The 115,343-nt window shown below is 44.5% G+C and carries 82 protein-coding genes and 1 riboswitch (2 of these 83 only partly in view); of the genes, 28 read left to right on the forward strand and 54 right to left on the reverse strand.

Going from position 1 to position 115,343, the window contains the following annotated elements; translation table 11 throughout:
* Together DN752_RS02000 and DN752_RS02005 are read left to right on the forward strand one after the other, a co-directional pair.
* A protein-coding gene (locus DN752_RS02000) for a lactonase family protein (RefSeq protein WP_245949426.1) crosses the window boundary here: on the forward strand, positions 1-203 show its 3' portion. The gene continues 1,033 nt to the left of window position 1, outside the view; only the last 203 of its 1,236 coding nucleotides appear in the window; its start codon lies off the left edge, out of view; its stop codon occupies positions 201-203.
* A 336-nt stretch (positions 204-539) separates the two neighbouring features.
* Entirely contained in the window at positions 540-731 is a 192-nt protein-coding gene (locus DN752_RS02005) for a cold-shock protein (RefSeq protein WP_015267483.1), read from the forward strand.
* 396 nt (positions 732-1,127) lie between these two features.
* Here DN752_RS02005 and DN752_RS02010 read toward each other — a convergent pair whose 3' ends face one another.
* Positions 1,128-2,219: an o-succinylbenzoate synthase gene (locus tag DN752_RS02010; RefSeq protein ID WP_170134439.1), complete on the reverse strand. Its 1,092-nt coding sequence runs from the start codon at positions 2,217-2,219 to the stop codon at positions 1,128-1,130.
* A gap of 116 nt (positions 2,220-2,335) precedes the next feature.
* Between DN752_RS02010 and DN752_RS02015 the strand changes: the two genes are divergently transcribed.
* Positions 2,336-3,559, forward strand: coding sequence for an S-adenosylmethionine:tRNA ribosyltransferase-isomerase (locus DN752_RS02015; RefSeq protein WP_112782427.1), 1,224 nt, complete (start codon positions 2,336-2,338; stop codon positions 3,557-3,559).
* Here DN752_RS02015 and DN752_RS02020 read toward each other — a convergent pair.
* The 7 genes from DN752_RS02020 to DN752_RS02055 form a co-directional block, all read right to left on the reverse strand.
* Positions 3,556-3,972, reverse strand: a complete 417-nt coding sequence (locus tag DN752_RS02020) for a LytR/AlgR family response regulator transcription factor (RefSeq protein WP_112782428.1) — start codon at positions 3,970-3,972, stop codon at positions 3,556-3,558. The genes DN752_RS02015 and DN752_RS02020 overlap by 4 nt on opposite strands.
* Positions 3,973-4,304: 332 nt before the next feature.
* Entirely contained in the window at positions 4,305-7,463 is a 3,159-nt protein-coding gene (locus DN752_RS02025) for an efflux RND transporter permease subunit (protein ID WP_112782429.1), read from the reverse strand.
* 41 nt (positions 7,464-7,504) lie between these two features.
* Positions 7,505-8,611, reverse strand: a complete 1,107-nt coding sequence (locus tag DN752_RS02030; protein ID WP_112782430.1) for an efflux RND transporter periplasmic adaptor subunit — start codon at positions 8,609-8,611, stop codon at positions 7,505-7,507.
* Between the two features lie 22 nt (positions 8,612-8,633).
* Positions 8,634-9,968: a TolC family protein gene (locus DN752_RS02035; protein ID WP_112782431.1), complete on the reverse strand. Its 1,335-nt coding sequence runs from the start codon at positions 9,966-9,968 to the stop codon at positions 8,634-8,636.
* Positions 9,969-10,144: 176 nt separating this feature from the next.
* Positions 10,145-10,720 (reverse strand): TetR/AcrR family transcriptional regulator, encoded by a 576-nt coding sequence (locus DN752_RS02040; protein ID WP_112782432.1) that lies wholly within the window; start codon positions 10,718-10,720, stop codon positions 10,145-10,147.
* A 544-nt stretch (positions 10,721-11,264) separates the two neighbouring features.
* Positions 11,265-11,939 (reverse strand): haloacid dehalogenase type II, encoded by a 675-nt coding sequence (locus DN752_RS02045; protein WP_112782433.1) that lies wholly within the window; start codon positions 11,937-11,939, stop codon positions 11,265-11,267.
* A gap of 1,233 nt (positions 11,940-13,172) precedes the next feature.
* Entirely contained in the window at positions 13,173-13,592 is a 420-nt protein-coding gene (locus DN752_RS02055) for a hypothetical protein (RefSeq protein ID WP_211324117.1), read from the reverse strand.
* Positions 13,593-13,991: 399 nt separating this feature from the next.
* Between DN752_RS02055 and mgrA the strand changes: the two genes are divergently transcribed.
* Positions 13,992-14,981, forward strand: coding sequence for an L-glyceraldehyde 3-phosphate reductase (gene mgrA / locus DN752_RS02060; RefSeq protein ID WP_112782436.1), 990 nt, complete (start codon positions 13,992-13,994; stop codon positions 14,979-14,981).
* Positions 14,982-15,179: 198 nt separating this feature from the next.
* Here mgrA and DN752_RS02065 read toward each other — a convergent pair whose 3' ends face one another.
* The 3 genes from DN752_RS02065 to DN752_RS02075 all read right to left on the reverse strand — a co-directional run bounded on the left by DN752_RS02065 (position 15,180) and on the right by DN752_RS02075 (position 22,123).
* Positions 15,180-16,940 (reverse strand): glycoside hydrolase family 9 protein, encoded by a 1,761-nt coding sequence (locus DN752_RS02065; RefSeq protein WP_112782437.1) that lies wholly within the window; start codon positions 16,938-16,940, stop codon positions 15,180-15,182.
* A gap of 6 nt (positions 16,941-16,946) precedes the next feature.
* Positions 16,947-20,282, reverse strand: coding sequence for a VCBS repeat-containing protein (locus DN752_RS02070; protein WP_112782438.1), 3,336 nt, complete (start codon positions 20,280-20,282; stop codon positions 16,947-16,949).
* Between the two features lie 569 nt (positions 20,283-20,851).
* Positions 20,852-22,123: a glycan-binding surface protein gene (locus tag DN752_RS02075; RefSeq protein WP_112782439.1), complete on the reverse strand. Its 1,272-nt coding sequence runs from the start codon at positions 22,121-22,123 to the stop codon at positions 20,852-20,854.
* Positions 22,124-22,144: 21 nt separating this feature from the next.
* Here DN752_RS02075 and DN752_RS02080 point away from each other — a divergent pair, with 21 nt between their 5' ends.
* The gene (locus DN752_RS02080; RefSeq protein WP_112782440.1) at positions 22,145-22,477 is read left to right on the forward strand and encodes a hypothetical protein; all 333 of its coding nucleotides are present in this window, start codon (positions 22,145-22,147) and stop codon (positions 22,475-22,477) included.
* On the opposite strand, the gene DN752_RS02085 is transcribed toward DN752_RS02080, so the two are convergent.
* Positions 22,461-24,125, reverse strand: coding sequence for a RagB/SusD family nutrient uptake outer membrane protein (locus DN752_RS02085; RefSeq protein ID WP_112782441.1), 1,665 nt, complete (start codon positions 24,123-24,125; stop codon positions 22,461-22,463). The two genes, DN752_RS02080 and DN752_RS02085, sit on opposite strands and share 17 nt — an antisense overlap.
* A 19-nt stretch (positions 24,126-24,144) precedes the next feature.
* A complete protein-coding gene (locus DN752_RS02090; protein WP_112782442.1) occupies positions 24,145-27,303 on the reverse strand; it encodes a SusC/RagA family TonB-linked outer membrane protein in 3,159 nt (1,052 codons plus the stop codon).
* A 1,038-nt stretch (positions 27,304-28,341) separates the two neighbouring features.
* Between DN752_RS02090 and DN752_RS02105 the strand changes: the two genes are divergently transcribed.
* The gene (locus DN752_RS02105) at positions 28,342-28,959 is read left to right on the forward strand and encodes a hypothetical protein (RefSeq protein ID WP_112782445.1); all 618 of its coding nucleotides are present in this window, start codon (positions 28,342-28,344) and stop codon (positions 28,957-28,959) included.
* Complete coding sequence (locus tag DN752_RS02110; RefSeq protein ID WP_112782446.1) at positions 28,956-29,156, forward strand: hypothetical protein; 201 nt, start codon at positions 28,956-28,958, stop codon at positions 29,154-29,156. Before DN752_RS02105 ends, DN752_RS02110 begins: the two co-directional genes overlap by 4 nt.
* A 68-nt stretch (positions 29,157-29,224) precedes the next feature.
* Here DN752_RS02110 and DN752_RS02115 read toward each other — a convergent pair whose 3' ends face one another.
* The gene (locus tag DN752_RS02115) at positions 29,225-33,391 is read right to left on the reverse strand and encodes a hybrid sensor histidine kinase/response regulator transcription factor (RefSeq protein WP_112782447.1); all 4,167 of its coding nucleotides are present in this window, start codon (positions 33,389-33,391) and stop codon (positions 29,225-29,227) included.
* A gap of 721 nt (positions 33,392-34,112) precedes the next feature.
* A riboswitch (cobalamin riboswitch) is annotated at positions 34,113-34,309 on the forward strand.
* Positions 34,310-34,492: 183 nt separating this feature from the next.
* On the opposite strand from DN752_RS02115, the gene DN752_RS02120 reads away from it, so the two are divergent.
* The 11 genes from DN752_RS02120 (at position 34,493) to DN752_RS02170 (ending at position 43,636) form a co-directional block, all read left to right on the forward strand.
* Positions 34,493-36,400 carry a TonB-dependent receptor plug domain-containing protein gene (locus DN752_RS02120; RefSeq protein ID WP_112782448.1) on the forward strand — a complete coding sequence of 636 codons (1,908 nt, stop codon included), beginning with the start codon at positions 34,493-34,495 and terminating at the stop codon, positions 36,398-36,400.
* A gap of 190 nt (positions 36,401-36,590) precedes the next feature.
* Positions 36,591-36,941, forward strand: coding sequence for a DUF5522 domain-containing protein (locus DN752_RS02125; protein ID WP_112782449.1), 351 nt, complete (start codon positions 36,591-36,593; stop codon positions 36,939-36,941).
* 103 nt (positions 36,942-37,044) lie between these two features.
* Positions 37,045-37,554 carry a bifunctional adenosylcobinamide kinase/adenosylcobinamide-phosphate guanylyltransferase gene (locus DN752_RS02130; RefSeq protein WP_112782450.1) on the forward strand — a complete coding sequence of 170 codons (510 nt, stop codon included), beginning with the start codon at positions 37,045-37,047 and terminating at the stop codon, positions 37,552-37,554.
* 44 nt (positions 37,555-37,598) lie between these two features.
* Positions 37,599-38,333 carry a Dph6-related ATP pyrophosphatase gene (locus tag DN752_RS02135; RefSeq protein WP_112786393.1) on the forward strand — a complete coding sequence of 245 codons (735 nt, stop codon included), beginning with the start codon at positions 37,599-37,601 and terminating at the stop codon, positions 38,331-38,333.
* On the forward strand, positions 38,330-39,379 hold the full coding sequence (gene cobT / locus DN752_RS02140; protein WP_112782451.1) for a nicotinate-nucleotide--dimethylbenzimidazole phosphoribosyltransferase: 1,050 nt from the start codon (positions 38,330-38,332) through the stop codon (positions 39,377-39,379). Before DN752_RS02135 ends, cobT begins: the two co-directional genes overlap by 4 nt.
* A gap of 24 nt (positions 39,380-39,403) precedes the next feature.
* Positions 39,404-40,210 carry an adenosylcobinamide-GDP ribazoletransferase gene (locus DN752_RS02145; RefSeq protein WP_112782452.1) on the forward strand — a complete coding sequence of 269 codons (807 nt, stop codon included), beginning with the start codon at positions 39,404-39,406 and terminating at the stop codon, positions 40,208-40,210.
* Complete coding sequence (cobC, locus tag DN752_RS02150; RefSeq protein WP_112782453.1) at positions 40,195-40,728, forward strand: alpha-ribazole phosphatase; 534 nt, start codon at positions 40,195-40,197, stop codon at positions 40,726-40,728. The genes DN752_RS02145 and cobC overlap by 16 nt, the downstream gene beginning before the upstream one ends.
* Positions 40,729-40,911: 183 nt before the next feature.
* Positions 40,912-41,748 carry an ABC transporter ATP-binding protein gene (locus DN752_RS02155; protein ID WP_112782454.1) on the forward strand — a complete coding sequence of 279 codons (837 nt, stop codon included), beginning with the start codon at positions 40,912-40,914 and terminating at the stop codon, positions 41,746-41,748.
* 4 nt (positions 41,749-41,752) lie between these two features.
* Positions 41,753-42,598 (forward strand): hypothetical protein, encoded by an 846-nt coding sequence (locus tag DN752_RS02160; protein WP_112782455.1) that lies wholly within the window; start codon positions 41,753-41,755, stop codon positions 42,596-42,598.
* 2 nt (positions 42,599-42,600) lie between these two features.
* Positions 42,601-42,978, forward strand: a complete 378-nt coding sequence (locus tag DN752_RS02165) for a GntR family transcriptional regulator (RefSeq protein ID WP_112782456.1) — start codon at positions 42,601-42,603, stop codon at positions 42,976-42,978.
* The gene (locus tag DN752_RS02170) at positions 42,965-43,636 is read left to right on the forward strand and encodes a hypothetical protein (protein WP_112782457.1); all 672 of its coding nucleotides are present in this window, start codon (positions 42,965-42,967) and stop codon (positions 43,634-43,636) included. The genes DN752_RS02165 and DN752_RS02170 overlap by 14 nt, the downstream gene beginning before the upstream one ends.
* A 443-nt stretch (positions 43,637-44,079) precedes the next feature.
* On the opposite strand, the gene DN752_RS02175 is transcribed toward DN752_RS02170, so the two are convergent.
* The 5 genes from DN752_RS02175 to DN752_RS02195 form a co-directional block, all read right to left on the reverse strand.
* On the reverse strand, positions 44,080-45,108 hold the full coding sequence (locus tag DN752_RS02175; RefSeq protein ID WP_112782458.1) for an SMP-30/gluconolactonase/LRE family protein: 1,029 nt from the start codon (positions 45,106-45,108) through the stop codon (positions 44,080-44,082).
* Between the two features lie 4 nt (positions 45,109-45,112).
* A complete protein-coding gene (locus DN752_RS02180; RefSeq protein WP_112782459.1) occupies positions 45,113-46,435 on the reverse strand; it encodes a GntP family permease in 1,323 nt (440 codons plus the stop codon).
* Between the two features lie 279 nt (positions 46,436-46,714).
* Entirely contained in the window at positions 46,715-47,875 is a 1,161-nt protein-coding gene (gene dgoD, locus DN752_RS02185; protein WP_112782460.1) for a galactonate dehydratase, read from the reverse strand.
* Entirely contained in the window at positions 47,868-48,503 is a 636-nt protein-coding gene (locus DN752_RS02190) for a bifunctional 4-hydroxy-2-oxoglutarate aldolase/2-dehydro-3-deoxy-phosphogluconate aldolase (RefSeq protein ID WP_112782461.1), read from the reverse strand. The genes dgoD and DN752_RS02190 overlap by 8 nt, the downstream gene beginning before the upstream one ends.
* A gap of 3 nt (positions 48,504-48,506) precedes the next feature.
* Complete coding sequence (locus DN752_RS02195; RefSeq protein WP_112782462.1) at positions 48,507-49,247, reverse strand: FadR/GntR family transcriptional regulator; 741 nt, start codon at positions 49,245-49,247, stop codon at positions 48,507-48,509.
* A 439-nt stretch (positions 49,248-49,686) separates the two neighbouring features.
* On the opposite strand from DN752_RS02195, the gene DN752_RS02200 reads away from it, so the two are divergent.
* Together DN752_RS02200 and DN752_RS02205 are read left to right on the forward strand one after the other, a co-directional pair.
* On the forward strand, positions 49,687-52,521 hold the full coding sequence (locus tag DN752_RS02200; protein ID WP_112782463.1) for a glycoside hydrolase family 2 protein: 2,835 nt from the start codon (positions 49,687-49,689) through the stop codon (positions 52,519-52,521).
* 309 nt (positions 52,522-52,830) lie between these two features.
* On the forward strand, positions 52,831-53,457 hold the full coding sequence (locus DN752_RS02205) for an HPP family protein (RefSeq protein ID WP_112782464.1): 627 nt from the start codon (positions 52,831-52,833) through the stop codon (positions 53,455-53,457).
* 770 nt (positions 53,458-54,227) lie between these two features.
* Here DN752_RS02205 and DN752_RS02210 read toward each other — a convergent pair.
* The 26 genes from DN752_RS02210 to DN752_RS02335 all read right to left on the reverse strand — a co-directional run bounded on the left by DN752_RS02210 (position 54,228) and on the right by DN752_RS02335 (position 91,515).
* The gene (locus DN752_RS02210) at positions 54,228-55,742 is read right to left on the reverse strand and encodes a sulfatase (RefSeq protein ID WP_211324119.1); all 1,515 of its coding nucleotides are present in this window, start codon (positions 55,740-55,742) and stop codon (positions 54,228-54,230) included.
* A gap of 209 nt (positions 55,743-55,951) precedes the next feature.
* The gene (locus tag DN752_RS02215; RefSeq protein ID WP_112786395.1) at positions 55,952-57,085 is read right to left on the reverse strand and encodes a family 43 glycosylhydrolase; all 1,134 of its coding nucleotides are present in this window, start codon (positions 57,083-57,085) and stop codon (positions 55,952-55,954) included.
* The gene (locus tag DN752_RS02220; RefSeq protein ID WP_112782465.1) at positions 57,075-58,529 is read right to left on the reverse strand and encodes a sulfatase family protein; all 1,455 of its coding nucleotides are present in this window, start codon (positions 58,527-58,529) and stop codon (positions 57,075-57,077) included. Before DN752_RS02220 ends, DN752_RS02215 begins: the two co-directional genes overlap by 11 nt.
* A gap of 269 nt (positions 58,530-58,798) precedes the next feature.
* Positions 58,799-60,253, reverse strand: coding sequence for a RagB/SusD family nutrient uptake outer membrane protein (locus DN752_RS02225; protein WP_245949427.1), 1,455 nt, complete (start codon positions 60,251-60,253; stop codon positions 58,799-58,801).
* A gap of 21 nt (positions 60,254-60,274) precedes the next feature.
* Complete coding sequence (locus tag DN752_RS02230) at positions 60,275-63,619, reverse strand: SusC/RagA family TonB-linked outer membrane protein (RefSeq protein ID WP_245949428.1); 3,345 nt, start codon at positions 63,617-63,619, stop codon at positions 60,275-60,277.
* Positions 63,620-64,015: 396 nt separating this feature from the next.
* Positions 64,016-65,080, reverse strand: a complete 1,065-nt coding sequence (locus DN752_RS02235; RefSeq protein WP_112782468.1) for a FecR family protein — start codon at positions 65,078-65,080, stop codon at positions 64,016-64,018.
* A gap of 9 nt (positions 65,081-65,089) precedes the next feature.
* A complete protein-coding gene (locus tag DN752_RS02240; protein ID WP_112782469.1) occupies positions 65,090-65,710 on the reverse strand; it encodes an RNA polymerase sigma factor in 621 nt (206 codons plus the stop codon).
* A gap of 278 nt (positions 65,711-65,988) precedes the next feature.
* Positions 65,989-67,713: a capsule assembly Wzi family protein gene (locus tag DN752_RS02245; RefSeq protein WP_245949429.1), complete on the reverse strand. Its 1,725-nt coding sequence runs from the start codon at positions 67,711-67,713 to the stop codon at positions 65,989-65,991.
* Positions 67,714-67,722: 9 nt separating this feature from the next.
* On the reverse strand, positions 67,723-68,403 hold the full coding sequence (locus DN752_RS02250; protein ID WP_245949430.1) for a hypothetical protein: 681 nt from the start codon (positions 68,401-68,403) through the stop codon (positions 67,723-67,725).
* A 17-nt stretch (positions 68,404-68,420) separates the two neighbouring features.
* The gene (locus DN752_RS02255) at positions 68,421-69,926 is read right to left on the reverse strand and encodes a DUF4301 family protein (protein WP_112782471.1); all 1,506 of its coding nucleotides are present in this window, start codon (positions 69,924-69,926) and stop codon (positions 68,421-68,423) included.
* 476 nt (positions 69,927-70,402) lie between these two features.
* Entirely contained in the window at positions 70,403-71,800 is a 1,398-nt protein-coding gene (locus DN752_RS02260; protein ID WP_112782472.1) for a UDP-glucose 6-dehydrogenase, read from the reverse strand.
* Between the two features lie 142 nt (positions 71,801-71,942).
* Positions 71,943-73,805, reverse strand: a complete 1,863-nt coding sequence (locus DN752_RS02265; protein WP_162633078.1) for a heparinase II/III domain-containing protein — start codon at positions 73,803-73,805, stop codon at positions 71,943-71,945.
* Between the two features lie 38 nt (positions 73,806-73,843).
* Positions 73,844-74,731: a hypothetical protein gene (locus tag DN752_RS02270; RefSeq protein WP_112782474.1), complete on the reverse strand. Its 888-nt coding sequence runs from the start codon at positions 74,729-74,731 to the stop codon at positions 73,844-73,846.
* 6 nt (positions 74,732-74,737) lie between these two features.
* On the reverse strand, positions 74,738-76,180 hold the full coding sequence (locus DN752_RS02275) for an MBOAT family O-acyltransferase (RefSeq protein WP_112782475.1): 1,443 nt from the start codon (positions 76,178-76,180) through the stop codon (positions 74,738-74,740).
* Positions 76,181-76,294: 114 nt separating this feature from the next.
* Complete coding sequence (locus DN752_RS02280) at positions 76,295-77,065, reverse strand: WecB/TagA/CpsF family glycosyltransferase (protein WP_112782476.1); 771 nt, start codon at positions 77,063-77,065, stop codon at positions 76,295-76,297.
* A 1-nt stretch (position 77,066) separates the two neighbouring features.
* Positions 77,067-78,233 (reverse strand): glycosyltransferase family 4 protein, encoded by a 1,167-nt coding sequence (locus tag DN752_RS02285; RefSeq protein ID WP_112782477.1) that lies wholly within the window; start codon positions 78,231-78,233, stop codon positions 77,067-77,069.
* 50 nt (positions 78,234-78,283) lie between these two features.
* On the reverse strand, positions 78,284-79,408 hold the full coding sequence (locus DN752_RS02290; protein ID WP_112782478.1) for a polysaccharide pyruvyl transferase family protein: 1,125 nt from the start codon (positions 79,406-79,408) through the stop codon (positions 78,284-78,286).
* A gap of 7 nt (positions 79,409-79,415) precedes the next feature.
* Positions 79,416-80,837, reverse strand: a complete 1,422-nt coding sequence (locus tag DN752_RS02295; protein WP_112782479.1) for an O-antigen ligase family protein — start codon at positions 80,835-80,837, stop codon at positions 79,416-79,418.
* Positions 80,838-80,855: 18 nt separating this feature from the next.
* Positions 80,856-82,106: a glycosyltransferase gene (locus DN752_RS02300; protein ID WP_112782480.1), complete on the reverse strand. Its 1,251-nt coding sequence runs from the start codon at positions 82,104-82,106 to the stop codon at positions 80,856-80,858.
* Position 82,107: 1 nt separating this feature from the next.
* On the reverse strand, positions 82,108-83,262 hold the full coding sequence (locus DN752_RS02305; RefSeq protein WP_112782481.1) for a glycosyltransferase family 4 protein: 1,155 nt from the start codon (positions 83,260-83,262) through the stop codon (positions 82,108-82,110).
* Positions 83,262-84,173 (reverse strand): polysaccharide pyruvyl transferase family protein, encoded by a 912-nt coding sequence (locus DN752_RS02310; RefSeq protein WP_112782482.1) that lies wholly within the window; start codon positions 84,171-84,173, stop codon positions 83,262-83,264. The genes DN752_RS02305 and DN752_RS02310 overlap by 1 nt, the downstream gene beginning before the upstream one ends.
* A gap of 8 nt (positions 84,174-84,181) precedes the next feature.
* Positions 84,182-85,729 (reverse strand): MATE family efflux transporter, encoded by a 1,548-nt coding sequence (locus DN752_RS02315; protein ID WP_112782483.1) that lies wholly within the window; start codon positions 85,727-85,729, stop codon positions 84,182-84,184.
* Positions 85,730-85,761: 32 nt separating this feature from the next.
* A complete protein-coding gene (locus tag DN752_RS02320) occupies positions 85,762-86,763 on the reverse strand; it encodes a mannose-1-phosphate guanylyltransferase (protein WP_112782484.1) in 1,002 nt (333 codons plus the stop codon).
* On the reverse strand, positions 86,760-87,704 hold the full coding sequence (locus DN752_RS02325) for a UDP-glucuronic acid decarboxylase family protein (protein WP_112782485.1): 945 nt from the start codon (positions 87,702-87,704) through the stop codon (positions 86,760-86,762). The genes DN752_RS02320 and DN752_RS02325 overlap by 4 nt, the downstream gene beginning before the upstream one ends.
* A 543-nt stretch (positions 87,705-88,247) precedes the next feature.
* Positions 88,248-90,665 carry a GumC family protein gene (locus tag DN752_RS02330; RefSeq protein WP_245949431.1) on the reverse strand — a complete coding sequence of 806 codons (2,418 nt, stop codon included), beginning with the start codon at positions 90,663-90,665 and terminating at the stop codon, positions 88,248-88,250.
* A 28-nt stretch (positions 90,666-90,693) separates the two neighbouring features.
* On the reverse strand, positions 90,694-91,515 hold the full coding sequence (locus DN752_RS02335) for a polysaccharide biosynthesis/export family protein (RefSeq protein WP_112782487.1): 822 nt from the start codon (positions 91,513-91,515) through the stop codon (positions 90,694-90,696).
* Between the two features lie 1,604 nt (positions 91,516-93,119).
* Here DN752_RS02335 and DN752_RS02340 point away from each other — a divergent pair.
* Entirely contained in the window at positions 93,120-93,836 is a 717-nt protein-coding gene (locus DN752_RS02340; RefSeq protein WP_112782488.1) for a LytR/AlgR family response regulator transcription factor, read from the forward strand.
* Between the two features lie 106 nt (positions 93,837-93,942).
* Here DN752_RS02340 and DN752_RS02345 read toward each other — a convergent pair whose 3' ends face one another.
* The 3 genes from DN752_RS02345 to DN752_RS02355 all read right to left on the reverse strand — a co-directional run bounded on the left by DN752_RS02345 (position 93,943) and on the right by DN752_RS02355 (position 97,922).
* Positions 93,943-95,013 carry an NAD-dependent epimerase gene (locus DN752_RS02345; protein WP_112782489.1) on the reverse strand — a complete coding sequence of 357 codons (1,071 nt, stop codon included), beginning with the start codon at positions 95,011-95,013 and terminating at the stop codon, positions 93,943-93,945.
* Between the two features lie 101 nt (positions 95,014-95,114).
* Positions 95,115-95,831 carry a sugar transferase gene (locus tag DN752_RS02350; RefSeq protein ID WP_112782490.1) on the reverse strand — a complete coding sequence of 239 codons (717 nt, stop codon included), beginning with the start codon at positions 95,829-95,831 and terminating at the stop codon, positions 95,115-95,117.
* Positions 95,832-96,182: 351 nt separating this feature from the next.
* Entirely contained in the window at positions 96,183-97,922 is a 1,740-nt protein-coding gene (locus DN752_RS02355) for a capsule assembly Wzi family protein (RefSeq protein ID WP_162633079.1), read from the reverse strand.
* A 262-nt stretch (positions 97,923-98,184) separates the two neighbouring features.
* Between DN752_RS02355 and DN752_RS02360 the strand changes: the two genes are divergently transcribed.
* The 3 genes from DN752_RS02360 to DN752_RS02375 all read left to right on the forward strand — a co-directional run bounded on the left by DN752_RS02360 (position 98,185) and on the right by DN752_RS02375 (position 103,146).
* A complete protein-coding gene (locus DN752_RS02360) occupies positions 98,185-99,084 on the forward strand; it encodes an NAD(P)/FAD-dependent oxidoreductase (RefSeq protein ID WP_112782492.1) in 900 nt (299 codons plus the stop codon).
* A 179-nt stretch (positions 99,085-99,263) separates the two neighbouring features.
* Complete coding sequence (locus DN752_RS02365) at positions 99,264-101,606, forward strand: DNA topoisomerase 3 (RefSeq protein WP_112782493.1); 2,343 nt, start codon at positions 99,264-99,266, stop codon at positions 101,604-101,606.
* Positions 101,607-102,759: 1,153 nt separating this feature from the next.
* On the forward strand, positions 102,760-103,146 hold the full coding sequence (locus tag DN752_RS02375) for a response regulator (protein WP_112782495.1): 387 nt from the start codon (positions 102,760-102,762) through the stop codon (positions 103,144-103,146).
* 38 nt (positions 103,147-103,184) lie between these two features.
* Here the strand turns inward: DN752_RS02375 and DN752_RS02380 are convergent, their stop codons facing one another.
* The 3 genes from DN752_RS02380 to DN752_RS02390 form a co-directional block, all read right to left on the reverse strand.
* The gene (locus DN752_RS02380; protein ID WP_112782496.1) at positions 103,185-104,795 is read right to left on the reverse strand and encodes a fibronectin type III domain-containing protein; all 1,611 of its coding nucleotides are present in this window, start codon (positions 104,793-104,795) and stop codon (positions 103,185-103,187) included.
* A 258-nt stretch (positions 104,796-105,053) separates the two neighbouring features.
* Positions 105,054-105,545: a VOC family protein gene (locus DN752_RS02385; protein WP_112782497.1), complete on the reverse strand. Its 492-nt coding sequence runs from the start codon at positions 105,543-105,545 to the stop codon at positions 105,054-105,056.
* A gap of 55 nt (positions 105,546-105,600) precedes the next feature.
* On the reverse strand, positions 105,601-106,023 hold the full coding sequence (locus DN752_RS02390; RefSeq protein ID WP_112782498.1) for an SRPBCC family protein: 423 nt from the start codon (positions 106,021-106,023) through the stop codon (positions 105,601-105,603).
* Between the two features lie 524 nt (positions 106,024-106,547).
* Here DN752_RS02390 and DN752_RS02395 point away from each other — a divergent pair.
* Entirely contained in the window at positions 106,548-107,633 is a 1,086-nt protein-coding gene (locus DN752_RS02395; protein ID WP_112782499.1) for a phosphatidylinositol-specific phospholipase C1-like protein, read from the forward strand.
* Positions 107,634-107,856: 223 nt separating this feature from the next.
* The gene (locus DN752_RS02400; protein ID WP_112782500.1) at positions 107,857-109,533 is read left to right on the forward strand and encodes a S41 family peptidase; all 1,677 of its coding nucleotides are present in this window, start codon (positions 107,857-107,859) and stop codon (positions 109,531-109,533) included.
* 92 nt (positions 109,534-109,625) lie between these two features.
* Here DN752_RS02400 and DN752_RS02405 read toward each other — a convergent pair whose 3' ends face one another.
* Positions 109,626-111,188 (reverse strand): sulfatase family protein, encoded by a 1,563-nt coding sequence (locus tag DN752_RS02405; protein WP_112782501.1) that lies wholly within the window; start codon positions 111,186-111,188, stop codon positions 109,626-109,628.
* 540 nt (positions 111,189-111,728) lie between these two features.
* Here DN752_RS02405 and DN752_RS02410 point away from each other — a divergent pair.
* Together DN752_RS02410 and DN752_RS02415 are read left to right on the forward strand one after the other, a co-directional pair.
* Positions 111,729-112,931, forward strand: coding sequence for a fibrobacter succinogenes major paralogous domain-containing protein (locus DN752_RS02410; protein ID WP_162633080.1), 1,203 nt, complete (start codon positions 111,729-111,731; stop codon positions 112,929-112,931).
* Positions 112,932-113,149: 218 nt separating this feature from the next.
* The gene (locus tag DN752_RS02415; protein ID WP_112782503.1) at positions 113,150-113,956 is read left to right on the forward strand and encodes a 3'-5' exonuclease; all 807 of its coding nucleotides are present in this window, start codon (positions 113,150-113,152) and stop codon (positions 113,954-113,956) included.
* Positions 113,957-114,223: 267 nt separating this feature from the next.
* Here the strand turns inward: DN752_RS02415 and DN752_RS02420 are convergent, their stop codons facing one another.
* Together DN752_RS02420 and DN752_RS02425 are read right to left on the reverse strand one after the other, a co-directional pair.
* Positions 114,224-114,958: an EcsC family protein gene (locus DN752_RS02420; RefSeq protein ID WP_112782504.1), complete on the reverse strand. Its 735-nt coding sequence runs from the start codon at positions 114,956-114,958 to the stop codon at positions 114,224-114,226.
* Between the two features lie 211 nt (positions 114,959-115,169).
* A protein-coding gene (locus tag DN752_RS02425) for a metallophosphoesterase family protein (protein ID WP_112782505.1) crosses the window boundary here: on the reverse strand, positions 115,170-115,343 show its 3' portion. 330 nt of this gene lie beyond the right edge of the window; the window shows 174 of its 504 coding nt (coding positions 331-504); its start codon lies beyond the right edge, outside the window — the gene reads right to left on this strand; it ends in the stop codon at positions 115,170-115,172.

A 115,343-nucleotide genomic window follows, 5' to 3' on the forward strand; every position in this document is an offset into this window, starting at 1 on the left:
AAAAAATTCAAGCCATCACTTCTGGTGGACTGACCCCTAGGAATTTTGCACTTTCACCGGATGAAAATTTTGTTTTTGTGGGCAATCAAAACTCAGATGTCATCTTGGCTTATGAAAGAAACCCTCAATCTGGCATTATCAAAAAAACCAATGCTGAACTAGCCATTCATCGACCTGTCTATTTCTTTATGTTGGGCAAATAACTGCCGATTCTGTAAAAGAAAAAATTTATTTCCCATTGATCAACAAATATTTATTACCTAAAACGGACCATAATAAACTTATTTCAGGATTGTTAAAAAATCCGCCAGACCAACTATAACAAAAACAACACCATGCGTATTCAAATATATTAGAAAAAAAATTACGTATTTAAATAAAAAACATCAATAAAATATTGATCAATAATCTCCATCTGACATGAATTAAACATTAACTGCAATTTAACTTTCAAAAAAATATTTTATTCAAATAGTGCAAATGTAAAAACAATCACTACCTTTGATTTATTAATTAAAACATCATTTATTATCATTATTATGAACACAGGAAGAGTTAAATTTTTTAACGAGTCTAAAGGATTCGGATTTATTATTGACGATGAGTCATCAAAAGAGTATTTCGTACACATCACCGGTTTGGTAGATGAAGTTAAAGAAGATGACGAAGTGACTTTCGACCTTAAAGAAGGAAGAAAGGGTCTTAATGCCGTGAATGTAAAATTATCATAAGATATAGCATTTAGTGTCATTATTATGAAAGCTATCAGCTCCGGCTGATAGCTTTTTGTTTTTTGGGTCCTATTGGTAGCGCTTTAACGGATCAAGCGGAAAAGCTGAGGGGCTGATGGGACGCTGATGGTGCAGATGATTATGATTTGCGCTGATTTTGTGCTTAAATTGGAAAAGACAAGTAGCATAAAAAAGCCCTGAAAGGGCGTCTCATCCTTAGCCATGGGCAACACCCATGGTAAACATCAAAAGGTGGTACTGAGCTAAAAGCTCAAATTACGTGGCTCCGCAGCACAGCTGTGGGAACAACTAGTAACCGTTATTGTGTCTTAGTGACCTACTTTTTTTTGCCACAAAGTCTCGAAGGCAGCAAGACAGGCTACCCCTTACCTGCTGCTAAATATCTCCCCAGCCCATTTCGGGATGATAGGAAAGACTACCGTTCCCAATGGTCAATGGAGAAGGAACATTATTACGGTACAATTGCCCCGTTCCCAAGCCTTGTGGCAAGGTCACTTGAAAAGCAGACGTAAGCTGGGCAATAGCATTAAGCCCGATATTACTCTCTAAGGCAGAGGTCATCCACCAACCAATATTACGCTCTTCGGCTAGAGCAATCCATTCCCGTGTAGAACGAATCCCCCCTACCAAGGTGGGTTTCAAAATGATAAATGGCGGCCGAACAGTGTCCAACAAGGCAGCCTTATCACTTACCTCCTCGATCCCTATCAAATCCTCATCCAGCGCAATGTCCAATGGACTTGAGGCACATAACTGCCGCATTTCCTCATACTGCCCCGCCTTGATTGGCTGCTCGATGCTGTGCAGGTCAAATGCGGCCAATCGGCGGAGTTTATCCATCGCCTCACTCGGCAAAAAAGCCCCATTGGCATCTACTCGCAAGGTGATGTTATCTTTGGAAAACCGACTACGGATATAACCGAGCACCCGGCATTCCTCTTCAAAATTGATCGCACCTATTTTCATTTTGATGCAAGAAAAACCCTGATCCAGTTTGTCCTCTATTTGCTTTAACATAAAGTCCGTGTCGCCCATCCAGATCAATCCATTGATCGAAATCTGTTCTTGGCCATCATAGAACGCATTGTCCAACAACTTTCTCTTACCTCCATGGTACAAGTCCAGCAATGCTGTTTCAAAGGCAAAGCGCAGACTGGGAAAGCCCTTACCAATCATGGTGCTACAAAAATCCAGTATTCCTTCCTCTGACCAAGGGATGGTGCTCTTACGAAGTTGGTACACATAGCTGTCCATCACGGCCGCAAGGTTTTCACCGTCTTCGGGGCTCAGCTTTGGCAAGGGACCGGCTTCTCCCCAGCCCACGACTCCCGTTTCGCTTGGTCTCCATATTTTCAAAAAATACGAATCCTTGGTCTTCAGCACTCCCCGGGAAGTGCCCGCATCAAACTTAAAATCCAACGTGTACTTTTGCCACTCAGCGTCTACTTTGACCGGATTTTCCTCCATATTGTTTATCTCTGATAGTAATACCGTATATTTGTCATCCTAAAAACAAAGCTAAGGGAATCACTTGTAAATACCCTTTCCCAGACACTTAAATACAACATCAAAGACATCCAAAGATGGGCATCACTCCTGACATCAAGCTCTCCGACTATCATTACCACCTACCGGAAGACCGCATCGCGAAGTTTCCCCTAGAAAAAAGAGATCGATCAAAATTACTTCATTTTGAAGACGGAAAAATAGGCCATCACCACTTTTATGATTTACCAGAACTATTGCCTTCCGACACATTGATGGTGTTCAATAATACAAAAGTAATTCCGGCAAGGCTTATTTTTCAACGGGAATCGGGCGCAAGGATAGAGATATTTCTCCTACAGCCAATAGCACCATCCACCGTCATCAATCAAATCATGCAGCACACTGGCTCAGTCACTTGGCAGGCCATGATCGGCAACTCAAAAAAGTGGAAAGACGGTGAAATACTCACAGGAAAAGTCTTGATAAACGATAGGCCACTCACCATTACCGCTTCCCTAGCCAACCGTACAGATCGTCAAGTAACGATCAATTGGGAAGATGAGCAGCTGCCCTTTGCCGCTGTGGTGGAAGCAGCTGGCGAAGTGCCCCTCCCGCCATACCTCAACAGGAAAGCCACCAGTGAAGATAAACCCCGCTACCAAACCGTCTATTCTAAAAAGGAAGGCGCTGTGGCAGCCCCCACTGCCGGTCTACACTTCACCGATGAAATCCTCAAAACCCTTTCTGATCAAGGGATAAAAACGGACTACCTGACCCTCCATGTCGGAGCGGGCACATTTCAGCCTATTAAAGATGAAATCGTCACACACCACCCCATGCACAGCGAACAGGTGGTCGTCTCCAAAGAAAATATCCAGTACTTATTAGGACACAAAGGTAATATAGTCGCCGTGGGCACGACCAGTATGCGTTCCTTGGAGAGTATTTACTGGTATGGTGTAAAACTACTTAATGGAGACGGAAAAGACTTCCTCATCCCAAAGCTATACCCCTATCAGCAGCGACTGAAAAAGGCTTCTTTTGAAGAGAGTTTTCGGGCAATTATGGATCACATGACGGAAGAAAATCTCAATGAAATCACTGGAAGCACTGAAATTTTCATCATGCCAGGCTATCGATTCAAGGTGTGTAACGGCCTTCTTACCAACTTTCACCAACCAGCATCAACACTCATCCTACTCGTGGCCGCTTTTACAAAAGGCCACTGGCAAAAGATTTATAGCGAAGCCCTGTCACATGATTATAGGTTCCTAAGCTATGGAGATAGTAGTCTACTCTGGCACCATAAAAAAGCCTAAGCTCCAGCGCCCAACTTATTGATTCCGTGAATAAGCTTCTGATAATACGTTCTTCCAACAGGAACACGCTCTTGCTCGATCGTCACTTCTTTAGGTGATATCGTAGTGATTCTGTCCAGTCTTACCAAGTAGGATTTGTGTATTCTTACAAATTCTTCCTCTGGCAAAATGGCTTCAAACTCCTTAAGGATATTGCGCAGTGAATAAACCTTGTCTTTCGTGACCAAGGTAGTGTAGTTCCCATCACCTTTTAGCCAAAGTACGTTTTTAAACTTTACACGCCGAAGGCAGCCTTTATCCCGGACAAAGAGCGCGTCTTTGATCAAAAGGTCTTCGTGTTCAGAGTGGTGGTTCTCTAGGTTTGAATTTTTTTTACTCATTGCAGTCCCGTGATGATAGATTACTTCTCCCATATTTTTTTTTTCTTTTTTGGAGAGTTACAACATAAAAACTTAATCAATTAACAATTTTTGTCATATCGACTTTTACATGCATTGTAAGCATCGAGTAGCTACTAACCACTGGTTTCGATGACTTAAAATTTCTGTAGAAATCAGTATCAAAAGTGAAATGACCAATGGATTCTGAAGGCTCTCCTGTTACTTACCTGCATAAATATAAACACAATATACATATTTATGTATTTAAAAGTCATTTTTTTTAATAATAATTAAAAAATAATAGCCTGACATCGCGAGTTTTGCTCGCATGCCAGGCTATTTTAACCTATTATTCTACCTGATTATCAGGCCTCAGGCCTATAATTGCTTTCTAGTTCTTTCAATTGTTTCTTACCATAGGCAATTTTAGTAATCACCACATAAAGTACGGGAACGACAAAAATGGCCAAGAATGTCGCTGCCAACATCCCTCCAATCACCGTCCACCCAATAGTCTGTCTGGCGATCGCCCCGGCGCCATTTGAAAGCGCCAAAGGAACTACCCCAAGGATAAAGGCAAGTGAAGTCATCACAATAGGTCTCAACCTCAGTTTGACGGCTTCGATAGTGGCCGCCAGCAATGGCATACCTGCATCCACCCGCTCCTTGGCAAATTCCACGATAAGGATGGCGTTCTTGGCAGCCAGACCAATCAATGTCACTAAACCGATCTGCGCATAAACGTTATTGTCCAGTTTTGGCAAAAACGTCAAGGCCAAAATCGCTCCAAATGCCCCCAATGGCAAGGCAAGCAATACCGAAAATGGCACAGACCAACTTTCATACAACGCAGCCAATAACAGGGACACCAAAACAATCGCCAAGGCGAAGATCAGGATGGTCGTATTGCCGGAAGCAAGTTCTTCCCTACTCAGTCCTGAGAAATCGTATCCATATCCCGCAGGCAATACTTCATCAGCCACTTCCTCGAGAGCAGCCAGGGCCTGACCACTACTGTACCCTTCTGCGGCGTTACCGTTGATTTCCGTGGATCGGAAGAGGTTATAATGGTTGATAACAGGAGCATTTTCGACCACCTCGTAGTCCACCACGGCGCCCAATGGAACCGACTCCCCTTTTTGGTTCATCACATAATATTGATCCAGGTCTTTGATATCCATCCGGTATGCAGTGTCTGCCTGGGCCACTACACGGAAATTACGCCCGTACCTGGTAAAGTCATTCACATAGGAACTACCCATATAAGTGGACATGGTAGAAAAGACATCTGATATGGCCACACCTAACTTCTTGGCTTTCTCCCGGTCCACTGTCACATGGTAGCCTGGAGTCTTAGCTGTAAAGAAACTGTAGGCCATAGCGATTTCCGGTCGCTGGTTAGCGGCTCCCAAAAACTGCCCAACCACCTGCTCAAATTCCTTGATGTCACCACCAGAACGTTGCTCAAGCATAAAACTAAATCCGCCTGTCTGTCCAAGTCCGGGAATGGCCGGCGGTGGCACCACAATAATATTGGCCTCCTTGATCGCTGCAAACTTCTGGTTAAGCTGACCGATCAATCCATAGAGTTGTTTTGAAACATCCTGACGCTCCTCCCAAGGATCCATCTGGATAAAGAAGGTACCACTGTTGGATTTAAAGGAGAAATTGATCGCATTTAGTCCACCGATTCCCGTGACATTTCGAATACCGTCTGTACTGGTAATCATCTCCACCATCTCGTCCATAATGGCCCTTGTTCTCCCAGTAGAAGAACTTTCGGGCAGCTCCAAAGAAACGAACAGTCTACCTTCATCCTCCGTAGGCAAAAACCCTGTCGGCTTAGCCTGGAACAATCCAATAGTACCCACATAAATACAAACCAGTATGATCAGTACCAACGGGCTGGCCTTGATACTTTTCTTCACTCCATTTCCATAGGAACTGGTGATATTTTCAAACCAATTATTGAATTTATAAAAGAGCTTATTGAGTCCCTTGGAATCCTTATTCACCTCCATAGGCTTCAGCAACAAGCTACACAGGGCCGGTGTCAACGTCAAGGCCACAAAGGCGGAAATCAATACGGAAATCGCAATAGTTATCGCAAACTGCTGATACATCCTCCCTACAATACCCGGAATAAACCCAACCGGGATAAATACCGCAGCCAAGATCAAGGCAATGGCAATTACCGGGGCAGTAATGTCCTTCATTGCCAGCAATGTGGCTTCTTTGGCTGAAATCCGCTTCGAATCGATATAATGTTGGGCAGCTTCCACCACCACAATGGCATCATCCACCACGATACCGATCGCCAAGACAAACCCAAACATCGTCAGGGTATTGATGGTAAACCCAAGTGGTATAAAGAAAATAAACGTACCCACTATGGAAACTGGAATGGCCAAAATAGGAATCAATGTAGCTCTCCAGCTTTGCAGGAAAAGGAACACCACCACAATCACCAAGATGAGGGCCTCCACCAACGTATGCAGCACCTCGTCAATAGACACCTGTACCACAGACACCGACTCAAATGGAACCACATAATCCATATCTGCGGGGAAAGTGGCCTTCATTTCATCAAGAGCATTATAAATACCTTCGGCTGTATCAAGGGCATTACTGCCCGGTGCCTGATACACCAACAAGATCGCTGCCGGCTCACCGTTTACCGTAGAAAACCTCCCATAATCAAATTCTCCAAACTCTATTCTGGCGACATCTTCCAAGTAGACCAAGCTACCCGTAGTCGGATCTGTACGAACGATTATATCCTCAAACTCGCCCTTTCTCTCCAACTTCCCGTTTACGGTAATGGGATATTCGAATGTCTGCGAGTCAAATTGCGGCATTCCTCCCACCGTACCGGCAGCCACCTGAAGGTTTTGCTCTTGGATGGCTGCTGTGACTTCTTTCGTAGAAATATTATACTGGGCAAGTTTATCGGGCTTTAACCAAACCCGCATACTAAAATCCTGACCAATCGCATTGATATCACCAACACCCGGTACCCTCAAAAGGGCATCCTTCACAAAAATGTTAGTGTAATTTGAAAGGAATTTGGTGTCGTGGGTACCCTTAGGTGAATACAAACTGATCACCATCATGATACTTGGATTCCTTTTACGTACCGTCACCCCAAGCCGTTTTACTGCTTCAGGGAGGCGTGGCTCAGCGATACTGACACGGTTTTGTACATCCAGTGTAGCTATGTCTATGTCCGTCCCCACGTCAAAGGTCACGTTCATATTCATCTGCCCCGTACTGGTATTGGTACTGCTGATATAAGCCATTCCTGGCGTACCGTTCACTTGTGTCTCGATCGGCGTCGCTACTGTCTGCTCCACGGTTTGGGCATCGGCACCGGTATAATTAGCCGCCACGGACACCACCGGTGGTGTAATATCTGGATACTGCGTCACCGGCAAGTTGACAATAGAGATGGCCCCTACCAATAAAATGACTATGGAGATCACCATCGCCGTCACCGGGCGTTTAATAAAAACTTCGGATATCATAAAATTATCTTACTTTGGCGTTTTAAAAGGATTGGTTTTGCTCAGGCATCTATCTGTACCTTGGCGCCTTCTCGTAGTTTCTGGATTCCTTCCACTACTATTTGTTGACCGGACTTAAGCCCTTCTCTGACCACGATATCTCCTCCTACTTTGGTACCTAGCTGGACATTTTGCTGATGCACCGTGCTATCCTCTCCGATCACATAGACAAAATACTCCCCCATTTGTTCGGTTACGGCTTTGTACGGTATCGCGATTTGGTTACCAATGTCCTGATTTAGCACCCTTAGATTTAGGGTCATTCCGGGAATCAGGTCACGATCTGGATTCGGAAATTGCACACGCATATTGATGGTTCCTGACTGCCTGCCTACAGCACGGTCAATGGTCGTTAGTATTCCGTGGTGACCATAGACGTCATTTTTACCAAACTGTATGGTAAACGTCGAATCAGAAAGATGTTCATTCTTCATCATTTTACTGAATCTCCTTACATCTCTCTCATTGACCACAAAATCCACCATTACAGGATCGTTGGACGAAAGGGTATTGAGAAGGCTCTGTCCAGCAGATACTTGGGCACCTAATCTTACTTGTGATATCCCCACAGTCCCATCAAAAGGCGCCTTGATCACAGAGTAATTATAATCGGTCAAGGTACTTCTCACCTGCGCTTCGGCAGAGGCTACTTGGGATTCAGCTGTCAATATATCTGCTCTCGCATAATCCAATTGCTGCTTGGCTATGGCCTCCTGCTTATCCAAAGATTCATACCTGGCAAGGTCTTTTTTTACTCTTTCCAGATTGGCCTTGGCGCTTTTTAAAGTAGCCTGAGCTTGTTCGTAAGCAGCTTGGTATTTACTTCTATCGATCTCGTAGAGCTTTTGTCCTTTGACCACTTCTTGGCCATCTTCTACAAAAATCTCATTGATATAACCACTCACCTGTGGTCTTACCTCAATTTCATTAAGCGGCACCACCGTACCTGGGTATACATCCAGCCCAGTAACGTGCCTGCTCGTCACTTTAGTGGCACGCACAGAAACAGCCTGCGAACCACCGCCAGCTTGCGTGTTAGCTTCGGAACCACAAGAACTCACCACTCCTGAAATTCCCGCAACGAAAATTATCCACAAAAACTTTTTCATTTCCCGATTGATTATTTACTGTTTAGTTGATTTCTATATTTCCCAATGCCCTGTCCAGGTCGATCTTGCTGGACATTAAACTGTACATGGCATTAAAATGACTCAATTGAGCTGTTCTCAATTCCGTTTCTGCAACGATCAGGTCGACATAGGCTTTGATGCCTTCATCATATTGCAGTTTGATGATATTGTACACTTCCTCGGCAAGCTCCATGTTTTCTTTGATCGTCCTCCATTCATAAAGATCACTCTTATAATTGGCCATTGCAGTTTTGTACTCTGTATTGATCTGCTTCTCCAAATTCTGCTTTTCCACCACCACTTTTTCTTGCTGCAATTCTGCGATCTTAATATCCTGATGCCTTTTACCACCTTGGAAAATCGGCAGGGAAAGGGTAAGTCCTAGTCCAGAGGTCGGATAGCTCCTGTCATATAGCTGGGAAAAGGAGTTATTAAAGTACAGCCAGTTATAATTATAATTTGCGGTAAGGGTAGGCAGGTAGGACCACTTTTGATACCCTGTGTTCAGCTGGGCCAAACTCTCCTCCGTTTGGATCTGTTGAAACTCAATCCTGTTTTCAGGCAACATGATCTGTGTGGTATCTGCAAAGACCTTTTGCTCCATCGCCTCATAATTGTAATCAAGAGAAAGCTGCGCATCTATCGGATAGCCCATTAGTTGCTTGAGATAGGCCAGTTTGGCATCTACGCTTTCGTCTGCTCTCCGTTTGTTGCTTCGGGTGTTCGAAAGCGTAATGGCCGCCCTTTGGTAATCTGTCTTATCCACCAAGCCTGATTCATACCGACTCTTGGCATCATTATACTGTTTCTCCAGACGTAGCAGGTTCTCATCGATGATCTTTAACTGCTCATAGGTCAATAGGATATCATAAAATGCCTTGCTCACATCCACCACTGTAGCTATCTCCACATTGGTTTTATTCTGCTCCCATTGCCTCTTGACATACTTGGATGTCCGGCCGGCAAATATCTGGTCCCTATTGATCAGGTTTTGGTCCACTTGCAGTGAAACAGTCGAATTGTAATTTTGGCCAAAAGTAATCAGCTGGTCCCCGATAATTTGCTGTTGTAATTTGATGTTTTTTGTTCCTGAAGCAGATGCAGACACCTGCGGATACCAACCAGAAAGACTGGACTTGATTTCCCTATCACCAATCTCCTCATCCAGCAGTGCCTGCTGTAGCGCAGGCCCATTGTCCAGCGCAAACTGGATGCACTGATCCAATGTCAACGTCAATTGCCCCTGGTTCCCTATCACCTCCTGTCCATAAAGGACGCCAGGCAAAAACAAGTACCCCGCTATCAGCCACAAGAGTACACGATTTCTCATTTTCATAAAATTATTGATTGAAAACACTTAATTAAATACCTATTTAATATTGAATTATTTTTTCTTTATCGTTGATAGAAAATACTTGCCTATTCACCCCAAATTATTCACTAGGAATCACAATAACCTGTCCCGACGCATATTGGTAAGGGGCGAAAGTGCTGGAAAACTGAAGCTCAGCACTATGAAGGCTGTGCCTTAATACCATCCCAAACGATCTCAGCAATCTCCCCGAGATTGATATCGTCTTTGTTTATTTTTTTATTATGATGAATCTCCACCTTTACCGAGCTTACGATACTACCATGAACCATGATAGAAAGAATCTCCGGCCTAGCTCCTGTCCTGAGCTCCCCACTTTTTATCCCACTTTCAAAAAACCTCCGCATCCATACAAACCATGGATTGTCTTTCACTTGCATACCCTCTGTAAAATAGGGAGAGCTGTAAAACTGTTCTAAAAACCGCTGAAAAGACGTCTCTGTGATATAAAAGCGCTTCATCGTATGCCAAAACCGCATAAACCTGGATTTAAAATCAAGTTCTACATCGTCTTCCGCTTCAGCTACTTTTACGAGTCGTCCCACCACATAATGGTAAAGCTCCATGATCAAGTCATCCTTGTTCTCAAAATGATGATAAATGGTCCCAGCCGCTACACTGGATTTTTTGGCCACCATACTCATCGGACAACCGTGAAATCCATGATCCTTTATCAACTCCAGCGTAGCCTCCAGTATTTTCTCTTTCTTTGTCATTACTGCTTCCCAATAAACCGAATGAACATTCAATCGAATTTAATGAAGTTTAGTTCCAGACTGAACTGTTTTTTTTGTTTTTTTGATTTTGCGCTCACCACACTGCCTCGCCTCTCACACAACACCTTTAGTCAATTCATTGATTACGAACATCTTAATAGGTTCACAAAAATTCAGGACCTTCTTCTTATCCTCACTCATTAACCATCATAGATCGGCCAAAGTTCTCTGATTTTAAACAAATGTTTGAATTGGTGATGATCGGTTAAAATCATTTTTAAAAAAAACTATTTGCCATACATTCGGAATGGATACTGTTCGGTTAATCATAAAAAGAAAAAATATCGCTTGGATTCCCTTGCCTCACTTAACACTTCACAAGACTTGGATGGGGACAAATAAAATGGAAAGGCATTCGCCAAACATAAACACTATCCACCAAAGAAATTAGCCCCGCTCGTCCCCACTAACCCACTATCATTATATCTGGAGCAAAGGCATCTCGCTCCCAAACCATCTCCCCTTATCCTTAGCAGCAGGCCTGTTATTTATCCCTGAAAAAAGCGACCAGTTCATCCAGGTTCTTAACGATTTGGTCAAGTGAGACTCCCCAAGGATCCATTATCGAATCCAGTGTCCGCTGGACCCACACTACTTTGAGCCCAATATTCTTGGCACCTATTACATCAAACGAATTCCCCGAAATAAACCAAGTAAACCGGTGCCCTGTATGGTTTGACCTCAAGAAACTTTCGTATACTGCTGGGTCAGGTTTAAATGTCCGAGAGCCTTCCACACTGTAGATACTCATAAAACAATCCTCCAACTCCGCATGCCTCAACAACTCCTTTACTTCATCCAAAGGACCATTGGTAAAAGCAAATAGCTTAAATCCCATTTCCTTTAATCTCTCCAGTGCCACTTTAGCTTCGGGATAAGCTGGCAACCGTTTACTAAAATCAAACAATGCAAGTTTTCCTTCTTCTGGGATCTCTACCTTATGACGAAGACAAGCATAGTCCAAAGCCTGTCGTGTACAGAGCGAAAAATCCACATCATCTTCCATCATTCTTCTTCGAAAAGCATATTCCCGTTGTTTATACTTCCACGTTTCAAAAAATGATGCTGCCTCCCCTCCTACATAAGATGCTAAAGGCTCCAACACACTGGAAGCATCCACCAAGGTACCATGGACATCAAAAGCTAAGGAGATTTTCATAACTATTTTGGATTAAAAAGATTGTAGCCCCTATACCTTAAAGATACTTCTTATTTATTGGAAAAGACAAGTAGCATATAAAAAGTGCTAAAAGGGCCTAACACCCATAGCCATGGGCAGCGCCCATGGTAAACTCTAAAAAAATCAATCAAGAGTAATCATTCCTGATTCAAAATTAGTGTAATCAATGCATTTGATCATTTTTATCAGGGTATCAGCAAACTCTTGTTTGCAGATAGAAACTCCAAATGAAAACGTGTCATGTTCAATTGGATAAATTCTTCTTTCATCAAATAGACGGGACAAATCAGTTTTACACTTTGCCCTCACTAGTAAATGATCCACATCAAGTGGACTATTCACTACAGACAAAAATCCGTTTGTAGAAGTTATTAGCATATATAACTTAGTTTTAGTAAATATTTAATTAATTATAGAATATTTAGCTAATTTTTAATTTTAATCACAAATACTTGAAAAACAAGTATTTGACCAACGAACAGCAAATCAGTTAATAAAAAACAGGAAAATTTCAATTTTTTTGAAATATCTCCCTACTTCTTTAGAAAGTCAGCCATTTGGATAAAAGTAACTAGAGATTTCTAAAAATGCAATGAAAATCACCTACATAATATACTTTTTACCAATAACTTAACAATTGATAAAAACAACTCAAAAGACCTATAATAAATTTTACCAAATAAAAAATACCCTAAATAGGGTATTTTGACCATTAATTTTATGTTGTTCAAATACATTTTTTACAAATGCTATTCCCCCTACTTACTAAAAATAATTTTATTTATTAAACTAAACTTCATACCACTTGCAATTTCAGCTCTCACTACGATTCCTAACACATAATCCGGGTTAAACTGGAAAAGACAAGTAGCCTAAAAAAAGCCCTGAAGGGGCGTAACATCCTTAGCCATGGGCAACGCCCATGGTAAACATCAAAAATAACCTTATTGTTTTAGCAGCAAATAGCATCCTAGCGCTTATAAATTCACGCTAAAACCCAATTCAAACAAACAGCGCTTTATTCCAATAATAAGTAGACAAAAGCAATTATAATTAAGTGTGTAGGCAATTATTCCTCCAAAAAAATGACTTGACCCGTCTAAAATCCAATTCTGCTAGTCCGATAACCTCTATCATGGGTCAGTAAAAGGAAAAAGGTCCAGAAAAAATCCCTGAACCTTTTTTTTTCACCAAGTTTGACATATAAAAAAATCAACGAAAAGAACTTTTAAGTGCTCTTAATATTTTTAAAATGGTCTTATCCTTTATCTTTTTCTCCAAATAACCCCGATCCACATGGTCCACTTTGACCACACCGGTCAGTAAAGACCACAACTTATCATCTTCCAATTCCTGACAGACATTTACTGTCCTCTCGATCAACTCCTTTTGCACCACATCCTGCCTAAACGCATCCGTGTCTTTTAGGATCTCCCTTAGCTCTAGGGCCATCTCATAAAAGTCATAATAAAAATAGGCTGCCTCTGGTGTAAGCTCATTACCAATAATGCTCTCTACCCGGCTAAACTCCTTTTCCATTATTGGAATGTAATTCAACACATCTTTGGTCTTTTCAAATAATCCGGCTTTTATTCCCGAAACAGTACTTGAAACGCCACTATTCAGCTCCATATTCATGTCTTACCATTGTGAAATGAAACATACTAAACAATCCAAATCGTAAGGGAGACAAACGACTTTTTCCTTCATCCCTATTGATGACACTAAGATGAATATAAAATTTTAAACAAACAAGAAATAGTCATTTTTTATATAAAAAAATGCTTTTTGTATAAACTTTTAAATCTTTCACATTAATTCTTGACTTAATACAAACTTTAAATCTACCCTACTTCCAGTAGTCAATTTAAAAAGAAGCATGCCACAAAACCCCATAAAAAACCACTTGGTGGCTTAGAGACTTTGTGGCCAAAAGAAACAGCCCATCCTGTTGTTCCGACAGCTGTACTGCTGAACCACTAGATCTTAGTATATTGGAAATTATATCGTAAAAAACTGTAAAATAAACCTATGAACTATCAACCTGCACCAAACCGCTATGAGAAAATGACTTATCGTCGATGCGGAAAAAGTGGTCTAAAGCTTCCTGCCCTTTCACTGGGCCTTTGGCATAATTTCGGTCATGTGGATGTGCTTGAAAATTCAAGAAAATTATTGCAACTCGCTTTTGATGCCGGAATCACCCATTTTGACTTGGCCAATAATTACGGTCCTCCTCCAGGATCTGCCGAAGAGAACTTTGGAAAAATCCTTAAAAGTGACTTCCAAGGGTATCGTGACCAAATGGTCATTTCTACCAAAGCAGGTTATTATATGTGGGAAGGCCCCTACGGAGAATGGGGATCAAAAAAGTACTTGGTGTCCAGTCTTGATCAGAGCTTACAGCGAATGGGACTGGACTACGTGGATATTTTTTACCACCACCGACCTGACCCCGACACTCCACTCGAAGAAACCATGGCCGCTCTGGACCTGATCGTCCGCCAAGGTAAGGCACTCTATGTCGGCATCTCCAATTATCAAGCTGAAGACGCTGCCAAAGCTATCAGTATCTTAAGGGACCTAGGAACTCCATGCCTCATCCACCAACCTAAATACTCGATGTTTGAAAGATGGGTAGAAGGCGGACTGCTGGATGTGCTCGGCAACGAAGGCGTGGGCTGTATCCCCTTTTCTCCCCTTGCCCAAGGCTTGCTTACCAACAAGTACCTCCATGGTATTCCGGAAGAATCCAGGGCTGCCAAATCCCACGGATTCCTCCAAAAATCTGCGATCACAGAAGAAACACTGTCCAAGATCAAACAGCTCAACGAGCTCGCCAAATCGCGTGGGCAAAGCCTCGCACAAATGGCCCTCTCTTGGCTGCTCAAAGATGACCGCATCACCTCTGTCCTGATAGGGGTAAGCAAAACTTCCCAACTGGAGGACTCCCTAAAATGCCTCGATAACCTCTCCTTCGCTAACGAGGAACTCACCAAAATCGAGGAGATTTTAAAATAATGCCCTGGGGCAATTAACCTCAGTTCGATTATAAAACCGTCACTGCGAGGCTTAGGGGGAGATTTAAGGGGTGGAAGCCGTGGCAGCTCGCCGCGGCGAGTTGCCACACCCTTTTCCAACCCACATCCTCCTAAAAAGGGTTCGCAATGACGCTTTTAATGCTAAAAATAAATCGAGCTCAGGTTATTAACACGCCATTTATGGCTGCTCCATAGCCACTACGGCACCCAACAAATAGGCCATGGGAGCATTCCAATTGATGGTGATTTCATTGCTGGCATAGCTGCAAAGGTGATCTACATAAGATTCATCAAAAACAGTAGAAGGATAATCACAACCGTCCTGCTGCCCCGGGTTGGGACCTCCTACCAACAGCCCAGGAACGGGCTCCTTGACATCATCCGCCTCTGAAATCCTGTGATGGGGATACATGGGCGACTTGGCGCCAAAACCAGTAACAAAGCAATATCCCGTAGCATTTCTGCCTAATAGATAGTCTAAATTGGCCATGGCCGCTTCCAAATAAGCGGGATCCTTATCAAAGAAATACAACTGGATAAGTGCTATGCCTTGATTGGCGGCCACTGCATTACTTCCCCACACAAAATCCTTTGGATCCTTGCCCATCACTGACTGAAAGGAAGTGGTGTTCATTTGGTCTAGCCAATCCTCTCCGGTTGCTTTCAAGGTAGACCTTAAGGACGCTATCAACGGTTGGAGTGTTTCGAGTTCATCAGCCTTCCTCAACAGTGAATAATACCCCAGCCAAGCCACATTGCTCCAGCTCGGTACAGAGAAACTTGGAACGGCATCGACAGGGATTTTTTCCAAATAAGCTGCGTCACTGGTGTTGAGGTAAAGCTCACAGGCAGCCCAGATCCATTCGTCCTGCAAGTTTCCATCGCCATAGGCCCCTGTATTGATATCGGGATCGTAGTTGTCATTCAGCTTCTGCTGGTCATAGATATGATCAGGATGTTCAGTTGCCCATTTCCAGGCCGCTTCAGCTTGGTCTTGCCATTTGTCAGCCCTGCCTTCCAAACCTTCCACATTCTTCATTACCCTGGCAGCCTGCGCCATGACCGCCGCAAAATCCAAGGTGGCGGCAGTGGACTTGCTCACCACATATCGCTTTGCCGTGGCATTGACGGGGGTCACCATTCCTTCAAATTCAGCAGTGGTCAACTTATGGTAAACTCCGCCATCAAGAGGATCCTGCATCTGCTCCATCCAATCCAGATTCCACAGGATCTCATCCAATATATCCGGAAGGGTATTTTGACTCTCGGGAATATTCCATTTTTTTTGGTCAAAATAACCTGGAAAATCCTCGTATAAAGACAAAAGCGTCCCCATTGATATGCCACTGTTGACGATGTACTTGTTATAATCACCTGCATCATACCAGCCTTTCGAAGCAGACAAGACCGTCTCTTCAGTCCTAGTATCACTCACTGCAGAAGCATGCACATAGACTTCATCGTCCTTGTGCCCTGCTGCACGTGCCCATTTCCCTGCTTGATCGGATTTAAGCGCTGTGGATGCCCGCTGAAAATAAAACCCTTTCAGCACTGCATCCAATACCTCATCATATACACCTTCCCGAATGACGACCGGGTAAGACCTGCCCACACCTTCTACAAGAATATGGTAAAGCCCTGGCTGCTGAAGACGGGTAAAATCAGCTTTCCACACTTCTCTTTGAGGCACTTGATCTTGGGCTACTTTCACCAAAGAGCCTTCAAGCACTTCCTCCCCGGAAGGGCTGGCGAATACCTTGAAGCCCTCACTTTCGGTTGCGGCCATGACGATGGCCACTTTTTTACTGGAGGGATAATGTCCTACTTGGTTTATGCTGATGGCTTCGGTCAGCTGGGCAAAAGAGCTCCTCTCCTGACAACTCAGCAGCAACAGTGCCCATCCAAGACAAACTCGATACGCATAATTAGGGGTTTTCATAAGCTATTAGGGGGTTATGGGGTGTTTTTTTTGAAATCTCAGCAGCGGTTGGTTATATACGCCGACCCACAGTTCTTCTCCCACCTGCAGGGCACTGCGCACATCTCCTTGGATCTTAAAGCCACTGGTTACTTGGTCGATGTACCGGTATTTTCCTTGGTGGTCTGCCGTGAGCAATACACCATGGTTGGCATCGGTATCGCCCAGTTTTATGCGGGTATGGTGGATATTCCCTCCCAGCCAGAGCTGTTTATCACCGCCGGATGTGAGGGAGATTATACTGTACACTGGAGAAAACTGAGCCTGAACAGGCAATGGTAACGGTTTGAATTTTCCTGATTCCGCTTGTGAGAACAACATCGTCTCCAATGTCGTGGCTTGATAATTCTCGGCTCCCTCCAGTTCTTCTTCAGTAAAAACATCGCTGATCTTTGCCTCGGCATAGCTCGCATAGTTATCAAAATCGATCCGCTTCATACTGATTTGTTCAAACAGTTCATCCCTTGTGACATACGGATAGGTTTCGCCTTGGATGTAAAAGGACAGTATGGGGTCCACGGCGCCATTGCCATCAAAATCCTTAAATAACAATTCGGCAGGCTCCTCTTTGCTCGCCTTGATCTGGGAATTCAACCCAAGATTACCGGCCACCAACTCTGGGCTTCCATCGCCATCCAAATCCTCCACCATCAACGTATTCCATAAACCGACGTAGGATTGACCAAAATAATCGCTTGTCACCCGCTTTATTTCTCCATCCTTATAGTCAAACACCTCAATCCCCATCCAGCGGCCCACCACTATCAATTCTTCCGTCCCATCATTGTCCAGGTCGGCCACCTTAGCATCCGTCACTAGGTGCAATGGCACAAAAGCCTTGATCAGCTCTTCGGGTGCCAGTTCAAATTTTCCTTTACCATCATTCTGGAGCAACTTGGAGGTATAAGACGCTGGAAACCAACCCGGTATCACCGCGCCACCCATAAAAATATCCAGTGATCCGTCCTCATTATAATCCCAGGCGACCACAGCACCAGTACTTTCTTTTACTCGGGGCAATGACTCGGAAGCCAATATGAAGTACCCCTTTCCATCATTTTTATATAGCCGATCGGTCAGTAATGCTGCATCCGGTGACAAATCATGGTAACCACCGCTGGCCACATATAAATCTTGATCACCATCACCGTCCACATCCAAAAACAAAGCGGCAGCGTCCACAGCATCCTTTCCCTGTTCAAAATCAGCTGGTTGTGTCAATTTATATTCTTCGCTCCCCATGGACAGCAGCAAGCTAGCGGCCTGCCCTTTTCCTCCTCCAAAAAACACATCCGGATTCCCATCATTATTGACATCGGCTTTGGCCATTACGGGGCCTAAGGTACTTTGCGGATTGATAAGCAAGGGCTGCCTTTTAAAATCATTGAACAGGACATCCTTGTGGGTGACGAGGCCTGCCCCGTCTACTTCTTCCCAAATTGACTCCTGTATTTCTTTAGGACCGACCGTCTCTTTTTTCGCCTCTTTTTGCGTCAGCATCAGCCGCTGATTGGTCGGGACGGCTGTTATTGTCTGACAGGAACCATCCCTCCACACCACTTTCAACGAATCGATATTTCCCTCGGCTAATCCAAAAGTCAGCACTGGGCTTACACTGGATTGGTACCCCCGAAAGGGCATTTGCTCGAGCAGCTGCTGCTTATCGCCTTGATATACCCAGACCTTTGCGCCGATGCCAAAGGTGTTGGTACCATTTCCGGTTAAGGATACTTGCAGCCACTGGTGATTTGGACGCTCATTTCGTTGGTTTTCGTAGATAAATGCCTCCAAATTCACGTTGTTGACGACCAAATCCAAGTCTCCATCATTGTCCAGGTCTCCATAGGCCGCTCCATTGCTATTCGAAAAATGGTCAATTCCCCAAGCGTTACCTTGGTCGGTAAATTGAAGGTTCCCGCTATTTCTGAAGATATAGTTTTTCACCTCGGATGACGGCATCTGCTTGATCAATTTCAGTATATCCTCTTTGGCCATCGTTCCCACATTAAAAATAGAACTGCGGTACTTGATAAAGTCCAAGTTGGTAAAATCCCTCAAAAAACCGTTGGCTACAAAAAGGTCTTTCCATCCATCCTGGTCAAAATCCACCCAAAGCGGTGCCCAGCTCCAGTCGGTATTGGAAATACCAGCCAACTGCCCAATTTCGCTGAACGTGCCATCGCCATTGTTCAGCTGTAACATATTACGCATATACTGGTGGTGAAGGCCTACTTCATGAAACAAGTTAAAATGCTCATAGTTGTCTTGGGAAGCCAATAATTTCTGCCGCTTGTTTTGTTGGGGAAGCATATCCAGGCTTATCAGGTCCACCAGGCCGTCATTGTTCACATCCGCAGCATCACTGCCCATACTGTACAGACTGGTATGCCCCATCCTAACACTCAGCTCGTCACGAAAACCATGGTTTTCCTGCTGGATGTACAAATAATCAGGAGCAGAATAATCATTGCCAATAAAAACATCCGGCCGATGATCCTCATTAAAATCAGCTATGCTCAAGCCCAGGCCATAGGAAAGCGGGCTTTCGTCCCATCCTGCCTTCTCCGTAATATCCACAAACACCCCGTCCCTATTCTCCAATAACTTGGAACTGCTGTGTTTGTCCTTTTGGTCCAGAATGTACTCAAATGACATGGCGTCCAAATTCCGGAACAGGTCTGCATTATGATCGAGCAAAATGGCATCCAGATCACCATCTCCTTCAAGGTCAAAAAACGCTGCCGAAGTGGTATAGGCAGGATCATCCAATCCGTAAGCCGCAGCTTCTTCCTTAAAATAGGGAATTCCCTCCTCGTCGGCTCCTTGGTTGATAAAAAGCTGATTTCTTCTGCTATCCTCCGCCAATTCGCCACTGTAGCAAACATAAATATCCAGCCATCCATCTCCATTGATATCCACCATGGACACTCCCGTAGCCCAGGCATGCGGCCTGCCAGCTACATTGGCCGCCAAGGTGATGTCTCTAAACTGCATTTCACCCTTGTTGAGGTACAGCTTATTGTCCACCATATTTCCAGAAAAATAACTATCCTCCAATCCATCATTATTGACATCGCCCAACGCCACCCCGCCGCCATTATAAAAATACTGGTACTCAAAAACATTCGCCTCTGGGGTTTCTGTAATGGTATTCCGAAAGGCCACTCCACTCTGCTCATGGTCCAGTAATGCAAAAAGTGGATCTGCTTCCGGGGCTTTGCTCGCTTCATCATTATCCGAACAAGACATTAAGCCCATCGTCATCAAAGTCAACAGAGAGGTGTAGATGCTAGCTTTCGTCATTTTGGGTGTTTTATTTTTTTGATTATGCCTTACTTATCAGCAGGATAATTTCTCACAGATTTCCCGAAATACCACATATAAGTGTTAAAATTTTATCGACATCCTATTACCATGGGGGCTTCGGTACTCATATTTGAGCAAAAAGCTCAAGGCTAGCCGTACTGGGGCACAGCCCTCAGTACAACATGGCAGCAACTAGGAACCGCTTAAACCCAGAATATGCATTAGCCTATCTGTTGCGACCTTAAACTGCTTCAAAATCAGCCGTTTCACTTTAGTTTTCGGCATAACCGTAGCGGTGCTACGCTAATGCCTCCAAACTAACTGATTTTCTTGCAATTTCAGCTCTCACTACGATTCCTAATGCATAATCCGGGTTAAATTACCCCCAAGCCCCTAAAGGGAAAATTTACTGATCGACAGGAAAGTGATGTGGCTGATACTCGGCACAACCCAGGTTCCTGAGCGTAGCCAAACGTTTACTGAGCGTAGCCGAAGTAAAACTCGAAGCGGCAACTTACCGCTTCGAGAGTTGAAACCATAATCCAAAATTTTAAATCTTAATGGCTTTATTCTTCTGCCCTTACGACACGGACATTGTCGATGCCCATGGTAACTGGAACTGTGGATGAATTAGCGTTTTGTATCACTATTCTTAGTTGTTTCACACCGTCAGCTCCCCCAGCGAGAAAATCGCCATAGGTTGCTAACCTCACATTGCCGCTCGTCAGTTGGTTTGCGTTGATAGACACCGTATACCACTGTCCGTCAGAAGTCCGCACAAAATCTGTAATCGGAACACTTGCCTGTAACTCATTTCCATTTATATCCGGATACCATAGATCCAATGTCACTCCTTCTAATGACGCCTCAGTAATCGTCGCCACCTCCATACGTATATCAAAATCCGCTATTGGAGCACTAGTAGTGTATTTGTCGGCTGGTTCTGTGGGGAATATCTGTTCACCACCCCAATTGGCGAAATTGATCACTTTATCGTTACTCCAGCCATTATCAGGTGGCAACTCCATATCAATGGCTCCGAAATTACCATCAATCCCCTCTATCCCTCCAATGGAAGGCACGATCATCTCTCCAGAAATCCCCCAACCCCAGTTCCACGGCCACTCTAGAGCACCATTGGTATCAAAGTCCGCCACCATGCCATCGCCGTCATAGATTTGCGTTCTTCTGTTGGTCGCCGAAGCCCCACTTTGGGTGACGACCGTAATGGAATTACCTTCAGCAAAATCCAATCCGTCAGGAACGGTCACCGTAAGCCTGCTCCCTGTGCTGTTGGTGGTGAATCCGTCGGTCACATAGACATCTTCGCCAGGAAAATATACCGTATCAATAAAATAATAATACCGTCCGAACAGCGTCAGCTGATCCCCAGTCTTCACGTATTCGTTGGCCACGCGGCTGATCTGGGGCGCGGGCGGCAAGGTCTGAAAAGAGATGGAGGTCTCCCCGCCTTTGGTGACCAGTCGAAGCATATTGGGCACATCAGGGTTGGTCGCCACAGTTGGCACGCTGTCCGTGATGGTCACGATCACATTGTCATTGGTGACATAGGCGGGATTTACCCCTACCGGATAGTCATTCAGGTACACCTGCTGGGTAGTTCCAAGGTTATTTCCTAGGATCGCCAAAGTACTGCCCAAGGTGGCCCGACTAAAAGCACTATCTGCTGTGGCCGGATCCGTATAGCGCACACGCTCGATCGAGGGCATGCCGGTCACTTCATCCTCATCTTCCTGGCATGCCAGCGAACACAGCGCCATCGCAAGGACCAAGGCACTGCTGAGGAAATTGAATTTGTATATAGGATTTTTTTTCATTGCTTACTGAGTTATTCGTTAATGGGTTATTGTTCCAAATCTGCTTTATCATCGGCTCCGGATAGCAAAATCCAGCACTCCAACGTCCAGCAAAAGCGCTATCAGAGACAACAGGCCTTCGAAACCGAACGATTCCTGAGCGTAACCAAGTGGCACCTGAGCGAAACTGAACGATTCCGAAGCGTAGCCAAACGGCCTCTAAGTGAATCCGAACGGTCCCTGAGCGTAGCCGAACGATTCCGAAGCATCACCGAACGGTTCCTGATCGTAGCCGAATGGTTCCTGAGCGTAGCCAAACGGTTCCTGAGCGTAGCCGAAGGACCAACATCCTCCGCCACTATTCCGCTGCATTGAAGTCGTACGGTACCGGAGGCTTCCTTAGGTTGGGTGCTTTGGAAAGCTCCACCGATGGAATCGGCAATTGGAAGTTGCTGGCGTTTACATCAAAGTACCTTGGACTGGTATCGTCTTCCGGAATCTCCACTTCCCACATTCTTGGATCTGGGATTTGGTCTGGATATATCCTGAAAGTACCCCGGTCTTGATTGCTCAGCAAATCATAAGCGCGCTGTGGGTCGTAGTAGTGGAGCCTTGTAAACTCATACCACGCTTGCCCTTCCATGGCAAATTCCAATATCCGCTCATTGAAAATATCCTCCCAAGTAATAGCACTCTTGGCACTCACGCCTGCCCTTTCACGCACCATATTATAATAGGTCAGTGCTTCGGCGGGATCGGTTCCCAGCATTGCTTCTGCATAGATCAAATAAACATCTGAGAGCCGCAAAATATAGGTATTGATTTCTGTTCCTTGTTGCACGACTTTCCCGTCATTGTCCTCAGGTCTGCCCACCACGTATTTTTTCACCCAAGCTCTGGTGCCGTAAGGCTGGCCGGCATCTTCGCTGGGAGCGGGTACGCGCAACTCTTGTGCAGCACCTCCGGCAGGTACTTGGGTGATATAATCGTAATGGTCGCCAGGCAGCATAAAGGTGGCTTTTCTCCGCTCGTCAAACACCCAATCATCATACAAGTCCAGCACCCATTTGGAGCCGCCAATATCACCTCCCCAACCGTCAGAAAAACCTGTAATCTCAGAACCATAGGCCAAGAAAGCCTGCACGGAATTTTGGGCACCCCAAGCATTGAGGTTGCCCGCATTATAAGTCCACTGAAGGGCTGCCAAGGTCTCTTGGTTATTGTTATTGGCGGTTTTGAAGAGCTCTTCATAATCCTCCATCAGGCTGGCACCGCTATTATCGATGACACGCTTCGCAAAGTACGCCGCACTGTCCAGGTCATCTTGGTTTCTACTTCCGCTAACGCCCGCTCTCGTAAGGTACATCTTGGCCAGCATCCCTTCGGCACTCCACTTGTTCAGCCGACCCTCCTGCACCGAGCTTTCGGGTAAATTCTCCACCGCATAGCGAAAATCCTTAATGATAAACTGCCAAACCGATTCTACCGTATTCCGCGCAATGGTCGTATCCTGTAGCAAGGTGGTGTTATTGGTGATGATCGGCACGGGTCCCCAGTTTTGTACCAGGTAAGAGTACGCCAAACCACGCATAAACCGCCCTTCTGCAATGCCATGTCGCTTGATCCTATCCGATACTTCGTCTCCTGCGTACTGCTCGATGTTGGCGATCAGTGTATTCGACTGGCCCACGACATTGTAAAAGGATCTCCAGGAGGCCCCATTTTCCGGTGTTTCGCCGGTGGTATTGAAGCGGACATTTTCAAGCTGATAAGAACCGGAAGTCAAGGTTCCCCCACGGGCATCACCGATCCCATGGGAAGCTTTGTCATTGTAAGAAAACCAGACGATATTATAAAGGGGTGCCGTTCCGGCCAATACCTGCTCGTCATTTTGATAAAAATTGGCATCCACGATGGCATCCAGCGGCGGTCGGTCCAAAAACTCTTCTCCACAGCTCCATAAGCCCGCAGTGAGGGTCAGTCCTCCCGCTAGCACCATGGCTTTTTGAATATATTTTTTCATGACTGTTCTCATTTTAAATTTAGAAATCTATGCCCAAGCTGAAGTTATACATTCTCGTCGACGGGTACCTGCCGTAGTCCACGCCGATCAGCTGCTTATCGGCCTCCACATTATTGCCTACATAGGCACCTACTTCAGGATCATAGCCTTTGTACTTGGTCCATGTCGCCAGGTTTTGCACGCCAAATGACAGGCGTGCCCCGCGGATGACATTTTGCCATCCCAGCAGCTCTTCATCAAATTCATAGCTTAGGTTGATGTTCTTAAGCCTTACATAAGAACCATCTTCCACAAACTTGTCACTGATCCTGATGCCGTTTCCGTTTGGATCCGTAACGGTGATCCGTGGAATATCCGTTGCTGGATTGGCTAGATAAGGATTTCCCTCACTGTCCATTTCCACCTTGGCATAGTCAAAGGTCTCCACCAGTAGGTTCCTGCCCAGGTTGATATTGTTGGGATTGGTATTGTAAAAGCGTGAGTAGTTAAACACATCCGCTCCAAATGCTCCCAGCAACAAAATATCCAGCTTGAACCCTTTGTACTCAAAGGTCTGTGTGGTACCAAAAGTAAACTTGGGCCAAGGATTACCGATAAAAGTCTGGTCCCGTTCGTCAATGATATTGTCGCCATTAAGGTCCTTATATTTGATGTCACCGACCCAGATATCATCTTCCCCAATAGGAAGCCTTTCACCGTTATTGTCTGCTGGTATTGCACTCCCTTCGATGTCCTCCACCGATTGGAAAATCCCGTCGTACTGATAGCCATAAAACAACCAAGGAGATTGGCCAATGACCGCCCTTTGGGTAAAGTCATTCATGTACCAAGCTGTCCGATCCACAAAGGCTGACTCGGAATAAAACTTCGTCACTTCTGTCTTGAAGCCCGAAAAGTTAAAGTTGGAGCTCCATCTGAACGAAGTGGCGCGGTTATCGATATTGATGGTATTGATCGTAAAGGCATAGCCTTGGTTTTCCAGCGCACCGATGTTCACCGTTGGTGTGCCGATGCTTCCTTCTCCCTCTGTCCCCATGTACCAAGGAAGTGGATTGGGCAACAGTAAGTTATCTGTGATTTTCTTATAAAAATCACCTTCTAGCTGCACCCTGTTATTGAACATGTTCAGGTTAAAGCCCACATTATACGTCTGGGTTTCTTCCCAGGCCAGCTCCGGGTTACCGTATCGCGTGACCAAAAATCCGCCGCCCCAAGGAGTGGGGACACTCGGTGAGCTGAGTGGTGCATAGATGGCATTGGCACTACCTTGGTTACCGGTGAGTCCTGTCTCTACCCGAATCTTCAACTCATCCACCGCTGCCATTCCTGCCATAAAATTCTCTTCGGACATTCTCCATGCTGCCGAAACAGAAGGAAAATATCCCCAGCGGTTTTCAGGGCCAAAATTCGCTGATCCATCCGCACGTAAGGCTGCCAAAACGATGTACTTGTCATCATACGTATAATTGATCCTTCCCAGGTAGGATTCCATGGCCCATTGGTTTTTGTTGCCGCCATTGGTGGCTCCTTGCGAAGAGCCCAGTCCCAAAACCGGGAGATCATTGGAAGTGAAATTTTGCCTTGATCCTTCTATCGACTCCCAGTTGGACTCTTGGGCCTCATGGGTAAACATCACCGTTAAATCATGTTTCTCGGCAAAGGTCTTGTTATAGATCAAGGTCTGTGACCAGTTCCAATAAAAACTGTTCTCAGCTTTGCTGCTCAGCTCGTTCACATCATTGGTCACCGAACCAAGCGTATAAGTTGGTGTCCAAAAATGCCCATTGGCATAGTTGATATTACCGTTCAACTGGGTAGTGAATTTCAATCCTTCCATGATGTCAATTCCCAGGTTCAGTCCACCCAGCGCCTGTCTACGCTTGTAGGTTCTGTCCAGTAAGTTGGCCAAGGCAATGGGATTGGGCGGGGTAAACTGCAAACTACTGCCGTTCAGCGCATCTGCACCGCCCCAGCTGCCGTCAGGGTTTTGGACCGGGATATTGGGAGCCATCTGGATGGCGTAGTTGATGATATCACTACTGCCAGTGGCGAGCTGCTCATCTGTTTCGTTCAGGGCCAAGTTCACCCCAATAGTAAGCCAATCCCGAACTTCGTTATCCAGGTTAAGCCTAATGGAATACCGCTCAAATCCAGAACCAATGGCCACTCCGTCTTGGTTAAAATATTCTCCGGACAAGTAGTACTTAGTACTTTCATTACCACCACTCAGGCTGAGGGAATGCTTGTTCAGCGCTGCTGTCTTATAAAGCGCACCTTGCCAATCCGTTCCTGCTCCAAGTAATGACGGATCCAGAAAGGCTGCTGGTGGATCACCACCTGTCAGGTCACGAATCGTATTGGTCATCTCTGCGTATTGCTGCAGGTTCATCACATCGAGGTTATCAGGCTTGTCCTGCAAGCTGTAGAGATACGAATAGTTGATATTGGTCTGCCCTTCTTTTCCCCTTTTGGTGGTGATCAGCACCACGCCATTGGTACCCCGAGAACCATATATGGCAGTAGCTGAGGGGCCCTGAAGGATCTCCATGGATTCGATATCACTCGGGTTCAATCCCGCCAAAGGATTGGTACCGGAAGTAGGCCCGTAAGTAACGGTGTTGGGCTGGATCTGCACACCATCGATGACATAGAGAGGTTCATTGGAGCCACCTATGGAGTTGACACCACGAATATTTACGGACAACCCTCCACCTGGTGCACCGGTGTTTTTGGTCACGTACACACCTGCCGCACGGCCTTGGATGGCCTGCTCGATGGTGGTATTTACGGTCCGCTCGATATCATCGGAGGTGACTGTCACCTGGGCACTGGACATGTCTGATTTTTTCATGGTACCGTAACCGACCACCACAAATTCCTCCAAGTTGGAGATGTCTTCTTCCAGTTGGATATTGATGACGCTCTGGTTGCCGATGGCCATTTCCTGCTGCTTGTAGCCGATAAAGCTGTAAACCAACACATCCTCTGCATCAGCAGTGATGTTATAATTTCCCTCCAAGTCGGTGGTTACCCCCTTGGAGGACCCTTTGATAATAATGCTGACCCCGGGAATGGCTTCTCCATCCGAGGCGGCACTTACCTTACCGGTCACCGTGACCTGGGCATAGGTGATTTCTGCGAACAACAGCAGAAACCCTAAGAGTAAGCATTTTTTCATAGTTATTGAGGTTTATTGATAAGGTGAATAGATGAAAAAAGGCACTCCCACCAGCCAAAAAAGCTCACGGGAAGCCTTTCCCAACAGGTTTAAGCGTAGGATAGCAATAGGCTGTCGTTACGTCGTAATTGGTCTGGCAAAAGCTGCCAATCGCAAGAATGCGTTATCCGAGGTGGTGGATAAACCAATAATCTTAAAAGGTGTGTGCACTTCAGAAGGAAACTGATAAGCTCCCTTTGCTTCAAAGTAGTATATAGTATATCTGTCATTATGGGTTTAGGTTAATTTCCTAATCTAATGTAGGTCTAATCAAAAAAATAGTGGGTTATGAAATGTTTATTTGAAGGGGCGCAAATGTTAACAAGCGGTTTATTGGCTATATAAGCTGCTAAAAGCCCTGTTTTATGGCTTCCATGAACTAAAAAAAATCAGCATCTACCTGTATTTTTGCCAAAAGTTACTTTCCCATTCTAACATTAGTGGACCCAAAATCAATCAATCTCCGGCGCAAGGGATCCTTTAGAGATGGTAAGAAAGCCAATGGCTCATTCTATCTAAGCTTACCGGTGCAAGATGGGTACAAATCGATTATATGGTACCAATATTCAGGATGAAAAAGGTGACCACACGTTTAAGTTTGTCAAAAGGATTTCGTTAAAAAACCTTAACAATTATTGTTATAACCCAGTTAAATCAATTAATTTGTTAAAAATAATTTTTATATATCAGACAACAAACAACAACTTGATCCTACGAGCCAGCTTATTGAAACCTCTATAAACGACCAGGATCTTCCCAAATTCTACTTTAATGGGTTTGCCAATGGCATTGGAATTTCTGACATCGTAATGGTGTTAACTACCAATGGTAAACCTACTGCTGTATTAAATACTTCTCTGACTGTTGCGAAAACCTTACATCAAAAACTTGATCAAATGATAAAGAGTATAGAATCAGCGTCAGGGAACCATATAATGACAACCGAGGAACTTCAAGGTTCGTTAAATAAAGCGTATCCGCCTAAAGAAGGATAATACAATGAATTATAACATAACCATACCAGACAAAGCACAAATAGAACATCCAATATTCAATAAGATAAGATCCTTTTCGGAATTTGAAAAAGGATGGCATTTTGGAGAAGGAATTAAATTTCAGGATGAAAGAATAAACACAGCATTAACTGTATCCGAAGTTTTGTCTGACATCGTTTCCCCAAAATTAGACGCTTTCCCTGGCTTTAACGGAGAAATAGCCCTGACTTCCTACCCTAAAGAAAAGTATTTCGAAGTCATAATTGAGTCTGATGCTTGTTTTTTATTGACCGTGGAGGACGAAAACGGTATTGAGTTAATTGATCATGAAGAGTTCAAATCTCTGGATCATTTAATCAAAGGCTTACAGAAATACGTTCAGGAATTTTTATGGAATACATCAGAATACTCACAAAACATCACTTCGACTCAAACAAGAATAGGTTCATTAGTCTCGCATTCAGGAATTCTACCGGAGGAGGTATTTCCGTCGTTGAGCGTGAGTGTGCATGCGGGGATAACAGTTGCCCCTGTGAACATATCGTTCAGCACTACTCCATGGCAGCAACTCCACCGCTATACTGGAAATTCGACGAACACAAAATTCGTACTGATGGGTTGAATTTTACTTTTGAAGAAGATGACTCCCAAGGGGACCGTTACCATTATAACATGAACGGTATACCTGATACCCAAGCAAAAAAGATCTTCAAGACCCATCATCCTGAAAACATTTTTCTTTGTGAGAATGATGGAGAGATAAACAATAGTGTAATGGAAGTAGCGGAAATGATAAAATCTGGAACGATAAAATTTTAGGTTAAGAAATTAATCATTTTCATATCCTGATCACCAACCTTTACCAATTACCCAAAAAATCAAAAAAATCAGCCACTTCTGTGTGCTGCCTCCACTTTTTGCTGGGCATACACGGAGGGCAATACCTGATATTCTGCTTTAAAATGCTTGGTAAAGTATTTGGCATTGTTATACCCCACTTGGTAAGCTACTTCCGCCACGGTAAGTTGGCTTTCGCCCAGCAATTGGGTAGCCCTTTCCAAGCGGATCATGCGAATAAATTCCAAGGGTTTTTTTCCCGTCAGGGAAGTGAGTTTTTTGTAGAGATGCACCCGGCTCATGGCCAGCTCTCCACTGAGCATTTCTACCGAAAGCTCCGGATTGTCCATATTGTCCTCCACCACTTTTACCGCCTTTTGGATCAGCCTGTCATCGAGGGATTCGAGTTTCACCTCACTGGTGATGACTCCTATTCGTTTCTTGAACCGCTCCTGTAACAAACTGCGTTCGTTCAGCAGGTTCCTGACCCGAAGCAACAAAAGCTCTACATTAAAAGGCTTGGTGATGTAATGGTTGGCACCACTGTCCAATCCTTCCAGCTGCTTCTCTTCCGAGGATTTGGCGGTCAAGAGGATCACGGGAATATGGGAGGTACGAAGGTCCTTTTTCAGCAATTGGCAGAGCTCCACGCCGTTCATCTTGGGCATCATCACATCACTGATCACCATATCGGGAATATGCTCAAATGCCATTTCACTCCCTTCTTCCCCGTTTAGCGCTGTGATCACTTTGTATTCCTCCACCAGGCAGGATTTCAGGTAATGCACAAATTCCTCATTATCCTCTACCAACAAGATGGTCTTTTTTTCTGATTGCTCAATCCCTTCCATTTCCTCCTCGTCACTTTCCTCATAAGCCAGTTCTGTATGGGCTATTTCCTCCACTGGCAAGGTCACCGTAAACGTACTGCCACGTCCCACTTCACTTTCCAATAAAACGTCCCCATCATGCAGCCGCGCAAATTCCTGCACGATGGACAAGCCGATACCACTTCCTTGGTTCAGGCTATCACTGTTTTCTTCCCCGACATAGTAGCGGTCAAAAATCCGCTTTTGGTCCTCCTCTCCTATGCCTACACCAGTATCCTGTACACTGATCGATAGGCTTCCTTTTTCCCCTGCTGAATGAGGACTTTCATAATTCACCATTACCTTGATCGCTCCTCCCCTATAGGTAAATTTAAATGCATTGGAAAGGAGGTTAAAAAGGATTTTCTCCAATTTATCTACATCAAAATGCGTAAATAATTGCTGTTTATTGCTCATAAAATCCAAGGCAATATTCTTCTTCTCCGAAAGGTCTTCAAACGACTGGGTAGTTTCACGCAAGAAGCCAATAACATCTCCTTCTACGGGAGAAAAATCTATGCCTTCCGATTCGATTTTACGGATGTCCAGCAGTTGGTTGATCAGGTTCATCAGGCGCTTGGCATTTCGCTGAATGGTAAGGTAATGGTTTTGTGTATGTGGCTCGTTGGTAGTCTTCAGCAACTTCTCCACTGGTGCCAAAATCAAGGTCAGCGGTGTCCTGAATTCATGGCTGACATTGGTGAAAAACTTGGTTTTCATTTTGTCCAGTTCTTTCATCCGCTTGGCTTCTTCCCTGTCTTGGGCGATTTGGAGGCGGTCTTTTTCCCGGGCAATGATTTCCCGTTGGATCGCTATGACGATCAAGGCCACAATGACAAAATATATCAAAAATGCCAATGGGGTTTTCCAAAATGGTGCCAGGACTTCTATATCCAGCATCTGGGCTTTTTCGCTCCACACACCATCATTATTGGCCGCTCTCACCTTAAACGTATAGTTTCCCGGATCCAAGTTGGTATAGGTGGCCTTGGTCACCCCGTCTTCTACCTCCACCCAGTCGCTATCAAAACCTTCCAACATGTACCGATATTGGTTTTTGTCAGAATGGATAAAGTTCAGTGCAGCAAATTCAACGGCAAAAACGTTTTCATTATGCTTCAGCACCAGCTTTTTGGTTTGGTTGATGTTTTGCTCCAACACTATTCTACCCGCTATTTTTTTGCCTATCTTCACAGACTTGTTAAACAATTGAAAATCCGTCAAAACGACTTTGGGACTTTCTTCGTTCATTCGCATTTTGTTAGGATAGAAAATATTATAGCCATTGGGCCCACCAAAGACCAGCTCACCTTTTGAGGTCTTCAACGCGGAATTCTCATTGAAAGAGTTTCCCTGTAGTCCATCTCCCACGCTAAAATTACGAAAAGCCAATGAAAGCGAATCCTTGTCCTTGGCCCTACTTACTTGTACATGGCTCAGCCCAGTGGTCGTACTCAGCCAGAGGTTATGGTTATTGTCTTCCAGGATTTTTACGACATGATCAGACGGAAGACCATCTGTATGGTTAAAATTATGGAATACACCTTCCGCTTGATCAAAGTAACTAAGCCCTTGAGTAGTCGCCACCCACATCGTACCATTACTATCCTTTAAAATATCCATGATATTGTTCCCTGCCAAGGATGACGAATTACCGATTTCGTGGCTATGGTAAGCTGCAAAACCACTTTTCAGGCTGATTACATCAATCCCATTGCCACCACCAATCCAGAGATTTCCCGCCGTGTCCTCCTCCAAGGAAGAAATATAATCACAGTGCATAGGAAACCGACCCTCGGGTCCGATAAAATGGATAAAGCTATCCGTTTTGGGATCATAGAGGTCAAGACCGCTGCGCAAAGTGCCTGCCCAGACATTCCCTTCCCTATCCTCATATAGCTCCCATACACTTTCACCGGAGAGACTTTGTGGATCATTGGCATCAGGCTGGTAATTCCGGAACAGCTGACCATCAAAACGACTAAGTCCCTTCAAATAAGTAGCAATCCACAGCTCGCCATTTTGGTCTATCATCAGGTCCACGATAATGTCTCCGGGCAAGCTGTTTCCTTCGCCTTCTTGATGCTTGTACTCCGTATATCGCTGCTTCTTCCGGTCAAAATACAACAGGCCATTTCCATTGGTGCCAATATAAAAATTGCCCTTTTCGTCCTCCACAAAGCAGTTGATGTCATTGTAAGGAAGGGACTGTTTGGCCGTCAGCATGTGTTTGACATGGGGAAAACGGATCAATTTCTCGTTGTACAGGTTGATACCATTCTTGAAGGTGCCCACCCAGATAATACCTGAACGGTCTTTCATGAGCTCATACACACTGTTATGTGCCAGGCTGTGGGGATTTTCGGGATCATGTTGGAGGTAATTCACGGTCATGTCTTCCTTGCTGAGGACATTAATTCCGCCATGATCGGTACCGATCCAGATTTCGTTCTTTTTGTTTTCTACAATTCCCCTTACTTGGTTATTGTTCAGCTTTACCTTTTCTGAGTTGGTATGAAGGTGATGTAATCGATCAGCATAGCTGTCAAAATAAAATAGTCCTTCGCCATTTTCATACAGATAGATCCATGCATCATCATCACTATCAATAAAAATCCGGAAATCATCCGTATAGTTGACATTCGTATCTCCAAAAAGCTCGATCCGTCGCCTTACTTTTAATGAATTGGCTCCAAGGATATCCACTGCACCATTGGAATATACCAGCCAGTACTCGCCGTGGGAGTTTTCGGCAATGGCCGACACATAATTATAACTGATAGAAGAAAAATTGTCCTCTTGATGTTTGAGGTGAACAGTTTTTTGTGAACGAGGATCATATATGCTGATGCCCTGATTGGGATGTCCAAACCAATAGCGCCCTGAGTTATCTTCATATACCAAATGAACAACCGCACTTAACAGACCATACCGCTTTGCATACTGTGAAAGGGAGGTGCTGAAAGTCTCTGTGCTCGCATCATACACCTCCATGACATTGTTCCGGTTGAGCAGCCAAAGTGCTCCTTCAGGACCGGGCATGATTTTTCTGACACTGTTTTCGGATAAGGAGGTGGTGTCATTGGGACGGTTTCTGAAAACGCTAAACTCTTCTCCATCATAGCGGTTTAGCCCTGAGTTGGTCGCCATCCAGATATAGCCCAGCTCGTCTTGATGAATATCCGTAACACTGTTATTGGACAGCCCATCTTCCACCGTAATGGCACCAAATAGGTAATTGCCCTCCTGCGCATAAACACTGGAAAGTCCTGTCAGCAATAAATAAACGTACAACAAGCTTACAAAAAAACGATTCATCTGGCTATTGGGGTCATTGGGTATTGCCAATATAGTGTAAACTTTACCTCAAATCAACTAAACTGTTTCCCTGCGAAATACTAAATGCGTTTGTCCTGTTGAAAACTACTGGGCAAACGCATTTAAAAAAATGTTCTATTTGGTATTTATATTTGTCGTTCCTTTGGAATTTAGCTTTATATGTATCCGCTACATTACATGTAATCAAATTCACTACTGTTTATGCTTTATCAGACTTTCCTACTTTTTCCATTGATGAAAAAGTAGGAAAAAAATCTAGGCCATGGAGCATCCTTCAAATTAAGAGGTTGGGTTTACGAGTACGATTTCGGTTGCCTTAATTTGATTTTGTGCCAGTTGCTATGGGCTAAAACTGAGTGGATCTCACTTGTCCACTGCGCGAGCTAACTCATTTTCTTAACGCCCCCATCAACTGTCCCAAAACCGAATGCTCCAAAGGCCGAATAATGGACTCACAGTGGACACTTCGTTTCTATAAGCCTAAGTGTTGCGTTACGGATACACATAAAATTCTTGAACCGGTTTATGGACTTAAGTGCCAGCGGCACGATAAATTTTGTAACCTGCGGATTCATCCGCAGGAGCTTAAGCTCTCCTCAACCTCCCGAAGGAGTGCCAGCGGCACGGATGATAGCTATGCCTACACGAAATTTGTTTCCCTTCAAAACACTTAATGCGTTTGCCACACTTGAAAACCACCTTCCATTGCAACTTCCCCGCAAAAAACCTTATCTTTGCGCCAGTTTTTGGCACCTATTCACCTAAAAGGAGAATGGTTTAATAGGGAATCCGGTGAAAATCCGGAACTGTACCCGCAGCTGTAAGCTCCCAAAAGCAACTGGTAACCAAGCCACTGTCCGACATATCGGATGGGAAGGCGCCAGGTGTGGAGCAAGTCAGAAGACCTGCCATCAACTGCTATAATTCAGAGCTTTCGGGTGAAAGGCTATGAAACTTCAACGGATCTTATCGATGATGAGATCTTCAGAAGTTCCATGCGGGCAATGTACTTCTTCATTGCACACATGAAAATATCTTTAGCGCTGAGGATATTTTCACAGTTTTCCCAGAAAGTTCATAGTGTCCAATTATTAACGCATTAAACACGCTATGAACAAACACATTATTTCTTTTCCAAAAAAGAAAGGACTACTTCCCCTTCTTGTAGCAGGCATTTCCCTTTGGACTGCTATGGCCAATGCACAAGATGCCCAAGACCTCGATGAAGTCGTCGTGACGGGTACCAAATTTGAAATCCCGGTCGAAAAATCCGGAAAGACGATTTACAAACTCAACCAAAAGGACATTGAACGGAATGTGGGAAAAACCATCCCCGACTTGCTCAATGAGGTACCCGGTATCCAAATAGACGGAAACTACAGCTCTCCGGGGACCAATATCAGCTATTTTGTCCGTGGTGCCAGTAGTAAGAATACTCTCATCCTCATCGACGGCAATCCTATCAATGATCCCTCACTGGCAGACGCCACCTATGACCTGAGACTCCTTCCGCTGGATCAAGTGGAGTCTATCGAAGTGCTCCGTGGTGGACTGAGCACGCTTTACGGTACCGGAGCCTCCGCAGCCGTGATCAATATCAAATTAAAATCAGGAAGCAAAACCAAAAAATTCGGTGGATCTGCTGACTTCAGCGGCGGATCTTTTAATACCTACCGGGGAAACATCAGCCTAAACGGCCAAACGGAACGATTCAATTACTTGGTGTCCGGAAGCCTTTACAATTCGGAGGGCTTTTCGTCAGCCTTGGACACTACAGCCGCCGCTGCCTACGGCAAAGATGGCATCAACCGAAAAGACCTTATGGTCAAAATGGGCTATGCCTTTTCGGGTCGCTTTAAGCTGGATTTTCTTACCGCCTATGATGACATGGAGGCAGATTATGATAGTGGACCCTTTCTCGATGCAGACAACCAGCAGACCAGCAACCAGCTGCGATTTGGCCTAAACCCTACTTATCAATATGCCAACGGTAGCATCAAACTTAAAACTGTTTACAATATCAGTGAACGGGAATTTATCAGTAGCTTCCCTTCAGAATACAAAGGCAGAAACCTTCAGCTCGACCTGACCCAAGAGCACCAGATCGTCAGTGGGCTGAAAGGGCTTTGGGGAGTCAATCTCCAACAATTATCCTACGAACAACCGGGAGAACTGGCTTTTGACAATAACCAATTCACGCTGCTGGATCCTTATGCTTCTTTCTTCTATGAAGCGGCCAGTGGCTTCAATGTCCACGCGGGAGCCAGGGTAAACACCCATTCGGAATACGATGCCAAATTCATCTATAATGTCAATCCAAGTTACCTATTTGAAGTTTCTGATCAAGTGACCGCAAAGATCCTCGCATCTGTGGCTACTTCTTATGTCACGCCTACCCTCTATCAGCTCAATTCTCCCGACTACGGAAACGATGCGTTGAATCCCGAGGAATCACTCAATTATGAACAAGGAATCTCCTTTTATGTAGGCGACGAATTCACCTTTAACCTGGTGCATTTTACCCGTGACGAATCCAGCCCAATTGAGTTCGTGTCCTTGTTTGACGAGACCGGAAACTACATTGGCGGTGAATACCAAAACACTACCGATAAACGGAGAGTGGAAGGCTTCGAGGCAGATTTCACTTGGATGGTCAACCAATACTTCTCCATGTCTGCTAATTTTGCACATGTCAGTACCGACAAGCCCGAGACCTTTTACAGGGTACCAAAAAGCAAGTGGGGGCTGGTATTCAATGCAAGTCCGGCAGAAGACACCCAAGTGACCTTAAAATATAACTTTACCAGCCAAAGAACAGTCTATGACTATGGTGTGGGAGGAGCATTTGACCTGGACAGCTATGGACTGGTGGACTTATTTGTACAGCAAGCCGTCTTGGACAATAAACTGAATATTTATGGTGGAGTGAACAACCTGCTGGATGAAGACTTTACTGCCATCTATGGCTATACCACCAGAGGCAGAAACTTCAGCATCGGAGCGCGATATCAGTTTTGAGATGTGAGATTTGAGTCTTGAGATGTGAGTAGTGAGTCTTGAGACAAAAGGCCTCGTTCCCCCTTTTAGGGGCTAATCCTGATCCCTGTACTGAACGTATCGAAGGGTGAAATCAGGAAAGTATAATAAGAAAACTAGATGGATCGCCATATGGTTTATAATGTAGTAGACTAATGAAAAGGCATACACAATGAACAAAGAAAAGCGCTGCCCAAATTGCCAAATAGCTTTTGCCTGCACGACGGAATGTTGGTGCAGTGCTTTTCCTCCTATTGTACCACTGGAAGAAAACCAGGGTTGCCTGTGCCCTGACTGCCTAAAGTCCGCCATACAGGACCGCATCAGCCACTGGACAGCACACCTCGACGCCAAAAAGATCAAAACGATCCAAAAAATGGGGAAGCCCACTTCACTGATCGAAGGCATCGACTATACGGTCAATGAACAGGGGTTTTATGTGTTTTCAAGCTGGTACTTGCTCCGGCAGGGGAAGTGCTGTGGAAACGGCTGCCGAAATTGCCCTTATCCCAAAAAGACTTGATGCCTAACTATAAACCGGGATAAATTATGAATAAGAATTCACAACTTTCATGATAAATGACCATGCTGACCATTAACCCAACCAGTTAAAAACCTCCCACACCATGATCCACTACATTACAGGCGGTGAACGCTCAGGAAAAAGTAAATACGCCCAGCAGTTGGCCGAGAGGCTATCGGCATCCCCCGTTTATCTGGCCACTTCCAGAATATGGGACCAAGACTTCCAAAAACGGGTGGACAGGCACCAATCTGACCGGGATGAACGCTGGACAACCATCGAAGAGGAAAAACACCTTGGCCAAGTGGATGTTTCCGGCAAAGTAATGGTACTGGACTGCGTGACCCTTTGGCTGACCAACTGGTTTGCTGATTCAAAAAGTGACATCGAAAGCTGTCTGGACAGTTGTAAATCGGAAGTTGACCAGTTGTTTTCGACTGCCCAAAAAGGTACCTTGATCATCATATCCAATGAAATCGGAATGGGACTCCATGCCCAAACGGAAGTAGGCAGAAAATTCACCGAACTCCAAGGCTGGATCAACCAGTACATTGCCCAAAGGGCCGATAAAGCCACCTTTATGGTGTCAGGACTTCCATTAGAACTGAAGTGATGATTGGGCAATATGGGAGATACGAAAAAAAGAATAACCGCATTATGATCAAAAGCATATTCAACTGGAGTGGTGGCAAGGACAGTGCATTGGCCTTATACCATGTCATGAACGACCAGAAAATCCAAGTGGACCGCTTGATGACCACGGTGAATGACCATCATCAGCGGATTTCGATGCACGGTGTAAGAAGGGAATTGCTTCAGGCGCAGGCCAAAGCGATTGGTCTTCCCGTGGATGAGCTCCTGCTTCCTGAAATGCCCAGCATGGATACGTACAACCAGCTTATGCATAAAAAAATGGAAGCAATAAAAGGTGCCGGCATCACACACAGCATTTTTGGCGACATTTTTTTGGAGGATCTCAAAAAATACAGGGAAGACAAACTGGCAGAAGTTGGTTTAAAGGCCTTGTTTCCACTTTGGAAGAGAAACACTACTGAGCTTATCCATGAATTTTTGGGCCTGGGTTTTAAGACGGTAGTCGTCTGCGTAAAAGCCGACCTGGTACCCGAAGAATTTGCGGGAAGGGTGATAGATGAGGAATTTTTAAAGGACTTGCCCTCGACAGTAGACCCCTGTGGGGAAAATGGGGAATTCCACACCTTTGTGTATGATGGGCCGATCTTCTCGTCACCGGTACCCTTTGCCCTGGGCGAAAAAGTGATGCGAAGCTATGAAGCCCCAAAAGACAAAAAAGATGGCTGCTACTCCCCTTCCGATGAGCAGCCAAAAGAAATTGGTTTTTGTTTCCAAGACTTATTATTTACAGGAAAATGATAGCTATTAATATTTCGCCAATAGACCATTCGCTCGAAAAAGCACTCCAGCAGAAAATAGACCTTAAAACCAAACCCATCGGTGCGCTGGGCGATCTGGAAAGCCTCGCTCTCCACATTGGTTTGATCCAACAATCACTCACTCCTTCGCTAAGGAATCCACATATGCTGGTATTTGCCGGAGACCATGGGATCGCCAAAGAAAACTTGGTCAACCCCTATCCCCAGGAAGTAACCTACCAGATGGTCATGAATTTCCTCGGCGGGGGAGCAGCGATCAATGTGTTTGCCAGACAACACCACTTGGCACTAAAAGTCATCGACGCCGGTATCAACTATGATTTTGGCGATCAGCCCAACTTGGTCCATGCAAAAATCGCCAAGGGAACAGCCAATTACCTCAAGGAACCGGCCATGACAGAGGCGCAATGCTTGGATGCACTACAAAAAGGAGCCGAACTAATAGAGCAGATTGATCGAGATGACTGCAATGTAGTCGGCTTTGGCGAGATGGGCATCAGCAACACCTCTTCTGCAGCCCTCATCATGCATACCGTATGCGGTATTCCTTTGGAAGAATGCGTAGGAAAGGGCACAAGCACTAATGACGATCAACAAAAAACTAAACTTCAAACACTCAAAAAAGCACTTAATATACATAACAAAATCGATAGGGATAATGCTATTCAAATTTTGAGTACCTTTGGTGGCTTTGAAATAGCCCAGTTGTGCGGTGCTATGCTAAAAGCGGCGGAAAGAAAAATGGTCATATTAGTGGATGGATTTATCACCACCGCAGCTGTACTGATTGCCAACGAACTTCATCCCAACTTCCTTTCTTACTGTATTTTTAGCCATTGTTCGGGAGAAAGAGGCCACGCCGCTATGCTCGACTATCTCAAAGCAAAACCACTGCTCCATCTAGGCATGAGGCTCGGCGAGGGTTCTGGCGTTGCCATAGCCTATCCGATAGTAGCTTCTGCATGCGCCTTTCTTCATGAAATGGCCAGCTTCGATAGTGCAGGGGTAAGCAAGGAAAATCACTAACGACTACACCTTTTAAAGCACCTCATGAGAAAAGAACTACAGGCTTTTTTTACGGCATTGATGTTTTACACGCGGATTCCCTGTCCGTCATGGGTGGACCATTCGGAGGAATACCTGCAACTATCCAGAAAATATTTCCCATTTATCGGGTGGATAATCGGCGGCGCCTCAGCCATCACATTGCTATTGGCCTATCAGGTCTTACCGGTCACCATTGCCCTGTTTTTATCCATAGTGACTGGAGTAATCCTTACCGGAGCATTTCATGAAGATGGATTTGCCGACACCATGGATGGATTTGGTGGTGGATGGACCAAGGAAAAAATCCTCCTGATCATGAAAGACAGTCGGATTGGCACTTTTGGAGGAGTTGGATTGATTTTCATTTTTACCATCAAATTCCTAGGGCTGATGGAGTTGGCCAAAATCATTCAACAAAACAGCTATAGCTTTGAGTTTTACCAATGTATCATCGCTTGTTATATCTCAGGACATTCGGTAAGCAGGTTTGTTGCCCTTACTTTTTTCAAAACACACCAATATGCCAAGATAAATGATGAAATCGGCAGCAAATCCAAGCCCATTGCCAAAGGAAACTTCCCAACAAGGGACTTGTTTGTCGCTTCCGCTTTTGCCTTTCTCCCCTTGGCACTCTTCCAAAATTATGCGGTTTTCTTGGCCATCATTCCGTGTTTTATCGCCAAATGGTGGATGGGCAGATGGTTCCAGAAATGGATCGGTGGCTACACCGGAGATTGCCTGGGAGCTGTCCAGCAAGTCACGGAAGTCGTTTTCTATCTGAGCCTACTCATCATATGGAAATTTATCTGATCCGCCATACCAAACCCGATATTGCCAAAGGAATTTGTTACGGCCAGACTGATCTTGCGCTGGCGGAGAGTTTCGCGGAAGAAACGGACATCATCAGAACAAAACTGAAGGGACAAGCCACTTCATTGGCGATTTTCAGCAGTCCCCTACGCCGCTGCGCTGCGCTGGCCAAAGCCCTTTTTCCCGAAGTCTCCATAACCGAAGATCCACGTTTGATGGAATTGGATTTTGGCTCTTGGGAGATGCTTGCTTGGGAGGCTATTCCCAAGGCAGAAATCACCCCTTGGATGGAAGACTTTGTCCAAGTCCCCTGCCCTTCAGGAGAAAGCTATCGGCAGCTTTATGACCGCTGCGTGGCCTTTATCACCGACCTCCAACAGCAAAAAACCGACAAGGCCATCATCATCACCCACGGAGGCCCCATTCGCGCCATCCACGCCCATTTCAATGATATCGCCCTGAAAGACTCCTTTTCACTGAAAGTGGAGTATGGGGAGGTTTTAAAATTGAAAGGTTGAAAAATTGGGTGATTCACCCTCGTTACAAACGAAGACGATGATAGAGCAGGGCATTTGGCGTGCCCTAAATAAAACAGCCATTTCCCATTCCCCTTACAACTTTCTCTCGCAACTACTTGCTTTTCAAAAAATAAAGTCATTTATCTACTGTCATAATACACTATGACACTAAAACAGTAGATAATGATTTTGTTAAACCAAATGAGTTTTGCTTACCGTAAGCAAGCTCCACTTTTCGACCAGATGGACTGGGAAGTCCAGCCCGGTCAGGTCATTGGGCTCCTAGGAAAAAACGGCGCTGGAAAATCCACCCTAATGGGACTTTTGGCAGGACTCTTAAAGCCAACATCCGGCGACATCCAAGTCAATGGATATCGGCCTTTTGGTCGCTCTCCCCTTTTCTTGCAGGAGTTGATTTTATTGCCGGAAGAGAACTTCCTTCCAGAAAAAAACACCATTCAGCGATACATAGGCTCACTGGCACCTTTCTATCCCCGCTTCGACAGGGAAAAAATGAACCAGTTGCAAAAGGATTTTGACTTGCCCTATGATCAGAAGCTCGGGAGCATGTCCTTTGGCCAGCGTAAGAAGTTCCTGATAGCTTTTGCCATTGCTTCGGGCTGTAAGCTTCTACTGCTGGATGAACCTACCAATGGCTTGGACATTCCTTCCAAAAGCCTCTTCCGGAAGATTGTCACAGCCAATATCGAGGAGGATCAAACGGTCATCATCAGCACCCATCAAGTGAAGGATGTCGAAAACCTCATTGACCGGGCAGTCATCGTCAACCACGGAAAGGTAATCTTCGATGAGGAAATGCTCTCCATTAGTGACCAATGGTATTTTGGTTTTGGTCCACAGGCGGATGAACACAGCGTATATGTAGAGAAAAGCATGGGAGGCTATCATTACGTGGCTCCTCTGAAATCCGCCCAGCAACCCTCCCAGATTTCCCTGGAATTGCTCTTCAATGCGGTCATCAACGATCGGATCCGTACTCCCAACACCATAAACGCCTAATCCCATGAAAAAAGAAAATGAATTCTTCAGCTTTAGCAGGTTTATACAACTGCTTAAATACGATTTTCAAAACAATCGATTTCATTACCTTACTGCTATTCCAGGAGCTATGTTGGCCCTTGGTATTATTTTATGGGTATTTTTCCCTGATTTTCACCTATCGCATGAACCCAGCTGGCGAGCTACCAACTTTCTTCCATTTATAATATTAGGGTATTTGATTTTTGGAATCCTCATCGCTGGCAATAGTTTTCCTGGCTTTAAATCTAAAACAGCTACCATAGGTTACCTGACATTGCCTGCTTCCACTTTCGAGAAATTCACGGCACAGTGGGTAATACGGATTCTACTGTTCATGGTCCTTTACCCCTTGATATTCAAGATCACCGCTAACCTCACAGCATCGCTATATATGGCCTTCCATAGTCCTCCGACAGCATCAGATTTCGCTGGCCAAATTGAGTACTTTACATTTGTAAAAGCATTCGATTTAGATCAGCCGGATAGAGCTGTTAACTTCTTTATCTGTACAATTGTAATTAGCTTCCCCACCCTAGGTATTTCATTGCTTTTTTTGACAAGTACATTTTTCAAAAAATGGAATGCGCTGCTTGGGCCTTTGAGTATACTTGTCCTTTTATTTGTAATACTATTTTACAACGTCACTATTTTTCACCTATTAGACCCCTTCAACAGTATTTTCTTGGGAAATGAAGTCAAACTCGAACATCCTAAAGTAATTAATAATACAGTTCCATTGGTTTTCTTTTCTGCCGTCTGCCTAGTTATTTTGCTATGCTTCATTTGCTGGCTAACCACCTACTTCCGCCTAAAAGAAAAACAAGTATAACCATGGAATTCAACGAATCCAGAAATATCTTCCTCCAGATCGCTGACTGGCTCTGTGACCAAATCCTCCAAGAGAAATTTGCTCCTGGCGAGCGGGTGCCTTCTGTCCGAGAGCTCGCAGAAGACATGGAAGTCAATCGCAACACGGTCATGCGTACCTATAGCATCCTCCAAGATCAAGAGATCCTGGACAATAAACGCGGCATTGGTTTCTTCGTAGCAGAAAAAGCCCCGCAAAAGATCCATCACCGGCAAAAAGCCGCTTTTATCGAACATGAGCTTCCCCTGCTGATCCACCGGGTACAAGTCCTTGGGCTTTCGGCGATGGATTTAAAACCACTTTTGAATATTTTAGATGAAAACAATCATGAAAACAAGTAATAAAATCCTTTTCGGCTTTGTGTTGTTTGCCTTGGTAGTACAGACCACCTGCATTGTCATCGCCAATAACAAGTCAAATGAAATAAATAAAAAAACTCCTGAAATACTCAAAGAAGTAGCCATGGACCGACCCATCTCCACGCTGAGCATCGATGCCGACTCTTGGGTAGATCTACATAAGAGCTCCGAGAACCACATAACAATAACAAGCCGAGGAGCTAAGCCTGAAGGAAACTACAATATCACTTTCTCCAATGACACCTGCTATATCCATTCATCAAAAGATGATTGGCGAGATAATATCCTGGTTAAGGTAAATTCAAACGATATCAAAAACATCATTATTAGAAAGGCAAATCGCACGACCGTTTATGGAAATTATGATTCGCTATTTGTAGATAATTGGGGATCCCGTTTCCAAATCTCCCAAAACAGCCATGTAAATTACCTCAATATCCACGGTATAAACCGTTCCGATAATGAGTTGGCCAATATAGACTTCCTTGACCTGGATTTACGAAATGCCAAAATCAATGGCGAAAACATCAAAAACCTGAACACCATAAACCTTCAGGACAAAAGTGAACTTATCATAAAAGGCATACCGACTTTTACAGAACTCAAAAAAGACAAAAACTCTAAAATCACGTTTCAATAGCTTTCTCAATGTGTTAAATTTGCTGTGCCCCAACCATCCTCGTTACAAGCCCCAATCATCCTCCTTTGTAACGAGGATGGTACAGCAGGGCATTTGAAGTGCCCCCAACGGCAACCGGTACCTTCAAAGATCATCACCTTTGCTGTTCGGGATTTGCAATCCCGAACCAAGATAATGGGGATTTGAAATCCCCCTATGCCCTATGTGAATTCACAGACATCACTAAGAACATAGGTTTTTAGCAACTTACAGACGTTAGCCTAACGGCTATGGTCTGTCGCTAGGTCGAGAAGTATGGCGAAGCAATCTCGTTTTCAAATGAGAGTGATTACTTCACTCCGCTGTTCCTGCATTTGCATGAAGTAATGATATGGATTTAATAATCGATACAGGTCAATAGAACTCGTATAATCCGTGGCTACATTTCGCACAAAACCAATCATTCACTTCAAATCAACACGCAAAATATCCCCATCCGCTGTCAGGTAAAGCCGCCGGTAATCGGCAGAAAAAGCACAGTTGGAAGTCAACTGCCCTGTATGGATCTTTGCCAGCACCTTGCCTCCGAGGTCAAAAACCCAAACTCCTCCAGGCCCAGTGGCAAACAAATAGCCTGCTGGATGCATCTCCATTCCATCCGGAAGGCCATTAGCTTCCTTGGCTTTTTCGGTAGCATCAAAGAACAATTCACGCTTTCCTACCTCACCCGACTCTTCTATCGCATAGCGAAACCAAGCGGCTTTTTTCTTATCTGAATTGGCCACAAACAGGTATTTTTCGTCTGGCGAAAGCGCTATTCCATTGGGCCTGGACAGTGAATCCACCAAGATCAAATCCCCATCATGCTTTAAACAATAAACACCCTGAAAAGACAATTCCTTCCCCACATATTGGGGTGGCAACCCATACGGAGGATCGGTAAAGTAAAGATTGCCTTCCTGATCAAAAACACCATCATTGGGACTGTTGAAGCGCTTGCCCTTATAGCTGTCTGCCAAACTGGAATACTCGGAAGATGGCGCATTCAGACCCGCCTTCATTTTGGCCACCCTTCGGTCTCCATGCTGCATCAGCACCAATTCCCCTTCATTGCTCAATAGCAATCCATTTGAACCTGGCTCTTTTCGTTTAGTTCCGTTCCCCGTATACCCAGAAGGAAAAAGGTAAGTACTGGTATCACCCTCTATGGTCATTTTATAAATCTTGTTTTGAGGTATATCGGAGAACAACAAGTAGCCTCCTCCTTCCTCCACCCAAAGCGGTCCCTCCACCCAGTCAAAGCCAGAAGCCATCCGCTCGATTTTGGCATCCGGCGAAATCACCTTCAAGGCTTGATCATCGAGGATGTTGATGGAAAAGGGTGAAGTCGATGCTGTTGTGGGTTGGTGTTGTATATTTTTGGATGTTTTGTTGGTTGAGCAGGCCATTGCTGCGCCAAGCAAACTTCCCATGAGAATTGGTTTTATGTTCATTTTCTTAAGCTATAATTTGAGAAATAATATAAATCAAGAACATGGCACTTACGCCAAAAACAAACGTACCTGCCGTCTGCACTTGGTACCCTTGCTTCACGTTCATTCCGGTCAGCTGGGTAAGTACCCAGAAAAAGCTATCGTTCACATGGGACGCCACCGATGATCCCGCTCCAATGGCCAACACGGTCATGGTCTGCATAAAAGCACTGTCAAGCCCCAGAAAGGACATCAATGGCGCACAAATAGATGCCGTCGTCACCAAGGCCACGGTACTGCTTCCTTGGGTGGTCTTTAGGCAAGCAGCCAAAAGAAAGGGCACAAAAAGCCCCCATTTTGCCCCTTCAAATCCTCCTGTAACCGCCTCTGCCAAGCCTGATTCCTGTAGCATTTTACCGAATATTCCGCCTGCACCGGTAATGAGAATGATCGGTGCAGCCACTTTCAAGGATTCGCCTATCCAGCCAGATGAAGAAAAGACGGTTTCATCCAGCTTTTTGGGCAATAACAAGGATAGGATCACTCCTACCAGCAACGCCATTACCGGTGTTCCCAAAAACAAGAATATGCGCACAAGAAAGCCATTTCCCGGATTCACGGTAGGGTATTCCAGTACCGATTTTACCAAGATCAATAGCAGGGGAATTAAAATGGCCAAAAGTGATTTCCACAAGGGAGGCTGTTCCTTAGCGGGAGTAACCACTTCTATCAAAACGGGGACACGGAGCTTATCGGCTACTTTTCGGGCATAAAAATAACATGGCACAAGAGCGATACTGCTCACCAATACCCCCCAAAGGATTACATCGCCCAAGTTGGCACCCAGAATCCCTGCCGCGGCAATTGGCCCGGGGGTGGGTGGTACCATCACATGGGAAGCCGTCAGTCCCATCGCCAAGGCCGCTGTCGTTCCGGCAAAGGACACGCCTGCTTTTTTTGAAAGCATCTTGTTCAAGGGGTTCATCATCATCAGGGCACTGTCCGCAAATACCGGTATAGACAGCACGTACCCTGTGAGCATCATCGCCAGGTGGATGGACTTTTTCCCGATCAACTGCAATATCCGATTGGCCATGACCAATGCCCCACCCGACTTTTCCAGGATGGTACCGATCGTCACACCAAAAAGAATAATCAAGCCGATTTTTCCCAAAATCTCCCCAAAACCTATATTGATCGCTTCTACCATTTGCTCGGCGGACATCCCTGCTGCAAAACCATAAGTAAGTGCTGCCAGCAGTAACATAAAAAAGGGATGTACTTTAAATTTGACGATCCCCGTAATCAGTACCGCCAGCGAAAGGATCAAAGCAATCAAATAGGTCATTGGAGTTTAGGGTTATGGGTTTTAAGGTTGTATGTTGTAAGGTTATAAGGTTGAAAGGGTTGGTAGCGTTCACCTATCGATTTAGCAGCTCCCTTCCGTTCCCTTCGGCTACGCTCAGGGAGCGGAAGGGAGCGGAAGGGAGCGGAGCCGCGGGTCCCTGAACGTACGCTGTGGATCCCTGAGCGAAGCCGTAGATCCCTGAGCGGAGCCGTGGGTCCCTGAGCGTACTCTGTGGGTCCCTGAGCGGAGCCGAAGGGGCACTTGTACTTAATACTCCCATCACCATTCGGCAAAGTTCCCATCGGTATTTCTCCAAATGGGGTTGGCCCAGCTGTGGCCTATTTTCTGTCCTTCCCGCAATTTGTCTTCATCCATCTCCACACCCAGTCCCGGTCGATCAAATAGCGCGATAAATCCATCTTTCAGCTCAAAGACCTCTGGGTTTTTGACAAAATCCAACAGGTCAAAACCTTGGTTATAGTGAATTCCCAAGCTGCTTTCCTGGATGATTGCATTGGCAGAGACAAAATCCACATGCAGTGCTGAGGCCAAAGAAATCGGCCCCAAGGGACAGTGCGGTGCCAAGGTAACATCATAAGCTTCCGCCATGGCAGCAATCCTGCGCACTTCGGAGATTCCACCAGCGTGGCTCAGGTCCGGCTGAATGATATCCACCACGCCTTGGTGCAGGATTTCCTTGAAATCCCACCGTGAAAACATCCGCTCTCCCGTGGCAATGGGAATGGATGAATAGCTATAAATATGCCTTAAAGCATCGTTGTTTTCGGCCAGTACCGGCTCTTCGATAAACATGGGGTTAAATGGGGTCAACTCATCAATGAGCCGCTTGACCATGGGCTTATGCACGCGACCATGAAAGTCAAGGCCAATATCCAACTGGTCACCAAAATGCTCACGAATCAACTGTATATTTTCGACCACTTTCTTTGTCTCCTTGACAGAAGAGACCCAGTCCATCTCACCGGTAGCATTCATTTTGACGGCTTTGTATCCGGCATCCACCTTTTCTTGCGCTTGTTCCAAAACCACCTCGGGATGGTCTCCTCCGATCCAGCAGTACATTTTCATCTTTTGGCGCACCGCCCCTCCCAGCAGTTCATACACCGGCACGTTCAGGTATTTGCCTTTGATATCCCAAAGTGCCTGGTCGATGCCTGAAATCGCACTCATCAGGATCGGCCCTCCACGGTAAAATCCACCCCTGTAGAGCACTTGCCAAATGTCCTCGATCTCATTGGCCTGTCTTCCGATCAGGTATTGTTCCATCTCCTTGACACATGCCGCTACGGTGTCTGCCTTTCCTTCTACTACTGGCTCCCCCCACCCGATCAATCCTGACTCGGTGGTGATTTTTACAAAAAGCCATCTTGGCGGCACTTTGAATAGTTCAATACGTGCAATGGCTAACTCCTTATTCATATTGTTTTATTTTTTCTACGTACTTCCTGGCATTGTGGGCGACTATCTCTTCGGTGAGCTTCAGTCCATCGATATGTGTCAATACACTGCCCAAGCCTAGCCCATCGGCCCCTGCTTCCATCCATTTCTCCATGTTCTCCAAATGGATACCTCCAACGGCAAAAAAACGAACCTTATCAAAAGGTGCTTTGATCGCCTTTAAATAGCTCGGACCAAAATTCCCTGCGGGAAATAGCTTTATAATATCTGCCCCCTGTTCTATCGCTGCACCTACTTCTGTGGGAGTCAATGCGCCCATGACGACCGGAATATCGTGATCATGTGCTACAGAAATGACTCCAGCATGGGTGTTTGGGGAGACCAAAAACTGCGCTCCCGCATCTATGGCCTTTATGGCCAAATCCCTGTTGGCCACCGTTCCGGCACCGATCAAAATGTTGGGGTATCGCTTCCTGTTTTCCTTGATCATGACTGCAAAGTCAGGACTGTTGGTGGTGATTTCCAGCACCTTGATGCCTCCTGCCACTAGCCCCGCGATCAACACCGGAACGGTATCTGCATCATTGACACGGACGATCGCTATGAGTTTCTCCTGAAGGATAATTTCAGCTATTTCTTCTCTGTTCATACTTTATGCTCGATCAATGGATTTGGTAAAATGAAGGTAGTTTTTGCGGGTATCATGCAAATGCTTTTCCATCGCTTCCTGAGCTCCAAAAGGATCTTGCCGGATTACTGCTTCCAAGACATGCTGGTGGTGCTTGAGCATATTGGCTTTTTCCGCTTCCAGGTTCCCGGATGCGGGTTTGGCAAAGACATTCATCTTGAATTTTGGCATCAGGCTAAAAACAGGGCTCAGCAGCAATTCCAGCACGCTATTATCCGTAATGGAAAGTAGAATCCGATGAAAGTCGTTATCCAGTTCTGCTTCGGTCTTTTTATCTGCCAATTCACAGTCCCTCATCGCTATCATATTTTTCTCCAACAGCTGAATATCTCTTTCGCTACGCTTCATGGCTGCTTCAGCAGCGATTCTGGGCTCTAGCACACGCCTCGCCTCTATCGTCTGCAACATCAAATCCTTGTCGGAGGAAAGTTCAAAGAACATATTTAGCATCTCCGAGGCATTCTGGACGCTCACTTCTGAGACAAAAGCACCACTGCCTTTTTTTACTTTGACCATTCCACGTGCAATTAGCGTCTTAATGGCCTCTCTAATGGCAGTCCTACTGACATTAAAAATCTTGCATAGCTCATTCTCCGTGGGAATCCTTTCCCCTGGAAGGTATTTCCCTTCCTTGATGGATCGCATCAGGGCTTCCTCCACTTGGGCACTCAGGGATTTCCGTTTACCTATCTCACTAAACTCCATGTATAAATGATTTTCTCCAAGGTATTAATTTGTCATACATCATACAAGTTATGCCGGTTTAAAAATTGTAGGGATGGTTTTCTCTTTAATTTCCCAATCCAATCCCCCCCTCGCAAACTCCTGACTTCACCCTTTGACACCCAGAGGACAGGACTCAGGAACAGTTTATATGGAGTCAAAAACTCAACAAGACTCAACCCTTGCCAATGCTAGAGCAAAGCTCCACCAAAACCACTTACTAAAACCTTCTAATGTTCCTCCTTGCTCCAAAACAACCCCACCTAACCTCCCCTAAAAGGGGAGGACTCAATACATTTGTCTCAAATCTCAAGTCTCACTTCTCAAGACTTAATACTACCTCCCCCCCAATGCAGAACAGTTTTCCGGGAACTATGTGTTTTTTTTGAGTGAAATTGGTACTTACAACCCATAACATTCAATGACAATAAATATGATACCCCAACGCATGCAAGCGTGTGTAGCCAAATCGACATGGTTACTTTTTATGTTCATGGCCTTTGGCCTTAATGCCCAGCAAACAGAGCAACAATTCCTCAGCGGTACCGACAGCAAAAACACCGTAGAATGGGATTTTTTCTGCACTGGAGGCAGAAACAGCGGTGAATGGACCACGATCAATGTCCCTTCCCATTGGGAACAAGAAGGTTTTGGCACCTATAACTATGGCCGAGATTATGTGACATACGGCAAAAATTTTCAATTTGCCGATGAACAAGGCAAGTACAAACACACTTTTACCGTACCGGAAGATTGGCAAGGCAAAACCATCGAACTGGTTTTTGAAGGCTCCATGACCGATACGGAAGTAAAAGTGAACGGGCAGTTGGCTGGTGATATCCACCAAGGCGCCTTCTACCGATTTAAATATGACATCACCGACAAACTCAAATTTGGCGAAGAAAACCTTTTGGAAGTCACCGTGAGCAAAATGTCAGCTGACCATTCGGTCAACCGTGCCGAGCGATATGCCGATTACTGGATCTTTGGCGGTATTTTCAGGCCAGTTTACTTAGAGGCCATGCCAAAGCAGCATATCGCCCAAGCGGCCATCACAGCCGAAGCGGATGGCTCATTTAGCGCAGAAGTAACCCTCGAAGGCTTGGAAAAAAATGCCGAACTGGCCGCCACCATCACCGATCAATCCGGTAACGTCGTCAGCCAATTTATAACCAATGCTAAAAAGAATGACAAGAAGGTCGTTATTTCTGATAAATTGGACGAGGTAAACACTTGGACTTCAGAATCGCCCAACCTCTACCACCTTACACTGAGCTTGGAGCATAAGGGAGAACAGCTACATAAAATCCATGAGCGTTTTGGCTTCCGAACCATCGAGATCAAACAAGGTGATGGCATTTATGTGAATGGCACCAAAATCAAACTCAAAGGTGTCAACAGACATGCTTTCTGGCCCGAAACGGGGCGGTCTTTGACACCAGCAATCAACCTAAACGACGTCCTCTTGATCAAAGAGATGAACATGAATGCGGTGAGAACGGCACATTATCCTCCTGACCCTTCCTTTTTGGACTACTGTGACAGCTTGGGGCTATATGTGATGGACGAACTGGCAGGATGGCAAAATGCCTACGACACGGCTCCAGGTGAGAAATTGGTCAAAGAACTGGTCGAGAGAGACCTCAACCACCCTTCCATCCTCTTCTGGAGCAATGGTAATGAAGGCGGTACCAACAAGGAATTGGACGATGATTTTGGGATGTACGACCCTTCGGGACGGCCGGTGCTTCATGCCCATCACCGCCCTGGCAATTCCCACAATGACGTGGACACTGACCACTATGAAAATTATAAAAGCCTTCAAAGCAAACTGCAGGACACACTCATCTACATGCCTACCGAATTCCTCCATGGCCAAGATGATGGTGGTGGTGCTTCCGGGCTTACTGATTATTGGGAGCTGATGTGGAAATCCAAGATGTCAGCAGGAGGCTTCCTTTGGGTGCTGTCCGATGAAGGCATCATCAGAACGGACATTCACAACAAAATCGACGTCAACAGGCTCAATGCCCCAGACGGATTGGTTGGTCCGTTCCGTCAGAAGGAAGGCAGCGTTTACGCCATCAAAGAGATTTATTCACCCGTTCATATTGCAGCCATTAATGATATTGCTACTTGGGACGGTGTACTTCAGCTCGAAAACCGCTACCATTTCACCAATCTTGCCGAGGTCACCTTCGACTGGAAGTTGGTAACGTTTAATGCCATCGGGAATCCCCAAACCGGCTATAAAACGCTGCAATCAGGCCAACTTCAAGGTCCAGACTTGGCACCTACTGCTTCTGGCACGCTACAGCTGCCTTTACCGTCCAACTATAATGAGCAAGATGCGCTGATGCTCACCGCTACCGACCCACATGGTGAGGAAATCTACACCTGGTCTTGGCGTCTACAGCCCAACCGGCAATTGATCCAAGAAACCATCATGGCCAAAGGAGATGAAGCCAGCAAAGTAGAGGACAAAGACAGCGTCTTGACCATTAGCGGAGGCCGATTTGCCTTGACGTTCAATAAGGCCGATGGAAAGCTGATCAACATCAAGAAGCCATCCGGCCCAGAACTATCCTTTGGCAATGGCCCAGTATTCACAGAAGGAGAAATCAGTGTCAACGACGTCTCCTATGAAGAGAAAGACGGTACAGCCGTGTTTAGGGTAAACTATGATGGAGCAATGAAATATGCCGAATGGAGCATTGCCGACAATGGCTGGGTGACGCTTGATTATGAATATGAATTACCTGAAGGGGATTATGCTTATCCGGGCATCAGCTTTGACTACCCCGAGGCCAATGTCATCAGTGCCAAGTGGCTGGGCAAAGGACCTTTCCGTGTATGGAAAAACCGCCCTCAAGGAAGATTTGACCTGCATCAAAACATGTACAACGACACCCACACCGGTGCCACTCCATGGGAATACCCTGAATTCAAAGGGTACTTTGGCGATGTAGCCTGGATGGAAATCAACACCGCTCAAGGGAAGTTCTACGTGGTGGCCAAAGAGCCCAATCTCTACGTCCGTTTATTTGACTTCTATGGCATATCAGGCCCCAAAGGTCACCCTGCATTGCCCAACGGCGACATTTCCTTCTTGGACGCAATTCCTGCTCTGGGTAGTAAGCTCGCACTTGGGATCACCGGAAATGCCGGGGTCTATGGCCCAATGGGCGAAAACACCCATATGGATGGCCCTGTCAAAAGAACATTATATTTCTATTTTGGCATACTGCAAGACTGACCAATAACTACCATCTATCACTTAACCACCAAAGGGGCTACCTCATAAGTTGTCTTTTCGATGCTTAGGAAAATCTCAATACAATTTCTTTAGGAATTTGTAGTTGGGATGCCTTTCCTAACCGCATCGGAGCCAGACGATTCCGACTTATGGGCGTAGCCTCTTTTTGCTTTTTTGCACTTGATCCTATTTCTATACCATTACCATGGGTTATGATCGATAAAAATAAGAATGGGCTGGTAACCCAAAGTTATAGGCCAATTACCAAAACCTTCTTTATTTTTGCATTGCAATCAATGTAATCCACCAGTGAAAAAAGTCAATCGAGGATATCGAAAAGCCCGTTACGTAGTTTACAAGCAAACCATTCTTAACCCCATCGATCATCTTTGGACATTTTTGGGTGGCTTTTTGGGGATCGGTTGCATTGCTTTTATCCAGTCGGAACTGCATCAGTTTGGGGCATTGGAAAAGGTTTTTCTGATTGGCTCCTTTGGTGCTTCGGCAGTGTTGGTTTACGGTGCCACCAACAGTCCCTTGGCCCAGCCTCGAAACCTGATCCTAGGACACACGGTCAGTGCTTTTGTAGGTGTTACGGTGATGAAGACTATTGGCCAACTGGACATCTTCTGGCTGACCTGTGCCACGGCGGTTTCCCTGGCCATCATCGCCATGCAAATCCTAAAAGCACTCCATCCGCCTGGCGGAGCCACTGCCCTGATTGCCGTTATCGGCACCCCTAAAGTAAAAGAACTTGGCTTTTTCTATGTGCTCAGCCCAGTATTTACTGGTGCGCTCATCTTGCTATTGATCGCTCTCTTGATCAATAACATCCCCAAAGACCGCCACTATCCCTACAATCCAAAAGTATCTCCCTATATGGGAAGAAGAAAAAAGTATTGGCACAATATTCAGCGGACACTGGGGATTCGGTAGTTTTTTTGGTATGTGGTATTTAATATATGGTATGTAGTATTTGGTATGTGGTATTTGGTATGTCGTCATCGTATTTGGTACCTCGTACATTGTACTATGAGGCACACTGTCCACCGTTAATGGTAGCATCCCAGGGCAAACGCATTTAAAAAAAATATTCCTATTTGCATTTATATCTGCCGTTCCTACGGAACTTACACTTTTGTGTGTAATCATTTTTTGTTGTCACCTGCACCTTCTATATGGCCCTCCGCCAAAGGCGGATTAGGCAGGATGCTCAGTTGCTAATGCATATTCAGGGTATAACCTCAACCAAATCAACTCATCATTCTTTCAGCCCATCCCGCCATTCGGTAAGATAGGCTACTGCGGTTTCCAATGTACAAATCGGGGCAAAGTGCCAGCGGCACGATAAATTTTGTAACCTGCGGATTCATCCGCAGGAGCTTAAGCTCTCCTCAACCTCCCGAAGGAGTGCCAGCGGCACGGATGATAGCTATGCCTACACGAAAATTGTTTCCCTTCAAAACACTAAACGCGTTTGCCCTGGGTAGCATCCAATGTATTTGGCTATTGAAATAGGTCACACAAGCTTAGGCGTAAACACCAGCGCGGAGAGCGCATTCTCATTGACAGCATGCATGCCTTGCTCCTATAAAATCAACGATCATAAACCAAGGCCAAGTTATCGGATACTGCTCGCCGGTAACTTGGCCCTCAAAATTGCTTAGTTTTGGTCCCGTTCATTACTTTTAGTCACGAAAACCAAGTCACGGGAGCCTTTTTGCTTTTGGATATTGGTTCAGTTTTGCTACTAAGGCTTTGATTACTTCTGGATTTTCTGCCGCAATGTTCTTCGTCTCTTGATCATCTTCCTGATAGTCATAAAGTTCATAGATCACTTCTTTACCTTTATCTTGCGTATGCGTCCAGCGCACCATTCTATAGCGGTCCGTTCTAATGGCTTCGCCCAAATATCCTCCACGATTGTAGGCATGGTAAGCGTGGTCCTTGATGATGGTCTGGCCATTGCTCAAGGTCGGTGATAGGTCTATACCATCAATCGGCTGAGGGCCCTTAGGGCGATCCAAACCTGCCAGAGAGGCCAAGGTCGGGAAGATATCCACTGTTTCGGCAAACTGCTTGGTACTGCTTCCACTGGCCGTCACACCAGGCGCCCTGAAAATGATCGGAATTCGATTGGCCTGCTCATAGTTGGTGTGCTTGGTCCAGATGGCGTGATCTCCTAGGTGCCACCCATGGTCACCCCAAAGCACCACAATGGTGTTTTCATCCATATCCAATCGCTCCAATTCCCTCAGCACTTTGCCCACCTGGGCATCCATATAGGTCAAACTGGCATAATAGCCATGAATCAGCTTTCGCTGCAAATCATCTTCATAAATGTGCTGATGGTTAGGAATAGGAAAAAACTGGTTGATCTCCCCTCCTCTTTTGACGGCAAAATCAGGAGCTCCCTCGGGGCCTTCTTCAAATTCTGCTAACGGAAGACTTTCCGGGTCATACATGTCCCAGTATTTTTTGGGTACACTGAAGGGCAAATGCGGACGGGCAAAACCTACCGCCATAAAAAACGGCTGGTCAGTATCCTTGCTCAGGTCCCGTAAGCGGTCAATGGCATGGCGCGCCACACGTCCATCAGCATACGCTTCATCGGTCACATCTGGACTTTCCCACGCCGCTCCCCTTGGCAGTTCATGGTTAGGCGGAGTCCCTTCGATGTACATAGGTGTGTTTTCGAAAAAAGCCTCTTCACGGGTCAGCTGTCCATTGGTGCTTTCTGGATCCACATATTCAATCACTTTTTCTTTCCAGTGAGGAATACTCCAGGAAGCCGCGTCATTGGTATTGCCATGGCCGATATGGAAGACTTTGCCCATGGACTCGGCATGATAGCCTGCCGACCTGAAATACTGCGGCATGGTCACCGCATCGGGAATGACATCTCTAAATTCCTTGCCAAAATCATATAGCCCCGTGCTCGTAGAGCGAGCGCCCAAGATCAAATTATAACGGCTGGAAACACAAACAGCCTGATTACAATAGGCCTGGTCAAAGCGCATCCCGCTATTGGCCAATCCGTCAATATTAGGACTGATGGCATGCTCATCTCCATACACTCCCAAATTAGGCTTGAGATCATCCACAAGGATCAACAGGATATTGGGCTTTTCTTGTTGTTGGGCCATCGCTGAGGTCGCTGCAAAAAGCAGTATCACCAAAGGAACCCAACTCTTAATTACTGTTAAACAACTCTCTTTCATAGGATATTTTTAGCTTAATCTTTGTTACTTTTTTAAAGCTTCATAACTGACTCATAATCTATTGGTCTTCGTCATGGTCTCCCCGGCTATAATTACGAGAAAGAAGAACGACAATGAAGCCATCTCATCTATCGAACATGAGATTGCTTCACTCCACTACCGTTCCGTTGGCAATGACATTTTTTTATCATTTTATGGAAACCTCGACCCTACTCAAACTGCTGTGCTTCATCGGGCCCAGGTTGGGCATAATCAGGGTCAAGTGCACGGATATAGATTTCACCATCATCCAGCACCTTCACTTCTAGTGGTACAATGGTCGTCCCCTGTTCATTGATGGTTTGGGCAGTTTGTCCTAAATCCTTGTTTTGGACACCTTCTTTGTCAACTGGCGGTACATTTCCATTGTAAAATGCCGTGCACCACCACCTTCCTTCCTTGTCCTGAAAGGGAGTGCCATGTCCCAAAAAGCGTCCAACAAACTTCCTTGGCCCATAAGGCCCCGTGATGTTATCCGCCGTGCAATAATAAAGGTTATAGGATCCTTTCCGCATCTTGTCAGTAGACCAAGCGGTACCAAAATGCACGTATTTATCTCCTATTTTCCTTAAGGTCGCTCCCTCATGACCGATTACCCGATCAGAAGGGTCGATCCGTTTTGGCTCGGCTGCAAGTCCAGAGAAATCCGGTTGGATAGGTGCTATGAAGGTATTTCCCCAAAGCAAATACCAAGTACCGTCATCGTCTTTGAACAAACTTGGGTCATGCTTGTTCCGCATATCATCCCCCATGGGAAAGGAAAAAGGCCCAGACATGTCCTCACCTTCGGAGACCGCTAGGTTGGCTCCTCCCTTTACTGGATCTGGAGAAGTGTGTACGTAGATCCACTTGCCGTCTACATGGTACAGTTCAGGCGCCCACAGCCTCCAATCGCTGGCCGGCTTTTCGTTCAGTTTATCCGGCATTTTTTTGGCCCAATAGCCTTCCGCAAGGTCAAAAGGCTCCCCAAGCGACTCCCAATTTAGCAGGTCTGCACTTCTCCAGACCCTGATCTTATGCCCCACTATACTAGGAGTACCAAACAACTCCCTATTTTGGGCATCTAGGCCCGTATTATAAGGTTCTGTTTCCTCTCGCGGATCATCGGGCAAGGGTGTAGTTCCTGTCAGGTAGTAATAGCCATCATTGTCCAAATAAATATAAGGATCGCGAATCCATCCTTCTTTCAAATAAATGGCCTCATCATGCTGCTCAAAGATGGCTTTCTTTGAATGCTGCCCGCAACCTGATAATGCCAGTGCTCCTCCGAACAGGGCTAATACAACTTGCTTCTTAATGTTCATTTTTACGTTCTTGTATGGTTGTTCCATTGGGTTTGGGACCAGGAAAGTAGTAAGGCTGCTTGTACAGCTTTTGCTCATCGCCTTGTGCTTCCATCCAGTGGTCCAATTGCTTTTTCATTTTTGCCACTAGGGGCTGATATGCCGCTTCATTGGCGAGATTGTGCTGTTCGTTGGGGTCATTGGCGAGGTCGTAAAACTCCACTGCTGGACGGACAAAATACCGCTGGACCACCGCAGCGGCCAAGGGATCCTGAGCGGCTTGCTCCTCCCAACTGTCCCAAAAAGCTCCCGCTCCGTCCTTACGCAAAATATCCGAATGATTGGTGTGATAGGCATTGGGTGTCAGGTTGATGATGAGCTTGTATCGCTCATCACGAATACTGCGCATCGGATACACGTTGAAGTTGCCATCACCAGTGTGGGTGGTGTAGATTTCATCCCTAAAATCATTGGTATTCCCTTTTAGCACTTCCAAAAAGGACTTCCCGTCCAATTTTTGGGGAATTTCACTATCTGAAACATCCAGCAGTGTGGGCAAAATATCCACCCAACTGACCATCGCACCTGTTCTGGATCCAGGGGTAATTTTACCAGGCCACTTTACGATTAATGGTGTCCGGATACCGGCATCATACAGGTTCCACTTCCCAAATGGCCACTGTGCTCCATGGTCACTGGTAAAGAGTGTAAGGGTATTGTCTCCCAACATGTCATCGAAGTAATCCAAAACCTGGCCCATTTCACTATCCATTCCGCTCACATCGGTATAATACCGCGCCCGATGCTCTCGAGTAGTTTTGGTGTTAATATAATAAGGGGGCAAGTCCACTTCCCCGGGATCATACTCCAGCTTATCGGTCCACCAAACATGTGGCCTCCGGTCTCCTACAAAAATGCAGACAGGCCCTTCTACCTTGGTACTATCAAAGTAACCGCTGATATTATCGTACAGGTTTACCTGCTCATCATGGTGAAAGTCAAAACCGCACTTTTCATTCCCTCCATAATGGGCGACCTTTCCAAAAGCAAAAACGGAATAACCATTGTCCTTAAGCTGGTCGATCAAATACGGAATAGCTGGTTTGGGGTATGCATGATTTACCTCTGCGCCATTCCTGGCCGGCATCAGACCCGTTAACAAAGCAGCCCTACTTGGTGCACAGGAAGGTGACGCCACAAAAGCATTGTCAAAGGTCATTCCTTCTTGGCTCAGTTTTTCAAGTATTGGCGTCTTCACCACCTCTGCTCCATACACCGACACATCCAAATACCCAAGGTCATCGGATAGATAAACGATCATATCGGGTTGTTGCCTAGCTGCTGATTTGGGAATGATGAAAACACTCAACAGCAAGCAATATCCACAAATGGATATTACACGCCAAAGGCCTCTCGAAACAGGCTGAATAAAGGTGGTGGTACTTTTTAGGTTATTTGGTTTCATTGTGTAATGGTACTGGTCATTGGTCTAAAATTTAAAGATGCTGATTCCATCGCTGGATAGCTGCCATAAATCTTTCAATTACTATCAAAAATTCGTCAAAACCGCTAATTATTGGTAGGATAGGCTAGAAAACAGGTATGTCATTAAGCCTACCTGTTCCCTAACAACCCCACCTAACCTCCCCGCCGTGGCGGGGAGGATTCTCATGTCTCATGTCTCAATACTCAAGTCTCATATCTCCAGATTAACATCTCAAGACTAGTCTCCCCTTAATACCCATCATTCTGCACCAGCATCTCATTGGCATCTAGGGCCGCTTGGGGAATCGGGAAAAGCACATGGGTAGGCTTGGCATTGGTAACTCCCCGATCAATGGCAGAAGACACAAAAGTCCCCATCCTGATCTGGTCTTCACGGCGTTTGCCTTCGGTATAAAACTCCCAAGCCCGCTCATTGAGCAAGTGCTTCCTTAATTGTACAGTAGAAGTGAAATCACTCAACTCCAACGGATCCAGCTCAGCCCGCTCCCTGACCATATTGATCAGATCGATAGAGGTTTGATTAGGGCCATTCAGCTCATTGAGGGCTTCCGCCCGGCTCAGGAGAATATCCGAATAGCGCACTCCTGGCACATCATTACCATGCTCATTGCCAAGTCCATTGGGATCAGGCCAATATTTCAAAGAACGGGTATTGTTGTTGTTCAGCAAAGAAACGGTATTTCCTTGGCCATTGATATAGCTGTCGATGATCAGGTCCATTCTCGCATCGCCTTCTTCAAAGGAATTGTAAAAGCTATCATACAATCGGTACTGTGCTGCCCAATTCCTCCAAGAGGTCAAGAAAGTCAATCCTGTTTTGGGATCGTTGGCAAATCCTTCTGGAAATGCCCCATTGATATAGTTGTTTCCGGGACTATTGGCGATCTGGGGATATGCTAGGATAAACTCCGAATTTCGCTCGTTTTCTACCCTAAAAAGCATCGCATAATCAGGATACAGACTATAATCCCCCATATCCATCACCTCCTGGGCCATATCGGCAGCTTTTTGCCATTGTTTGGTATTGAGATAAAACTTTGTCAAAAGTGCTCTGGCACCTCCGTTTGTGGCACGGCCATAGGCTTGTTCTTCACCTGGTGCCGGCAGACTGGGAATCACCGCAAGCAGCTCTGACTCTATAAACTGCCGCATATCTTCTTCCGAAGGTCGAGCCAAGTAAATTTCATCATCTGGACTTTGCCGTAACGGCACCGGACCAAACCAAGAATGCAGATAGTAATAGCTCAACGCCCTTACAAATCTCGCTTCAGCAGCATAAGTTTGTTTCAGCTCATCTCCAATATTGGCCGCTTCCACATTTTCCAATACTACATTGGCATTTCGGATGGCACGATATGGCTTCAACCACATATCACCGTACATCCAGCCCACCGAGGCATCCCAGGTGAAGTCGATCATCAGGACGGCAGTCCGGTTTTCACCTCCGCCAGTTTCCCATTCGATATCGGTGCACCATTCTTCGATATTCCGCACGCTGTGGTGGGAGTAGCCGTTTAGGTATCCCTCTGCATAGGCCGCGTCCAAGGTGGATTTCATTCCCTCTTGGGTGGTAAGGAAATTTTCCGGGGCCATTTGGGAGTATAGTTCCTCGTCCAGCATATCCGAACAAGCGCACATCATTCCCATCCCCAGTGCGATCAGTTTATATTTTAGTATTTTCATTGTTTTCATCGGTTTTCCTGTTTAAAATCCAAGTTTTACCCCTAGCAAGAATGACATCGCTGTAGGATAGGCATTATAATCGATCCGGATATTGGCATTGCCATTTGGGTTGACTGCCGGATCCACACCATCATACTTGGTGATGGTAAACAAATTGGTACCTGTCACGTACACCTGTGCATTGCGGAAGGTATTGCTCTGCATAGGAATGGTGTAGTTTAGCGTAACGGTATTCAACCGTAGATAAGAAGCATCCTGAATGGTGTAGGAGTTGACTTCTTTTTGTCCCTGCGCCGTTGGATTGACAAAGGAAGGATATTCATTGGATGGATTTTCTGGTGTCCATCTGTTGAGGTAAGGCTCTGCAAACTTATTTCTTCTAAAGTTGATCGGGAAATAGGTATCCACAAGGTTATTGTTCAGCATGCTGATACCGTGTACCCCTTCGAAGAAAACATACAGACTGAATCCCTTGTACTCAAAGGTATTGGCTATAGAGTAAGTCAAGTCTGGGAATGAATTGCCCAGTACTTCCCTATCGTCAGCATTTACCGTTTGATCACCGTTGATATCACGGAATTTAAGATCTCCAGGCTCCACATTATCAGTAGTTTGGTCAAAATCATCACCTTCCTGCCATACACCGTCTACTTGGTAGCCATAGAAGGAATACATCGGTAAACCCTCTTGGATTTTCCAAATCTGGTTGGCAAAACCTGCACCTCCACCAATAATCTGCCCTACTCCGCCAAGGCTGGTCACTTCATTTTTTATGGTAGCCAGATTAAGCGTTGTGGTCCATGTAAATTCCCCGTCAAAGTTGACCGAGGTGATGGCTGCCTCGATACCAGAATTCTTCACACTTCCTATATTGGTAATCCTGTTGGTATATCCTGTAGAGGTAGGGATGGGCAGGAAAAGGAGCATATCATAGGTATTCTTCCTAAAATAATCCAAACTACCAAAAACCCGGTCCCTAAACAGCCCAAAATCCAATCCGATGTCCCACTGCTCGGTAGTCTCCCACTTCAAGTCAGGATTGGGAATACGGGCAGGCTGGGTAGTGGATACTTTCTGATCATTGAAAACGGCATCAGGTCCAGGCACGAAGGTACTGATGGAAAGATAGTTGCCTATTTCTTGGTTTCCGGTCTGCCCCCAGCTGGCCCTGAACTTGAAGGTACTCAAGGCCTCCAAATCCTGCATAAAGGACTCTTCTTTCACCTTCCATGCAAAAGCACCAGATGGGAAATAACCGAATTTGTTGTTTTCACCAAACCTCGATGAACCATCTATCCGTAGTGTTCCTGTAAACAAGTACTTATCTTTCAAGGTATAGTTTACCCTGCCCAAATAAGAAAGCAAACGGTTGGTGGCCTTAAAGCTGTTGATATTGAACTGGGTAGGATCTCCCAAGCCGATATTGTCCGTACCGGTAGCATCAGAAGGAAAACTCTTGCCATGACTGGCAGTATTGGACATGGAGAATTTTTGGGTGGTCACCCCTGCCAGGGCGGTAAGATGATGGTCATCAAAGGTCTTGTCATAAGTCGTCGTCAATTCCATCAGGTAATTGGACTGCCGCTCTTGCAGAATGGTCGCGATGCCACCGTTGGCCAGCCCATCCAAGGTCGAACGGTCGATGTACACATCCTTACGCTGATTGGTCACATCTGTTCCGAAATTCACCTTTACCGACCATTCTGGTAGAATTTTATAGTTGGCATACGTTACAGCCATATTACGATACCGCTCGATCATGGCATTTTTGCCGAAGGCCAAGGCCAACGGGTTATCGATAGAGATATATGGAGAGATCCTATAGCGGCCATCATCCCCATAAATGCTCAATGTCGGGTCGAAATTATAGGCCGCATACAGGGCTCCATTGTTTTCATTCACTCCAAAGGACTGTGCAGGCACCTGATCATTTTCACTGAAAGAGGTATTCATGTTCAATCCCACCGTCAATCGATCCGAAAATTTGGTTTCGAGATTTAACCGGGCACTGTAGCGCTCAAAAGCAGAACTCTTGACCACTCCTTGTTGATTAAAGTAGTTCAGCGCAGCAAAGTAATTGGTTTTTTCATTGCCTCCTGAAAAAGACAGGTTTTGATTGGTCACTGGTGCACTGGTACGGAAGAGTTCATCCTGCCAGTCCGTTCCGCCTTCTTCGATGATATCCACCGTTTGGTCGGCTATTCCGCCACCATCGGCAATGATATCGTTCATCACCATTTGGTATTCCGTTGCGCTAAGTACATCCAATCTATTGGCAATATTCTGGACACCTACATAGCCGTCATAATTGATCCTCATCTGTCCGGATTTACCCTTTTTGGTAGTCACCATGATTACGCCATTGGCACCTCTGGCACCATAAATGGCCGTTGCGGAAGCATCCTTCAAAATCTCAATCGACTCAATGTCGTTGGGGTTTATAGCTGCCAATGGGTTGGTAGGTGATCGGGTATCAGGATAATTGCCTCCACCTCCAGCTGTCATCGACGAATTGTCGATGGGCAATCCATCGATCACGTACAATGGCCCCGTACCGGCATTGACAGAACTGGCTCCTCGGATGCTGATGGAAACGCCTCCACCAGGTTCTGAGCTGTTTTGTACCACATTGACACCTGCGGCCTTGCCTTTCAGGAGCTGGTCCACAGAGGTATTGACACCTTGGTTTTGCTCATCTGATCGCAAGGAAACGACAGAACCTGTCAAATCACTCTTTTTCACAGTACCGTACCCTACCACTACCACTTCTTCCAAGGCTTGGGTATCCTCTTTCATGACCACGTCGATGCTGGTTTGGTTTCCGATCTGTACCCGCTGGGTCTCAAAACCGATAAAGGAAAATATCAACACATCTCCTTCTTCAGCTGTGATCTTATAGTTTCCTTCCAGGTCCGTAACGGTACCTTTTCCAGAACTTTCGATCTTGACGGTCAATCCCGGCAAGGCCATTCCCTCTTCATCGACTACTTTACCTTTGATGGTCACTTCTGCAGCTTCTTTGATCGCTACTTTTTCGCTATTCTCATTTTCACTTACGTGAATATTGTTGTTGATCTGCGTAAAACTCAGACCACTTTCACGGGACAAAATGACCAGCAAGTCATATACTGACCCTGTAAAACCATCAGAAACTACCCGCTGGCCAGTATCGATACCATTGGTATCAAAAGTGAATCTAAAGTCTGTCTTACGCTCCAAGTCATCCATAACTGCCTGCAGGGACTTATTCTGCAGACGGACATCCACACGCACATCTTCAATGGTCTTCCGCTGGGCATTTGAGGTATTGGCCAGCAATACCGTACAAAATACCAGCTGGATAAGGAACCCATATAAAACTCTCATAGACATCTTTATTAATTGTCTTAGTATCTTTTTTTGCATAGTTTTAAATGTTTAAGTGATTACTGCTTAAGCTTCCTGTCTGTACCGTCCAAAGTTCACGACAGGAAAAAATGTTGGCAGTGGGGAATTTACAGATTCCTTGCTGCCACTTTTTTTGACTAACTGGAATTGGGGATTTTCATGTTTGTGGGGATTAGGCTATGGGTTTATTAGTTATTTATTATTAAGCACTTAGGTATTTGCTCATTGGCTTATTGCGTTTGGCCATGGTCGGCTATCGACAGCTCGTTACGAGGGTTTTGAAATCCCGAGCTTATGGTAATAGGGAACTCTACTCCCTGTCGCTTACTCAATCTGTCCCGATAAGTACCAAGAATATGGTTAACACCTCCCTTCTTATTTTCTTCCTTTCATCAGCTTGACTTGCTTACCATCTATTTCATAATTGATACCTAGGGTCCTTTTGATTCCTTCCAAGACATTTTCGAGTGATTCATTTTTATATTCTCCAGAGTAAGCCCAAGAACGGCTGATGTGTGGATCGCAAGTGACGTCCACCCCGTACCAGTCGCTGATTTTTTGAATGATTTCTGCTCTATCAGATTTCCTGAAAACCAACACCTTATTCTTCCAACCGGTGACTTCCAGTGGGTCAAAACTCGTCAGGGAGAGTTCTCCGTTTGGCTGGACACTGAGCATTTCAGAAGGTTTGAGGATCACTTGATTACCTATTTCATCCTTCACCTTTACTTTTCCCGAGATCAAGGCCACCGCAAGGTCACCATCCAAAGGGTTACGTACGTTAAAAGTCGTCCCCATCACTTCTACTTGCGTATTGCCCAACTCTACGATAAATGGCCTACCGTCTTTCTTGATATCAAAAAATGCCTCCCCTTCTAGCTTTACCATACGCATGGAGTCTGAAAAATGCTCAGGAAACGATAACTTACTGCTGGCATTAAGGCTGATCGTGCTGCCATCTCCCATCTTCAGCGTGGAGCGAACACCTGGTGGATTTTCGCTGATTTCCCATGCCACTTCTTGGACAGCTTCTACCGCTTGGGGCTCGACAATGTACACCTGGACCACCACCCAAATGCAAAAAGCAAACACGAGAGCAGCCGCTACTTTATGAAGTCCAAACCATGATCGCCAAGAAGATCGCTGCTGCTGCGATAAATCTTCATTTTCCAAGCGAGGATCCGATCGGAGGACATTCTCAAAAATTTCCAGGTAGGCACTATCCGATAGTTGAGGTCTTTTTTCATAAGTCAGGGAACGTACCATAGAAGCTGCTTCCAAAACCATTTCCCTTTTGATGGCATTTTCGGCAATCCACTTCTCCCAGAAGTGTCCCCCTTCCCCATCGGGATTTTTGGCCCAGGAAATAAAGAACTCATCTGCCAGGAAATCTTCCAGCTCATAATCCCTGTATTTCAATATGTTTTTATCCTTGTTCATGTAGTTGGTTCACTTTTTTAGAAAGACATCTTTCAAGCTGGCGAGTGCCCTGTATACGAGCTTTCTGGCAGATTTGACATCCGAAAAACCCATCACTTCTGCAATTTGGCTATAGCTCATTTCTTCTTCATAAAGCAGCAACAATGCTTGACGTTGTCTCACTGTCAGCTGGGCCAATGCGTGCTTTACCCTCTTTTGCTGTCGTTCACGATGTTCGGATTCTATCAGGATCGTCTCTGGGGAGAGTGCAAGTGCAAAGGACTTTTTATAATGCATTTCATCAGCGTCCATGAGCTGCCCTCTTTCCTTCATTCTTTTAATGATTTCGCTGCGAATACATTTAAATAGGTATGACTTAATGCTACGGACTTCCCCAAGTCTTCCCCTTCTTTTTCGGAGATATATAAAAAGGTTCTGGATACAATCTTCTACCAAATGGGCGTCGCCACAGAACTGGTAACCAAAAGCAAATAAGTCGGAAGCGTAATTTTTATAGAGGAAACTGAAAGTGGACTCATTGCCTTTGTTAAAGGACGTCCATACCATTTCATCCGGCATTTCCAAGTACTCCTTTTCGGAATACCGGACTTGGTATTTATCAGTTTTTTCAGGTACTTTTCTGGGCTTCATCTCAATTTATATTTGGCTTTTTAGCCATCTCATAATATAAAGAGATAGAAAACTCCATAAACGACCCCACAAATCCGAAAAAAACTTTCAATAAATAAAACTTTTACTATTCCCGCAAAAAAAGAGTGTTTTCTTTAACGATTTAGCAGATATTTCAACCTGAAAATATAGCTTTCTCAACACTCATAAAAGAGCAAAAAAAAGAGGAAGCCGATTGGCTTCCTCTTTTTTTCCATTGGGTCTAATAATCTATCACTCAATCAAATCATAACCCTCTCTTATTTTAATAAATACATCAGGCTCAAATGTCCCACAAAAGTATTTTTGTCCAGTCCTGGCACCCAATAGGTACCATCGTCACTATTTTCGAGGTACCATTTATAGTTGAGGGTATTGACATATTGGACCTTTGCCGATACCAAGAATCGATACACCTGCCAGTCTGCTACTAGTGATGGTACCAAATCGACGTACTTCCTGCGCCAGTCCTTGATCACCTCAAACCTTTTATAGTAAAAGTCATTATTATAAACGATTCGTTCAAACTGGAATCCCAGTTTCGTGAAATTCCTGTTCCAACTGACTTCTGCAAAAATCACGTTGCTCCCAGGTCCGTTTCCCGCTCCCATAACCTGGCCATTATTGGTGTAGCCGTGACGGACATATGGATGGGTATACCAGCTTTTCTTGGCTAATATATTTTCTCGGACTGACTGTCCTGTCTGGGTCGTTTCGAACTGTACTCCCAGATAGGTGTCTGGATCCTTTAGTTGGATATATTTTGTAAACCCTAAGGTAAAGGCCCTGTTGAGGTCTGGATACATAAACATCTCCCGGAAGGTCTTACTGTTGCCATTGGTACCGTATTCCCCATAGAATTCAAACAGCTTCCCGGGACTCGCCCATCTAAAATACCCGGCACTCAATTGATTTCGCTGCATGGCATCCAAGTCCACTACATCGGCAGGCCTCTTGCCTCCATTGAAAATCGGCAAGAAATCATCGAAACTGTCCATGTCCCGCCAATACATCTGGGAAACGCTACTGTAGCCTAATGTCAGGCCTGGAAGCCATTTGGGTTGGTAATTAAGGGTAATTCCTGCTAGGTACCGATCATCTTCGTCGGGCTTTGGAACATATAATGGTGTCTGCCTAAACCTATAGTCTGAGCCTGGAGGAAGGTACCCCGAATTATTCAACTTTCCCGCAATCAACTGCCCCTCAAATCGCCCTATGTTCGTTTCAAAGGGCTTGGTAGTCTCTAAGGTCGCATGTAGAAAACCCGGCGCATTATTGCTCATCAGCAAGCTATTTCTCTTCCCAGGTCCCCACCAGATATTTTCACTCGAAATCCCAATTGCCAAGTTCTTGTAGTTGTATTTGATATGGGACTGACCAAGGAGGTATTCGACATAAGCATAATGGCCGTACCTTTCGACAATATCAGCCGTATTCAGCCATTCATAATATTGCTCCCAAGTAGACCCCCAATGCTCTTCTGGGAAACCTTGAAAAGGTAAATTTTGTGCGGTCACCAACTCGGGCTGAAACTGCAAGCTCCACCTGCCATATTTCAGGTAAACTCCCGCACTGATCAAGGTCTGTAATCCAGTATTCGGAATCATGGCTCCGTCATTTATCCCAAAAGCGTAATTGGAATTATACTGGCCTTTGATAATTTCCGGCAGCATTTTGATACTTCCTTTGCCCTCATCGAAAGTCAGTGCTCGCTCCTGACCGTACAGCTCCTGGTACCACCCGTTTTTTTTGGGGTCGTCCAGGTCCAGGTCACTGACCTCGGGAGTTAACGGGAAAATGGTCATGGAATAATCCGAGTTGAAATTCCCTATTAATTGTTGCCTTCGGAGATAATCCCGCAAAAAAGGTGTGTTAAGATTAACCGTTTGTGACAAAGCGGGAAAAGTCAGTATCATCAGTAGAACTGAAAGGATAAGGGCTTTTCTAATGGTAATCCTCATGGATGGATATTTTCTTATTCTCATTCTATTTTTTTACTCCACCAGATGAACCTTAATACTGGACAATGACCAACTTTCATCGCAAATCTGGGAGGTGGTCAGGTGTTGTTGTACCGTTTCGTCTCCACACACAAGGGTAATTTGATCCTCCTTGTGTTGTATAATTTTTGAAATCCGGTATTTGGTCGTCCATCCCAGTGAATCAGCATAGCGGCACAAGCCAGGAAGGTTGGTATCCTCTGCACCTGTTTTGGGATCATTGTGTCTTCCATATGGTTCGGGGTAGGATTGGCTCAGACACCAAGTAGGCACGCAGGGTTGATTGGAAAAAGTGGAGTTGATCAGCGACTGTCCATCGATCTCCAAATACCACTTATCCGGCCCACCTGCAGGCCCGGCATTTCCATCCCAAGAATCATGGAGCAACAGGTCCACGGTAACCCTGAGAAACTTATGGGATGGAAGATCGGCCACGTTGATGGCTATTTCTTCATTATTATAATTGCCCAAAACCGTCTGCCCGTTGTACGCCCGCAACCGCCCGTTTTTAATTTCTTTCAGGTTTTCTGTTGTGAAATCATTCTCATACACCAACGTCTCCCCCGGCTCCACATCTTCCTGACATCCCGTCAATCCTAAAAAAACACCAAGCACCAAACTATAAAGCAAAATATCAACTACCGTCGTTTTCCTCATTGAAACTTTTCTCTTCATTCTCTTCTCCTTTCCTTCTAGCTGGCTTGGTGTTCGTCCCTTAGCAAGTCATTAATGGTCTTGACAGGACTGAACGTACCGAGTGGCACCTCTACAAAAACCGTATTCCAGTCGGACATGGCGCCATTCCACAGCCCTGGCAGTTCTAGTGCTTTTAAGGCTCTGCCGTTAAGGGATTTTTCGCTGATGAGCCCCGCCTCAGGATCTGAAAAGTCATCCAAGGAGTAGCGACTGCCATCTTGTTTCTTGATGGCACACACCAAATCTACCGGGTTAAAGTGAGTACTTTCTGTCAAAAGAGCTGCTAACTTGTCCGGTTCGATCTGGGCTTTTTCGACAATCTGCAAGGATACTGAGCCATCTTGGTTTTTTGCCCAAAAGGGTCCACCGCCCGGCTCACCTGTATTCCTCACCATCCCACACACACGAATGGGTCTTTCTAACTTTCCGATCAACCACAACCGCTGTTCCTCCGGGGAAGCCTCCGCATATTTATTGGGAAGTAGGACACACAGATCATTGCGTAAAAAACCCTCCACTTCTGCTTTTACATCCGACTTGTTCCCTTTTAAAAGATCAAGGTAGTGAAACACTTTTTGTTGTAAATCAAGGAGCATCCCGGCCATCGCCATTTTGTATTTCTTGGAAATACCGCTTGTATTTTCAACGGTGACATTATCGATGTTTTTGACAAAAATCAAATCAGCATCGATTTCCTCCAGGTTACTTAATAATGCACCGTGCCCACCAGGTCTAAACAGTAAATTTCCGTCATTTTGTAGAAATGGCGTATTGTCCACATTTACCGCAATGGTATCGGTAGAAGGTTTTTGCTGCGAAAAACTCACCTCAAACAGGATATTTGTTCGCTTTTCCAGCATGGCCTTTATGCTTTCACAGGCCGCCTCAAACCCTTTCAAATGCTCCTTCGACACCGTAAAATGCAATTTGACTGCTCCACCTTTGCCAATGGCATATTGCATTCCTTCGATAAAATGCTCGTGAACCGGTGTTCTCTTTTGGTCATCATAACGATGAAACTTCAAAAGTCCCTTGGGCAAACTCCCGTACCCCAGCCCTTCTGCTTCTAAAAATCTGGATATGATCAATTTGAAATTCTGTTCTTCTAGCACTATATCCATGTCCCTGCCTTCTTCAGAAAAACTATTTTTCAACTCCTCATAAAAAGCAAACTTTGTGAGGTTTTTGATAAATACATCAGCCTCCTTACTGCGCGATAGGCTTCCATCCCCTTCGAGAAACTCATAGAGTTTTTTAAACATCCTCGACGCCGCACCGCTGGCCGGGACAAATTTGACAATGTTCAATCCATCCTTTTGCTCACAATAAATCCCTCCCAACTTATCAATCTCCTCATTGGAAAGGACCTTGATACCATCCGTAGCTTGTGCAGGTCTCAGGATGGACAGGTAGGGGAAACCTGTCGCAAACCGATTGATCTGTCCCAAGACGGTAGGTAGGGATTTACCTTGGTAGGAGATTTTTTCAGACAATGCATCCATTTTTTTTCGTGTTTTATGGTGGTTAACTATGTTGTAGTTTAACCCGGATTATGCGTTAGGAATCGTAGTGAGAGCTGAAATTGCAAGAAAATCAGTTAGTTTGGAGGTATTAGCGTAGCACCGCTACGGTTATGCCGAAAACTAAAGTGAAACGGCTGATTTTGAAGCAGTTTAAGATCGCAACAGATAGGCTAATGCATATTCCGGGTTTAATCTAGATTATGCATTAGCCTATCTATTGCTGCCCGATACTGCCCAAAACTGATTTTCTTGCGGTCTCAGACCTTTCCGACAACTGTGGGGACAGGCGATATCGACTCCTAATGCATACATAAACTGGGTCATTACTATTTTGAAAAACTAGCCGTATACTTTGCTAAACGACATTGGATCCGAATTCCAAAAGGGAAAGCCTTTCAAAAAAAGGCCCTCCCTAGCTGCATTACACACTTACTACACTTGGTTTGAAAAAAGCATTATGTTGTTCCTATGGTGTATACTCTAAACCCGATGTCCTTCAGTTTTTGCTTATCCAGTACACTCCTGCCGTCAAATACCTGAGCAGGTTTGAGCATATTATCGTAGATTTTTTGCCAGTCATAATCGACAAACTCATCCCACTCTGTCAATACCGCCACGGCATGTGCCCCCTTGCAGGCCTCATACGGGCAGTGCTCGGCCTTCATGAGCTTTCTATTGTCCACTTGGTTTCTGGAGTTCAGGTAATCCAGGTCATTGTACATTTGCTCTTCCCTTACTTTCGGGTCAAAGACTGTTATTTTGGCATCTTCGTTGAGCAAATGGTTGGCGACGTAGATGGCGGCAGATTCTCGGGTATCATTTGTATCTTTCTTAAATGCCCAGCCGAGAAAAGCGATTTTCTTTCCGCTAACGGTATTGTACAGTGAACGTATGATGTTTTTGGCAAATCTTCCCTTTTGGTGGTCATTGATCTTGATGACCTGCTCCCAATAGTCGGCCACGCTGGTCAGCCCATAACTTCTACTGATGTATACCAAGTTGAGAATGTCCTTCTGAAAGCATGACCCACCAAAACCTACGGAAGCTTTCAAAAATTTATTGCCAATTCTACTGTCCGTCCCGATGGCTTTGGACACTTCATTGATATCCGCTTCGGTACTTTCACAAAGCTCGGAGAGTGCATTGATCGAAGATACACGCTGTGCCAAAAAAGCGTTGGCGGTGAGTTTCGAAAGCTCGGAAGACCAAACATTGGTAGTCAGGATTTTTTCTCTGGACACCCAGTGGGCGTACACCTCCACAAGGGCATCCATAGCCTCCCTTCCTTCCTCCGTAGAGGTCTCGCCGCCGATCAGCACCCGATCAGGATCCATCAGATCATCTATGGCCGTACCTTCTGCCAAAAACTCCGGATTGGATAAAATCTGGAATTTGGTGCCATTACCGGTATTTTCCAAGATGTCCCTTATGGCCTCGGCCGTTCTTACTGGCAAGGTAGATTTCTCGACTACAATCTTATCTGATTCTGCTGATGCAGCGATCTGACGTGCACATAGCTCTATCCATTTTAGATCAGCAGCTTGCCCTTTGCCTTCCCCATAAGTCTTCGTCGGCGTATTTACCGAGATGAATATCATGTCGGCCTCTTGGATGGCGCCTTCCACATTGGTGCAGAACCTGAGGTTTCTGCCCCTTGCTTCTGCCACTACCTTGTCCAAGCCGGGTTCGTACACTGGAAGATTGTCCAGGTTTTCATCATTCCATGCCTTGATTCTTTCTTCATTGATGTCCACTACGGTCACATAGATATCTGGACATTTTTGGGCGATTACCGCCATGGTGGGACCGCCTACGTATCCCGCACCAATACAACATATCTTTTTTACTTTCATTCGGTTAATTAATTGATGGTTTTAAAAACAATGAACTAAACAATAGCGCTGTAAAAACATTAGGAAATCTCCTTTAGGTAATGGGTTATTGTACTATAAAATGAATCGATTCGTTTATTGGTTTTCTCTCTTAATAAGGGCCTTAGTCCCATTCCGAAAGTGGAAGTGACGGCGCTTGGTCGATCTGCCCCCCACCGGTGAGCAGTCTCACCTCGATGACTTCTGAACAGTTTTTCTTCACTTGCAGCTCAAAACCAACCACGCGCGCCCCTTCATTGGCAGCATCATAGCGGTGATGGTTGTTGGCCGGCCATACTTTTAGTTGTGCCTCCTTGGGAGCATGGACTTGGAGCCTCAGCTCTTTTCCATTTTTCATTAAAATGGCTTCGTTTCCACGAGTGATGACCTTGCCAGGAGTGACCATTTTCCACCTGATCTTCACTGCTTCAGGGGAAGCACTGATCTCATCCCTGATGACCACTTGGTTTTGATGCCTAATCGCGACCCCCCTCAGTATTTTGCGGTCCTTTCTTAAGAAGACATCCGTCAAATCCCCAATGGCATATTGAAAACCTTCGCTATCACTGCTCCTGAGTAATTTGGCCTGACCACGCACATCCATCAGTGAATCGTCCAATGTAAGCGTATTATGGCCATGGTTATTGTACCGGAATACCGTCCACCTGCCACCATCTTGGCTACTGTCCCAAAGATTTACTTTTTTGGAGGATAGGGAATGATAATCCTGCATCCCCAAGTCTTTTGCCCATCGAACACCTTCGGCTTCCATCACAAATGCCCCCATATCCATATGGGCATGGTGTTCTTGGGCATTGCCTAGCTTAAACCCGAGGAATATCCCAGAAGGGTCTTCCCAAGAAGTGCGCATAGTCACCACCTCATTATCACCGCTTCCCGTCCATAGTCTCGATGATGGAGCAGAAATATCCTCTGGGGATCGGCCCGCACCGAACAGTAACACCATGGGCAGGAACCTTGACGTCACCAAACCGTGGTAATCTCGGTTCTCCAAAATCTTCTTTTCATTCCACAGTAAAGAAGAATCTCCAGTCTTATTGGCCAACCAGAAAATTGCTGGGTTCAGACAATGTTTCTCCAAGGCATCGCTCCAATTGAAAGCTCTGCCGGAATTGGCAATCATATTTAAAAAGAACTGGCCGGACCGTAAAAACCCTTCCGAGTAAAGAGGAATGCGGGTATTCCAATACGCACCTGCCAATGCCTCCAGCATCAGTACATGATAAGTGGTACCGTATGTCCAGTACATGGGACCTTCCGCAAAACCACCATGATCACCATATTTTTTAATGGGCTTCATGGCGCTACTTACTGCTCTGGCAATGGTTTTTTCGGCTAATATTGGCTCCTCATCATAAATAGCCAAGGCTCCCCAGACCATGGCCGCATTGCAAACCTGGTTCCAGTTATTGTCCAGCTGTAAAAACCGGTTGTATTTTTCATCATACGACGGCTTTAGCCCTTTTTGGACAATGGCCTCCTTGATCAGCCTGCGCTCCCTTTCACTCATCACGGGGTATAACCAATCATACCCAATAGCCACTGCCATGGTCAACTCTGCCACATCCAAAAAAACATCAGGATTCCATGTATCAAGTTGTGCAGCGTGCATCAGTTCCTCAATGCCACGATGGGCAAATGCTTCTTCCTTCGTCAACTGATAAGCGTAGCTGAGGTAGCTGATTTTTCGAAAAATCTCCCTGGCCTGCGGAAGCATCGTCTTCCCTTTAAAATGGATAGGGGTTAGCGGTTGGCTCACTAGGCCATTGGCTTCATCCAACAGGAGGTCATTCAACGCCGACCAACATCGGTTTTCCATCATCGAAGCCTTGAGGGCCATAAGCTGTTCTTGGCCAATCAACATACGTGGATGTGAAGCGTAGCCGGCATTATTGCTTACCGTCTGGCTGCTGACCAAAGTGGATACAACCATTAACCAAGCGATCAAAAGAGCTCTTGCAATCACTTCAAACTGGAGTTTGGCACCTCTTTACACACCGGCTGTTATTGAGCAGAAGCTTGATAATTGGTCAGGTTTTGTTCAAGCATTTTGGCAAACCGCTCACCTCCTTCTTTGTTCAAATGGTCCTCATCAGAAAACAGGTCATTTCTATTGGCAAACACCTCCTGAAAATCCAGTATTTTACAATCATTTGCCCTTAATACGCTGTCTGCCCCAAAATTGGATGATTCCATCGCTGAGAGGTAGGCTGAAGTCAAGGGGTATTTTACTCCGATCACTTGTACACCGTTGGCCTTGCACAACGCTATCATCGACTCCAAGTCTATCGCAAGCCTCTCTGACTTCTGAAGGGCACTGAAATGTAGATCAACCCTTTTTTCTCCCTTGGCGACCTTATTACCCACATCTTTCCATTCTTTGCTCACCAAGTTGCTTTTCAAGAATGACTTAAGCCTTGCCAAAAAAATGTCCCGGTTCTTTGGGCTTACCAAAGAGAAGTACCTTTTGATGTATTTCAAATAAGAATACTCCCAAAAACCATAGACTGATTCGGTAAACGGCACATAGTTTATGGAAGCTTCGATATTGTTGAGGTTTTCCCGATAATTGGAAAGGAGGTGGTTATCCGCAGAGATCAGCACATAATCAAGTTGTTTTTCTTTGAGGTAAAACTGCAGCTTATTCCGCATATCCTCATAGGAATCACTCCCCCAAGATACATTGACAATCCCCTGATCTTTAAGATTTTGCTTTAGTGGCAAGCCATGGGAATCTGCCATGATGACTCCGCGGAGCTTTTCATTGTCTATTTGCCTAATCATCCTGGTATAAGGCTCATAATAAAGCCCATCTACCACAAAAGTGACCAAGATGTTTATGGCCAGCACCCCTAATATAAAGGGAGACAGTTTTTGAAAATACTTTTTCATGATTCGCTAAAATTGGAAGTAAATAAACTCGATTTCATCGGAGAAATTTCCGGCAAAGTAGATCAACATAAACACGCTATAATAAACGCCATATCGCAATGGCCGTCTCCACCTTACCCCTATTGACTGAATGGCAAAATCCCCTTCTCTCCCTGTCCATTCTATTGCTACAAACAGCACCACCAAGGCCAATATCCTGACCGGAAATACCTCCGGCTTCACCAATAAGGTAGGCGAGAACATCTGGGCAATGTAGTCTACAGCCATTGTGACGCTTTCTGCTCTGAAAAACACCCAGGCCAAACAGGTCAAACCAAAAGTAAGCAGTACCTGACCAGCCTCTCGGAAAGTAGGAAACATTCTTCCCTGAGCCACTTGGTCAAGATTATTCCTGTTGTTTCCTGATAACATTAGTGGCAAAAAGTAGAGGGCATTTAAGGCTCCCCAGATGATAAACGTCCAATTGGCTCCGTGCCAAAATCCGCTGACCAGAAAAATAATAAAGGTATTTCGGATTTTCATACCCAAGCCTCCCCGGCTCCCGCCAAGCGGAATATACAGGTAATCCCTAAACCAGGTAGACAGAGAAATGTGCCACCTCCGCCAAAACTCGGCCATGTCCCTAGAGAAATACGGAAAGGCAAAATTCTTCATCAGGTCAAACCCAAACAGCCTCGAAATCCCAATGGCAATATCAGAATAACCCGAGAAATCACCGTAGATCTGAAAGGCAAACATAACCGCTCCCAGTACCAAAGTACTGGCCGAATAGTCCTGATAATTTTGGAAGATAATATTGACATATTCTGCACAATTATCAGCTATCACCACTTTCTTGAAAAAACCCCATAATATCTGCTTGGTACCATCTGCAGCCAGCCCGTAGTCAAATTTTCGCTTTTTGTAAAACTGAGGCAATAAATGTGTTGCTCTTTCAATAGGCCCTGCTACCAACTGGGGAAAAAAACTCACAAACGTCGCAAATCCCACAAAGTCCTTCGCCGGATCGAGCTTTCGCTTGTACACATCGATCGAATAACTCAGCGTCTGAAATGTATAAAAGCTAATCCCCACTGGTAGTACAATACTGATGGCCCTTGGGTGGATGGACTGCCCAAAGAAACTGAACATTTCTGTAAAGCTTTCCGCAAAGAAATTATAGTACTTAAAGAAACCCAATAACCCTAAATTCACCAATACACTACAGGTCAAGAGCCACTTTCTTTTGCCTTCATTGGTGGACCTTTCCATGCCCTTGCCAATCATAAAATCAAGCACCGTACTGAACAGGATCAACGATAAAAACCGCCAATCCCACCAGCCATAAAACACGTAGCTTGCCACCAGTAAGAGGGTATTTTGCTGCTTGATATTCTTATTGAAAACGTACCAATAGCAAATAAATACCAATGGCAGGAAAACCGCAAAATCAAGTGAGTTAAACAACATTTCCTTTAATGTTTATCAGTAGGTTGGTTGAGTGAGTAATCAATTACGATAAAAGGCATTTTGGCCTTACTGGAAAATGTTCCCGGACCAAGCTTATTTCAGATGGTAAGCAGTTTAGGATTTGAGTCTTTTCGTAGGAAGCCTTCTGAGGTCATTGGCTGCCAATCTAAAAATGTACCATGGTTCGATAAGGTAGCGAAACCAAAAACGGTTGGGGTTTTCTTGGAGCCTGTACAGCCACTCCAGTCCACTTCTTCCCATCCATCGAGGTGGCGTACTCACCGTGCCAGCCACGTATTCAATAGCAGCACCACAGGTCATGATTACTGTCGCATTCAGGTCGCCCTTATTTGCCAAGATCCAATGTTCCTGGCGAGGCATTCCCATTCCTACGATCAGGATAGCTGGATCGTAGGCATTGATCAGCTCTACCACTTCCTGATTTTCCTGACTGGTTATGTTGGTATCGAAATATCCATGGCGATAGTTGATATCAAGGCCTTCAAACTTATCTTTCAGCATTTTCACACCTTTGGAAACACTGACCTCATCCGCCCCAAGGTAAAATACCTTCAACTTTTCATCTCGGATCCTCTTCATCAATGGATCCATTAAATCCACCCAAGTAAGCCTATTTTCCTTTGATAGCGGATAGCCCATGGCCTTGCCGAGCCATACCAGCGGCATGCCATCAATCCGTTTTTTTGCAATGGCATAAAGGCTCTTTAGTTGGGCCGAATTGGACTTATGATAAGTGTAGATTCCGTGAAGGTTTTGGCTGAGAATGACGTTCTTTTCCTTTAACCGTACCGAATTCACGACAAAGTCAAGGAGTGAATTCAAGCTAAACGCATCCACTTCAGTTCCAAGCAGTTGGTAAGACATATCAGTTGAGTGTTTTAGTTTCTTTCAGAATAAATTCGATCCGCGACTTCCAGCTGTGGGATTGTACCACTGGTTCACGGATAAGATCAGGGTCAAATTTCCCCTTTTTAAAAAGTTCGTAAGCAAGACGAATTTTCTCCACGAGGTCATTGACGTCTCCTGATTTGAAGCAAAACCCATTTTGCTGATCCTGTATCATTTTGGAAGCATCCTGAAACCTGGCCGCTAGGACCGGTTTGCCCATGGACAGGTACTCGTATATTTTTAATGGAGAATGGTACATCTTACCAGAATGAGTTGCTACTTGTCCGGAATAGCACACATCGAACCCTCCTATATAGCTGGGGATTTGGTTCCACGGCTTGCGACCTACAAATGTGATAGTATCTCCCAGACCTGCATTGGCACAGTCATTTTCCCATTCATTTTTTTTCAGTCCGTCCCCTACGACGGTGACTTTGATGGGTATTTCTTCCTTCAAGATATCCACCGCCCTGATCAGCACATCCACCCCGCACCAAGCAATCATAGACCCCACAAATCCCACGGTAAAGTCATCGTGTTCACGGATAGGACTCACACTTTCCGGGTCAAAACGATCTGTATCCACTCCATTGGGGACCACCAGTATTTTGCCTGGGTCGATATCAAAATGTTCCAGCACCATGGTTTTCAGCTCGTCAGTGACACAGACCAGATAGTCACAGGAGTGATAAGCCTTGGCTTCCATTTTTTTACAAATTCCTGAAAGGATAATGCTCTTGCGATCGTTTTTGGCCTCTTCGTAAAGGACACTGTTGGTTTCTAGGATCCATGGCACCCCGTTTTTTCGAAACTTCATTCCCATCAGTTGAAAAGCGCCTAAACGCTCATAGACACAATCTACTTGATGGTGCATTTTGTAGGAAATTCGATTATTATAGGCGCCGTAGGTTATCCGGATCAAGTCTGCTGCCAATCGTTTGAAATAGCTCTTGGAAAGGCTTTTTTGAAAATCGGTTTTATGCCCGCTTTTCATGATCCTGTTTCCGACGATAAATTCCGAAACATCCCAGTTAAGTGACCTGAACCCATTGATCACACCGAGAATATGGGCCCTGGCTCCTCCAGCATCGGCTTTTAGCTGTGTAGATACCCTGGGAGCTCCTGACAAGTAAAGTAATTTCATTTCTGTTTATTGATAAAAGTGGTAGTAAATAATCAAATCAGTGGGTGCATTTACATCATCACCTTGTCCATGCTTTCCATGGTCAAGTCATGGTAACGCTTCTCTATGGATGCCAATTGCTGAAGAATTGGCTCCCGTTGCTCCAAAAGGTGAACCACTTTATCTAGCAGTGTTTCATTGCTGTCGCTGGCTTCCAACAGCAAATTGTCAATACCAGCATCGTGATATATCCCTTTTATTTTTAGGTGCTTGTCAATATCCGTCAATACCAATGGCAGCACATTGTATTTGGCAGCAAGCAGTGCGCCGTGGAGCCTATTGGTGATGATCGCAACCCCATTTTTATAGGCTTTTCCTGCTGTTTTCAAGGTGATTTGCTCTTCATCGAATTCTACTTTGTAACCTTTCTCGACAAGCATCCCATGCAGTTCCTTGCAAAAAGTATAGTCTCCCAAAACCTGATAGGTGACCTTCAGGCGATACTGGTCTTTCAAGCGGTCGATGATAAACATCAGCCGCTCCATAAGGGCATCCCTGTAGCGATTGCCATCGTCATCCTTATAGATGCCATCCCTAAAACTAAAGATGATTTCTTCTTTCTTGGTTTTGGATAGGTCCACCCCATTGGCATGGTAGGTCCATGCCAGATCAGGAAAGAACTGTGCCTTTGGGATCCCTATCGAGTGTGCCAAATCCAGGGAAATGGAGTCCCTTACCAAATAATGATGGGTAAACCAAGCCCTGATTCGCTCGCTCAAGGCCTGTTGCTTGCCTATAGGCCCCATCGAAAACCCCATTCTCACTATCCGCACTCCCAGCATCGTCAGTAGGATCAAAAAAACAGTGTACTCAAAATTTTTAAGGATTTTTTTTGTTGAATTGCCAAAAATATGACCGGGAGGTCCTGCTACCATCACCACTTTTTGGTCCTTTTTGAACATGCTCTCCCAAGCCTTTAGGAACAGCTGTTTATAAAAGCTTCCCTTGGCAAAAGTACTTTTTTCGGCCGTTTTGAGCTCTAGGGCGACTTTATAATACTCCGGTAGCTTTTGGTCATTGATGACCACCTTCCCATACTTCCGGAAGATTTCTATCAACGATTTGTTAATGAGCACATCCCCAGTATTCTCAAACTGTGTATTGCCCTGAAAGTAAGTAGTGACTTTTTTTACCATGCTATGATTAGTTGACTAGTTGCTGTGTGAATTCAGGCTGTTGTACCTTGTAATTTTGTACAGAACGATGACTATAAGTTTTAAAAACATGCACCTGACCAATAAGAAAGGTCAACGTGATCATTTCCCTTTTTAGCGGAGCCCATCCAAAAAAACCATAGATAAATATAGAAATCAGGATACCTATGGTGGCAAGGCTGAAGACATTAACTACAATATTATTGGTTTTCAACAGTTTGGTATGACTGGATATCTTGCTGCCAAAAAAGGACAACCATAGCACTATGCCTACTATCCCAGTCTCTGCCAGTACGATAAGATGAATATTATGAATGGGATTGGTGGTAATGAACTCTACCACTGCCAAATCCTGAGTGACCCTGATAAAATGCCCCATATAATACACATGTGCATTGATGCCCACTCCTAGGAGCTTGGCGCGGCTCCAGATATCATACCCCATAAACCAAGATGAAAACCGGACCTCTATTTGGTTCTCAAAATCACTGGCTAAAAACAACTCACTCAATGGTGTGAGGTATAGGATACCCAAGAACGTAGCAAATACAGTACTAGCCAAAATGACGTTTTTTATGGAAAAGAGACTCTTTTTGGAATAAAAGGAAATAAGCACAATACCGATAATAATGGCACTGGTCACGTAGGTGGTCCTTGAAAAAGTCAAGAGAATAATAAACACGTTAGCCAAAAAACAATAGAGGGAAAATTGCTTTTTGAAGCCATTTAGGTAAGCCGAAAGAAAGAAAATAGCCGTTATCAATGAAAACAGCGCCAAGGTACCCGGATGGCCAAAAATCCCAACAGCTGAGGTATACCCTTCCCTTTTCAATGCATAATCGATCATGTCTTCCCCTTTAAAAAAGGTCAACGCTGCCTCTATACCCAAGAGCGGATACATGATTACCAACACCGTCTGCAAAACGGTAATCACCATCAACCCGTCATAAACGCCCTTTAACACCTCTCCCTGGGTAAAATTGCCCTTGATATAATTGACCGCAAGAAAAACTTGAAGGGCATAGCACAGAAAAATCAACACGGACTTTGGGTAAGGATTCATAGGATTAAAAATCGCTATAAGGCTCATTACCAAAACAACCAGCTCCCACTTATAATCTTTCAGTTTAAGCACCGGAAAACGCTGATAGCCTAAGAAAAAACCTATTGGTATAACGAAAGTGGAAAGGGAAATCCAAAGGGAATTACCAAACACCCCCAGCCGGTCTACCATCGTTCCTTCATAATTCGTCTTGGTCAAAAACGAATGGAACGAAGTCCCAAAATCAAACGCCAGCATCAACACAAAAAAGCTGGTCAACATGTGATTGGACCGTTTTCCCTGCCAGTTGAGGTATGCCCATTTACCGAGGGCATACAGGACAATAGCTATTAAAACTACTTTATTCATCTTTTGCTAAGGGGTAAATCAGGATGGTTGAAGGTGTTTTTTTGGACTGTTTAACCCGCTGAGGTCACTGGAAAAATGGGCATAATTCTTTTCAGCATTGTAATACTTATTGAAAAATCCCCGAACCTGCGCTGCCTGAAAAGCGCCGTCCAAAACCTCCTCATAGGCAGTTACCACTTCCTCGATGGTAGGGTGGTCCGGTAAAAGCTTACCGGTCGAGTCCCCGACAATTTCCCCCGTACCTCCCACTTTAGTAGCCACCACTGGGATGCCAAATGAAATCGCCTCCATAATGGACACCGGAATGCCTTCCGAGGAGCTGAGGTTGGTAAAAAGATCCACCGAATGCTGGGCATAATGGGCATAAATGGTTTCATTTTTTACATTGCCTTTAAGGTCCAAGGTCATGTTTGTAGGTACCCCCTCGCTGTCCGATAGTGCACTCCATCCTTCGCCATCACCAAAATGTGTCCATTTGATGCGTTTTTCGGGATGCTGCAATGCATATTGGACAATGGCTTTTTTGATAAAATCCACTCGCTTCATTGGGGCTACCCTGGATACCGAAACGATACATACATCTCCCGGTACGGACTTTTTGGCCACTCTTTGATGATCATAAACCCCCAGGCGCGCTATCTTAATATCGGTATCGTGTCCGTAATTTTTTTCCAAATACTGTTTGCCATCATCGGAAATGGAATAAACCGTCCCTATCTGCCCCAAACAATACTTCCTGTACGGCCAAAAACGACGGGTAGTGGGCTGGTTTTCATAAATATCAAACCGATGGCCCCTTGTCACCACCTTTGGGGTAATTATCCCCGCATCTTTTAACTTGAGAAACGCATAAGTGGCTTCGTTAAACCAGTAGGTATACACCAAGTCTGCTTGGTTTATCCTTTCGCTTTGGATGCTGAAAAAGTGGCTATAAGCCCTAGCGTTAGACACAAATTTCAACAGCATATTCAGGTCTTTCGCACTCCTGATCATGGCCCAATGTACTGAAATAGCCTTCGCCAATTCACCTGACAAAAGTGTCTTTACGGCCCTGCTTTTCTTCTTCTGGTACAATGTTGAAAATGAACAATCGACCACCACATTGTCAGGTACATTTCTGCAATAACTGTCCACCTCATAGGGGAAAATGGTCACCTTATCAAAGGCCTTTGCCAATATCTTGATTTCACTTTCCAAAAATGCTTCCGTCTTAAAGAACGGAAACCTCTTGGTGATCAATACCAACTCTTTCATCTTGTTTGCTTCCATGTCAAATTGCCTGATAAAGTTTTACAAGCTGTGTGGTGTTATAATCGGCAGAGATCTCTTGCCTTTGTCGAAAGACTCCCCCATTTTCCGCGCCATTCAGGTATGTTGTCAAGGCTTCCGTGAGTCCACCTTCCTTTTGCCGGTCGTACACCATCCCACTTTCTGAAAACACTGTTTCGGGCAGACCTCCCACATTAGAGACAATGACGCCTTTGTCCAGACCAAACGACGTCATCACCACACCACTTTGTGTGGCATCTTTGTAGGGACACACTACCGCCAAACTCCCCCTGATCAATGCTGCCACCTCCTCATTTTCCAAAAACCGATTGATCACGACAATATTTTCATGGTTTACCATTTCTTCAGGAATGGAGAAATTGGCCTTCCATTTACCCGCAATGACCAGTTTTAGCCCTGGATACGCATCAGTGATTTCACTAAAACTATCCACAAGATCATCCACTCCTTTATATTGAGACACCCTTCCTATAAAAAGCAGGTAGTCATTGGCCATAGCTTCCAAGCCGTGATGGGTATCAGTATACTTTGAATAAAAAGAATAAGGCACCAAAGAAAGATTATGTACAGGTTTCTTCCTGCCATAAACAGCTTGGAAGGTTCTCTTTGAATGTTCGGAGAAAGTCAGGAAAGCATTGGCTCGGGGATACATCAGTGTTCTGATCAACTTCCTCCGCCAATCGACCTCTCCGGAATGCGGCTGGGGATCGTGTACATCTATCACCCATTTTTTGGCTTTCGCAAATAGCCGCAGTCCAAATAGCTCAATGGACAAATCATCAAGATGGATCACATCAGGGGCTATGGCATTGATCATTTTTCCCAGTTGTCTGTTTCTTTCTATCGCCTTCAATCCTACTCTCTTCTTAGGGAAAAACATAAAATCAACCCCTTTGCAATCTTGAATGTAAGATTCAAAAATCGCTGCATCTTTTAAAGAAGCCTTCATTTCAGCAAAAGAATACGATTTTTTGTTATTTCCATCAGGGATTTCATTGAGATGGAAGATCGTAGAAGAAAGCTTGCCTTCAGAAGTAAGCACAAACACGTGCAGTGCTACTTTTTTGCTGAGTTCCTTGATATACTCTATCGAAAAATCCAAAAACCAAGGATAGGTGATGTACACAACCTTCATTAGTAAACGGCTTTAAAAAGTGTTGCTTGCAATCGCTCCACCTCTTCATTTAATGCTGAAAAGATCTCATTGGCCCGCTGATCAGACGATAGCTCATAATCGAGATCGCTTTGGGAAAGGCTATGTAAAATCTGGTCCCTCACCTTGCTTTTCTGTAATAAACTGGCCTCGACAGTACCTCCTGTAAGGCGTTTTACCATCTCATGGAACCTTCCTTTTTTGTAAAGCGGCAGGTACAAGGGGTCATGTCTATAAATATCCAGGGAATTCATCCAATCCGTCCACTTAAATTCCGAAATACGTTCTCCTTCGGTATAGGGAGTAGTCAGTACAAAACGCTTCCATGGAATACGGAAAATATCCGCCAATATCGCACCATGCATCGCTTCAGAAATAATAAATTGGGACGCTGCAATTTCCCTTAACGTAAACTCAATCCCCTTATCGGTATGGGTCGTAATGTAATGGATGCCCAGCTCCTTGCAGATCGCCGGCCAGTCAAAATAGCTCTCAGATTTAAAATATGGAATAAAGCTCACCTTGTACTTCTTGGTGATCCGGCAGATTTTCTCAAATTCCGGAAGAAGTTTTAACGCATAGGCTGCATCTGAAATATACTTGAATTGTCGGTTGAAATGATTGGAAGACAGTGGTCCTCTTAAAAACCGTACATCCCACTGCTCATCTAGGGGAAATTGCTTATGAACAGGCCGTACACCTGTACCGAAGACTACTTTTTTCTTATCCTTGGCAGCTATGATGTGCTTGTTTTCTTCATACAAGATGGTGCCTATTCCCAAAAACGCCCGCTCATCCGATAAGTCTTCTTCACCAAAGAGTTTTGGCCATAGCCAGCCGTTTAAATCATCCCCAAAATTGCCTTTTGCAGACTTGTAGTACAGGTATTCCATATCGATTGTTATTTAAGAGCTAGTTCCTTTTTTTTAGTTACTTTTTGTTTGATCTTCAAGATGCCCTTGCTGACAATTTCCCTTTCGTCCTCACATAGTCCCCAGAGATAAATGGCCACAGAAGTCCCTAACACAGCAAGTGTAATGGTCAGTAAAAACCTGAAAGGGAAATCAAAAAGGTTAATGGAAAGCAGACAAATGGTCATCAGCACCAACAATGGGACTACTTCCTTATAAATGACCCTTTCCAGGTATCGCTGCACAGAGAGCCCTGCCAAAAGGTGAAGGAAATATAACCTCAGACAACAAGCGATGAATTCTACCACGATATATCCTGCCAAAACGGAATAAGCAGCAAAGCCCATTTTCAACAGCAAAAAAGCCAAGGGAAGGTTTAGCAGCAGGACACTTCCCACCGTGGCTTGATAGGCCTTGATCCGACCGGTTGCCTGAATAGCGGATTGCAGACCAATGGTCAATTGATTGATGATAGCCCCTACCAAGACCATTTTGCAAAATATCGCAGCATAATCGGGGACTTCTTTTAGCCATACGGCCAGTATATTGTCCATTTCGAAAATGAAAGGAACGGCAACAATGCTCAGCAGAAAAAAGCCAAACTTGCTGGCAATCAAAGCCAGTCTCAGCATCCTTTTTCTATCTCCATTGCCCTCACTTTTCATGATCTGGGGGTTGATGGATTTCAGCATAGTAGTCGATAAAAACATCAACTGCCCTCCCACTTGATTGGCAATGGCATAAGCCGAATTGATAATAGCCCCGAAGAACAAGTTCAAGATCACGGCCAGCCCCTGTGTCCTACCCAAGCTGCACAATGAGCCGAACAGGTTCCAGCTGGCATAGGCGCCCAGTTCTTTAAGCATTTTTTTGTCAATACCCTGACGGTTTTTCAGCTTACACTCCTCATAGACCCTGATACAGTACAAGGCATATCCTGTAAAACTGATGCTGCTGATGCCTGCCATCATTAAACCGTACACCACCAGCTTATCATCGGCAGAATGGTACAGTGAGATGGCAATGGCCAGCTTCAATAGGACTTCCAAAATATTGATCAGTGCCACATAAATCATATTCTCATGCGCCACGAGGGAGCCATTATACGGCACTGATAAAATCAAAAAGAACACATTGATGGCCATAAAGCGATAGACCGTTTTGGCCTCATCCAGCTTATCCAAGGGGATATTTAGAAAACCATCAAACAAGAACAGCCCAGCTATTTCCAGCAAGATCAAAATGACCACACCCAAAATCAGGTGAAAGAACAGGCTGTTCCAAAAGATTTTGGCCTGCATTACCTTGTCGTTTTTGCCTTGGAAGAAGGATAAAAAACGCTGGGTGGACGTAGCCATGGCGTTTTTCAAGAAGGAAAGCATTACTATTACTCCAGCAATCAGGTTAAATATCCCATAATCCTCTGCCCCCAAAGCATCAAGGACTATGCGTGTGGTAAACAGCGATATGCATACCGTTACTATGATCCGGCCATACAATATCCCCGTATTAAAAACTACCCTGTTGGCTGCATTCATTGACTTTCCTTAGATAATTTGGTCACTATTCTTTATAAGACCAGTTCTGGTCGTTCGTTTTCAAGGCGTTGAAAGACTTCTTTGACCTCCTGTGAGTTTTCCTTTTTTAAGGCCAGCACTGCATCATTTGTAAAGATCAAAAGGGTATCACTCAGCCCGGTAAACTCGATGTGCTTTTCCGTACCGATGACCATATTGCCCGCATCATCGAGGTAGTGCCCCTTTTCTTTCAAATAGTCATAAATGGCCTCAAAAGACCCCATATCCGACCAGTCAAATGCCGATGGTACTACTTTGATTTTCTCTGATCGCTCCATTACCGCATAGTCCACCGACAGTGAAGGGATTTTGGTCGACTCCTGCTGAGGTAGGTATATCCCCTTCTTCGACAAAAAAGCACCATAGGAATGGTCAAAAATCTGCGGTTCATACCGTCTCAATTCCTCTAGGAACATGCCTGCTCTAAAACAAAACATCCCTGAGTTCCACAAAAATTGTCCGCTCTTGAAAAAAGCGTTGGCCCTTTCCGGTCCAGGTTTTTCATGAAATCCCAAGACTTCTTCTCCCGCCGTTTCGATATAGCCATAGCCTGTTTCCGGATGCGTAGGCTGCAGGCCAAACGTAACAATATTCCCCTCCTGGGCCAATGTGACTGCGCGGTCTACGGCAGATTCATATGCCGCTCCGGGAGATATTAAATGGTCCGACGGTGTCACAAAAAGCACATCATCCTCCTTACACTGAAAGGCAGCAAAGGCAATTGCTGCAGCGGTATTTCTAGGAGCTGCTTCGACCAATTCACTGTATTGGTCGATGTTCAGCTTCCCCATATCTGCTCTGGACAGTTCAAAATTATCTTTGTTGCCCACGATAAGGACCTCATCGACCAACTCCAGGTTCCTTGAAACCGTTCGTTGAAAGAGTGTTTCTCCTTCAAAAATAGGCAAATACTGCTTAGGGCGGCTTTTGCGGGACAGCGGCCATAGGCGGCTGCCTACCCCACCGGACAGGACGACATTAACAACACTGCTCATACTGGCACTTGTAGGATTTTATCAAAGTAATTGATGGTTTCGATCAGGCCCTCTCTCAAGCGTATCCTTGGCTCCCAACCCAGTTCCTTTTTGGCCATGTGAATGATGGGTTGGCGCTGCATAGGGTCATCCTGCGGCAAAGGAAGGAACTTGAGACGACTACTGCTTCCTACCAAATCGAGTATCTGTTCTGCAAGTTCCAACATCGTAAACTCTCCCGGATTGCCAATATTGACGGGACCTGTAAACCCATCTCTTGAATTCATCAGCCGGTACATCCCCTCGATAAGATCCTCCACATAACAAAAGCTTCTTGTCTGCATCCCATCACCAAAAATGGTTATATCTTCTCCTTTGAGCGCTTGAACGATAAAGTTACTTACCACTCTACCGTCATTGGGGTGCATGCGTGGGCCATAGGTATTGAATATTCTCATCACTTTGATATCCACGCCATGCTGTCTATGATAATCAAAGAACAAGGTCTCAGCACAGCGTTTTCCTTCATCATAGCATGCCCTGATCCCAGTCGTATTGACACTTCCCTTGTAGCTCTCTGGCTGTGGGTGGAGCTCAGGGTCTCCATAAACCTCCGATGTACTGGCTTGCAGGATCTTTACCTTAAGCCGCTTGGCCAACCCTAGCATGTTGATGGCACCGATCACAGAGGTCTTGGCTGTCTGGACTGGATCAAATTGATAATGAACGGGGCTCGCTGGACATGCCAGGTTATAGATCTCATCTACCTCTACATACAGGGGAAAAGTAATATCATGGCGGAGAAATTCGAAATTTTTCTCATCCAACAAATGATGGATATTAGATTTCCTTCCTGTGAAAAGGTTGTCTGCACAGAGCACTTCATTCCCTTCCTTTAACAGCCTATCGCAGAGGTGGGACCCTAAAAACCCCGATCCTCCAGTCACTAAAACTCTTTTCATCTTTTGCTTTAAATAGTGAATAAATAGTAACGTTTCTTTGTCTTCTCTTTGGGGCAATCCCTCCTCTCAAAGGCGCCCCCAATGCTATCTTAAACCCGGAACCTGCATTAGCCAACCTATTGCGGTAACGAGTCCTAATGTATAAACCGGGTCAAAAACCTAGTGGATGACCTAAGCATAAGGGGGATAAACATCTCGACCGGATACAGCTTCGCCCCGTCAGTCCCATCTGCTAGGTACTTAAAAAAGACACTTTTAATAAGATTATATATTTTAAATATAATATTAATAAATGTTAAATAAATACGTTTATTAATATAAATTCATTGTTTATTAATGAAGTGGTCAGTTTTGATAACTAAGTGAAAAAAGGCCTAAATACCTTATTATTCCACCACCACATCACCACAACCAGCTGCATATTCCGAGAATAATCTGCTGTCCCAAAACAGGCTAAGTAAGCTTTCAAAGCGTCCCTACTGGACCTATTTCGGGACACTCTGAAAACTCAACTACCAACAAAAAAAGTGAGGTTATTTTGATTCATTTCTTACCGACCAGCTTTCCGAGCCAATTGGTCTCTTTTTCCTCGTTATCATGGTATCCGTAGCCATTTTTGCCATAGCCATAGCTGTACCCATAGGTATATCCATAACTGCCCACATCGAAGTGGACATCATTGAACAAGGAATACATTTTCTTCACGCCGCCTTTCTCTATCAGTCCTTTAAGGATCTGAATATTGGTTTTTGGCGAATAATTTTGTCTGAAAACAAAGATGTTGATATCGGCCAGGGAAAAGAGTTCTTTGGTTTCTGATACCAGTCCCACGGGTGCACAGTCGAGGATGACCATATCATACTCGGTCTTTATATCGTCCACGAGTTCTCTAAAGTAATCCTGCGCCAGTAGTTCGGCTGGATTTGGAGGAATCGGGCCCGATAAGAGCACGTCCAGGTTTTCATAGCCAGAAGGCTTCACGGCTTCTCGCCATGGCATGCCCACACTCAAACAGGAGCTCACCCCACGGTCATTGATCATTCCAAATTCCTCAGCAATCTTTGGTTTGCGAAGATCCAGGCCTACCAGGATGGTTTTCTTTCCCATCATGGCATAAACAGAAGCCAGGTTAATGGCACAAAATGTCTTGCCTTCTCCAGAGATAGATGAAGTAAACAGAATCGTTAGTTTCTGGGAGCCAGGGCTTAAAAACGCCATGTCTGCACGTAAACTCCTGAAGTTTTCCGAAATGGTAGATTTTGGTTTTTTGAGCACGGTGAGTTCCCTGTCCTTTTGGGAAGTGTCCCTTCCAATCATCCCGATCAATGGTGCACTGACCTGTTCTTCCAACTCTTTGGGGTCTTCCAGCTTATTATTGAGGAAATTGCGGACGAATAGTATCCCTACAGGAAAAAACAGTCCGAAAAAGGCCCCCAAAACCAAGTTGATCATTGTTTTTGGCGCTACTGGTTTCTCTGCTGCCCTGGCTGTATCAAGGATGGAATTTTTTGGTGTGTTGGAGGCTAAGACAATTTGTGATTCCGCCCTTTTTTGGAGGAGGTAAAGGTAGATATTCTCATTAATGGAAAACTTACGCTGAATACCAAGTAGGTTTCTTTCCGTTTCGGGAAGCTTATTGATTTCTTGCTCCACCTGATAAATCCTATTGCTGATTTCAGAAAGTGCGCTTTGGGTATTTCTGATGGCTGATTTGGTGTTTTCCAAAACTGACTGCCGGGTAGTGGCTATTTGGTTATCTATCTGCTCCAACGCAGGAGTGGAAGACGAATAAGTGGATTTAAGCCTAAGGCGTTCTGTCTGGAGTTCAGATAGCTTTACCACCAGGCTATTCAGCAAGGGGTCTGCATTACCGATGATGGACGGGGCTACTAGACCATTTCCTCCTTCCCCGTTCAGGTAATCTTCCAAGGTATGATAATAGTCAAGCTTTAGTTCAATTTCACTTTTCTGCTTTTCATAGTCCTGGAGCCGCTCAAAAATCATCACCCCTTCTTCACTAAGGTTAAATACATGGTTTTTGCTGCGATATTCTTGTAGGCGATTTTCAAAATAGGTCAGGGAATCAGTGATTCCGTTGAGTTGCTCATCGATAAATTTGATCGTATTGGCAGTTGCTTTGTTTTTTTCGCTGAGCTCCCGCTCCAAGTACACCCTCATGAGCTTATTGATAAAATCCTGCCCCAGCTTTCTGATAGGTGTTTCCATGCTGACCTGAAGAATCGAGGCCAATTTATTGGTTGGCGCTATATCGATGGCCTTTTGGTATTTCAACACCTGAGAATGGGTATCCGAAAACTTGAAATAAACTTTGTCGCCAGGTTGGGCTGCCTGGTTCTCAATGGTAAAATCAAAATATTTCCCTTTTATATTGTCCCCAAACTGATGCTTTCCCTCCAGTCCTTTTAGCTCTTCTTCAAGTTCCATTTTGTAGTAAGGATCATGAGGATTATAACTATAAAATCCGTCATCATCTATGGACAGCTGGTAGCTGGTAGGGCTGGTCACCTCGAGCTTCAGCATCCCTCCCACCAGCTGGGCAGTTCCCCAATCTACGTTTATATCAAAAGGAACATTACCATATTTCGGTTGCTTTTTGATCATTCCTTCTTCAAAAAAAGACACGTTCAGCTTCAGTTCCTCTACCACTTGTTCTGTCAGCGCATAGGACGATAGTATGCCGATCTCATTTTCAATATTGTTCTTTGGTTGGAAAAGGGACCCCGCTTCCAAAAAGTCTGCTCCAAGGTCTTGTGATTCCTCACCTACCAATACCGAACCATTCACCTTGTAGATGGGCGTCATCATTTTACTGGCCACATAGGCCAATAAAATTCCTAGAAAAGTACATGCAGCTATCACTTTCCAGTGTCGCATGTAATTAAACAAAATGGTCTTTACATCCACATCTTCCTCATTGCTTAGCTCTGGAAGTTGATTCATATGGGTGTTTTTCGCTGACATAGGCTGGTTAATTGAATAAATTTAGAAGTAAGGCCAAAGCTGTAATAGAAGAAGTAATCAGTGTAAGGGTCTGGGTGGCGTTGACCCCTGATCCGATCTCTCTCACTTTCATGGGCTCAGCATAGATCTGATCATTTGGCTGAATAAAATAATAAGGGGATTCGATGATATGTCTGTCGTTTAGATTGATCCGGTGCAGTTTCGTCCCGTCCGGATATTGGCGAATCAGTAACACCTCATCCCTTTTGGCTACTGTACTGAGATCCCCTGCCTGGGCGATGGCCTCAAAAATGGTCATACGATCCTGAAGCACTACATATTTTCCGGGATGCCTAAACTCTCCGATAGCAGAAAACCTAATTCCACCGAGCTTTACCCGCACATAATATTCAGAAGACAAGTAGCTCTTTAGTTTCTCTTGGACTTTTACCCTTACCTCATCCACAGTAAGGTTCATCACGTTAAGTTCTCCTATAATTGGGATCCTGACATTACCTCTATCGTCTACGGTATAGCCCGTCATATAGTATATATCTCCGCCCGTTTGGGCAATTTGCCCCATCATCATACTACTGGAAGAGGTGGAATTGCTACTATTAAAGCCAAACTCAATCAAATCCTCTGCTGTCATCACCTGAATATCAATAATATCATTGTATTGCAACCGGTATTCGGGACGCTCATATTGGATCATGGTTTCGTCAGGAATCTCTTCCTTTCCTTCTAGATTCTGGAGGTAAATCACCTTCTCATTGGGCACACATGAAAAGACGGCAAAACTAAATAACAGTACCAGCGGCACCGCTATGGATCTCAAAGTTGTGGTCATAATAGTTAGTTAAATAAAGGCTATGGTTTTTGAATGCAGTATGCTAGCTTTTCAGTTATTGTTGCTAAAAAAGCTCATAGATGGAGTAGTATTACTGAATTAGCTGACCCGATCAACGGGACTGCTTAAACCCGGAATATGCATTAGCCGATCTATGCGGTCTGAAACCGCTTCAAAATCAGTCGCTACGCTGCTGTTTTTGGTCCTATCCGGCCGGCAGACTGTTCACCATCAGTCCCAGCTGATCCCAAGCAGGGCAGATGATTCGATCTTCAAACAGCTTGATTAGTTGCACTTTAAGCTCTTCCAGACACCAGTCTGGGCAGGCTGTAGCGATTCCTAATACATAATCAAGGTTAAAGTGTTTTTGGGCTTATCGTTGGACGAAAATTGGAACGAATCATCCAGAAAGCGAAATTTTCAAAAACATATGCCAGTTTTAGTAAATCAAAGGTCAAGACGCACTATTCCCATCCCTTCAAAAACCTGAATCACTATAAAATCCTGCTTAAAAATGGGTAAACCGGGCTATTTCACCCTAATAAGGCCCTACTGGAAACAAAACTCCAATTTGAAGAAGATGAAACGGCTCTTTTATTTACAAAAAGCCCCATTTAGTACCAAACAAGTAGTAAAAAAGACATCTAGGTGATTTTTCATCATCAAAACAACAATTTTATTAACAATTAATTAAACCCGGAATACACAATAGCCTACCTATTGCGGCCTGAAATTGCTTTAAAATCAGCCGCTTCACCACGGGGCACAGACTGTCTCTATTGGGCTAAAGTTACTCTCTCCTACACTCGTGAAAACTCCAGCTGGTTAGCTGCCAACATCCTGTCTGGCCCACACTTCGTCAGACCTGTCTTAGCCACCCAACAAGCCTGCTTCCTGGCCCAATAAGCGTAACCCGAAAAAGCATTATATTAATTACGGTCATCGCAAGGACACCTATGAAGACAAAAGTCATCCTTTTGGCCTAATTAATAGTTTGACAATAAATAGGCATATACTTTGTAGTTTATCAACTAAAACAAATTGCTTATAAACAAAAAACGTCAAATCAATTACAAAATTTGCATTTCGTTAATTATCAATAAATAAAGTGCTTCCTGATTACAATTAATTTACAAATAGGCACAAAACATTTACGATTAATTACATATATTGAAAATAAATGCTTATTTGTATAATAAATATTAATAATCATTGAATAAAACGTATTTATAGAATTAGACAAAGACCAACGAATTAACCCCTTGATTATTTAACAGAGAAAAAAAAACTCAAAACAGGTTTGTACAGCATTTTGGCCACTATACTCCTCCTCCTGACCAACACTACTCAACATGTAGATATTATACACAAAAAAATCTACAAGAAAACCCAATGCGGATGGCCAAAAGGAATTTTGCAAACCTTAAATAAAAGCAATTCGCCCAATAAATAATCTAAGTCAAGCCAGCAAAGTCACCAACATTTTGCTAGCCCAGCGAAGAAAACAATTGACCAACTACTGTCCACCTTCCTGATAGGAATATGGATACAGTATCGTTTACCAAAAAATAAAAAATTGACCACGCTTTTAGACTGCCACAATTATGAAGAAAATTTTAATCGTTGAAGACGAGTTAGATTTAGCAGAAAACTTGGAAGAAATCCTATCTGTATTGGGCTATAACTTGGCCCCGGTAATCTCAGATGGCAACATGGTGCTTGACTACCTAAACTATTCCCAGCCAGACCTCATCCTTATGGATGTCCTGATAGATGGCGATATGGACGGTATAGACCTGGCAAAAAAAATCAAAGAGAACTACCAAATCCCTATCATATTTTTAACCGGATATTCTGACAAAATCATTCTTGATCGAATATCCAAAGTCATTTATGAAGGATATTTACTAAAACCTTTCCATATAGAAACCCTTAAAACCTGTCTTTACCTTACTTTCAAAAACCAAGAAGGCCCTAAACAACAAATCAAACCAAAAACACTGAAAATCAGAGACAAGGGTTTTATGGTTCCAGTACCAGTAGAGGATATCACGGTACTGGAAGCGGACGGTCTCTATACCAAAATCCATACACTCTCCAAACCTTATACGATTAGGGATATCCTAAAGGATGTCACCGAGAAATTGCCTGACGATTCGTTTTTGCGAATCCATAAATCCTTTACGATCAATATCAACCATATCCATGCCTATAATGCAAAGGAACTTACTGTGGGCAATCAAGTCATCCCAATGAGGAGGGGATTCCTCAAAAAATTAAAAGGCATCTTAGAGGACAGAAAACTGCTCTCTGTCAATTAACATCAATTCAGGAATCACACTTTTGAACTGCCCCTTCTTTGGGACGGGCCACGGCTTGGCAAGCACCCAAACCGTGGCCCGTCTAATAACCAACGATCACAGACTGTTACAGGGCATTGATAGGAAGATTGGCTGCATAGTAAGCAGCATACCATTCTACAAAGTCCCTCACCCCGTCCTCCAGCTTGGTCTTGGGATGGTAACCAGTGTCTTCACTTAAATCAGTGACATCAGCATAAGTGGAGACCACATCCCCATCCTGCATGGGCATCATTTGTTTTTCAGCGGTCTTCCCTATTGCTTTTTCCAATGCATGGATATAATCCAGTAATTTTACAGGATGTGAATTACCGATATTATACACCTTATAAGGCGCGTAAGAAGTGCTTGTTCTTGGTGATATTCCCCAGTCTTTATCAGGGGTTGATGGCTTATCCACCACCCGTACCACCCCTTCCACTATATCATCTATATAGGTAAAGTCCCGTTCCATCTGTCCATGGTTAAAGACCTTGATAGGCGCTCCTTTTCTGATCGCTTCGGCAAAAAGAAACATGGCCATATCAGGACGTCCCCAAGGGCCGTACACCGTAAAGAACCGTAGCCCCGTAGTAGGTATCCCAAAAAGATGACTATAGGTGTGAGCCATTAGTTCATTGGACTTTTTGGTGGCCGCATAGAGACTTACAGGATGATCTACCGAGTGGTCTGTGGAGAAAGGCATTTGCTTGTTAGCACCATATACGGAGCTGGATGAAGCATACACCAGGTGTTTGACGGGAAAATGCCTGCACGCTTCCAGCACATTCATAAACCCTTGGATATTGGCCTGAATATAAGCATCCGGATTGACCAATGAATACCGAACTCCCGCCTGGGCAGCGAGGTGAATGACAACATCCACCTTTGCTTCTTCCATCAGGGTCATCAACGGCTCTCTTTCGGAAAGATCCATCTTCACAAATGTATATCTTGGAAATGTTTTTGAAACTACTCGGAGGTGGTCGCTCACCTCATCACGTGATATACCCGAGTCTTCCAACCGGCTGTACTTAAGGCCAACATCATAATAATCATTTATGGCATCTACACCGATTACCTCATCCCCTCTTTCCAAGAGTCTTTTGGCTACATGAAACCCTATAAACCCTGCGGTGCCTGTCACTAAATATTTCATTTAAAACTGCTTTTGTGGAACATTATCATAAATCTCCCCCTCACCCTATAAAAAAAGCCCTCCAACGCTGAAGGACTTTATAATCCAACTCTTTCGTAAGATCAATAGACATTCTCTCGATTCATTACCAAGCTCAAAAAGGTCATCCAGATGATCTTGTAATCCAGAAAGGGGTTCCATTTTTTCAGGTAAAAAATATCCATCCTGTACCTAGCGTACATTTGATAAAACTCCGCAGTCTCTCCCCGATATCCTTTGGCCTGAGCCAATCCTGTCAAGCCTGGTTTGGAATGGTGCCTGGACATAAATCCGTCTATTTGCGATGAAAATTGCTCATTCAACGAAACCGGATGAGGACGAGGGCCGACAATGGACATGTCCCCCTTAAACACATTGATCAACTGGGGCAATTCATCAATGCTTGACTTCCTGATAAACTTCCCTACTTGCGTCACCCTTGCGTCATTTTTCGTTGCCTGCTTGGTATCAGCTTCTGCATTGGTCACCATGCTTCTGAACTTGTAACAGTAAAACAACTCGTTGTTCTTTCCGTGCCGCTTTTGTTTAAAAAACACGGGACCCTTTGAGTCCAACTTGATCAATAACGCAACGATCGGAAACAACCAAAACCCTATAAAAATCATAAACAATAAAGCTATCGTAATGTCTGAAGCTCTTTTAACCACCAAGTTGGCTTTATTAAAACCTGATGACACCATTGGGGAATCCCCCATTCCTGCGTTTTGAGACAGGTGTGGGTTATCCATTACCCCCACTGAATTCTCACTTTCTCTAAAATGTACTATTGAACCGTTCATAAGACATTAAATTTTGGTTTTGTAAGAAATAATTCGTTAAAAAAAACCAGGTGTTCGTGCTGATTTATTAGGTTATAAAGGGTTCATTGGAGACTTGTCCAGCCACTTTTGATAGGACTTGTGCCGTAGATGACAACCACATCTTCAAGTTAAAAACAATATTGTTTTATATATATTTTAAATAATTATAAGTAAATAAAAAGACTATTAATTTTAATAAAACGTATTTTTATATAATATTTTAAATTATCCGCATTTTATTATCCCCCGCAGCATTACCGGGTATAAAAACCCGGAATTTGTATCAGCCTATCTATTGCGGCTATAGCGGCTCCTGTCTCATAAACTGGGTTAAAACAAGTAGGAAACTTTGAGATTTGTATTCAAGTTATAGGCTGCATTCCCACGATAACGCCCATCCTTTTCGTTGAAATAAGGGGCATAGAAATTATAATTCATGCTTTTGATAAACCTGACATGCGCCTGTAGCAGCAGGTGTTCTACTATCTCATCTTCATATTTTCCCCCCAACGCAAAATCTATCCATGGGGCCACCTGCTCACCATTACTATTGGCATAATTGTAAAAGTTCTGGTCACGGGCATAGCGCTCTAGCTGAATGCCAAATTTGCTCAAACCGTCCACATGACTGATTTCCAATAGTTGGATATTGCCACTCCTTCCCAGCCCTGCCCCCAGCACCTGCCCGCGATTTGTCAAGCCATGTATCACTTGATAATTATCATAAATGCCTCGGCCCCTGTTGGGGGCACCAGTCCATTTTACAATATTATTAATCGAATTTTGTGTATGCGTCATTTCTAAACTCAGTCCTATAAATCGGCCCTTGCTGATCGGAACGTATTTGCTGGCACCTATGACATATCCTCGTGAGTGTTCAGGGTTAAGGATCGTTTCTCTCCAGTTTAGGGAATGGTCATTGCGCATAAACTCAAAATACACTTCACTGTGAGCTTCTGGTATGGCCCATCTAAAATAAAATTCCAGCACCTGATCTTCCCGTTTGAGGACGTTTTCCAATACCCCCTCCCCGTCCTTGGGCAGTGGCGTAAGCAGAGGAATCCAAGCCCGCACACCACTGCCCATATCATCTCTATATATCTGAAAGGCTCTACTCGCACCAAGTGACAGCCCGGGCAGCCACTTGGGTGAGTAGCTTACGGTAATGCCCGTAAAATACCTCCAATCATCCTCTTGAATTGGCTTAAAAACTGATGAATAGGCACTGTCACTATAGTAAGAATGGCCTGAACCTTCCAATCTCCCCATAACATATTGCCCTTCGAAATGTCCCAAAAAGGTCTTCACCGGTTTGGTCGTATGGAGTGTGGCATGAGCAAACCCCGCGGCATTGTCTCCGATCATCAGGGGATTATAGCGGGCAGGGCCCCACCAGATATTTTCGGTAGATACTCCTGCTGCAAAACCTCCAAACATAACCTTGACATGGGAATTTCCGGGCAATAGTTCATTGATAGGCCCACTACCGTACCTGACTGGCAAATCAATCCCATCAACACCTCTTTCCATAAATTCAAAAAAAGTAATGGGGGCGTCCTCTGGGTATTCTTCAAAAGGAAGATTCTGGGCATAATGGTACTGGGGATACAGCTGGATACTGACAGGGCCTGCCTGCATATGCAAGCCTCCGTTAAATAGAATTTGTTGTCCTTTTGCTGGGACAGCTGCCCCATTTCCCCAACCATAGGGATACGCTGAGTTAAAGGTATGTGTAAGTTGGACCGGCATCAGACGAAGAGTAAACCAATCCATTTTGACCACATCACCCCATTTACCACTGGACATTAGCTCCTCGTATTTCCCGTCTTCCACTTTGTCCAAATAAAGTGGCCGCACATTAAAACTAAGGGGACCACTGGTGGTATCGATAAGTTGTTGCCTACGAATGTAATCCTGAAATACGGGCATGTTCAGGGGTAAATTCTGGGCAGACACCTTGGTAAATAGCAACGCACCGATGAGCACCATCGTTAGCCCAAATCCCCTCTTGAAGGATAGCTGTTTTATGTGCACAACATTAGGCAACCCATTAAATAATCCTAAAATCATTGAAAGTATATCAATTATCACACCTGAATATTGCAAAAAGTTAGGCATAAGTAGGGAGCTGTCAGGGCAATTGCTTTGTTTCGTAAATAAAAAGTCATTCACACACTCCTACTCCAATAACCATCGGAAAATCGGATAAATAAAAGGTAAATTAAAGCCCCATAAAGCAACACGATCCCTCGTAAAAAAACAGGCTTTTTCTACACTGCCGGGAACCTCTTTAAGTGCAACAATGTTGCAAATTAAAACCAATTGAAAGAACATGAACGACAACACTTACGACGCCATTATCATTGGCGGCAGCTATGCAGGTCTATCTGCTGCCTTGGCTTTAGGAAGATCCTTGCGATCAACACTTATATTGGACAGTGGAACCCCCTGCAATAAACAGACTCCGTATTCGCATAATTTTCTCACCCAAGACGGTAAAAGCCCTAGCGAAATTGCTGCTGTTGCCCTTGAGCAAGTGCTGCAATACCCTACTGTCCAAATCAACCACGAAGAAGTAATCGATGCCCAAAAGGTGGGAGATGTATTTGAACTCCAAACCAGCTCAGGCCGTGTTTACATAGCCAAAAAGCTACTGTTTGCCACTGGCATCAAGGACCAAATACCGGATATGGAAGGGTTTGCTGCCTGTTGGGGAATATCGGTGATCCATTGTCCCTATTGTCATGGATACGAAGTCAAAAAGCTGCCAACTGCAATCATGGCAAATGGCGACAAAGCGTTTCATATGGGCAAGCTTTTGCAAAACTGGACGGATCAAATCACCCTCCTCACCAATGGTGAGTCCCAACTTACTACAGAACAACATGGACAATTGGAGAAGGATGGCCTCCGGATCCTCACCCAAAAAGTGGCTTCACTCCAGCACCAAAACGGTCAGCTGGAAAGCATCCAATTGACAGATGGCAGTGCATTGGACTTTCCGGTAATGTATGCAGCCCTTCCCTTTTCACAAAGTTCGGAATTGATCAGTAAGCTAGGTTGTGAAATCAATGAACATGGGCATGTCACCGTCAGTGGCAAACAGGAGACCACAATTCCGGGCATATATGCCGCAGGTGACAACACCAACCCGCTTCGTGCAGTCTCCATGGCGGTATCTTCGGGAACCACTGCCGGGGCCATGATCAATTTTGACCTTTTGGGCTTTTGATATGTCCTAACATCAAGACCTACAGGTTACTAAAACACTACAAAAATAAGGTGGCTTGAATACTTCGGTCCCAAAGCGCAAGATTTAGCCGAAATATTGCGGCAAATCACTTTCCTTGACTAATTTTAAACTCCATTTTGGGACTTGTGTTTCTGCAAGTCCCTTTTTATGAGTACAGCATGAAAGTTTGTATCGCCGAAAAACCAAGTGTCGCCAGAGAGATCGCCCAAGTCATTGGTGCCAAAAGCCGGAAAGATGGCTACTTCGAAGGAAATGGCTATCAAGTAACATGGACATTTGGTCATTTTTGTACCTTGTATCCTCCAGAAGACTATGATCCCACCTGGAAACGATGGGACCTCTATACCCTCCCCATGCTCCCCAAGCGATTTGAAACCAAGGTTCTCTCGGACAATGGTGTCAAAAAGCAATTCAAGGTTATCCGGGATTTGGTAAAAAAAGCACAGGTCGTCATCAATTGTGGGGATGCTGGCCAAGAAGGGGAGCTAATCCAACGGTGGGTATTGAAGCAGGCTGACTACAAGGGAGTGGTACAGCGATTATGGATTTCCTCATTGACCACCGAATCCATCCAGAACGGTTTTGACCATCTCAAACCTGCCGAGGACTTTGACAACCTGTATTATGCAGGCAGCTCTAGAGCAATTGGCGACTGGCTTTTGGGCATGAACGCTACGCGCCTATACACCCTCAAATACGGCGGATACAAACAGGTTCTTTCCATAGGCCGAGTACAGACGCCCACACTTGCCATGCTGGTCAATAGGCACCATGAAATCGACAATTTCAAGCCCGAGCCCTATTGGGAGCTGCAAACCATCTATAGAGAAACACCCTTCCAAAGTACCGAAGGCAAATTCGTCAAGAAAGAAGACGGTGATGCACTGCTCCAGCAGGTGACTGGCAAAGACCTGTTCATTACTGCTATAGAAAAAAAAGAAGGCAAAGAATATGCGCCCAAGCTCTTTGACCTGACCAGTCTACAGGTATATTGTAATAACAAATTTAACCTTACCGCTGATAACACCCTCAAAACCGTACAACGGCTGTATGAAATGAAAGTGGTCACCTACCCAAGAGTAGACACCACTTTTCTCCCAAACGACATGTATCCCAAGGTACCTGGAATATTAAAAGGGCTCAACAGCTATAGTCAGTTTACCAAGCCACTTTTAGAAAAGAAAATCCGTAAATCTTCCAAGGTCTTCAATGACAAAAAAGTAACCGACCACCATGCCATCATCCCTACAGGAGAAGAAAAACAACTAGGACATACGGAACAGCAAGTCTATGACATCATAGTAAGGAGGTTTTTGGCGGTATTCTATCCAGACTGTAAAGTGGCCAAAACGCAGGTAACAGCAGAAGTCGATAAGGTACCCTTTACGGCCAAAGGCAAGGAAATACTGGATGAAGGCTGGAGGGCGCTTTTTGCCAAGGACAATAAAAAAGAAAAAGAAGATGGTGACAGCAAGGAGGAAGAGGAAGAAGGTATCCTCCCCTCCTTCGAAAAAGGCGAGCACGGACCACACCATCCCACACTAAAGGAAAAAACCACCAAACCTCCAAGAAACTACACCGAAGCTTCCCTGCTCCGGGCCATGGAAACAGCTGGCAAGCAGGTGGAAGATGATGAGCTCCGGGACTTAATGAAAGCAAACGGAATAGGAAGACCCTCCACCAGAGCGAGCATTATAGAGACCCTCTTTAGGAGAAAGTACATCCAACGAAAGAAAAAACTCGTCGTCCCCACCGAGATGGGCATCCAGCTAATCGGCACCATCCAAAACGAACTCTTAAAATCTGCGGAGCTCACTGGTCAATGGGAAAAACAACTCAAAGAAATCGAAGAAGGGGAATTTAGCGCTATTACTTTTATTGCCAACATGAAGAAAATGGTGGCCGAGCTGGTGAGAGAAGTAAAACATGAAAGCAGCAAACCCAGGCTGTCATCACCATACGCTCCCGAAAATGAAAAACGGCCATCCCAAAGCAAAGAAAAACCTCCACAGTCTACCAAAAGCAAAAAGGGACTGGAAGACATCACCTGCCCTAAATGTGGCAAGGGTACTATCATCAAAGGCAAAACTGCCTATGGGTGTAGTCAATGGAAAGCAGGGTGTGACCTTAGGCTTCCCATAAAAATGATGGGTAAAAAACTAACAGACAAACAGGTCCAACGATTGGTGGAGAAAAAAGCCACTACAAAACTCAAGGGATTTATCGTCAATGGAGAAAAAGTAGAAGGAATCCTGAAACTGGACGAAGCCTTCCAAGTCGCTTTTGAACCCAAATCCCAAGCTACTTCCCAACCTAAGGAACCCGCAATGCCTCGCTGTCCAAAATGTAAAAAAGGATCGATCATCAAAGGCAAGGCCGCGTATGGGTGCAGTGAATGGAAAAAGGGCTGTACCTTCAGGTTTGCTTTTCAAGAAATCAAAGAAAGGGCAAATGGCCGCCCACTTACCAAAGCTTTGGTATTGGAAATTATCAGCCAATAGTCTGGTCATACTGTCCCGTAGTCAATTTTGTAACTGGCGATACACTCCTCAGTTATTGCCCGCAATTCAGTTATTTATCCCAGGGCAAACGCATTTAAAAAAAATGTTCCTATTTGCATTTATATCTGCCGTTCCTACGGAACTTACCCTTTTGTGTGTAATCATTTTTTGTTGTCACCTGCACCTTCTATATGCCCCTCCGCCAAAGGCGGATGAGGCAGGATGCTCAGTTGCTAACGCCTATTCAGGGTTTAACCTCAACCAAGCCAACCACTATACATGAGCAGATAGCTGCGACGGCTTGTTCGATCCAAGTCAACTAATCATTCTTTCAGCCCATCCCGCCATTCGGCAATCTAGTGTCAAGCCAAACCTAAACCTACGTGTAATCCGGTGTGTCTTTTGGCCTATCTCTACGTTGCAAAAAGACTTCCTTAGCTACGGCTAGGGGCGTTTTTTGCGCCTTGATCTCGTCCAAAACTCACTACCGCCTTACCCGTCATTTAAGCGTTGACTTGACCCTAGGCTACTGCGGTTTCCAATGTACAAATCGGGGCAAAGTGCCAGCGGCACGATAAATTTAGTAACCTGCGGATTCATCCGCAGGAGCTTAAGCTCTCCTCAAGCTCCCGAAGGAGTGCCATCGGCACGGATGATAGCTATGCCTACACGAAAATTGTTTCCCTTCAAAACACTAAACGCGTTTGCCCTGGATATTTATCCCTAATAATTCGTTTTATTAAAATAGTTTTGTATCTTTTAATAGAGAATATGTAGTTGAACTGATAAAATTATTGAATTCCTTTTTGAAGCTACCAAAAAGCCAAATAGAGAGTAAAGGATTATATGACCACACCACTGTATTCCTTGAATAGAGATGTATTATTCAAAAACAGCTTATTCATTGACCGCTCTATTTTTTTTACCTAGAGTAAGTAATTTTACTTATATTTAGGTAAAAAAAACATATATTACCAACGTTTTATTCTTACTAGCAAATTATATTTATACCAACATGAGTTCAAAATCTTGACAAACCACAAGAACCTTGCTTCTGCAAAAAAAGCAAATAGACCCAGAGACATTTAGTTTGATTAATAGTTTTGCCGACAAGGTATTGAATAATTAAACACCTAATTTTATTGATTTTTAGATGACTAGCATAAAGAGCATTTGCGTAATTGACGACGACCCTATCTACACTTTTGGGATAAAGAAAATCATAGAGATGGGAAATTTTGAAGTAAATACCATCTTCTACCAAAATGGCCTGGAAGCTTATGATGGGCTTTCAAGTAGAATTGAAAACAAGGAACCTATGCCGGACATGATCCTGCTGGATATCAATATGCCTATCTGGAACGGATGGAAATTTTTGGATGAATTTTTGAAAATACAGCCTGACACCTCCATTACCATTTACATCATCAGCAGTAGTATCGATCCTAATGACACCAAGAAGGCCAACGAGTACCATGTCATCAAAAACTTTATCGTAAAGCCCATTTCGATCCAGAAAGTAAAAGAACTGTTAACGTAACCTATCAAAAGGTTCTCCTCTTGCTCCAAGAGAAGGGTTCAGTCCGGAACTACTTCAAAACGGTAAGTTTGCGACCAATCACTCCAGTTGAGGTTTTGGTCACGGTACCTTACACGCCAGTAATACGTCTTCCCAGGTGCTAAAAGCCTATGTACTTTTTCGTCCCTGAGGTCATCGTCTTTCTGTTGGTTTTCATTGTAATACCAGTTTTCACTTTGCTTCCAGCTATCCACGATTGGCTTTTTAAAATCCGATTTCAGGGATATTTGCCAGTTGGAAGCAGCATGAATGGCTCCTTGACGGTCACTCTCAAAATCCTCCGCCTGAAGGACCAGATCATGGGACGCTACCTCTTCGTCGATAGGAAAGACGCCTTTCGGAGAATGTGGCTTTTGTTGGTACTTCCACACAGTAATCGAGTCAGTCAACTCATTGTCCCTGAAGCGGTATTGATTACCACGGCTGATTCTTTTTACGGTAAACCGTGGATCTGACGGATCTGCATTTACCTCCACCATGACAAAACCGTATTCATCTTGGGTGACCGTAAACTCCTCATAATCCCTGCCCTCAAATTCTCCCCAATTATCTATCGACCCGCCAGCACTGGCCACATTGACCCAAAGGTGCTTATGGTCACGTGACTGGCCACGCGAATACCCATGGGTATGACCAAAAAAATGAACACTAGGCTTACCCGTTTTATTAGTAAAATTCTCGAGTTTTTCCACGACCTTCCCTGAAAAATCAGACTCTCCCGGTATCCATAACTCCGACTTATGGGGATGATGCATTTGTGCAAAAACAAAATCAATCTCATCCATTTGGGAGGTTTCCTCCAGCACCTTATCCAGCCAACGGAGTTGGTAATCACTACCTCCAATTCCATCGTCCACATTGGAGTTTAGCCCCAGCACTCGGGTATTTCCATAATCCTTGTACCACCAATTCTCCGCATACTCAGGACTTCCGTTTTTTGGAAGACTGAAATATTTAAAGTAAAAAACGGATTGGTTTTCATGGTTCCCTAAAACTGGGTACACAGGCACTTGGGAAAACAACTCTTTTGCGGGATCGAAGAAGTGATCCTTCCATTGGTGATAGGTCGCGCCATTCTGGACCAAGTCACCGGGAATGAGCACCATGGCCAAATTATCAGGTACATCACCTTCATATTCTTGGTCAAGATATGATAAGATCCCTTCATTGACCACTTCTCTAAACTTGTCCGGCGCATTGCCATCGATCTGCATATCACTCATGGCTACCAAATTAAAAGACCTATGATCACTGGAAAAAGGCGGGGTCTTAAACTGGAACACATCGGATACTGCATTCCCTGTCCTGACACGATAATAATAGGTGGTGAATTTTTGCAGGCCTTCTACCTTCACTTCATGAACCTTGGCTTCTGTAAAATTAATGTCGATAGATTTACCAGTAGCGCTTTGTCCCAATTCAGGAGTAATCCCCCACTCTACTGTACCCATCTCACCACTATCTGTCTGCCACATGACCACAGCGCTTGTAGGTGAAACATCTTGTAAGTAGGGCTGGATACTTATTTGCTGTGCAAAAGTCGGTATCGATATGCATAGGCTAAAAAAAGCAAATGCAGGCTTCCAGAAGCAGAAAAGGAGTTTGTTCATCGTTTGGGGATTAGGCTTTTCACAAATTTAGCAGTTGATTGTTTCTCTATCGTCAACAATAAATTACCATTAAGTAAACTTCCACTTTACCATTTGGACTACTCAGCATGATTTATTTAAAACTGCCTTTCGACTTGGCAACTGCTACCCGCCCCCCTAGTATAACTCCACTATGGCCACAGCATCCTAACCCATGCTAAGAGAGGCGCCTCCAGAAGTCGGCTTCTTTGGTTGATGTTTATAAGCATTTGGAAACCCTCAATCTTCAAAAGCCGCTTTAAGCTGGGCTATTTCCAGCTTTTTCATTTTCATCACGGCTTCCATCATTTTCTTGGCACCCTCAACATCTTTGGAGGAAAGCATCTCAGTAAGCTCTTTAGGTACGATCTGCCAAGAAAAACCATATCGATCTTTCAGCCATCCACACTGGGATTCCTCGCCTCCATGATCGATGAATTGGTGCCAATAGTGATCAATCTCCGCTTGGTTTTCGCACTGAACAAAAAAGGAAACGGCTTCATTGAACTTGAAACTGGGGCCTGCATCGAAGGCATGCACCCGGAGCCCATTGATGACAAAATCACCCACCTGAACCGTCCCTGCTGGCATAGGACCTCCTTCGGGCCATTTGGTCAATTTCTTGATTTCAGAGTTGGGAAATAATCCCGTGTAAAAACGAATGGCTTCTTCCGCTTCCTTGTCAAACCACAGAAACGGAACTATGTTTTGGGGTGTTTGGATGGTGCTCATGAGTGGTTATTGAGTTAATTAATTATTGAGTTATGGGGAAAAGACAGGCTGCTGATCATGAATCCTGCAATTCGTTTTCGACATATTTCTTAAAATTGTCCAGAATGGCCTGCCAGCCCCCTTTTTGCATTTCGATGGGATTGGTTTGCTCAGGATCAAAGGTTTCTTTGATCACGGTTCCTTCTCCTTCTGGTGTAAAAACAACCTCCACCTCTCGGCCATCATCCAATGTATATGAGAGCATTTTCCCTTCTTGAACAGCCTGATAAGTCCCCGAAAAGTCAAAGCCCATCGAACCGTCCTTTGCTTCCATTCTGGAGGTAAAAGCACCACCCTCGCGCAGGTCGTTGGCAGCATGTGGTGTATGCCAATCGTCCGATGCCTTGTTCCATCTCATAATGTGCTCTGGCCCTGTCCAATAGGCCCAAGCTTTGTCTACTGGCGCATTTACCTTTACTGTTACAGTGATTTTTTTCATGGTGTAGATTTTTTGGTTTAACCCGGATTATGCGTCAGGAATCGTAGTGAGAGCTGAAATTGCAAGAAAATCAGTTAGTTTGGAGGTATTAGCGTAGCACCGCTACGGTTATGCCGAAAACTAAAGTGAAACGGCTGATTTTGAAGCAGTTTCAGGTCGCAACAGATAGGCTAATGCATATTCCGGGTTTAAGTAAATTGTCTCTCTAACAACCTACTACCACAAATATCATACATAAAGTACTTTTAGTAGCAGTACAAAAACGGCAATTACACGGGGCAATCACGTCAAAGCACTTCCCCTCTATTCATCCACCTAAATAACAGGTAAAACCCCGCGAGCAAATCTCACAAAAGATAATTGCCCCAGGAACCAAAAATACCTTTAGAAGTCTATCCCCCACCCGAGTATACTGGCATCATTATGGATATCATAAAAAGTTAATGATTCCTTCACCGTAAATTATCGAAAATCAGAACGAATCCATGCATTTTCGCTTCTATTTTAACCTAAACAGTAAAAACATGAACAGTGTCAAGTTGCTTATCATAGGAGTCATCACCGCAGTTATCGCTGCTTGCAACCCCTCCAAGGAGCATAACACGGAGGCTATAAGGCTTAATGATATCCAAGTAATCGGCAGTCACAACAGTTATAAAATCGGCATAGAGCCCGAAGTAATGGCCCTCATTGCGAAGAAAGATTCCAGTACGGCGGTTGCCTTAGCGTATGACCATATTCCACTCAATGAGCAACTGGAGTTAGGGCTGCGCAATCTGGAACTAGACGTATTTCATGATCCTAATGGCGGCCGGTACAGTCATCCCAAGGCTTTGGAAAAGCTCGACTCAGCAGGCATCCCGCATTTACCTTTTGATGAAGCTGGCAAACTCAACAAAGCCGGACTAAAGCTCTTCCATGTCCAGGATATAGACTTCAGAAGTCACCATCTCTTATTCAAAGATGCTTTAAATGAGCTTTCTAACTGGAGCTACTCCCATCCAGACCACACTCCAGTGATCATTCTCATCAATGCCAAAGATGGTAACACACCCCAGATGACTCCTACCCTTCCCTTTACTGCCGCAGCCCTTGACAGTATAGATAAGGAAATTCGATCAGTTTTTCCAATGGAGAAATTAATCACTCCTGACCTAGTACGCGGGGAACATGCTTCCTTGGAGGAAGCCGTTCTAGCTGAAGGATGGCCGATACTGGAAGATGTAAAAGGCAGGTTTCTCTTTGTATTGGATGAGAAAGAAGAAAAAAACAACCGCTACCTCTCTGTCCACCCTAACCTGGAAGATGCTGTACTCTTTGTCAATGTCAAGGAAGGGAATCCAAATGCAGGTTTTCGCATCATCAATGACCCAATCGCCAACCACGACTACATCAAAGACCTTGTCACCAAAGGTTATATGATAAGAACCCGAGCTGACGCTGGCACGAAGGAGGCCAGAAACAACGACTACAACCGATTTGAAAAAGCCAAAAGTTCCAGTGCTCAAGTGATATCCACTGATTATTATATCCCAAGTAGTTTGTTTAAATCGGATTATAAAGTAGCATTCAAGGAAAATGGATACGAACGACTGCAACCGAATAAATAGTTCTCTCCATATGATAACTGCTACTATATTGTCATAACAATTATGCTGCAGGTTATCTCCTGCACTTTCTATATGATCCTTCGCCAAAGACGGTATAGGCAGCCCTAAAATAAAATTCCTTTTTAACAAGTTTTCACTTAAAACAGAAAAACAATTCTATCAGTTTAGGCTAATTTCGGATACATTATTTCAAGTATCTATTATTTTCCTAAATAATTAAAATATGAAAAGTTTATTTCTAGCAATTATCTTTACCGTTTTTGCCGTCTTTTTCACACACGCTAGAGAACTCACTTCACTTAGTGAATCACATAAATTTAAACAGTTCGGCTTAGTTTGGGGTCTAATGAAATACCACCATCCATTAGTCAGTAAAGGAAAATATAATTGGTCTGAAGCATTTGTGAAAAATGTAGAAAAGTTGGAACGTATAAAAACCCAGGAAGCGCTTAACTTGTTTTTACTAAACTTCATCAACTCCATTAAACCTTCCAAAATCAAAATTTCCAATGATTTTGATGGGTTGTTTACAAAAAATTATGATTACGACTGGATATCAAAATTCCCTGCAACTTCAGAACTTTATAAAAAGCTAAATGCGCTAAAGCTAAACACCAACATCAGTGATTATTATGTATCCATTGGGACGCTGTCAATAATCCCGACTTTTGAAAACGAAAAAGGGCTGGAAAAATTCGACGTCTCGATAAAAAGCCACAGGCTTTTAACACTATTCAGTTTTTGGAATGCTATACAATATTTCGATGTCAACAAATACTTAATGGATACTGACTGGGAAGATACCCTCGACACACTTATTCCCAAATTCTTAATCTGCGAATCTGAACTAAAATATGAAAGGCTTAAAGCTGAACTGGTAAGAGCTTTGGATGACTCTCATGCACTTTACTTAAATCAAAAACTACTTGATTCATTATTCAAATATAAACCCTCATTTGCGACAAATCTAGTAAACGACACCTTAGTGGTTGTTGCCACATTTGATCAAAACGCGGAAGATTACAACAAGATCAAACTGGGAGATAAAATTGTCAAAATTGAGGGAAAAAGTATAAATAGAACCATTCTGGAGAACTTAAGTCCATATATCTCTGCTTCTAATTATTCATATTTAAAAAGATTCAGTAACTGGATACTGCGTGGTCAATCGGACTCACTAAAAATAACCATAGCAAGAAACGATTCCCTCTTTTCAAAATGTCTACCACGCTATAAAGACTTGCCAAATACCAACCAAAAAGTATTATCTAGAGATGCCCCAAAAAAAAAATGGCAATTTATAGAAGACGATATAGGCTACATTAATTTAAGATCCATTTCAAAACAAGAAATAAAAACTGCTTTCTCCAGCTTCACTCAAACCAAAGGGATAATCATAGATTTAAGGAAAACCCCTAGTAATCTATTATTGAATGAACTCACCCGTTATTTGTATCCAAAGAGAAAAAAATTCATTCGTGTGCTAGGTCCAATTTCAAACAGACCCTCTTTAGCTAAGCATGTAAAATCTCCGCTGAGACTTATTTCCGATCCATTTAAGACTGGACATAAAAACCGTAACTTTTATAGAAACAAGGTTATTTTGCTGGTGAATAACAACACCATGAGTCAATCCGAATATATCGGCATGGCGATCCAAGGTTCCCCAAACTGTCTAACAGTAGGAAAAACCACTGCTGGTGCTGTCATGAATATCGCTGCCTTTACACTTCCTGATGCCACGCAGGTAAATTTCACTAGCTTGGGAGCATTTTACCCAGATGACACGAGTGCACAAAGAAAAGGTCTAAAAATAGATCACTATGTAAATGAAACCACTTCTAATTTCTTAAGAGACCAATATGTTCTGAAAGGGATAGAATTGATTAAAATGAAATAACAAAGTAAAACTTACCACCTATTCCCCTACCAAAACATAAGCACAGGTCTACATTTTGAAGACCTGTGCTTATGTTTTCCTTTTCACCAGCTTTACTTTAATTCCAACTGCTCTATTTCGCCTTGATCACTTCCTCGTTGCTTTTCATAAGCTGCCACCATTTTCTGGAGCTTTTCTGGCTTGGATGATGCGAGGTTTTTTTGTTGGCCAATATCCTCTTTTAGGTTATAGAGCTGATATTCATCGTCATTTCCCAATTCAATATTAACGGCCTTTGCTACTGCTGGTCCTTTGTAAGGAGGGATCATGATCCAGTCGCCCTGTCTCAATGCCGTGCGGCCTGAAGCTTCAATGATCAATTCGTCCCTGCCTTCATTACTGTTCCCTAAAAATGTGTCCAATAAATCCTTACTATCCGTCCCTTTCTGATCACTGTCCACCAAATCAGCCAATGAAGACATCAAATCCACTTGGCAAACCAAAGCGTCAGAAACCTTCGGCGTGACCTTACCTTTCCAGTACACCGAAAATGGCACCCGAGTCCCCGCTTCAAAAAGGCTGTATTTACCACCTCTCAGCGGCCCCGCAGGCCTGTGGCCACCTAGTTTTTCTACCGCATCATCATAATAGCCGTCGTTTAGCACAGGACCATTGTCACTTGAAAATACGATCAGCGTATTTTCCAAAATGCCCTCTTCTTCCAAGGTTTTGATAAACTCTCCAATGCACCAGTCCGCTTCGGCAATCACATCTCCTCTAGGCCCCATTCCCGTAGCCCCTTCAAATCTCGGGTTTGGTGTGCGAGGTACATGAGGCTGCTGTAAGGCATAATATAAAAAGAAAGGCTCGTTCTTATGTCCCTTCACAAATGCCTTGGCTTTTTCCAAAAAGTGGTCCGCCATATCCACATCACTCCACTTGGCCGCCTCTCCTCCTTTCATAAACCCGATGCGTGGCACACCATTTACGATGCTGTTATTATGGCCATGATGCCACTTCATGGTGAGCATCTCGGGGTTATCTTTACCTGTAGGCTCCCCTTCAAAGTTCTTCTGGTAATCCACTTCAATAGGGTCATTCGGATCGAGATTTACCACATAGCCGTCTTCGATATAGACTGTGGGTACCCTATCCTGCGTAGCTGCCAAAATATGGCTATAATCAAAACCAACTTCATTGGGGCTGGGGCTGATCTTCTGGTTCCAATCTACATTCCCACTGCCCAGACCAAGATGCCATTTTCCTACGATGCCGGTATAGTACCCTTGCTGTTTCAGCATTTTGGGTAGCGTCATTTGGGCTGTATCGATCAGTAGAGGGGCAGTTCCGGGAAGGATCTTGGCATCCTTATTTCTCCAAGGGTACGTTCCCGTCAGCAGTGCATACCGGCTCGGCGTACATGTGGCCGAAGAGGCATATCCGTTCGTAAAGCGAACTCCCTCATTGGCAAGCCTGTCCATATTTGGTGTGCTGATCTCCGTGGCTCCATAGGCACTCATATCACCATACCCGAGGTCATCCATATAAATGACGATGATATTGGGCTGGGTTTTAGCAGTAACCTGATCTTCCGTTCCCTTTTTCTGATTACAGGCCAACAATACACTGAGTAACAACAAAAAGCAGGTCAATGGGTTTAATTTGAACGTTAACATGGGTGGGCTTAAAATAGTAAATTAACAATGAACAAACGGCTAAGCCTTTTCTTGGATTTCTTCTTTCCCCAAGAAGGAGCTGCCCTACTCGAAAGATATCAAAAGCTAATTACAATCAAAACAAAAATATATTTAAAAGTTGAGACTGCTCAGCAGACATAACTTTACTTTATAGCTTTGATGGCCATCGCTCTCCTAAAAGTAAAGCGCTGATCTTACACATGACAAACAACAAGTTAACATACACTAAAAACAGTTGTTCATATATTAAATTACCATATATAGTTGTTTTTTTATATTTTAAAGTAAAATAATACAACAACCAAAACCTTCTTTACTATGAAGTATAACAGCCCAATAACCTATTGCTGCATTTTAATAATCATTGCAGCATCATGTGTGCAAGAAGGCACAGAGAATCCCCAAAGCGGAATGGTAAGTTTTTCGGAACTTCAAATTGATTTTGGCCATAACCTCCCCAACAGTAGAATCGCAGAGACATCAAGTTGGAACCATATCTTTCTAAACAGATGGGACACTTTGCAGATCACCAATAAATCAACTGGAGAAGAATATAAATTGGCCTATCTACCACGCGATTTTTCAGAAGCTTATCAAATACAGTTACCCTATGGAGAATATGAGTTCGAAGCTGAGGTTCCGGGTGATAAGTACGAAGATTATTTACCTTTTCGAATTGAGGGGGAATTTACCCTGGAAGCCACCAATATGGATATATCCATGCTGGGGAATACCGATTATGGTTTGGTTACGGTCAAAGATGATTTTGTTAAATCTGCTTATATAAAGGGCGACCAAAATTATGATCTCGAATACATTAGTGGATTTTTCTATGCTTATGTCAAAAAAAGCCAAACCATTACCATAACTATCAAGGACTTCTTTCAAAACAATCCGCTTGAAAGAGAGGTGCAAGTGCATAAACAAAATCATTACAATTTTTATCTCCAAGTCAATGAAACTGAAGATGGTGAAGTCAATTTTATTGAGTTAGCGATCGGCCCATTTGAATATAGTGAAGAATTTATTGAAGTGGAGGGAAAGACGGTAACCGATGCCGCAGGCAATCACTATCCTATCGTTAAAATTGGCGAACAATATTGGATGGCAAAAAATCTTAGAAGTGATGTTTTTTGCAATGGCGATTCTCTGCTCGTACCCGAAGACACCTACATCCAGGGATATGTTGAACAAAATGTGCCTTTAGTGCTTTTTGCTGGCTATCACCCCGCGGGAGACCGAGGGGGCTATTACACTGGTGATGTCATATTGGATGAGCGAAATATATGCCCTTGTGGCTGGCATATTTCGACAGACGAGGACTGGAAAGAAATGGAAGCATATCTTGGAATGCCCGCAGAAGAGTTAGACATTTTCAGGACTACTTTAGGTGGGCAATTTCGCGGAATTACTCAAGGAGTTGGCAGCAAAATAAAAGATACCAATTGGCCCTATTCAACTAACAACACTGACGCCAATAATCTATCAGGCTTTTCAGCTTATGGTTTTAACAATTATTGCTGTAGTGAAGAACCTCCAGGATCGACGAAAGGATACTACGTTTATATAGATGATGGAGGGGGCTTAGGTCTGTGGTGGTCTCCAAAATCCTCCGGAGAAGACGCCATGATTGGGAGAGTAGTATCAGATACCGACAGCGGCATAGGAAGGGTACAGTTCTATAGGGAAATCCCTTCCAATATTCGGTGTGTAAAAGATTAAACACAACCTAACTCATACCTCCTTTGGGTCTATCTTCCTAAGCTGGCCCAAAGGAGGCTTTTAGAAGTACATTCCTAACTATGCAGAGTACATTTCGTATCTTTTTTTATAATAGTCAGGCAGGATAAATGCTAATCATTATCTTTGGAAGATAAACGAAATTTTAACGGAACATTCCAATTTGCGAAGTCCAAATTCCCCTGTTAACCCTTCTAAAGATGAATTTAAACTTAAAGACTCCCATTGCATTTTTTGACCTAGAGGCTACTGGCATCAATATTTCTACCGACCGAATCGTGGAAGTATCCATCGTGAAGGTACATCCTGGAGGAAACGAGGAAACCAAGACCATGCAAATCAACCCGACCGTCCCGATTCCAAAGGAAGTCTCCCTGATCCATGGTATTTATGATAAAGACATCAAGGACGCCCCTACTTTTAAGGACGTGGCCAAAGAGCTCCACCAGTTTTTGGAAGGTGCTGATTTGGCCGGGTTTAATGTCCTTAAGTTTGACATTCCACTTTTGGTAGAGGAATTCTTGCGTGCCGGGATCGACTTTGACATCGAAAAGCGGAACCTGCTGGATGCCCAGAAGATCTTCCATATGATGGAAAAGCGGAACCTTACAGCTGCCTATAAATTCTACTGTGGCAAAACCCTCGAAAATGCCCATAGCGCAGAAGCCGACACCATCGCCACCTATGAAGTATTCAAAGCGCAGATAGAACGGTACAAGGATGAAGAGGCTTTTGACCTGCAAGGAAACAAGCTTGGCATTATCGAAAACGATATGAAAAAAGTCCACCAACTGATCAATGAAAAAATGGTGGATCTCGCCGGAAGGTTTATCTTCAACGATGAAGGTGTGGAATGCTTTAACTTCGGCAAACATAAAGGAAAGCCTGTCGAACAAGTGCTGAAAGAAGAGCCCAATTACTACGATTGGATGATGAAAGGGGATTTCCCTCTGGACACCAAACGTAAATTTACCCAGATCAAACTCCGGAATTTCAATAATCGGTAGGTGAGTAGTGAGATGTGAGTAGTGAGTAGTGAGACTTGAGATTTGAGACTTGTCTACCAGAATTTTACAAACTTTGAGTTGCTTACTCCATTAAGCTGTTACTGATTGCTATGCTGAGCGTGGCAAAGTGTGAAATCAGGCACTCGGCGGAGTAGAGAAGCTGCTATCACCGCAATGGGGCATTTGGAGGCTGGGTCATACGCCGGAGAACTTGGATGGTAGCCAGCGGGCTTATCTGATTATAGCATCTTTCAATTCCCAACTGACTCACTCCAGCATTCCCTTTCGGTCAAAATACCTGAGCCGATAGCATTGCATGGCGGTGTCACCCAGATGGCCAGAAAGCTGCCAGTTGGCCACTGCCCCCACCCCTGCACCGATGACGGGAATGAGCTGGGCCAGTTTGGCCAAGTCCATATAATCACGGTATTCGATCTGAAAGCTCCTCCAGTCAAAGCCATCACCTTTTACGGGCAGGTTCTCTTTATGCTTATCCCAGTCTTCGATGATGCCGATCAGCTCATTTCTTTTCTTTTGGCTACAAAAGGCCAACTGGAAAACATGGAGGATAAAGAGCCGCTCTCTAAAATCCTTGACATCGTGCCCATAGAGAGAAGCCATTTCAAACATCATCTTCATCTTGATGGTCAGAAAAGCGGGAAAATCAGCAAACCCCATCAAAATCCCTCCTGCACCAGTCACCGCACCCTCTACAGAGGCTGTACTCTTATACCATTTGATCTTACTTTTTACTTTTTCTTCCCTTTTTTCGAAGCCCACTTCTGCAGGAATGGTAGCATTGATATAGCTGGAGCCAAAAAGCACTCCTTTCACCATCTTTTCGATGGCAAAGGTAATGGCTTGATGCACTTTTTCGGGAATGATATTATTGATCCGATGCTGCACACCTTTGGCCATCCTGTTCATCAATGAAGGGTTTTTCTTCATCTTTTGAAGCCAAGCGTTCATTTCATAAAAAGCAATTTCTTCGTATAGCAACATCGTTGTTGGTTAATGGTTGAATATCTACTGCTGGCTAAAGGGAGATTATAAATTCCATTTTTTGATTATACGCTTTCTTGCCAGTAGTTTTTTTTTCTCGCGGAACGCACAGAACACCCAGAATGAAACAACGCCTTTCTGAGATTTCCGTGGTTTCTGTGAGCACCTATTTTATATCGCTGTGATTACTGCTAACCGATTGCTGATCACCTCATACACTCCCCCGCTTTCCTAATTCAACGACCCTCAGGTTTTTTGGTTGGCCGGCCTCTAGGTCAAATTTCAGGAGGGTCTTCACTTGGTGAAAACCATGATTGCCAATAGCCCCAGGATTCATATACAGACAGCCCAGTTCCTTGTCAAATTCCACTTTACAAATATGACT

Origin of the sequence: Echinicola strongylocentroti, assembly GCF_003260975.1 — a bacterium.
Lineage (GTDB): Bacteria > Bacteroidota > Bacteroidia > Cytophagales > Cyclobacteriaceae > Echinicola > Echinicola strongylocentroti.

Coding starts and splice junctions, on each gene's coding strand:
- DN752_RS02005 (WP_015267483.1), top strand. CDS start 540: ATGAACACAGGAAGAGTTAAATTTTTTAACGAGTCTAAAGGATTCGGA.
- DN752_RS02010 (WP_170134439.1), bottom strand. CDS start 2,219: ATGGAGGAAAATCCGGTCAAAGTAGACGCTGAGTGGCAAAAGTACACG.
- DN752_RS02015 (WP_112782427.1), top strand. CDS start 2,336: ATGGGCATCACTCCTGACATCAAGCTCTCCGACTATCATTACCACCTA.
- DN752_RS02020 (WP_112782428.1), bottom strand. CDS start 3,972: ATGGGAGAAGTAATCTATCATCACGGGACTGCAATGAGTAAAAAAAAT.
- DN752_RS02025 (WP_112782429.1), bottom strand. CDS start 7,463: ATGATATCCGAAGTTTTTATTAAACGCCCGGTGACGGCGATGGTGATC.
- DN752_RS02030 (WP_112782430.1), bottom strand. CDS start 8,611: ATGAAAAAGTTTTTGTGGATAATTTTCGTTGCGGGAATTTCAGGAGTG.
- DN752_RS02035 (WP_112782431.1), bottom strand. CDS start 9,968: ATGAAAATGAGAAATCGTGTACTCTTGTGGCTGATAGCGGGGTACTTG.
- DN752_RS02040 (WP_112782432.1), bottom strand. CDS start 10,720: ATGACAAAGAAAGAGAAAATACTGGAGGCTACGCTGGAGTTGATAAAG.
- DN752_RS02045 (WP_112782433.1), bottom strand. CDS start 11,939: ATGAAAATCTCCTTAGCTTTTGATGTCCATGGTACCTTGGTGGATGCT.
- DN752_RS02055 (WP_211324117.1), bottom strand. CDS start 13,592: ATGGAGCTGAATAGTGGCGTTTCAAGTACTGTTTCGGGAATAAAAGCC.
- mgrA (WP_112782436.1), top strand. CDS start 13,992: ATGAACTATCAACCTGCACCAAACCGCTATGAGAAAATGACTTATCGT.
- DN752_RS02065 (WP_112782437.1), bottom strand. CDS start 16,940: ATGAAAACCCCTAATTATGCGTATCGAGTTTGTCTTGGATGGGCACTG.
- DN752_RS02070 (WP_112782438.1), bottom strand. CDS start 20,282: ATGACGAAAGCTAGCATCTACACCTCTCTGTTGACTTTGATGACGATG.
- DN752_RS02075 (WP_112782439.1), bottom strand. CDS start 22,123: ATGAAAAAAAATCCTATATACAAATTCAATTTCCTCAGCAGTGCCTTG.
- DN752_RS02080 (WP_112782440.1), top strand. CDS start 22,145: ATGGGTTATTGTTCCAAATCTGCTTTATCATCGGCTCCGGATAGCAAA.
- DN752_RS02085 (WP_112782441.1), bottom strand. CDS start 24,125: ATGAAAAAATATATTCAAAAAGCCATGGTGCTAGCGGGAGGACTGACC.
- DN752_RS02090 (WP_112782442.1), bottom strand. CDS start 27,303: ATGAAAAAATGCTTACTCTTAGGGTTTCTGCTGTTGTTCGCAGAAATC.
- DN752_RS02105 (WP_112782445.1), top strand. CDS start 28,342: ATGAATTATAACATAACCATACCAGACAAAGCACAAATAGAACATCCA.
- DN752_RS02120 (WP_112782448.1), top strand. CDS start 34,493: ATGAACAAACACATTATTTCTTTTCCAAAAAAGAAAGGACTACTTCCC.
- DN752_RS02125 (WP_112782449.1), top strand. CDS start 36,591: ATGAACAAAGAAAAGCGCTGCCCAAATTGCCAAATAGCTTTTGCCTGC.
- DN752_RS02130 (WP_112782450.1), top strand. CDS start 37,045: ATGATCCACTACATTACAGGCGGTGAACGCTCAGGAAAAAGTAAATAC.
- DN752_RS02135 (WP_112786393.1), top strand. CDS start 37,599: ATGATCAAAAGCATATTCAACTGGAGTGGTGGCAAGGACAGTGCATTG.
- cobT (WP_112782451.1), top strand. CDS start 38,330: ATGATAGCTATTAATATTTCGCCAATAGACCATTCGCTCGAAAAAGCA.
- DN752_RS02145 (WP_112782452.1), top strand. CDS start 39,404: ATGAGAAAAGAACTACAGGCTTTTTTTACGGCATTGATGTTTTACACG.
- cobC (WP_112782453.1), top strand. CDS start 40,195: ATGGAAATTTATCTGATCCGCCATACCAAACCCGATATTGCCAAAGGA.
- DN752_RS02155 (WP_112782454.1), top strand. CDS start 40,912: ATGATTTTGTTAAACCAAATGAGTTTTGCTTACCGTAAGCAAGCTCCA.
- DN752_RS02160 (WP_112782455.1), top strand. CDS start 41,753: ATGAAAAAAGAAAATGAATTCTTCAGCTTTAGCAGGTTTATACAACTG.
- DN752_RS02165 (WP_112782456.1), top strand. CDS start 42,601: ATGGAATTCAACGAATCCAGAAATATCTTCCTCCAGATCGCTGACTGG.
- DN752_RS02170 (WP_112782457.1), top strand. CDS start 42,965: ATGAAAACAAGTAATAAAATCCTTTTCGGCTTTGTGTTGTTTGCCTTG.
- DN752_RS02175 (WP_112782458.1), bottom strand. CDS start 45,108: ATGAACATAAAACCAATTCTCATGGGAAGTTTGCTTGGCGCAGCAATG.
- DN752_RS02180 (WP_112782459.1), bottom strand. CDS start 46,435: ATGACCTATTTGATTGCTTTGATCCTTTCGCTGGCGGTACTGATTACG.
- dgoD (WP_112782460.1), bottom strand. CDS start 47,875: ATGAATAAGGAGTTAGCCATTGCACGTATTGAACTATTCAAAGTGCCG.
- DN752_RS02190 (WP_112782461.1), bottom strand. CDS start 48,503: ATGAACAGAGAAGAAATAGCTGAAATTATCCTTCAGGAGAAACTCATA.
- DN752_RS02195 (WP_112782462.1), bottom strand. CDS start 49,247: ATGGAGTTTAGTGAGATAGGTAAACGGAAATCCCTGAGTGCCCAAGTG.
- DN752_RS02200 (WP_112782463.1), top strand. CDS start 49,687: ATGACAATAAATATGATACCCCAACGCATGCAAGCGTGTGTAGCCAAA.
- DN752_RS02210 (WP_211324119.1), bottom strand. CDS start 55,742: ATGAAAGAGAGTTGTTTAACAGTAATTAAGAGTTGGGTTCCTTTGGTG.
- DN752_RS02215 (WP_112786395.1), bottom strand. CDS start 57,085: ATGAACATTAAGAAGCAAGTTGTATTAGCCCTGTTCGGAGGAGCACTG.
- DN752_RS02220 (WP_112782465.1), bottom strand. CDS start 58,529: ATGAAACCAAATAACCTAAAAAGTACCACCACCTTTATTCAGCCTGTT.
- DN752_RS02225 (WP_245949427.1), bottom strand. CDS start 60,253: ATGAAAATACTAAAATATAAACTGATCGCACTGGGGATGGGAATGATG.
- DN752_RS02230 (WP_245949428.1), bottom strand. CDS start 63,619: ATGAGAGTTTTATATGGGTTCCTTATCCAGCTGGTATTTTGTACGGTA.
- DN752_RS02235 (WP_112782468.1), bottom strand. CDS start 65,080: ATGAACAAGGATAAAAACATATTGAAATACAGGGATTATGAGCTGGAA.
- DN752_RS02240 (WP_112782469.1), bottom strand. CDS start 65,710: ATGAAGCCCAGAAAAGTACCTGAAAAAACTGATAAATACCAAGTCCGG.
- DN752_RS02245 (WP_245949429.1), bottom strand. CDS start 67,713: ATGAGAATAAGAAAATATCCATCCATGAGGATTACCATTAGAAAAGCC.
- DN752_RS02250 (WP_245949430.1), bottom strand. CDS start 68,403: ATGAAGAGAAAAGTTTCAATGAGGAAAACGACGGTAGTTGATATTTTG.
- DN752_RS02255 (WP_112782471.1), bottom strand. CDS start 69,926: ATGGATGCATTGTCTGAAAAAATCTCCTACCAAGGTAAATCCCTACCT.
- DN752_RS02260 (WP_112782472.1), bottom strand. CDS start 71,800: ATGAAAGTAAAAAAGATATGTTGTATTGGTGCGGGATACGTAGGCGGT.
- DN752_RS02270 (WP_112782474.1), bottom strand. CDS start 74,731: ATGAAAAAGTATTTTCAAAAACTGTCTCCCTTTATATTAGGGGTGCTG.
- DN752_RS02275 (WP_112782475.1), bottom strand. CDS start 76,180: ATGTTGTTTAACTCACTTGATTTTGCGGTTTTCCTGCCATTGGTATTT.
- DN752_RS02280 (WP_112782476.1), bottom strand. CDS start 77,065: ATGTCTTACCAACTGCTTGGAACTGAAGTGGATGCGTTTAGCTTGAAT.
- DN752_RS02285 (WP_112782477.1), bottom strand. CDS start 78,233: ATGAAATTACTTTACTTGTCAGGAGCTCCCAGGGTATCTACACAGCTA.
- DN752_RS02290 (WP_112782478.1), bottom strand. CDS start 79,408: ATGGTAAAAAAAGTCACTACTTACTTTCAGGGCAATACACAGTTTGAG.
- DN752_RS02295 (WP_112782479.1), bottom strand. CDS start 80,837: ATGAATAAAGTAGTTTTAATAGCTATTGTCCTGTATGCCCTCGGTAAA.
- DN752_RS02300 (WP_112782480.1), bottom strand. CDS start 82,106: ATGGAAGCAAACAAGATGAAAGAGTTGGTATTGATCACCAAGAGGTTT.
- DN752_RS02305 (WP_112782481.1), bottom strand. CDS start 83,262: ATGAAGGTTGTGTACATCACCTATCCTTGGTTTTTGGATTTTTCGATA.
- DN752_RS02310 (WP_112782482.1), bottom strand. CDS start 84,173: ATGGAATACCTGTACTACAAGTCTGCAAAAGGCAATTTTGGGGATGAT.
- DN752_RS02315 (WP_112782483.1), bottom strand. CDS start 85,729: ATGAATGCAGCCAACAGGGTAGTTTTTAATACGGGGATATTGTATGGC.
- DN752_RS02320 (WP_112782484.1), bottom strand. CDS start 86,763: ATGAGCAGTGTTGTTAATGTCGTCCTGTCCGGTGGGGTAGGCAGCCGC.
- DN752_RS02325 (WP_112782485.1), bottom strand. CDS start 87,704: ATGAAAAGAGTTTTAGTGACTGGAGGATCGGGGTTTTTAGGGTCCCAC.
- DN752_RS02330 (WP_245949431.1), bottom strand. CDS start 90,665: ATGAATCAACTTCCAGAGCTAAGCAATGAGGAAGATGTGGATGTAAAG.
- DN752_RS02335 (WP_112782487.1), bottom strand. CDS start 91,515: ATGACCACAACTTTGAGATCCATAGCGGTGCCGCTGGTACTGTTATTT.
- DN752_RS02340 (WP_112782488.1), top strand. CDS start 93,120: ATGAAGAAAATTTTAATCGTTGAAGACGAGTTAGATTTAGCAGAAAAC.
- DN752_RS02345 (WP_112782489.1), bottom strand. CDS start 95,013: ATGAAATATTTAGTGACAGGCACCGCAGGGTTTATAGGGTTTCATGTA.
- DN752_RS02350 (WP_112782490.1), bottom strand. CDS start 95,831: ATGAACGGTTCAATAGTACATTTTAGAGAAAGTGAGAATTCAGTGGGG.
- DN752_RS02355 (WP_162633079.1), bottom strand. CDS start 97,922: ATGATTTTAGGATTATTTAATGGGTTGCCTAATGTTGTGCACATAAAA.
- DN752_RS02360 (WP_112782492.1), top strand. CDS start 98,185: ATGAACGACAACACTTACGACGCCATTATCATTGGCGGCAGCTATGCA.
- DN752_RS02365 (WP_112782493.1), top strand. CDS start 99,264: ATGAAAGTTTGTATCGCCGAAAAACCAAGTGTCGCCAGAGAGATCGCC.
- DN752_RS02375 (WP_112782495.1), top strand. CDS start 102,760: ATGACTAGCATAAAGAGCATTTGCGTAATTGACGACGACCCTATCTAC.
- DN752_RS02380 (WP_112782496.1), bottom strand. CDS start 104,795: ATGAACAAACTCCTTTTCTGCTTCTGGAAGCCTGCATTTGCTTTTTTT.
- DN752_RS02385 (WP_112782497.1), bottom strand. CDS start 105,545: ATGAGCACCATCCAAACACCCCAAAACATAGTTCCGTTTCTGTGGTTT.
- DN752_RS02390 (WP_112782498.1), bottom strand. CDS start 106,023: ATGAAAAAAATCACTGTAACAGTAAAGGTAAATGCGCCAGTAGACAAA.
- DN752_RS02395 (WP_112782499.1), top strand. CDS start 106,548: ATGAACAGTGTCAAGTTGCTTATCATAGGAGTCATCACCGCAGTTATC.
- DN752_RS02400 (WP_112782500.1), top strand. CDS start 107,857: ATGAAAAGTTTATTTCTAGCAATTATCTTTACCGTTTTTGCCGTCTTT.
- DN752_RS02405 (WP_112782501.1), bottom strand. CDS start 111,188: ATGTTAACGTTCAAATTAAACCCATTGACCTGCTTTTTGTTGTTACTC.
- DN752_RS02415 (WP_112782503.1), top strand. CDS start 113,150: ATGAATTTAAACTTAAAGACTCCCATTGCATTTTTTGACCTAGAGGCT.
- DN752_RS02420 (WP_112782504.1), bottom strand. CDS start 114,958: ATGTTGCTATACGAAGAAATTGCTTTTTATGAAATGAACGCTTGGCTT.